This window comes from Microbulbifer echini, from assembly GCF_041447225.1.
Classification (GTDB): Bacteria; Pseudomonadota; Gammaproteobacteria; order Pseudomonadales; family Cellvibrionaceae; genus Microbulbifer; species Microbulbifer echini.
In genome coordinates this window covers 1-115,343 of sequence record NZ_JBGMEL010000006.1, presented here as the reverse complement: position 1 = coordinate 115,343, position 115,343 = coordinate 1, and the positions used below count along the sequence as shown (strand labels likewise).

At 48.8% G+C, this 115,343-nt stretch carries 94 protein-coding genes (1 of these 94 running past the window's edge); 53 read left to right on the top strand and 41 right to left on the bottom strand.

Going from position 1 to position 115,343, the window contains the following annotated elements; all coding sequences use genetic code 11:
* From ACCI51_RS07790 to trxB, 3 genes are all read right to left on the bottom strand, one after another.
* Window positions 1-50: the 5' portion of an arginyltransferase gene (locus ACCI51_RS07790; protein WP_371843201.1), read on the bottom strand. The gene continues 670 nt to the left of window position 1, outside the view; 50 of the gene's 720 nt are visible here — the first part of the coding sequence; it begins with the start codon at window positions 48-50; its stop codon lies off the left edge, out of view.
* Window positions 43-735, bottom strand: a complete 693-nt coding sequence (aat, locus tag ACCI51_RS07785) for a leucyl/phenylalanyl-tRNA--protein transferase (protein WP_371843260.1) — start codon at window positions 733-735, stop codon at window positions 43-45. The genes ACCI51_RS07790 and aat overlap by 8 nt, the downstream gene beginning before the upstream one ends.
* Window positions 736-829: 94 nt before the next feature.
* Window positions 830-1,774 carry a thioredoxin-disulfide reductase gene (gene trxB / locus ACCI51_RS07780; protein ID WP_299581156.1) on the bottom strand — a complete coding sequence of 315 codons (945 nt, stop codon included), beginning with the start codon at window positions 1,772-1,774 and terminating at the stop codon, window positions 830-832.
* A gap of 425 nt (window positions 1,775-2,199) precedes the next feature.
* On the opposite strand from trxB, the gene ACCI51_RS07775 reads away from it, so the two are divergent.
* From ACCI51_RS07775 to ACCI51_RS07740, 8 genes are all read left to right on the top strand, one after another.
* A complete protein-coding gene (locus tag ACCI51_RS07775; RefSeq protein ID WP_371843200.1) occupies window positions 2,200-3,237 on the top strand; it encodes a class I SAM-dependent methyltransferase in 1,038 nt (345 codons plus the stop codon).
* Between the two features lie 132 nt (window positions 3,238-3,369).
* The gene (locus ACCI51_RS07770; RefSeq protein WP_371843199.1) at window positions 3,370-5,712 is read left to right on the top strand and encodes a DNA translocase FtsK; all 2,343 of its coding nucleotides are present in this window, start codon (window positions 3,370-3,372) and stop codon (window positions 5,710-5,712) included.
* 76 nt (window positions 5,713-5,788) lie between these two features.
* A complete protein-coding gene (gene lolA / locus ACCI51_RS07765) occupies window positions 5,789-6,400 on the top strand; it encodes an outer membrane lipoprotein chaperone LolA (protein ID WP_371843198.1) in 612 nt (203 codons plus the stop codon).
* The gene (locus ACCI51_RS07760) at window positions 6,393-7,736 is read left to right on the top strand and encodes a replication-associated recombination protein A (protein WP_299581168.1); all 1,344 of its coding nucleotides are present in this window, start codon (window positions 6,393-6,395) and stop codon (window positions 7,734-7,736) included. Before lolA ends, ACCI51_RS07760 begins: the two co-directional genes overlap by 8 nt.
* An 18-nt stretch (window positions 7,737-7,754) precedes the next feature.
* On the top strand, window positions 7,755-8,129 hold the full coding sequence (gene crcB / locus ACCI51_RS07755; protein ID WP_299581170.1) for a fluoride efflux transporter CrcB: 375 nt from the start codon (window positions 7,755-7,757) through the stop codon (window positions 8,127-8,129).
* Between the two features lie 52 nt (window positions 8,130-8,181).
* Window positions 8,182-9,465: a serine--tRNA ligase gene (gene serS / locus ACCI51_RS07750; protein WP_299581172.1), complete on the top strand. Its 1,284-nt coding sequence runs from the start codon at window positions 8,182-8,184 to the stop codon at window positions 9,463-9,465.
* A gap of 89 nt (window positions 9,466-9,554) precedes the next feature.
* Complete coding sequence (gene cysG / locus ACCI51_RS07745) at window positions 9,555-10,940, top strand: siroheme synthase CysG (protein WP_371843197.1); 1,386 nt, start codon at window positions 9,555-9,557, stop codon at window positions 10,938-10,940.
* Between the two features lie 102 nt (window positions 10,941-11,042).
* A complete protein-coding gene (locus ACCI51_RS07740; protein WP_299581177.1) occupies window positions 11,043-11,306 on the top strand; it encodes a hypothetical protein in 264 nt (87 codons plus the stop codon).
* A gap of 74 nt (window positions 11,307-11,380) precedes the next feature.
* On the opposite strand, the gene ACCI51_RS07735 is transcribed toward ACCI51_RS07740, so the two are convergent.
* Window positions 11,381-13,738, bottom strand: coding sequence for a penicillin acylase family protein (locus tag ACCI51_RS07735; protein WP_371843196.1), 2,358 nt, complete (start codon window positions 13,736-13,738; stop codon window positions 11,381-11,383).
* Between the two features lie 294 nt (window positions 13,739-14,032).
* On the opposite strand from ACCI51_RS07735, the gene ACCI51_RS07730 reads away from it, so the two are divergent.
* The 4 genes from ACCI51_RS07730 (at window position 14,033) to ACCI51_RS07715 (ending at window position 19,541) form a co-directional block, all read left to right on the top strand.
* Window positions 14,033-16,585 (top strand): TonB-dependent receptor, encoded by a 2,553-nt coding sequence (locus tag ACCI51_RS07730; RefSeq protein ID WP_371843195.1) that lies wholly within the window; start codon window positions 14,033-14,035, stop codon window positions 16,583-16,585.
* A gap of 188 nt (window positions 16,586-16,773) precedes the next feature.
* Window positions 16,774-18,057 (top strand): ergothioneine biosynthesis protein EgtB, encoded by a 1,284-nt coding sequence (gene egtB, locus ACCI51_RS07725; protein ID WP_371843194.1) that lies wholly within the window; start codon window positions 16,774-16,776, stop codon window positions 18,055-18,057.
* Window position 18,058: 1 nt separating this feature from the next.
* Window positions 18,059-19,027: an L-histidine N(alpha)-methyltransferase gene (gene egtD / locus ACCI51_RS07720; protein ID WP_371843193.1), complete on the top strand. Its 969-nt coding sequence runs from the start codon at window positions 18,059-18,061 to the stop codon at window positions 19,025-19,027.
* A gap of 184 nt (window positions 19,028-19,211) precedes the next feature.
* Window positions 19,212-19,541 carry a DUF411 domain-containing protein gene (locus ACCI51_RS07715; protein WP_371843192.1) on the top strand — a complete coding sequence of 110 codons (330 nt, stop codon included), beginning with the start codon at window positions 19,212-19,214 and terminating at the stop codon, window positions 19,539-19,541.
* A gap of 46 nt (window positions 19,542-19,587) precedes the next feature.
* On the opposite strand, the gene ACCI51_RS07710 is transcribed toward ACCI51_RS07715, so the two are convergent.
* Window positions 19,588-20,829, bottom strand: a complete 1,242-nt coding sequence (locus ACCI51_RS07710; RefSeq protein ID WP_371843191.1) for an ArsB/NhaD family transporter — start codon at window positions 20,827-20,829, stop codon at window positions 19,588-19,590.
* A gap of 107 nt (window positions 20,830-20,936) precedes the next feature.
* On the opposite strand from ACCI51_RS07710, the gene ACCI51_RS07705 reads away from it, so the two are divergent.
* Together ACCI51_RS07705 and ACCI51_RS07700 are read left to right on the top strand one after the other, a co-directional pair.
* On the top strand, window positions 20,937-22,160 hold the full coding sequence (locus tag ACCI51_RS07705; RefSeq protein WP_371843190.1) for an MFS transporter: 1,224 nt from the start codon (window positions 20,937-20,939) through the stop codon (window positions 22,158-22,160).
* A 237-nt stretch (window positions 22,161-22,397) separates the two neighbouring features.
* A complete protein-coding gene (locus ACCI51_RS07700; protein WP_371843189.1) occupies window positions 22,398-23,384 on the top strand; it encodes a hydrolase in 987 nt (328 codons plus the stop codon).
* Window positions 23,385-23,447: 63 nt separating this feature from the next.
* Here ACCI51_RS07700 and ACCI51_RS07695 read toward each other — a convergent pair whose 3' ends face one another.
* The gene (locus ACCI51_RS07695; RefSeq protein WP_371843188.1) at window positions 23,448-24,494 is read right to left on the bottom strand and encodes a methyltransferase domain-containing protein; all 1,047 of its coding nucleotides are present in this window, start codon (window positions 24,492-24,494) and stop codon (window positions 23,448-23,450) included.
* A gap of 249 nt (window positions 24,495-24,743) precedes the next feature.
* Between ACCI51_RS07695 and ACCI51_RS07690 the strand changes: the two genes are divergently transcribed.
* Together ACCI51_RS07690 and ACCI51_RS07685 are read left to right on the top strand one after the other, a co-directional pair.
* Window positions 24,744-25,364: an RNA polymerase factor sigma-70 gene (locus tag ACCI51_RS07690; RefSeq protein ID WP_299581204.1), complete on the top strand. Its 621-nt coding sequence runs from the start codon at window positions 24,744-24,746 to the stop codon at window positions 25,362-25,364.
* A 4-nt stretch (window positions 25,365-25,368) separates the two neighbouring features.
* Window positions 25,369-25,563, top strand: a complete 195-nt coding sequence (locus tag ACCI51_RS07685; RefSeq protein ID WP_299581207.1) for a zf-HC2 domain-containing protein — start codon at window positions 25,369-25,371, stop codon at window positions 25,561-25,563.
* Window positions 25,564-25,620: 57 nt separating this feature from the next.
* On the opposite strand, the gene ACCI51_RS07680 is transcribed toward ACCI51_RS07685, so the two are convergent.
* The gene (locus ACCI51_RS07680) at window positions 25,621-26,127 is read right to left on the bottom strand and encodes a hypothetical protein (protein WP_299581210.1); all 507 of its coding nucleotides are present in this window, start codon (window positions 26,125-26,127) and stop codon (window positions 25,621-25,623) included.
* Entirely contained in the window at window positions 26,124-27,041 is a 918-nt protein-coding gene (locus tag ACCI51_RS07675; protein ID WP_299581213.1) for a DUF2092 domain-containing protein, read from the bottom strand. The genes ACCI51_RS07680 and ACCI51_RS07675 overlap by 4 nt, the downstream gene beginning before the upstream one ends.
* Before the next feature lie 241 nt (window positions 27,042-27,282).
* Here ACCI51_RS07675 and ACCI51_RS07670 point away from each other — a divergent pair, with 241 nt between their 5' ends.
* The 6 genes from ACCI51_RS07670 to ACCI51_RS07645 all read left to right on the top strand — a co-directional run bounded on the left by ACCI51_RS07670 (window position 27,283) and on the right by ACCI51_RS07645 (window position 34,884).
* Window positions 27,283-27,696, top strand: coding sequence for a hypothetical protein (locus ACCI51_RS07670; RefSeq protein WP_299581216.1), 414 nt, complete (start codon window positions 27,283-27,285; stop codon window positions 27,694-27,696).
* Between the two features lie 69 nt (window positions 27,697-27,765).
* Complete coding sequence (locus ACCI51_RS07665) at window positions 27,766-29,097, top strand: TolC family protein (protein WP_371843187.1); 1,332 nt, start codon at window positions 27,766-27,768, stop codon at window positions 29,095-29,097.
* Window positions 29,098-29,111: 14 nt separating this feature from the next.
* Window positions 29,112-30,365, top strand: coding sequence for an efflux RND transporter periplasmic adaptor subunit (locus tag ACCI51_RS07660; protein ID WP_299581222.1), 1,254 nt, complete (start codon window positions 29,112-29,114; stop codon window positions 30,363-30,365).
* 17 nt (window positions 30,366-30,382) lie between these two features.
* Complete coding sequence (locus tag ACCI51_RS07655; RefSeq protein ID WP_371843186.1) at window positions 30,383-33,529, top strand: efflux RND transporter permease subunit; 3,147 nt, start codon at window positions 30,383-30,385, stop codon at window positions 33,527-33,529.
* A 717-nt stretch (window positions 33,530-34,246) separates the two neighbouring features.
* Window positions 34,247-34,534, top strand: a complete 288-nt coding sequence (locus tag ACCI51_RS07650) for a T6SS effector amidase Tae4 family protein (protein WP_371843185.1) — start codon at window positions 34,247-34,249, stop codon at window positions 34,532-34,534.
* A complete protein-coding gene (locus ACCI51_RS07645) occupies window positions 34,534-34,884 on the top strand; it encodes a hypothetical protein (RefSeq protein ID WP_371843184.1) in 351 nt (116 codons plus the stop codon). Before ACCI51_RS07650 ends, ACCI51_RS07645 begins: the two co-directional genes overlap by 1 nt.
* A 392-nt stretch (window positions 34,885-35,276) precedes the next feature.
* Here ACCI51_RS07645 and ACCI51_RS07640 read toward each other — a convergent pair whose 3' ends face one another.
* Entirely contained in the window at window positions 35,277-36,584 is a 1,308-nt protein-coding gene (locus ACCI51_RS07640) for a condensation domain-containing protein (protein WP_371843183.1), read from the bottom strand.
* Window positions 36,585-37,876: 1,292 nt separating this feature from the next.
* Here ACCI51_RS07640 and ACCI51_RS07635 point away from each other — a divergent pair.
* Window positions 37,877-38,812 (top strand): SPFH domain-containing protein, encoded by a 936-nt coding sequence (locus ACCI51_RS07635; protein ID WP_371843182.1) that lies wholly within the window; start codon window positions 37,877-37,879, stop codon window positions 38,810-38,812.
* A gap of 523 nt (window positions 38,813-39,335) precedes the next feature.
* Here ACCI51_RS07635 and ACCI51_RS07630 read toward each other — a convergent pair.
* The gene (locus ACCI51_RS07630) at window positions 39,336-40,217 is read right to left on the bottom strand and encodes a glycosyltransferase (RefSeq protein ID WP_371843181.1); all 882 of its coding nucleotides are present in this window, start codon (window positions 40,215-40,217) and stop codon (window positions 39,336-39,338) included.
* Between the two features lie 786 nt (window positions 40,218-41,003).
* Between ACCI51_RS07630 and ACCI51_RS07625 the strand changes: the two genes are divergently transcribed.
* The 5 genes from ACCI51_RS07625 to ACCI51_RS07605 all read left to right on the top strand — a co-directional run bounded on the left by ACCI51_RS07625 (window position 41,004) and on the right by ACCI51_RS07605 (window position 45,517).
* Window positions 41,004-41,357, top strand: coding sequence for a DUF1428 domain-containing protein (locus ACCI51_RS07625; RefSeq protein ID WP_299588501.1), 354 nt, complete (start codon window positions 41,004-41,006; stop codon window positions 41,355-41,357).
* A gap of 241 nt (window positions 41,358-41,598) precedes the next feature.
* Complete coding sequence (locus ACCI51_RS07620) at window positions 41,599-42,402, top strand: matrixin family metalloprotease (protein ID WP_371843180.1); 804 nt, start codon at window positions 41,599-41,601, stop codon at window positions 42,400-42,402.
* Between the two features lie 388 nt (window positions 42,403-42,790).
* Entirely contained in the window at window positions 42,791-42,997 is a 207-nt protein-coding gene (locus ACCI51_RS07615; protein WP_371843179.1) for a hypothetical protein, read from the top strand.
* A 268-nt stretch (window positions 42,998-43,265) separates the two neighbouring features.
* Window positions 43,266-44,585: a hypothetical protein gene (locus ACCI51_RS07610; protein ID WP_371843178.1), complete on the top strand. Its 1,320-nt coding sequence runs from the start codon at window positions 43,266-43,268 to the stop codon at window positions 44,583-44,585.
* Window positions 44,586-44,743: 158 nt separating this feature from the next.
* Window positions 44,744-45,517 carry a penicillin-binding transpeptidase domain-containing protein gene (locus ACCI51_RS07605; RefSeq protein WP_299588514.1) on the top strand — a complete coding sequence of 258 codons (774 nt, stop codon included), beginning with the start codon at window positions 44,744-44,746 and terminating at the stop codon, window positions 45,515-45,517.
* 117 nt (window positions 45,518-45,634) lie between these two features.
* Here ACCI51_RS07605 and ACCI51_RS07600 read toward each other — a convergent pair whose 3' ends face one another.
* Window positions 45,635-47,524, bottom strand: a complete 1,890-nt coding sequence (locus tag ACCI51_RS07600; RefSeq protein WP_371843177.1) for a potassium transporter Kup — start codon at window positions 47,522-47,524, stop codon at window positions 45,635-45,637.
* Between the two features lie 524 nt (window positions 47,525-48,048).
* On the opposite strand from ACCI51_RS07600, the gene ACCI51_RS07595 reads away from it, so the two are divergent.
* The 3 genes from ACCI51_RS07595 to ACCI51_RS07585 all read left to right on the top strand — a co-directional run bounded on the left by ACCI51_RS07595 (window position 48,049) and on the right by ACCI51_RS07585 (window position 54,942).
* On the top strand, window positions 48,049-49,689 hold the full coding sequence (locus tag ACCI51_RS07595; RefSeq protein ID WP_371843176.1) for an acetolactate synthase large subunit: 1,641 nt from the start codon (window positions 48,049-48,051) through the stop codon (window positions 49,687-49,689).
* Window positions 49,690-49,913: 224 nt separating this feature from the next.
* Window positions 49,914-50,564, top strand: a complete 651-nt coding sequence (locus ACCI51_RS07590) for an MOSC domain-containing protein (protein WP_371843175.1) — start codon at window positions 49,914-49,916, stop codon at window positions 50,562-50,564.
* 850 nt (window positions 50,565-51,414) lie between these two features.
* The gene (locus ACCI51_RS07585) at window positions 51,415-54,942 is read left to right on the top strand and encodes an amino acid adenylation domain-containing protein (protein WP_371843174.1); all 3,528 of its coding nucleotides are present in this window, start codon (window positions 51,415-51,417) and stop codon (window positions 54,940-54,942) included.
* 109 nt (window positions 54,943-55,051) lie between these two features.
* Here ACCI51_RS07585 and ACCI51_RS07580 read toward each other — a convergent pair whose 3' ends face one another.
* From ACCI51_RS07580 to ACCI51_RS07570, 3 genes are all read right to left on the bottom strand, one after another.
* Window positions 55,052-56,293 (bottom strand): MFS transporter, encoded by a 1,242-nt coding sequence (locus ACCI51_RS07580; RefSeq protein WP_371843173.1) that lies wholly within the window; start codon window positions 56,291-56,293, stop codon window positions 55,052-55,054.
* Window positions 56,294-56,467: 174 nt separating this feature from the next.
* A complete protein-coding gene (locus ACCI51_RS07575; protein WP_371843172.1) occupies window positions 56,468-57,769 on the bottom strand; it encodes a type II toxin-antitoxin system HipA family toxin in 1,302 nt (433 codons plus the stop codon).
* On the bottom strand, window positions 57,763-58,155 hold the full coding sequence (locus ACCI51_RS07570; RefSeq protein ID WP_371843171.1) for a helix-turn-helix domain-containing protein: 393 nt from the start codon (window positions 58,153-58,155) through the stop codon (window positions 57,763-57,765). The genes ACCI51_RS07575 and ACCI51_RS07570 overlap by 7 nt, the downstream gene beginning before the upstream one ends.
* Before the next feature lie 141 nt (window positions 58,156-58,296).
* Between ACCI51_RS07570 and ACCI51_RS07565 the strand changes: the two genes are divergently transcribed.
* The 7 genes from ACCI51_RS07565 (at window position 58,297) to ACCI51_RS07535 (ending at window position 63,378) form a co-directional block, all read left to right on the top strand.
* Window positions 58,297-58,440 carry a hypothetical protein gene (locus ACCI51_RS07565; protein WP_371843170.1) on the top strand — a complete coding sequence of 48 codons (144 nt, stop codon included), beginning with the start codon at window positions 58,297-58,299 and terminating at the stop codon, window positions 58,438-58,440.
* Window positions 58,441-58,556: 116 nt separating this feature from the next.
* Window positions 58,557-59,945 carry an ATP-dependent RNA helicase DbpA gene (gene dbpA, locus ACCI51_RS07560; protein ID WP_299588538.1) on the top strand — a complete coding sequence of 463 codons (1,389 nt, stop codon included), beginning with the start codon at window positions 58,557-58,559 and terminating at the stop codon, window positions 59,943-59,945.
* 449 nt (window positions 59,946-60,394) lie between these two features.
* Window positions 60,395-60,766 (top strand): VOC family protein, encoded by a 372-nt coding sequence (locus ACCI51_RS07555; protein WP_371843169.1) that lies wholly within the window; start codon window positions 60,395-60,397, stop codon window positions 60,764-60,766.
* Between the two features lie 102 nt (window positions 60,767-60,868).
* Window positions 60,869-61,210: a DMT family transporter gene (locus tag ACCI51_RS07550; RefSeq protein WP_299588545.1), complete on the top strand. Its 342-nt coding sequence runs from the start codon at window positions 60,869-60,871 to the stop codon at window positions 61,208-61,210.
* Window positions 61,211-61,468: 258 nt separating this feature from the next.
* Entirely contained in the window at window positions 61,469-61,894 is a 426-nt protein-coding gene (locus tag ACCI51_RS07545; RefSeq protein ID WP_299588548.1) for an MAPEG family protein, read from the top strand.
* 110 nt (window positions 61,895-62,004) lie between these two features.
* Window positions 62,005-62,436: a GFA family protein gene (locus ACCI51_RS07540; protein WP_371843168.1), complete on the top strand. Its 432-nt coding sequence runs from the start codon at window positions 62,005-62,007 to the stop codon at window positions 62,434-62,436.
* 138 nt (window positions 62,437-62,574) lie between these two features.
* Complete coding sequence (locus tag ACCI51_RS07535) at window positions 62,575-63,378, top strand: amidohydrolase family protein (RefSeq protein ID WP_371843167.1); 804 nt, start codon at window positions 62,575-62,577, stop codon at window positions 63,376-63,378.
* 134 nt (window positions 63,379-63,512) lie between these two features.
* Here the strand turns inward: ACCI51_RS07535 and hmpA are convergent, their stop codons facing one another.
* A complete protein-coding gene (gene hmpA, locus ACCI51_RS07530) occupies window positions 63,513-64,697 on the bottom strand; it encodes an NO-inducible flavohemoprotein (RefSeq protein WP_371843166.1) in 1,185 nt (394 codons plus the stop codon).
* A gap of 553 nt (window positions 64,698-65,250) precedes the next feature.
* On the opposite strand from hmpA, the gene norR reads away from it, so the two are divergent.
* Window positions 65,251-66,822 (top strand): nitric oxide reductase transcriptional regulator NorR, encoded by a 1,572-nt coding sequence (norR, locus tag ACCI51_RS07525; RefSeq protein WP_371843165.1) that lies wholly within the window; start codon window positions 65,251-65,253, stop codon window positions 66,820-66,822.
* A 577-nt stretch (window positions 66,823-67,399) separates the two neighbouring features.
* Here norR and ACCI51_RS07520 read toward each other — a convergent pair.
* The 3 genes from ACCI51_RS07520 to ACCI51_RS07510 form a co-directional block, all read right to left on the bottom strand.
* Complete coding sequence (locus tag ACCI51_RS07520) at window positions 67,400-69,280, bottom strand: RCC1 domain-containing protein (RefSeq protein WP_371843164.1); 1,881 nt, start codon at window positions 69,278-69,280, stop codon at window positions 67,400-67,402.
* Window positions 69,281-69,721: 441 nt separating this feature from the next.
* Complete coding sequence (locus ACCI51_RS07515) at window positions 69,722-70,183, bottom strand: energy transducer TonB (protein ID WP_371843163.1); 462 nt, start codon at window positions 70,181-70,183, stop codon at window positions 69,722-69,724.
* A 152-nt stretch (window positions 70,184-70,335) separates the two neighbouring features.
* Window positions 70,336-72,510 carry a heavy metal translocating P-type ATPase gene (locus tag ACCI51_RS07510; protein ID WP_371843162.1) on the bottom strand — a complete coding sequence of 725 codons (2,175 nt, stop codon included), beginning with the start codon at window positions 72,508-72,510 and terminating at the stop codon, window positions 70,336-70,338.
* Window positions 72,511-72,588: 78 nt separating this feature from the next.
* On the opposite strand from ACCI51_RS07510, the gene cadR reads away from it, so the two are divergent.
* The 3 genes from cadR (at window position 72,589) to ACCI51_RS07495 (ending at window position 74,421) form a co-directional block, all read left to right on the top strand.
* On the top strand, window positions 72,589-73,002 hold the full coding sequence (gene cadR / locus ACCI51_RS07505; protein ID WP_299586961.1) for a Cd(II)/Pb(II)-responsive transcriptional regulator: 414 nt from the start codon (window positions 72,589-72,591) through the stop codon (window positions 73,000-73,002).
* Between the two features lie 63 nt (window positions 73,003-73,065).
* On the top strand, window positions 73,066-73,908 hold the full coding sequence (locus tag ACCI51_RS07500; protein WP_299586963.1) for a metallophosphoesterase: 843 nt from the start codon (window positions 73,066-73,068) through the stop codon (window positions 73,906-73,908).
* A gap of 105 nt (window positions 73,909-74,013) precedes the next feature.
* Window positions 74,014-74,421 (top strand): acyl-CoA thioesterase, encoded by a 408-nt coding sequence (locus ACCI51_RS07495; RefSeq protein ID WP_371843161.1) that lies wholly within the window; start codon window positions 74,014-74,016, stop codon window positions 74,419-74,421.
* Window positions 74,422-74,428: 7 nt separating this feature from the next.
* Here the strand turns inward: ACCI51_RS07495 and ACCI51_RS07490 are convergent, their stop codons facing one another.
* The 4 genes from ACCI51_RS07490 to ACCI51_RS07475 all read right to left on the bottom strand — a co-directional run bounded on the left by ACCI51_RS07490 (window position 74,429) and on the right by ACCI51_RS07475 (window position 79,590).
* A complete protein-coding gene (locus ACCI51_RS07490) occupies window positions 74,429-75,454 on the bottom strand; it encodes an HlyD family secretion protein (protein ID WP_299586968.1) in 1,026 nt (341 codons plus the stop codon).
* A 5-nt stretch (window positions 75,455-75,459) separates the two neighbouring features.
* Window positions 75,460-76,725 carry a glycosyltransferase family 2 protein gene (locus ACCI51_RS07485; RefSeq protein WP_371843160.1) on the bottom strand — a complete coding sequence of 422 codons (1,266 nt, stop codon included), beginning with the start codon at window positions 76,723-76,725 and terminating at the stop codon, window positions 75,460-75,462.
* A complete protein-coding gene (locus tag ACCI51_RS07480) occupies window positions 76,725-78,047 on the bottom strand; it encodes a TackOD1 domain-containing metal-binding protein (RefSeq protein ID WP_371843159.1) in 1,323 nt (440 codons plus the stop codon). The genes ACCI51_RS07485 and ACCI51_RS07480 overlap by 1 nt, the downstream gene beginning before the upstream one ends.
* 277 nt (window positions 78,048-78,324) lie before the next feature.
* Window positions 78,325-79,590 (bottom strand): glycosyltransferase family 2 protein, encoded by a 1,266-nt coding sequence (locus tag ACCI51_RS07475; RefSeq protein ID WP_299586974.1) that lies wholly within the window; start codon window positions 79,588-79,590, stop codon window positions 78,325-78,327.
* A gap of 71 nt (window positions 79,591-79,661) precedes the next feature.
* On the opposite strand from ACCI51_RS07475, the gene ACCI51_RS07470 reads away from it, so the two are divergent.
* A complete protein-coding gene (locus tag ACCI51_RS07470) occupies window positions 79,662-79,805 on the top strand; it encodes a hypothetical protein (protein WP_299586977.1) in 144 nt (47 codons plus the stop codon).
* A 154-nt stretch (window positions 79,806-79,959) separates the two neighbouring features.
* On the opposite strand, the gene ACCI51_RS07465 is transcribed toward ACCI51_RS07470, so the two are convergent.
* The 3 genes from ACCI51_RS07465 to ACCI51_RS07455 form a co-directional block, all read right to left on the bottom strand.
* Complete coding sequence (locus ACCI51_RS07465; RefSeq protein ID WP_299586980.1) at window positions 79,960-81,096, bottom strand: DUF294 nucleotidyltransferase-like domain-containing protein; 1,137 nt, start codon at window positions 81,094-81,096, stop codon at window positions 79,960-79,962.
* Window positions 81,097-81,379: 283 nt separating this feature from the next.
* Window positions 81,380-81,832 (bottom strand): cupin domain-containing protein, encoded by a 453-nt coding sequence (locus ACCI51_RS07460; protein WP_299586981.1) that lies wholly within the window; start codon window positions 81,830-81,832, stop codon window positions 81,380-81,382.
* A 63-nt stretch (window positions 81,833-81,895) separates the two neighbouring features.
* Window positions 81,896-83,074: a thiolase family protein gene (locus ACCI51_RS07455; protein WP_299586983.1), complete on the bottom strand. Its 1,179-nt coding sequence runs from the start codon at window positions 83,072-83,074 to the stop codon at window positions 81,896-81,898.
* Window positions 83,075-83,396: 322 nt separating this feature from the next.
* Here ACCI51_RS07455 and ACCI51_RS07450 point away from each other — a divergent pair, with 322 nt between their 5' ends.
* Window positions 83,397-85,106: an alkaline phosphatase D family protein gene (locus ACCI51_RS07450; RefSeq protein WP_371843158.1), complete on the top strand. Its 1,710-nt coding sequence runs from the start codon at window positions 83,397-83,399 to the stop codon at window positions 85,104-85,106.
* A 253-nt stretch (window positions 85,107-85,359) separates the two neighbouring features.
* Window positions 85,360-86,793 carry an aldehyde dehydrogenase family protein gene (locus tag ACCI51_RS07445; protein ID WP_371843157.1) on the top strand — a complete coding sequence of 478 codons (1,434 nt, stop codon included), beginning with the start codon at window positions 85,360-85,362 and terminating at the stop codon, window positions 86,791-86,793.
* 360 nt (window positions 86,794-87,153) lie between these two features.
* Here ACCI51_RS07445 and ACCI51_RS07440 read toward each other — a convergent pair whose 3' ends face one another.
* Window positions 87,154-88,167 carry an aldo/keto reductase gene (locus ACCI51_RS07440; RefSeq protein ID WP_371843156.1) on the bottom strand — a complete coding sequence of 338 codons (1,014 nt, stop codon included), beginning with the start codon at window positions 88,165-88,167 and terminating at the stop codon, window positions 87,154-87,156.
* Window positions 88,168-88,422: 255 nt separating this feature from the next.
* Between ACCI51_RS07440 and ACCI51_RS07435 the strand changes: the two genes are divergently transcribed.
* A complete protein-coding gene (locus ACCI51_RS07435; protein ID WP_371843155.1) occupies window positions 88,423-89,328 on the top strand; it encodes a LysR substrate-binding domain-containing protein in 906 nt (301 codons plus the stop codon).
* Between the two features lie 47 nt (window positions 89,329-89,375).
* Here the strand turns inward: ACCI51_RS07435 and ACCI51_RS07430 are convergent, their stop codons facing one another.
* Both ACCI51_RS07430 and ACCI51_RS07425 read right to left on the bottom strand, forming a co-directional pair.
* Window positions 89,376-90,149 (bottom strand): alpha/beta hydrolase, encoded by a 774-nt coding sequence (locus ACCI51_RS07430; protein WP_299586994.1) that lies wholly within the window; start codon window positions 90,147-90,149, stop codon window positions 89,376-89,378.
* Between the two features lie 176 nt (window positions 90,150-90,325).
* A complete protein-coding gene (locus tag ACCI51_RS07425; protein WP_371843154.1) occupies window positions 90,326-91,249 on the bottom strand; it encodes a LysR family transcriptional regulator in 924 nt (307 codons plus the stop codon).
* A gap of 110 nt (window positions 91,250-91,359) precedes the next feature.
* On the opposite strand from ACCI51_RS07425, the gene ACCI51_RS07420 reads away from it, so the two are divergent.
* From ACCI51_RS07420 to ACCI51_RS07410, 3 genes are read left to right on the top strand one after another with little or no spacing between them, the layout of a single operon-like run.
* The gene (locus ACCI51_RS07420) at window positions 91,360-92,580 is read left to right on the top strand and encodes an argininosuccinate synthase-related protein (protein ID WP_299586999.1); all 1,221 of its coding nucleotides are present in this window, start codon (window positions 91,360-91,362) and stop codon (window positions 92,578-92,580) included.
* An 11-nt stretch (window positions 92,581-92,591) separates the two neighbouring features.
* Window positions 92,592-93,344 carry a 2OG-Fe dioxygenase family protein gene (locus ACCI51_RS07415; protein ID WP_371843153.1) on the top strand — a complete coding sequence of 251 codons (753 nt, stop codon included), beginning with the start codon at window positions 92,592-92,594 and terminating at the stop codon, window positions 93,342-93,344.
* The gene (locus tag ACCI51_RS07410) at window positions 93,341-94,249 is read left to right on the top strand and encodes a DMT family transporter (protein WP_371843152.1); all 909 of its coding nucleotides are present in this window, start codon (window positions 93,341-93,343) and stop codon (window positions 94,247-94,249) included. Before ACCI51_RS07415 ends, ACCI51_RS07410 begins: the two co-directional genes overlap by 4 nt.
* Window positions 94,250-95,103: 854 nt before the next feature.
* On the opposite strand, the gene ACCI51_RS07405 is transcribed toward ACCI51_RS07410, so the two are convergent.
* The 3 genes from ACCI51_RS07405 to ACCI51_RS07395 all read right to left on the bottom strand — a co-directional run bounded on the left by ACCI51_RS07405 (window position 95,104) and on the right by ACCI51_RS07395 (window position 100,464).
* Complete coding sequence (locus tag ACCI51_RS07405; RefSeq protein ID WP_371843151.1) at window positions 95,104-98,247, bottom strand: efflux RND transporter permease subunit; 3,144 nt, start codon at window positions 98,245-98,247, stop codon at window positions 95,104-95,106.
* Window positions 98,241-99,779, bottom strand: coding sequence for an efflux RND transporter periplasmic adaptor subunit (locus tag ACCI51_RS07400; protein ID WP_371843150.1), 1,539 nt, complete (start codon window positions 99,777-99,779; stop codon window positions 98,241-98,243). Before ACCI51_RS07400 ends, ACCI51_RS07405 begins: the two co-directional genes overlap by 7 nt.
* Before the next feature lie 241 nt (window positions 99,780-100,020).
* Window positions 100,021-100,464, bottom strand: coding sequence for a hypothetical protein (locus ACCI51_RS07395; RefSeq protein ID WP_371843149.1), 444 nt, complete (start codon window positions 100,462-100,464; stop codon window positions 100,021-100,023).
* 215 nt (window positions 100,465-100,679) lie between these two features.
* On the opposite strand from ACCI51_RS07395, the gene ACCI51_RS07390 reads away from it, so the two are divergent.
* The 3 genes from ACCI51_RS07390 to ACCI51_RS07380 all read left to right on the top strand — a co-directional run bounded on the left by ACCI51_RS07390 (window position 100,680) and on the right by ACCI51_RS07380 (window position 103,777).
* On the top strand, window positions 100,680-101,588 hold the full coding sequence (locus ACCI51_RS07390; RefSeq protein WP_371843148.1) for a hypothetical protein: 909 nt from the start codon (window positions 100,680-100,682) through the stop codon (window positions 101,586-101,588).
* Between the two features lie 55 nt (window positions 101,589-101,643).
* Complete coding sequence (locus ACCI51_RS07385; RefSeq protein ID WP_371843147.1) at window positions 101,644-102,201, top strand: hypothetical protein; 558 nt, start codon at window positions 101,644-101,646, stop codon at window positions 102,199-102,201.
* 328 nt (window positions 102,202-102,529) lie between these two features.
* Window positions 102,530-103,777, top strand: coding sequence for a DUF418 domain-containing protein (locus ACCI51_RS07380; protein ID WP_371843146.1), 1,248 nt, complete (start codon window positions 102,530-102,532; stop codon window positions 103,775-103,777).
* Between the two features lie 172 nt (window positions 103,778-103,949).
* Here the strand turns inward: ACCI51_RS07380 and ACCI51_RS07375 are convergent, their stop codons facing one another.
* From ACCI51_RS07375 to ACCI51_RS07345, 7 genes are all read right to left on the bottom strand, one after another.
* Window positions 103,950-105,119, bottom strand: coding sequence for an AMP-binding protein (locus tag ACCI51_RS07375; protein ID WP_371843145.1), 1,170 nt, complete (start codon window positions 105,117-105,119; stop codon window positions 103,950-103,952).
* Between the two features lie 40 nt (window positions 105,120-105,159).
* A complete protein-coding gene (locus ACCI51_RS07370) occupies window positions 105,160-106,182 on the bottom strand; it encodes a methyltransferase (RefSeq protein ID WP_455363774.1) in 1,023 nt (340 codons plus the stop codon).
* 28 nt (window positions 106,183-106,210) lie between these two features.
* Window positions 106,211-107,425, bottom strand: coding sequence for a CaiB/BaiF CoA transferase family protein (locus ACCI51_RS07365; protein WP_371843143.1), 1,215 nt, complete (start codon window positions 107,423-107,425; stop codon window positions 106,211-106,213).
* A 301-nt stretch (window positions 107,426-107,726) separates the two neighbouring features.
* The gene (locus ACCI51_RS07360; RefSeq protein WP_299587035.1) at window positions 107,727-108,716 is read right to left on the bottom strand and encodes a zinc-dependent alcohol dehydrogenase family protein; all 990 of its coding nucleotides are present in this window, start codon (window positions 108,714-108,716) and stop codon (window positions 107,727-107,729) included.
* Window positions 108,717-108,864: 148 nt separating this feature from the next.
* Window positions 108,865-109,713 (bottom strand): enoyl-CoA hydratase/isomerase family protein, encoded by an 849-nt coding sequence (locus ACCI51_RS07355; protein ID WP_371843142.1) that lies wholly within the window; start codon window positions 109,711-109,713, stop codon window positions 108,865-108,867.
* A 52-nt stretch (window positions 109,714-109,765) separates the two neighbouring features.
* A complete protein-coding gene (locus ACCI51_RS07350; RefSeq protein ID WP_299587040.1) occupies window positions 109,766-110,584 on the bottom strand; it encodes an SDR family NAD(P)-dependent oxidoreductase in 819 nt (272 codons plus the stop codon).
* Window positions 110,585-110,593: 9 nt separating this feature from the next.
* On the bottom strand, window positions 110,594-111,568 hold the full coding sequence (locus ACCI51_RS07345) for an LLM class oxidoreductase (protein WP_371843141.1): 975 nt from the start codon (window positions 111,566-111,568) through the stop codon (window positions 110,594-110,596).
* Window positions 111,569-111,847: 279 nt separating this feature from the next.
* Here ACCI51_RS07345 and ACCI51_RS07340 point away from each other — a divergent pair, with 279 nt between their 5' ends.
* On the top strand, window positions 111,848-112,768 hold the full coding sequence (locus tag ACCI51_RS07340) for a LysR family transcriptional regulator (RefSeq protein WP_371843140.1): 921 nt from the start codon (window positions 111,848-111,850) through the stop codon (window positions 112,766-112,768).
* A 202-nt stretch (window positions 112,769-112,970) separates the two neighbouring features.
* On the opposite strand, the gene ACCI51_RS07335 is transcribed toward ACCI51_RS07340, so the two are convergent.
* The 3 genes from ACCI51_RS07335 to ACCI51_RS07325 form a co-directional block, all read right to left on the bottom strand.
* Window positions 112,971-113,510 carry a Dps family protein gene (locus tag ACCI51_RS07335; RefSeq protein ID WP_371843139.1) on the bottom strand — a complete coding sequence of 180 codons (540 nt, stop codon included), beginning with the start codon at window positions 113,508-113,510 and terminating at the stop codon, window positions 112,971-112,973.
* Window positions 113,511-113,614: 104 nt separating this feature from the next.
* A complete protein-coding gene (locus ACCI51_RS07330; RefSeq protein WP_371843138.1) occupies window positions 113,615-114,226 on the bottom strand; it encodes a hypothetical protein in 612 nt (203 codons plus the stop codon).
* A 310-nt stretch (window positions 114,227-114,536) separates the two neighbouring features.
* Window positions 114,537-115,178, bottom strand: coding sequence for an alpha/beta hydrolase (locus ACCI51_RS07325; RefSeq protein ID WP_371843137.1), 642 nt, complete (start codon window positions 115,176-115,178; stop codon window positions 114,537-114,539).
* Window positions 115,179-115,343 lie beyond the last annotated feature (165 nt).

Here is a 115,343-nt window from a genome sequence, read left to right as displayed (position 1 = left end):
GGCAGGGTTGCCAATAGACGGACTGAGTCGAGCTGAGAATATTTACCCATAAGTCCACAAAAGCTTCCAGGGCTGTGGAAAGGCGGGCTGTGCCAGGCCGCTTTCCAGTAAGTGTTCGAAATCCTTACGACACATTTCAATGGCTCCCAGGCTGCTCAGGTGCGGATTGCTCACCTGGCAGTCGATCAGTGTGCACCCCCACAATTCTAATTGGCGAACGAGGTGGACAAAAGCGACTTTGGAAGCATCTGTTTCTCGATGAAACATTGATTCACCAAAAAATACCTGACCGATAGAAATGCCATAAAGCCCGCCAACCAGTTTTTCATCTCGCCAAACCTCGACGGAGTGGGCATGGCCCAGGTGGTACATATCGATATAGGCTTCGGCCATTTCTTCCGTGATCCAGGTACCATCCTCCTCGGCTCTTGGCGCGCGGCAGCCTTCCACGACCCGTTCGAATGCTTGGTCAAATGTGGTGGTAAAAGTACCCCGGCGCAGTGCTTTACGCAGACTGCGGCCAATACGAAAGTCTTGGGGAATCACGACACAGCGAGGCGAGGGGCTCCACCATAGGATTGGCTGATCCTCTGAGTACCAGGGAAATATCCCGCGGCGGTATGCGGCCAGTAACCACTCTGGGGTGAGGTCGCCGCCGGCTGCCAAGAGTCCATTGGGGTCCTCAAGGGCTGATTGTGTGGATGGGAAATCGATTTGGGTGTGGTCGAGCCACATCAGGCGGCTTTGGTTATTCCGTGCCACGAACTGATACCTGTCCTGGAAGGCTGGGGAGGTCGGGTGGCCTTAAGGCCACCCGGAGGACTAGCGATTACTGGGCGTCGAGGAAGCGCTCAGCATCCAGGGCGGCCATACAACCGGTGCCAGCGGAAGTGACGGCTTGGCGGTAGATATGGTCGGAAACATCGCCCGCGGCAAAAACACCGGGAATTGAGGTCTGAGTGGCATTACCTTCGAGACCACTTTGAACGAGAATGTACCCTCCGTTCATTTCCAGCTGCCCCTCGAAGATACCGGTATTCGGCTTGTGGCCGATTGCAATGAATACACCGGAAACGTCCAGTTCCTTGGTGGAATCATCCTGGGTGCTGCGAAGGCGCAGGCCGGTTACGCCATTATCATCCCCGAGAACCTCATCCAGGGCGTGGTGCCAGCAAACATTGATATTGCCGTTTTCCACTTTATCCATCAGGCGATCCTGCAGGATTTTCTCTGCGCGAAGCTCATCACGACGATGGATAAGGGTGACTTCACTGGCGATATTGGAGAGGTAAAGTGCCTCTTCAACCGCGGTGTTGCCGCCGCCAACAACAGCGACTTTCTGGTCGCGGTAGAAAAAGCCGTCACACGTCGCACAGGCACTGACACCGCGGCCCTGGAAGGCCTCTTCAGAGGGTAGGCCAAGGTATTGGGCAGAGGCGCCGGTGGCGATAATCAGCGCATCACAGGTGTAGGTTTCATTGCCTTTCAGGGTGAACGGGCGGTTTTTCAGATCAACAGATTCGATGTGATCAAAAATAATTTGAGTGTCGAAGCGTTCGGCGTGCTGTTGCATTTGAACCATCAGGTCGGGACCCTGCAAATCCGCAATACCACCTGGCCAGTTTTCTACTTCGGTCGTGGTGGTCAGCTGCCCACCTTGTTGCATACCGGTGATGACTACCGGATTCAAGTTGGCGCGGGCGGCATAGATCGCCGCTGTGTAGCCAGCGGGGCCAGAACCGAGAATGATCAGTCGATGATGGTTGTTGCTCATGAAGCTCTCTTTAAACCTGTCTGTGTACAAAGTTTATCCAGTGGACTGTGTGTCCACCTAGCCGGCCATTTTTTGATCAGCCAAAGCTATTAGATTGGGCGATATAATAGGCGATTGTGACAGCTCGACGAAATAGTTTGCCTCAATTTGTGCCATTGGAAAGTGCTATTTCGGTTGATGTGGGTCCTCTAAAGCCCATCCTTCAAATCGAATCCACATGCGAAAGGGCATTAAATTCTGGTCTTAATTCCTTGTTTTTTTAGTGAAAAATACCTGGAGAAAATGTTGTTAGTTAATGTGAAGTGGGGGGCGGGGTAGTTATAAAGTAACTGTACTTAGTCAAAAGAGGGCTCGGAGGAAGTATTTCCACCCTTCAGGTAGACAATCAGATGCTGGGTGGACAACTACGGCCAATGGGCAAAGCCATGCGGCAAGGTAGAAAGATTGTGCCCTTAAATCTGGACTGTGATTTGGTCGGGCATCCCACGTTTACATTTAGCCTGAGTAAAGAGGCGCAGGTATTTGCTTCCGAAATCCTGGATGATACGTTTTCCTTGAAGTTATCCATTGATCTAGGACCGGAGGGCGGCCATTTGGCCAGTTTGCACGGTCCACCCGATCTGGTTGAGTTGTTCTCAACCCTTCAGTTGCAGGTCAGGTGCGATATTGTGGCAGATGGGTACAATGTGCTCGACCAAGACGCTTTAGATACTCCTGAGGTTTCATCGGAATCGAGAGGCAAGTTGCTTGAAGCGCTTGACCTTTGTGATGGCGATAGAGTGTTGGATTTGATGTGTGGGAGCGGCACAACCAGCCAGGTACTCCTGGAATATGCTGAGGAGAGCGCGATCGGGATCTCTCTCAGCATGTGCGATACCCACTATTCTCAGCTGCGCCGAATAGATCCAAAAGTGCGTGAGGGAGCTGTCGATATTACGCTGGGGGATGCCAGGGCACTGCCTTATGAGACGGAATCTTTTGATGTGGTGCTACTCAAAATGGGATTGCATGAAGTCCCCCAATTAGATCAACCACTGGTAATGAGGGAAGTTTTTCGCATCTTGAAAAAGGGTGGGCGCTTTATTATTTGGCAATTGCTGCCAACCACCGGTGTTTGGCAGGATGTTTTTACAGATATTGTACGAAAAACCAGCATGTTGGCTCGCTGTGAATCCCAAGCCTTCAATCGCTACTTCCCTAGAGATGATCAATTAACCTGGCTTTTTAAAAATGCGGGATTCGCGGAATACGAGCAAATTTTTAAAGTTGATTTTTCCTATAGTACCCGGGCTAGACTGGATGCTGAATTGGCGGGAGATTCCAGCAAGCTGGAAATATTGAATAACTTTGCTCGCGACAGGGCGCCTCAAGAGGTGCGCGACTCGGCACTCTGGCGGGATACTGGCGAGGATATTTTGCTGAAAGTCCCGGCCTGTATTTATCGCACATACAAACCGTTGTAAATCAAAGATAATTGGGCTGGCGATAAGAGCTTACTCTGGTAGCCGCCCTCTTTGAACGTGGAATGGTAACGGGTGTGGGGCAAGCAATTGCCGGAGTAATAAAGTAATAACAAAGTATATTGAGGTAAGCCATTGAAGGCCGAGAGCGCAACCCAAGAAAACTCTGAGAAGAGCGGTGCATTGCCGGGTTCACTCGTCGCCCGCCTGGTTCGCGAGGGAGCATTAATCAGTCTGCTCGCGGGCGCACTGCTGCTGGGGATCAGCTTGTTAAGTTACGATTCCCAAGACCCCGGTTGGTCTCATACCGGGCAGGCTGGGCAGATTCATAATGCTATTGGTCCGGCTGGGGCCTGGCTCGCTGATGTCTGTTTATCCTTGCTGGGCTGGATGGCTTATCTGTTCCCTGTGCTGATCGGCTTACGCGCTTATAGGGTCTTGCGCGATCGCAATGCGCGCTTTCATGCCCCCCTGTTTGCGCTCAGAGTTTTTGGTCTGATACTGCTGTTGATCAGTGGTGCTGCCATAGCAACTCTGTGCTTTTCACCTGCAGACAATCCCCTGCCTTTTACCAATGGTGGAATTATTGGAGGCGCTCTATCGGGTGCCCTTGAGGGTAGCCTTGGTTATGTGGGGGCAACGATTTTACTCTTGGCAATTTTTGCCATTGGTACCACGGTGTTCACCGGCCTTTCCTGGCTTAAGCTGGCGGAGTCCATCGGTCGTAATGTGCTGGGTATGCTCGCTTGGCTGGGGAGTTACTACCAGCAATGGCGTCGGAAACGCACTGAGCAACGGGTCGCACGGGAGGCCATAGTTGTGCGCAAAGCTGCTGTCGAGGAAGAAAAGCAGCGCACAGCGAAGCGAATCCCACCGAAGATTGAAGCGACGGCGCCGAAGCCAAAGCAGAGCCCCCGTGTAGCCAAGGAGAAGCAAGGTGAGCTGTTCAAGGCTGGGGAGGTTACCGGAACTCTGCCGCCTTTGGGGTTGCTCGACCCCTCCGACCAGAATAAAAAACCGGGCTTCTCACGAGAATCCCTCGAGGCGCTCTCACGTTTGTTAGAGTTGAAGCTCAAGGACTTTGGTGTGGTGGCCGAGGTTGTGTCGGTACTGCCGGGCCCAGTGGTAACCCGTTTTGAAATCCAGCCGGCACCGGGGGTCAAGGTCAGCAAGATTTCTAACCTGGCTAAAGATCTGGCTAGGTCCCTGGCGGTAATCAGTGTGCGGGTGGTGGAAGTGATACCGGGAAAATCGGTGGTGGGGATCGAGATTCCCAATGAAAACCGCCAGATGGTGCGCCTCAGTGAAGTACTTTCCGCGGACGTTTATGAAAATGCCAAATCACCGCTGACCCTAGCGCTCGGACACGATATCTCCGGGCAACCGATAGTGGCAGACCTTGCCAAGATGCCCCACTTGTTGGTTGCCGGTACCACAGGCTCGGGTAAGTCGGTAGGTATCAACGTTATGTTGCTCAGCCTACTGTATAAGTCGACCCCCGATGAGGTTCGCCTGATCTTGGTTGACCCAAAAATGTTGGAGTTGTCGGTGTATGAGGGGGTTCCCCATCTGCTCACCCCGGTGATTACCGATATGAATGATGCCGCCAATGGTTTGCGCTGGTGTGTGGGTGAGATGGAACGGCGCTACAAATTAATGGCGACCATGGGGGTGCGCAACCTGGCGGGCTTTAACCGCAAGGTGAAAGAGGCCGAAGAGGCCGGTGAGCCGATTCTCGATCCTCTCTGGGAGGCAGATCCTGCATCCAGTGTTCCACAGGAGGAGCAGACCGCGCCCGCGCTGAAGCCCCTGCCAGCAATCGTTGTTGTTATCGATGAATTTGCTGACATGATGATGATTGTCGGCAAAAAGGTTGAGCAGTTGATTGCCCGTATTGCACAGAAAGCCCGCGCTGCAGGAATTCATTTGCTACTGGCTACTCAGCGGCCCTCGGTGGATGTGATTACCGGCCTGATCAAAGCGAACGTGCCCACCCGGATCGGTTTTCAGGTTTCTTCCAAAGTGGATTCACGCACAATTTTGGATCAGGGTGGAGCCGAGCAGTTACTCGGCCACGGCGATATGCTTTATCTGCCCCCAGGTAGCGGTGTGCCTGTGCGGGTCCACGGCGCCTTTGTGGATGATCATGAGGTACACAAGGTAGTTGCAGACTGGTCGCGTCGAGGGAAGCCCGATTTTATCGATGGAATTATCGATGACAGCAATAACAGCATTCCGGTACCCGGCCTGCAGTCGGAAGGTGGTGAAGAAGATGATCCAGAGTCAGATGCTCTCTATGATGAAGCTGTCGCCTTTGTCACCAAGTCGCGCAAGGCCTCTATTTCTTCCGTACAGCGCCAGCTTCGCATCGGCTACAATCGCGCCGCGCGCATGATCGATACCATGGAGGCTGCCGGAGTTGTTTCGCCTGCAGGGCATAATGGCAATCGTGAAGTGCTGGCTCCTCCCCCCGCTTAAGGGGGAGGAGCAGTTAAGCTAAGGTTCACTTGCCGGTGGCTAATCTTTAAGGAAATCAACACACTGGAAATCAATGATGAAGAACATTCTACGCAGTTTCCTGGCAGCTTTTACGGTTGTGGCCAGTGCAGCTTGGGCTGATGCCACCGATGATCTCGGCAAATTACTGCATCCACTGGCCTCTCTTTCCGGCGATTTTCAGCAGACCTTGATTGATGAACGCGGCAAGGTGTCGCAAAAAAGTAATGGCAGTTTTTCCGTGCAACGTCCGGGTAAGTTGCGCTGGAAAACGGGTGAGCCCTACGCTCAGCTCCTAGTCACTAACAACAAAACCCTGTGGCTCTATGACCCAGACCTTGAGCAAGTCACTGTGCGGCCGGTGGATGCACGTATGAAGGAGACTCCAGCACTATTGCTCGGTGGCAAGGTTGGGGAGATTCGCAATTCTTTCAGTGTGGTTTTCAAAGAGGGCGCGTACCAGCTGACTCCGAAAAACCCTAAGGCGCCCTTCAAGGCTATGGAAATTCACTTTGCCAAAGATGGTCTGCCTGCAAAAATGTTAGTGCGTGACAGCATGGGGCAAACTACTGAGATTAAATTTAGTGGTGTGAAAGCAAATCCTAAACTCTCCGCCTCTATCTTCAATTTTAAGCCGCCAGCTGGTACAGATATAATCAAAGATGAGTGATCTGTTTCAATCCCCACAAAGACACCAACCTCTGGCCGCGAGGATGCGGCCCGATTCTCTGGCCCACTATGTGGGCCAGTCGCATTTATTGGGGAAGGGTAAACCTCTGCGCGAGGCGGTTGAGCGCGGTCAACTGCATTCGATGGTCCTGTGGGGGCCTCCGGGGGTTGGTAAAACGACATTTGCCCGGCTGCTCGCACAAGAGTGTGATGCGCGCTTCACCACCCTCTCCGCTGTTCTGGCCGGGGTGAAAGATATTCGCCAAGCCGTGGCTGAGGCCGAGCAACACAGAATACAATCCGGTCGCAATACCATCCTTTTCGTGGATGAAGTTCATCGCTTCAACAAGGCGCAACAGGATGCCTTTCTCCCTTATGTTGAAGAGGGTACGGTGACCTTTGTTGGCGCCACTACCGAAAACCCGGCTTTCGAGTTAAATAATGCGCTGCTGTCCCGCTGCCGGGTGTATTTACTGCGCAGTATTCCTGAGACGGATTTATTCGGTTTGTTGCAATATGCCTTGCGGACCGACGATCAATTGCTGGCGCGGGATGTCAGCGTTCCCGAGGATGTATTAAGCAAGATTGCACGCGCTGCCGATGGAGATGCGCGCAGCGCTTTAAATCTGCTGGAGGTGGCTTGTGATCTCGCCAGGGAGGAGGGCGCCAGGTTGGTTGTGGACGAAGAGGTTCTCAGCGAGGTTCTCAGTGCTGATGTACGCCGGTTCGATAAGGGGGGTGACTACTTCTACGACCAGATCTCGGCCATGCACAAATCTGTACGAGGCTCCGATCCCGATGCTGCACTCTATTGGTTTGTGCGCATGCTCGATGGTGGCTGTGATCCCTTGTATGTTGCCCGCCGGGTGGTGCGTATGGCCAGTGAAGATATTGGTAATGCCGACCCGCGCGCGCTGCAGTTGGCTTTAAGTGCCTGGGATGTGCAGCAGCGCCTTGGCAGCCCCGAAGGAGAACTGGCAATCGCCCAAGCTATCACCTACCTGGCAGTCGCCGCCAAGAGTAACGCGGTTTATAGTGCCTATAAACGCGCGGTGGCTGACGTGCGACGGGAGCCCAGCTACGAAGTGCCGATTCATTTGCGTAATGCGCCCACCAAACTGGCGAAAAGCCTGTCGCACGGCGCTGAGTACCGCTACGCCCACGATGAGCCCGATGCTTTTGCTGCGGGGGAAAACTATTTCCCCGAAGAAATTGCCGATCGGCAGTATTACCAGCCAGTTGGTCGAGGGCTGGAGTTAAAAATTTCGGAGAAATTGCAGGCGCTGCGCCGCCTTAACAGTGAAAGCCCTCACCAACGCTATAAAAACAAACCCTAGGACAGAGGGGCAGAAAGAATGCAGTGGTTGGCCATCGCCATAGGTGGTGCCTTGGGGGCAATCCTTCGTCACCTGATAACCATTTGGTGCTACCCGGTGTTTAACGGCAAGTTCCCGCTGGGTACATTGCTGGTGAATGTGTTGGGGTCATTTCTGATCGGCATTGCTTATATATTGATTACTCATAGAGCAATGCTAGGGGAGGAATGGCGCCTACTATTAATGACAGGCATGTTTGGAGCGCTGACCACCTTTTCTACTTTCTCCCTAGAGAGCCTGATACTGTGGCACAATGGCCAGCCTTTGTTGGCCCTTGTCTATATTGTCAGCAGCCTTATTTGCTGCCTTGCGGCCACCGGAGCTGCAGTCGCATTTGCGACGCGTTATTTTTAACCAATATTCTAAATTTTGTTGTAGGAGCCTGATTACAGGCGAACTGGAAACGATGCTCGATCCCAAACTGATTCGCACGGATATGGACCAGGTGGCCGCGGCCCTGAAAAAGCGCGGTGTAGAACTGGATACTGCCAAATTGGAAACCCTCGAGGAGCGCCGTAAAGAGCTGCAGGTGCGCACCGAGAGTTTGCAAAACGAGCGCAATAGCAAATCGAAAAATATCGGTCGAGCCAAAGCCGCCGGTGAAGATATTGCGCCTCTGCTGAAAGAAGTGGAGTCCCTCGGTGGTGAATTACAAAACGCCAAGCAGGCGCTGTCTGAATTGCAGGAAGAGCTGGATTCGATTCTGTCAGCGATTCCCAACCTACCGGACACCTCTGTACCGGAAGGCAAAAGTGAAGATGACAATGTAGAAGTGCGTCGCTGGGGCCAGCCGCGCTCTTTTGATTTTGATATCAAGGACCATGTGGATCTGGGTTCTCACCTCGGTGGTCTCGATTTCGAAATGGCAGTAAAGCTTACCGGTTCGCGCTTTGCTGTGATGACCGGTGAGGTGGCGCGCCTGCATCGCGCGCTTGCCCAGTTTATGCTCGATACCCATATAGAAGAGCACGGTTACAAAGAGACCAATGTGCCGGTGATTGTGAATAGCGATTCACTCTATGGCACTTCTCAGTTGCCGAAGTTTGAGGAAGATCTCTTCAAGCTAAGTGATGAGCGCGATTTCTACTTGATACCCACCGCGGAAGTGCCGCTTACCAATATGTATCGCGACCATATTGTTGAGGCTGGAGAGAGCCTGCCACACAAACTGGTGGCGCACACGACTTGCTTTCGTTCCGAGGCGGGTTCTCACGGTCGCGATACCCGCGGCATGATTCGCCAGCACCAATTTGAGAAAGTGGAGTTGGTATGGGTAACGCGCCCGGATCAATCTGAGGAAGCCCTTGAGACTCTGACGCAAAATGCGGAAACCATTTTGCAGAAACTGAACCTGCCCTACCGCACGGTAGTGTTGTGTGGTGGTGATATCGGTTTTGCTGCACGCAAGACTTACGATATAGAGGTCTGGATTCCATCCCAAGATAAGTACCGGGAAATCTCCTCATGCTCTCTGGTGGGGGATTTTCAGGCGCGCCGTATGAAAGCCCGTTGGCGCAACCCGGACACCGGTAAGCCGGAGTTGGTGCATACCCTCAATGGCTCCGGCCTCGCCGTGGGCCGTACCCTGATCGCGGTGTTGGAAAACTATCAGCGTGAGGATGGCAGCATCGAGATACCCGAGGTGCTGCGCCCTTATATGCGCGGTCAGGAAGTCATCTCTGCTTCCTAAGGGCTTTGTTTCAAAGGGCGGACTTATTGTTCGCCCTTTTTTCTTTGTAGGGTGGCAGTTTATCCACCTGCTTGTTTATGGATTTAGACGTGCGCTACCTTCCTCTCGCTTTTGATGTTAAAGACCGCCCCTGTCTAATCATTGGCGGCGGCTCTATAGCCACTCGTAAGGCTCGTCTTTTACAAAAAGCGCGTGCTCGAATAGTGGTGGTATCACCGGATATCACTAAGGAATTGCACCAGATGGTGATTGATTCCAGCGGTGAGTGGCACCGGGCAACTTACTCTGCCGAATATCTGGACCTGGCAGATCTGGTGATAGCCGCAACGAATAGCGTTGCAGTGAATGGCAGTGTATCCACTGATGCCCGGGAGCGTCGCCTCCCGGTAAATGCCGTGGACGCTCCGGAGTTATGTACTTTTACTTTTCCTGCGATTGTTGAGCGTGGAGATCTCTCCATCGGTATCAGCAGTGGGGGAGCGGCACCGGTTCTGGCGCGGCGCATTCGCGCTCAGCTTGAGGCGCTGCTTTCGCCAGGGCTGGCATCTCTGGTAGATCTCGCGGCGCGGATGCGCTCGAAGGTGAAAGCGTCATTGCCCGAGGCGAGGCGCAAAAATTTTTGGGAGTGGGTTTTTGCCGGACCCGTTGCCCGCCGGGCCGAAGCGGGTCAGCTGGAGAATGCGGAGAAGGAAATTTTGGCTGCCTTGCAGGACTGGCAGGGGAGTCCCAATCCGATTGGAGAGGTCTATCTGGTTGGCGGCGGTCCGGGAGATCCCGACCTACTGACTTTCCGTGCATTGCGGCTGATGCAGCAGGCAGATGTTGTGCTCTACGACCGTTTGGTGTCTCCAGAGGTTTTGGATCTGGTACGGCGCGATGCGGAGCGCATCTATGTCGGTAAAAGAAAGGCATTCCACGCTGTACCCCAGGACGGTATCAATCAACTGCTGGTAGACCTCGCCCTGCAGGGAAAGAAAGTGTTGCGGCTGAAAGGTGGTGACCCTTTCATCTTTGGCCGGGGTGGCGAAGAGATCGATAAGCTCGCCGATGCTTCAATTCCTTTCCAGGTGGTGCCGGGTATTACAGCGGCGGCTGGTTGCGCCAGCTATGCGGGGATTCCACTGACCCACCGGGACCACGCTCAGTCGGTGCGGTTTATTACTGGCCATTTAAAAGAGGGCAGCCTCGACCTACCGTGGGGAGAGTTGGCCTCCGGGAGCCAGACATTGGTCTTCTATATGGGCTTGACCGGCTTAGAGAAAATTTGTGCAGAATTGGTGCGTCATGGTTTGCCAGTGGGAACACCGGCAGCACTGATAGAGAAGGGTACCACCCAGGCGCAGAGGGTAATTATCGGTGATCTTAATACGTTGCCTTCACTTGCCGAGGAGAAAGCCGTGCGTGCACCCACCCTCACAATCATCGGTGGTGTTGTCAGCTTGCATGAAAAACTGAATTGGTACCAGGCGGGCTAGGGTAATTCAGTGGGTCTTGAGGAGTGGCCGCAATTTCTGATACCGCCCCTCTCGACCGGCAGAATCTATACTGAAGAGGTCTTTCCGTCAGGTGTCTGTGCCATGCTACTGGCGATTGTCTGCTTTTATTGCACTAATTTTGTGCGATTTTTTCTCCCCCAGCAGCAGGAGCTTCCGCTGTTAGGCCATTTGGATTGTGATACGCGCCGCTATAGTTACCAGTATCGCCAAAAGAAAGATCTGGTGCGCTGGCTCTGGATTGGCGCCTCACTGCTCATGCTGTGTTTTCCTCTTTTACCGTTTGTGCTCGGGCTCACTTTTTTTACCGCCTTTCTGTCCTTCGCAATACTCGATGAAACCGCTTGATGCTGGATTCCCAGTTACTAAAGCGGTATGAGGGCGTGCTGAATGATGGAAGCATCAAGCTGGGAAGCCGGCAATTATTGAAGTGTGAGTTGGTAGTGGCTTTCGCCCTCCATCAAGGGGGAAGGTTTCCCCTCTACCCAGTTTAGATGGCCGCTGTCAAAAAATGAGGATAGCGGGTGGCTGCTTTGGCCGGTCGCCATATGAAAAATCCCTCGATCCTCTCGTCCAGGGGAGACCACCATTCTTTCGGAGGCGCCGTGGGTGGGTGACTGGAATCTCGGCATATGGGTGTCTCCCGACAATTGGTCGCGGGGCATGGCGGTAAACCAGTTTATGGCAGAAAATGCTCTCGCCAGTGGGTGTTGAATGGATGCGGTGTTCTGTTGGCCCCAGGTTTGCTGTTTCAGAGGGTGTCCATCAGCCGACATTTGATCCAGTACTTGATTGAGTGCGGCCAGTTTGAGAGCGGTCCAGGATTCAAAGTCAGGATTTAGCAGGTGTTGTGGTTCTTCTTGAGCGAGTGTCCAGATCGGATACTCAAATTGGCGTTTTAACTGGCCAAAGGAAAAGCGCGGTTGGGATTTCCGCATATAGGTAAGGATTGGGGCGGTACTTAGTGTCATAAACTGCAAGCGGTAGTTGCGGACGATACGATATCCAACGGAGTCTGCACTGGCTCGCCCCCCCCAATTGCGCACCTGATCATAAACCTCTGTGTAGCCCTCCCGGTCTTGCAGGAATTCCGAGAGGTGTTGTTGCCAGCGCTGTAGGAAGATGGCCCTATCGTCCAGCTGGATATCGAGCAGGTCCTGTTCATCAAATTGCTCGCCCGCGAGCAAGCTATCGCGAATTTGCTGTTGCCGGGCCCCAAGGGCATAACCGTGATCGCCTATTGTCTTTAGCCAGTCGCCATTGACTGTGCGGGCATTGGCACTCCAAAGCCGATGGGAGCTTGGATTGTCAATTCGTGGTTGCTCTTCAGCGGAGAGGTAACCGTCCCAGTAGGCTTTACCTTCGGCCCAGCTAACCGAACGACTGCCATCGAAACCAACACGCCTGGGGATAGCTCCGGCAATTGTCCAGCCGATATTGCCTTTCCGGTCACCCACAACAAAATTCTGGTGTGGGATGCCGATTTGAGGACCCAGGTCCAAAGCCTGGCTGGTTGTCGTGACAGACTCCATGCGCAATAAATTCATATTACCACCGGGCATATCGTGTGCGACCCAGCGATAAACCAGGGGAGTCCCGCGGTGATTTGTGCCGATAACAGGTCCCCAGATGGTTTTTTCCACCACGACAAGTTCGTCGGGGGCGCCCTTTACCTTAATAGTTTCCTGTTCGATGGCTAAATCTCTCCAGCCGTCAGGGGTGAGATATTGCGTACCATTTTGGTTCAGTTCCAGGGGGATGAGGTCGCCCCAATCTCCCCCAGTATTGGTAAACCCCCAAGCGATCGCACCATTGCTTCCCGCCACAATGATCGGACCGCCCGGCAAGGTGACACCGCGAATGTGTCTATCGGTGTTGGGTATGTTCCAGCCTGCACGAAACCAGATATTGGGTACACTCAGCCCCAGATGCATGTCATTGGCGATGATCGCTCCGCCATGCTCTGTTAGTGCTCCACCGACAGCCCAATTATTACTTCCGTAAACTTTGTCGTCGCTTTCCATTGTCTGGTAGACAATTGGATCAGCTTTACCGAGCAGGGAAGAGATTGGTGTTTCGGGGAGTGGGCCGGCGGGTTCTGATTTACCAATCAGGGGAGCATCCCAACTACCTCCAGCAGGAAAATAGAAGGTATAGAGATCTTGCGGCAATAATTCAGCGACGGCAGTGTCGCGCCGCTCAAATTTTCCCTCTTCACTTTGTAAGGTTAAATACATACTAAAGGTTGTCAGTAGGCTGTCGGCGGCATTCCAAGGCCTGGGCTCCTGTCCTAAAAGCAAGTACTCCCATGGCCGGGTGCCCAATTCAAGCAGGCCAAAATTAACTCCGCGTACATAGTGCTCCAATAGTTGGCGCTGTGCCTCGGGCATGGCATTAATATTTCTTTCTGCCCGTTTGCGGAATTGATGGCGGCGTACTTTTTTATCTTTTCTCAACGCGGCTGGGCCAACTAATTCGGCCAATTCGCCAGCAGAGCTGCGCCTCAACAAGTCCATCTGGAAGAACCGCTCTTGGGCGTGTAAAAAACCCAGAGCGAAGGCTGAACTATTGCGATCAGTGGACTGAATCATTACAACACCCTGGTCATCGCGGTGGATAACCGCGGGCTGAATGATTTTTCCGGTATCTAGATGCCCTTCCAGGATTGGTAAACTTTGCCTCCACCAGAGCCAGATTGTAAGGATGGTAAGTGCGGCGAATGCTACTACTACGAGTAGTAAGCGCAAGATTCGACTATTCAAGTAAGACGGGCGCGCCATAATTTTTCCTGTGGGCTGGTTATTTTAATAAACGCCAGATAAATCGGTCTCCGCTGTTACAGCGGTTAAGCAAGTTACTGGAGAACACAGGTTGGTAACTTTTCGTGACGGTAATGAATATACATTTTCGCCTATTAACCTGTCTTTTTACGCAATCCTTCACAAAACTGACTAGTCAAAAGAAAAAGGTCATAACGGGGTTTTAAATCCAAAAATGCAACCGTAAGATGGCGTGGAATAACAAAAAGAATAAACCAAAACATCACGCTGTATAACAATAAACGCGAGGACGCGATGATGCACGATGTTGGTAGCACTCCAAAAAACCGTCAATTTAACCTATCCATCCTCTCTGGGACCATTGCCTTCCTTACTGCGGTAAGCGGTGGTTTACACGCCGCGGAAATCGAGGAGGTTGTCGTTACGGCACAAAAACGCGCGGAAAATCTGCAGGAAGTTCCTATCGCGATCTCTGCATTTTCGGGTGAAAATATAAAAGAGTCTGGTGTCAAAAATCTGACGGATTTGGGGAGATATACGCCAGGTGTCGAAATGCATAACGATACCGCCTTGCAACCAACGTATAGTATTCGTGGTATTCAGACAAACGATTGGACAGTGGGATCAGATCCGGCGGTTGCCGTCTATGTGGATGGCGTGTATACCGGCCGCGGAGCTGGTGCCGAAATTCCGCTGACCGATATTGAGAGGGTTGAGATTCTCAAAGGACCACAGGGAACTTTGTTTGGGCGAAATGCAACGGGCGGTGCGATTCATATTATTACGAGCAAGCCCCAGGCTGATAACTCCATAGAATTGAATCTTACCGCTGGTAACTATGGGCGCCAGTCCTCCGACCTGCTTTTTAATCGCCAGCTGAACGATAATTTGTTTGCGCGTTTTTCAGCCTCGACCAATCGCCGCGATCCCTTTGCAGATAATTTAGCCGGTGGATTCTCGGTGGGAGACCAGGATACCAAAACCTACCGTGCGTCGGTCCTGTGGGAACCTTCAGATGATACCGAGGTGCTGTGGCGAGCGGACTATGGCGTAATGGATCAAGGGAGTGCCTTGCGCACAACCATAGTGCCAAGTTTAAAAGTGGGGACCGATGTATTTGGTGACTATGCCCTGGACACCCCAACAATTGAAGACAGGGATGCCTTTGGAACGTCCCTAACAGTCAGCAAAGATTTCGATAGCTTTACCTTCACCTCCATCACTGCCTACCGTAAATTTGATGCGCACTTGCAGCAGGATGAGGATGGCACTGCCAATCCGGACCATATGTTTGGGTCGGCGAATACCGACGATCAGAGCCAGTTTTCGCAGGAGTTTCGTCTTAACGGGGCTACCGATAATATCAAGTGGACTCTGGGGGCTTCCTATTCCCAAGAGGAGCTGGATCATACCACCTACGCCTATTTCACGACGGGCTCTATTGAATCCTTCGCTATTTATGAAGGGGTTAAAGCACTTTATCCAGAGCTCACTCAGACGGAGCAGGAAGATCTGGCCGTTATCAATCGCCAGCTCTTACAGTCGCTCGGTCAGGAAGGTATTGCTAGTGCGACTTTTGTTTATGACCTGATGTTGCAGAGAGGGCAGGTGGATGAGTTACTTCTAGCCCTTGGGGCACCGGACTATGTTTCTGGCAGCATGCTCAATCCGGAGGATGTCGTAGCGCAGATGATGGCAGGTTTCCAGCCCTGGATAGCCTCCGACGCGCCTTGGAATGAGAGTGTGCGCAACACGGGAGATTACCGCTCCACGGCTATCTACGGCGATATGACTTGGAGCATTTCCGATAAAATGGATCTGACGGTCGGGGCTCGCTACACCTACGATAAGAAAGATTTCACTATCCAGACCGCCTATGGCAATAGTATTCCCTTGTCATTGTCGGGTGGGGAAGTCGGGCTCGTCGATGGAGACGGCAACGCGGTCGGTACAATGACCCTGCCGCCAATTGACCTGGGTTCAGAGCTTTTTGGTATTGCCTTTTATAACAATGGTCAAACACAGCTGAACTCTAAGTTAAGTGATAGCTGGAGCGATATTTCTGGGCGTATTGTGTTGGATTATCGCTGGACGGAAGAGATGATGACCTATATCTCTCTGGCTGATGGTTTTAAAGCCGGTGGATTTAACAGTCTCAATTTTGGTCCGGGTGTCGAGTCCTCCTTCGACCAGGAGGATGTGGTCAACCTGGAAGTGGGCCTCAAGAGCAATCTGTTCGATAACCGCGTGCGCCTGAATGCATCTGTTTACGCCTATGAGTATAAAAACCTTCAGGAACTGGATCTGGTGGGGGTTCCCATCCCCAGCTACAACCTGAGAAACGCTGATGCTGAAGGCACTGGCGCAGAGGTGGAAGTTCAGTGGGCCGCGACAGATAGCCTGTTTATTGCTGGAAATTACTCCTATTTGGATACCGAATTCACGGACTACCAGATTATTGAGGTAATCGGGGAGACTGAAGCGGATTCTAAGGTTGGCCAAGCAAGGGTTTCTACCCCTGAGAGTAAGTTCAATTTGATGGCGGAGTACACCGTCGATTTAGCTTCTGGTGGTGAATTTATTTTCCGTGGGGATTATAACTGGACGGATGAGCGCATCGGTTCAATCACCGATAGAACCCGTATAGTCGATGATTATCAGTTATTTAATTTGCGTGCCGCTTGGAACAGCGCCTCAGATAATTATTCTATGGCGCTCTGGGTTCAGAATCTGACCGATGAAGAGGTTGCTGGAGGCTATGGCGGTACGGGTGCGGCTATCGGTGCTAGTCCGGCGTGGCGCTTTATGCCGAGAATGTACGGTGCCGATTTCACTGCGCGATTTTAATTCATTATACATGTCAGCATGATGAGAGTGTGGGCCGGTTTACCGGCCCTTTTTTTTGCGTGGAGTCTCCTCTCAGAAATAAACTGGCGGGAATAGGCTCGTATAGGTCGGCAAGGTCTTAGGAATACGCCTAAAACTGCGTATGATGATTTTAATAGAACTGAATTCCATCGTATTCGATTATTGATATGACAATATTTGCAGCCGAGGTATCTCTGGATGAGGTACGGCAACAGGTTCTTACAGCTTATCTAAGAGTGCGGGGGGAGACAGAGCATCTTGCTGCGCCGTTATCTGCTGAGGATATGCAACTGCAGTCGATGCCAGATGCCAGTCCTGCAAAGTGGCATCTGGCGCACACCAGTTGGTTTTTTGAAACCTTTATTCTCGCTAACTTCCAGCCTAAATATCAGCTCTTTGATCCAGTTTTTCACCATCTGTTTAATTCTTATTACAATAGTCTGGGAACCCCCTATTCCCGACCACAGCGAGGCCTAATCTCCCGTCCGAGTATAGAGCGCGTCTACGCCTATAGGCAGTTTGTTGATACTGCGATGGAACGGTTGCTTCGTGAGCACGCCCTTTCACCAGCCCTCAATGCGTTGATCGATCTCGGGCTCAATCATGAACAGCAGCACCAGGAATTGTTGCTTACGGATATAAAGCACGCACTCTCATTGAACCCAATGGCGCCCTCTTACAGCGATAGCCTACCAGAGGACGAAGTCGATAATATCGATAGGTTACGCTGGCTAGAAATTCCTGGTGGCTTTTATGGTATCGGTAGTGATGGGGAAGACTTCTTTTTTGATAATGAAGGGCCTGTACATCAGCAGTCTCTACCTGGTTTTTTTATAGCCTCGCGTTTAGTCAGTAATGATGAATACCTAGCGTTTATTGAAGACGGAGGTTATCAAAAGCACAGGTTATGGCTGTCTGATGGCTGGTCACTGGTACAACAGCACAGGCAAAGTCACCCTATGTATTGGCGGGAGACAGCGGACGGTTGGCAGCAATATACTTTGCATGGTTTACAGCCTATTAATCTGCTCGAACCCGTTCATCACTTATCTTTTTACGAGGCGGATGCCTTTGCAACCTGGGCCGGTAAGAGACTGCCTACAGAGTTTGAATGGGAGGCGGCTGCCTGCCATCTGCGTCAGTTGAATCAATTTGCCAGTGCTAACCTGCTTGAAAAGCGCTATTTGAAGCCTTTGCCTGCCCAAAACGGTCAGACTCAGTTTCTGGGCGACCTTTGGGAGTGGACCTCTAGTGCCTATTTGCCGTACCACGGTTATAAGGCGCACAAGGATGCGGTTGGTGAATACAACGGTAAATTCATGTGTAATCAGAAGGTCTTGCGTGGAGGTTCTTTTGCAACACCGGCAGACCATATCCGAATCAGCTATAGGAATTTCTTTTACCCACATCAAGCGTGGCAATTTACCGGTATCCGCTTAGCAGGAGACTAATGTGAAAGCAGCCTTATCGTCCGTTCCAGAAAATCAGCACCAGAATAGTGAGTTTCTTCGCGATGTGCTGAAGGGCTTGGGGGGTAAAAGGAAGACACTGCCCTGCAAGTATCTGTACGACGAACTTGGATCACGGCTTTTCGAAGAGATTTGTGTGGCTAAAGATTACTACCTTACGCGCACAGAAGCTGAGATATTCTCGTCCTCTCTCAGTGAAATAGCACGTGAGATTGGTCCTGGAGCTTTGCTAGTCGAACCGGGAGCGGGCAACTGTGAAAAAGTAGAGCCTTTACTCGCTGCACTGGAGTCTCCAAGAGGCTACTGCCCAATAGATATTTCACCTGAAATTTTACAGGGTGCGGAGTTGAGGATTAAAAAGGGGTTGCCTGATCTGCAGGTGTGGAGTGAAGTAGGTGACTTTACTCAATCAATGGTTTGGGACAAATTAACGTATATTCCTTCACGTAAACGTGTTGTATTTTTCCCGGGATCGACGATAGGTAACTTTGAGCCCTTGGAGGCAGAGCGTTTATTGGAATCATTTGCATCCAACTTGAGCTCTGGCGATGGGCTACTTATAGGAACTGACCTGGTGAAGGATTCGGTGGTTCTGGAGCGCGCTTATAATGATAGCGATCATGTTACCGAAAAATTTAATTTGAATATTTTGCACAGGATCAATTGTGAGTTGGAGGCAAATTTTGATTTATCGTTGTTTGCTCACCGCTCGTTTTATCATTCTTTACGTCATCGTGTCGAAATGCACCTAGTGTGTCTTAAAAGTCATAGTGTTTCGATAGCCGGAACAAGAGTAGATTTCTTGGAGGGCGAGACTATCCACACTGAAAACAGCCATAAATACTCGGTCGATGGTTTTAACAGGTTGTTGTCACGCAGTGGGTTTGAACCGGTTTGCCGGTGGTTGGATTCAGCAGAAACCTATGCGATGCATTATGCTCAAGCTATCTAGGCTCTATAGGGTATGGTTAAAAATAATCATACCAGTTTTGTTTTTCACTTTTTTTCCTGTTGGGGCCATATCGGAAGAAAGTGCCGATAGTTCCGCTCCCCTCGTTGTTTACAAACATCCACTTTGCTTTTGTTGTAAAAAATGGGTTGCTCACCTAAGGGAGAGTCATTTCAAGACCGCCTCGGTGTTCAAAATAGATATGCAGGCAGTGAAGCGTAAGTGGGGTATACCCCGGGGGATGGAGGGATGCCACACGGCGGTATGGAAAAATCGCTATGTGTTTGAAGGCCATGTACCGGCTTCGTACGTTCAGGGTTTTCTCGCTTCCCCTCCAGAGGGAGGGGTGGGGTTGATAGTAACAGGGATGCCAGTGGGAAGCCCTGGCATGGAGGATGGAGATAAGTTCGAACCGTACAATATTTACCTATTGCTTCAAGGCGGTGACTATCGTTTATATGCTCGTATTGAAAGTCTGGACGATACTGGTATTACTTATTCTTCGAAAACCCTGTAGTTCAAGCAGTGCCTATCTTAGATGGTGGTATGCCTCTTCTTGTTCACTAAGAGGCATACCAGGTAATCCAAAAATAACTCACTAATACGCTAATAATGCTTACTGGTAGCATCAAAAAGAAGAACTGCCAGAAGTTAAAAGGTTTGACACCAAACTTTTCTGCCTGCTGCAACACAATGACATTACTCGCGGCACTGATGATAAAAAGATTGCCTGCAACAGTCGATATCGCAGAAAGCATCATGAGTGTTTGAGTATCACGTTCCTGCAACAAGTTAAGGTATATCTCAACGACTGGCACATTGGAAAATAGTTGGCTTGCGAAGAAGCTTACAAAGGCGACGGTTTCGGGTTCCGCCAGATCAATGTTACTCACCTTTAGGAAATGTTGTAGAGAACCAGATTGCAGTAGTGATCCGGTTACCACAAACATGGAAATAAAAAAGAATAGGGTGGGCCAGTCTACTTCCCTTAGTATGCGTCTGCGTTCATGGCTTGCGATATAGATGGGTAGGCAGGCCGCTAAACCAATTTGTCCGATGGTAGGGTGATATATCCCATCTACATTGTGCAATATGCTCGCAAGAAAAATAAAAATTAGGAGTAGAGCCGCTGATAAAAGCGCAGGCCATTTTTGGGTAAGGGCTTTTTCTCCTTTGTAATCCTTCGTGGCCTCATAGTTGATGATGTCACTGGTTTTGAAAAAGCGCTTTAACCATATCATGGATAAAAACATGGTGATCAAAGCGGGAATAAAAATCCACTGGCCGAAAACAACAAACATGTTTTCGAAGTTTCCGGCATTGGCGATCAGTATGTTTTGCGGATTGCCTACCGGGGAAATCATGCTGCCAATAGTCACCGTTGCACATAGGGTGATCAGTAGAGGAATCAAGCCCCATTTCATATTTTTCGCAAGTACGATTGCAATCGGTACACCAATAACAGCGGCTGCATCATTGGTCAGAATGGCGGCACATACTGCCATAACGATAATATAGCTTGTCAACACTAAACCAGGACTTTTGACCGAAAGAATACGCTGGCTGATTTGTGCAGATATTCCCGTATCGTATAGGGCGGAGGCTATTGAGAAGACAGAGAACAAGTAAAGTATCAGATCCCAGTCTATGGCGAAGAAGGCATCTTTTAGGCTGATTTGACGCATGAATAGCAGGGCAATCGCCCCCAGAGTCATGATATGCCATATACGTATTGTCGAAGGTAGCCACTGGCGTGCGGCAATCAATATGAAAATAATTGCCGACACAATCAGGCTGATTGACATGGGAGCAACCTCGGATTTGATCCCTGGCAACTGCTACTCTGAATATCGATACTCGGTTCTTCTGCTAAGTGCAAGGGCGCCTATCCTACTCAAAACAAGACTTCTTTATGAGTTTAAACAAACCTCTTCTCTTTACGAACTTCTTCGCGGGAGATGTGGTTGCTGGTCTCGGTCCCTACCTGGCGATTTACCTATTGTCGGCCATGCATTGGAAGACCGGAGATATCGGGCTTGTATTGGCGATTGGCGGTATAACAACTGTTTTACTGCAAACACCCGCCGGGGCTTTTATTGACAGTACCCGTTTTAAGCGGGTACTGATCGCCGCTTGCGGCGTAATTATTGCTGTAGTCTCCATTGCCATTGTCGCTTTGACCACTCATAAGCCTATTATCTACGGCTCTCAGATTCTAATGGGGGCAGCAATTGCTTTTGTCGCGCCCTCTATTGCAGCAATCACCCTCGGGGTCTGTAGTGACAAAAATTTTACGTTACAGACCAGCGCCAATCAGGCCGCGAATCATGCCGGCAATGTTTTTGCCGCGGCGATTGCCGGTATAGTCGCCCTGACGATTGCGGCGGAGGGCGTCTTCTGGTTGATGGCCATCATGGGCGTGTTGATGGCTATTTCCGTTGGTTTTATCCCCGCCAATTCAATTGATCATATGCGTGCTCGAGGTGGTGAAAAACGCGACGTTTCGGGAAAAAAGGAACCGGCTGGTTTTTCAGTGCTACTGACAGATAAGCGCCTGATCGCATTGGCTGTGAGCGTCTTTCTATTTCACTTTGGCAATGCGGCCATGTTGCCATTGGTCAGCCAGAAGTTGTCGATCAACTCGAATGTGAATCAAGCGATTGCGTTTACTTCCGCCTGCATCATTGCCGCGCAATTTTGGATGATGCTGATGTCGTTCATGTGTGCGGCTAAAGCGGATGCCTGGGGGCGTAAAATCATTTTTATGATTGGTTTCTGCATAAATCCGATTCGTGCAATCTTATTTATGTCTACTGATAATCCTTTCTTTCTGGTGGCTATTCAGTCCCTGGATGGCGTGGCCAATGGCATCTTTGGAGTAATTATCATCTTAATGTGTGCGGACCTGACCAAAGGCACAGGGCGCTTTAACGTAACTCTGGGGGCGATGGCGGCATTGGTGGGGATTGGATCAGCTTGCAGTAACTTTTCGGCGGAATATATTGCGCAGTTTTTTGGGTACGGTGCGGCTTTTCTGTCGCTAGCGGGTATTGCTACGATTGCTGCGACATTCTTCCTGATTTTTGTTCCCGAAACGATGCGCAAACCTCCGAGTGAGGCCGGCAACCCCGGATAGCCTCCCTATCGCTATGCGCCACTGGCGCAAATTCTAACACCCTGTGAAGTTCGTTATATACTGAAGGTATTCGAGTAAATCTGGGAGGCTAATACCCCAACCGGTGTTGCTCGAAGACCGCTCTGTCTGGTTGATAATACGTGTTTGTTGGTGGAAAATTTCCGGCCACACAACCGGCAATCATTCTCCTGGGGAGAGCGTTGAGGAAAGGTTCAATGTATTAGCGGGATCCGGAGTATGACTGATAAGTTTACCCCCGCCACAGGCCTTGGAAATTGCCATCTTCAAACTGTCTTCGGTCGGGTGCATCGCCCAGTACCCTGGATAGCAACCAAGTGCCGCTGGTACGAAACGCCAGACGGAGACTGCCTTGCACTACTCACCCCGCGCCCACTAGTCGATGACCCGGAATTACCCCTGGTGTTGATTCTTCACGGTCTGGGAGGCTCTGTGGCCTCGTCCTATGTTCAGGGCATGATGGAATCTCTGCTTTCACGCCGCTATCAGGTTGCCGTGATGCACTTCCGCGGTTGTGGGGGCGTCCCCAATCGGCTGCCAAGGGCTTACCACAGTGGTGACAGCGATGATCCGCGCTGGATGGTCGAGCAACTGAGGGGGGAGCTGCCCGCAACTCCGATTATGGTAGTGGGCTACTCTCTGGGTGGGAATGTGCTGCTCAAAATGCTGGGAGAGGATGGGACATGCAGCCCGATAACCGCTGCTGTAGCCGTGTCTTCACCGATGGATCTTCACGCTTGCAGTCGTAGAATCAATACTGGATTGTCCAAACTCTATCAGCGCCACCTGCTGAGTTGCCTGCGTCATACGCTAAAGCAAAAAGCTGAGAACCCCTGTATTGCGGCGGCATTACCCAACGTGAACGATGCCACCAACTTTAATAACTTCCGCCATTTTGATAACACCTTCACTGCGCCTTTGCACGGCTTTCGGGATGCCGATGACTATTACAGCAAGGCATCAAGTAAGCATCTTCTCAAGGAGGTCGGGGTACCGACGATGATCATCAATTCCATTGACGACCCTTTTGTGTGTCCATCCGCGATCCCGGAAAAAAGGGAGGTGAGCTCGATGGTACAACTGGAAATCACCCTGCAAGGTGGGCATGTAGGCTTCGTGGGTGGCTCATTGTGGCACCCGAGCTACTGGCTGGAGCATAGAGTGCCAACTTTTTTCGACTTTGCCATTCGGCGGGACAGAGCCTAGAGCCTCTTAGAACCTAGAGAAGATGGGGGAGCGCCGATAGGTGCGGCGCTGGCAAATGGTGGTTTAGCAGCATGAGCTTTCGGCATTACTACTACGGTTTGCCCCCTGGGAGAAAGGTATTTCGCGGCCACATCCGGGAAATAAGCCGTAGTGCTGTGAGAAGTCTCCAATAAAGTCGAAGTGTGGGGCCATTCGGGTCTCGGCCAGCATTTTCCAGGTGTTACCACACACTGGGAATACGCGCCCTGTCTCAATCCGGTGATGTCCATCTAAGTTAAATGCATTGGGCTGATCGGGAATACTGCCCTTATAGACCACGGCCTGGCCGTAATCCTCACAATCTCTTTCCAGTCCCGCGAGCTTAAACAGGCGATAGGTGGCTGAATAGAAGTGCACACGCCCACAACGTGCCGAAAGGATAGGGTTGGTGACTTCCAAGGGGCGACTTTCTACTAGGCGGCTATCGCGGAAGCCGTTGGAGTGCGCGAGCTCGAGGAAGTCATTCCAATAGAGTGCGCCACCTAGACACTCACCAATTAGCTCCGGATCTGTGCGTACGGTATCGGGTACGCGCCGGTCGGCATAGACATCGGAGAAGTAAAATTCCCCGCCTTCCTTGAGTAATCGATGTAAGCCGCGAAGTACCGCGCCTTTGTCGGTAGATAGGTTTACAACACAATTGGACACAATCACATCAAAGCTGCCCGCTTGTAGTCCCAGCTCTTCAAGCCGCTCAATGTAGCCGTGCAAAAAGGTGACGTTGTCATACCCAAACTTATCTGCATGGTAGTCTCGATGCTGCTCGGCAACCTTTAGCTGCTCATCGGTCATGTCCACTCCCACCACTTCGCCGCTGGGGCCCACCAACTGGGAGAGCAGGTAGACATCACGCCCTGAGCCACAACCCAGATCCAGCACTCGGCAACCTTCTAGCAGAGGAGGGCACACAAGACCACAACCGTAATAGCGAGACAGGACTTCAGGATGAATGGCGGCTAATAATGGTTTCAACCAGATCGGCACTGCACTGGAATCGCAGCAAGCATCAGTTTGCAGGTCTGATGTGTTTTTCAGTTGGCGTCCGTAATAGTCCTGAACAATATCGTGCATGGGGGTTCTACCTTTCGCAGAGTGATTTTCCTATCGGGCGCAGGGCGCCATTGCGTCGCTATCTTTTACCTGTCCTTTCACTTTGTAACAAGTGCGGGGTTTCTGCGACCAAGAAGTTACAGTGACAGTATTAGTGTTCAGTAAGGGGGTAAAGTTGCCTTTTGGTGCCAAGGTGGGTTGGCTGTTAGATAATCTCTCTTTTTTAGTTAATATCGCCGGTTTCCGCTTCGATTTTAAGAGGGACCGTAATTGAGCGATTACCTTGCCCCCAGTGCTTCGCTTGAGCCAAGTGCAGAGGATTCTTTGCAGAATCCACAGTTTCTTGTGGACTTGCGGGAGCAGATGCTTCGTTTCGCCAGTCTGCAATTGCAGGACGTCCAGCTAGCTGAAGATGCAGTACAGGAGGCTCTTGTGGGGGCTCTGAAGAATTCCCGCAGCTTTAAAGGCCGATCAGCGCTGAAAACTTGGGTATTTGCTATTTTGAAGAACAAAATTGCCGATATCCTGCGACAGCGGCAGCGCTTTGTGGATGCGGATCAACTCGTTCGCGGTGATCGTGAGGAGTGCGATCACGATGAGCTGTTTGATCAAACGGGTCACTGGAGAAAGGATGAGCGTCCCAAGAAGTGGGCAGATCCAGAGTCGGCAATTCACGACAAGCACTTCTGGAGAATTTTCGATGCCTGCCTCAATCACCTACCTTCCCGTCAGGCGCAAATATTTATGATGCGGGAGTTTATTGAGCTGGAAAGTCACGAGATTTGTGCCGCGGCGGAAGTCTCTGTGAGCAACTTGAATGTGACACTCCATCGGGCGCGGCTGCGGCTGCGCGAGTGTTTGGAAGATAACTGGTTTGGCGTGGAGGGTTGAGTCTATGAAATCTTGCCGGGGAGCAACGCGGCTGATGTCGGAGTCCCAGGAGCGCAACCTGCTCTTCAGTGAGCAGGCCAGCCTTAAGCTGCATTTGGCAATGTGCGCTCCATGTCGGAATTTCGGTAGGCAGCTCCATGCCCTTCGTCGTATCAGTAAATCCTATGCAGGGGGTGGTCCTGAGAAAACAGGGGAATAGATTCCTCTCTTCCGCCAGGGGATCCTATGCGATCGTTTACCACTTTAGGGAGACGGCTTAACGCCGCGGAGGCGGTACATGCCGATAGGCGATATGCCCAGCGACAAAGTGGGGTTGATACCAGTAAGTTCCACAACGTTCATAGGTCACATTGCCGATGCTTACCCTGACACAGCTTGGTGGCAGAGTGTATAGCCACCCCCCCACACCTACCGCGGTAACTCCCCAATAGGCAGGGCCGGGGTATGGCCAGTGCCGGGGGCGCCAGGGTGGGGGATAAGGCGGATGGCGGTGGTGTCCGGGACGAACAGGGTGAAAAGGGGGATGATTGGGGAATCGCCGTTCAAAGTCTCCCCGTTCAAATTCGCCGTGGAAGCGTCCACCAGGCATTGGACGAGCGGCATGGAAATGCCCGCCAACATTGAAATGAGCGCCGCCTCCTCCAAAGTGTCCTCGCGCCTGCACCTCGGAACTGAAAATGCTGCAGAGTAGAGTTCCCGAGAGGATCAGTGGCGCGGCCCATAAGGACAAGGCTCGGGCCTTGGGGTACTTAACACGAATCATTGCGAGGCCTCCTTCTTGTTCGGCTCGGCCTTTTTAAATGGGATCTGCTTAAGCTTCTCGGTATTCGCGATGAATTTCTTCGCCGCTTCGGGCTTGGCCTTCATCCACTTAAGCGTCGCGAGGAAGCGCGGCTTGGCCGGGTCGCGAGTATTTACTGTAGAGATACGCAGAGGTAGAGGCTGGTCGCCAACTTTGATCCAGATTTCCCAGTCCAGGTTTTCCGAGCGGAAGGCCCAGTGTTTGGTGCGCTGCCCATTGATCATTGGCGAATTGACCAAAAAACCCTCTTTGATCCCAGCCCAGGCGTCCGGTTTGCGACCCCATTCGAGTAAATCCGCAAAAGGCACTTCAATGCCATACTCCTTCGCAGCTTTACTGAGTACCTGGGCTGTCGGCTCTGTAGCCTGCATTTCCGCAAAGTAACCATTGCGCGGAGCGATCATGGTGAACTTATTGCCGGCGTGAAGGAATCTTCGTGTGATCGAATCAGTGGTCAGATCAACGCGCAACTGATTGGGTGGCATGGCCATATAGGTGACCTTGCCGCCAATTAATAGCTTCTGTTCATTCTCCAGAACTACATCGGCAAAGATCCTGGCTTTAAACATCAGCATTTTCATGCTCGCCAGATATTCCCCCATCTTTTTCAGAGCCTCCATGGCTTTGGGGTCAATCGCCTCTCCATTTTCCGCGATTCCAGCCAGAGCCGGAGGCATCTGACCCTGCCCTGTTGTGCCATCGGTGGGGGCGGGTTGGTTCTGTGGTGGACCGCCTGAACCGCCTTGCTGGCCCTGAGTGGGTGGATTATCAGGGGGTGTGGGTGCGGGCTGTGCGAAAGCAGCGGGAATCAGTGCCATTGACACCGCGAGAAGCAGTGCCCTGGTATGGTAGCCAAGTGGGTGAGGGGCAAGCATAGACCGATACCTCCCAGTACAAAATCAAATTAGTGGCATCAAAATCAGTGTAGAGGAGTTAAAGGCGATCTTGGTTGAGGTTGGTATTGAACAGCCTGGCTTTCGGGTGACTGTTAATCCACCTTTTCGACTATGTTCGTGTTTAGCCCCGTAGAGTCATGTGCAGCTGTGGGTTTCTATTTGAGCTATGCTGTCATGTTTGTTAGAGTCAAAAACAAGATTTTGTGGTCCCGCTGTTCTTATGAACCTACTCAGACTGTCCTTTTTATTGATTGCGCTGCTGGTCTTCCAGACTGCAGGTGCTTTCTATGACAGTCACGAAGAACTACAGGATGTTACCAGCCATCTCGAGCCCCACCATCTGGATTGGTCCGGTAGCAGTGGCGAGCTCAATCCTACCGATGTCGAAGCCACGTCCTCAACGGACGAAGTTATCCAGGAATCGCCCGTTGCTGGGGAGCCCGGTGCGCATGCACCACTGCTAGATTTTTGTAATCATTGCTGCCATTGTCATGGCAGTACCGCTGCCGGCTTGTTAGGGCAGTCCTTCCAGCCTCTTCTCTGGGGCAGTATTTCTTATCGCGAAGTGATTAGCGCGGCTGTACCCAGCGGTTACTTTTCTCCCCTGTTGCGCCCACCGATAACCCAAGTCTGATTTCTCAGTTTTGCGAACGGGCCCTTAAAAGCTCGCGCGCGCCGAAAGAGATAGGATTTGGAGAACCTCATGGATTTGTTTCGCACGCTCATTGCGAGTGTGATTCGTTGCCGTGCCTTGTGGCCGTTGTTGGCGGCGGTTTTGTGTTTACCTGCGCAATCGGTATTTGCGCAGAAGGGGGACTTGCTGACACTACCGGATGCGATTGGGCTAACGCTCGCGCAAAATCCGGAACTCGCAGTATTTCCATTGCAGAAGAGAGGGCTGGACGGTGCCGGGCAGACTGCCGCCCTGAAACCCGCGTTGGAATTGGGCGTTGAAACCGAATACAAGCATTTCAATGAAAGTAACTCGGATAATGCCCCAGATCCTGAAGACGATGCCGATAACGAGTTTGAGCTAACCGTGACACTGTCTTCAGTGATCGAGTTAGGGAGCAAACGAATGGCACGTGTTGATGTGGTGAACGCACAGCGAGACTTGTTAATCGCCGATGAACAGGCCAAGGCGTTAGACCTCTTGGCCGAAGTTATTCGCCGCTACACCCAGGTACTTGCCGCTCAGGAGTTGGTGGTCTTAGCCAAAGAGAAAGTCTCCCTCGCTCGGGAGACCCTGAGTGCGGTGAGTACGCGGGTCAGCGCCGCAGCGAGCCCCGTTTCTGAGCGTTTGCGTGCAGAATCAGCCCTGGCGAAAGCCTTGTTGGCTGAGGAGGGTGACCAGAGCATGTTGGTGTACTACAAGCTCGCACTATCAGCTCTATGGGGGCAGCCTGCCCAGGATTATCTGGTGGATTCCAGCGAGCTCTACCGCTTCGAGCCGGGTGCAAGCTTCGATGTACTGTATGTGCAAGCCCAGGAAAACCCTGCGATAGCACGCTTTGCTTCCGAAGAGCGTCTGCAGGCCTCGCAGTTGCGTCTCACACAGGCAAATTCGAGGCCAGATGTTGGCTGGTATGCCGGTCTTCGTGTGAATCCAGCTGTCAATGAAACCGCTGTTCTGGCGGGTTTTAACGTCCCTTTATTTGGTGCCAAACGCAATCGCGGAGCTGTCATAACGGCAATGACCGAATTGGATGAAGTCGTGCTGCGTCGTGAGGCGGCTTTGCTGCAACTCTACCCGCAACTCTACCTGGCGGTGACCAGTCGCGAGCAGGCACTTGGTAGAGTTTCCACTTTGCAAGACGCCGTAATCCCTAAACTTCGCCAAGCCTTAAACGAAGTAGACCGCGCCTACCGTCGCGGTCGGGATTCCTACGTAGACCTAATCTCCGCACGCGAGGAACTCCTCGATGCAAAGCGCGCCCGGATCGAAGCGGCTCGATCCGTACTTCTTTTCGGTGCGGAGATTGAACAGCTGACCGCCAGTCCCTTGGGGTCCGCTGGCGTTGATAGCAGTAAATAATTTTGGATTGAGATATGAGCAGATCAACAAAAGCGCTTCGGCTGGCGATATTGTCACTGTCCCTGCTGCTTACAGGGGTATGGCTGGCACCACAGAGTCACGCCAGTGGTGACCACGGCAAAAGCCATGGTGGGCAGGATGAGCATGAAGAGGAAAAGGGCCCCAATGGTGGCCGTTTATTGGAAGAGGGCGATCTTGCCGTGGAGCTGCTTATTTATGAAAGCGGCGTGCAGCCGGAATTCCGTGCCTGGATTACCCACGATGGGAAGTCGCTCGACAATGCCCGCCTCTCGGTTGAGCTAGAGAGACTCGGCGGCAAAGTGGATCAGATCCCATTTTCCTGGGCGTCCAGCACCGGGTATTACCGCGGCGAAGGCATCGTGGGGGAGCCTCACTCTTTCGAGGTGACGGTTTCAGTTTTTCATAATGGCGAGCGTACCAAGTGGCAGTATGAATCCCATGAAGGCCGGGTGCAGATCACAGAGCAGATGGCAGAGAAGGCCGGTATTAAAACTGCCGTAGCTGGTCCTGGCACCATTACAGAAAGTGTGACTTTGTACGGCAAAACTGCGATCGATCATCGCAGTATCAGCCATGTGCGAGCGCGCTATCCGGGAACCGTCGTCACTATCGAAAAAGCCCTTGGTGACTTGGTAGAGAAGGGGGAAAAGCTTGCAACGATCGAATCCAATGACAGCTTGCAAACTTATCCTTTGATTGCGCCTATTAGTGGTCAGATCATCGATAAGCAGACCAGTCGCGGTGAGTTCAGCGGTGAACGTGTGCTGTTTACTATCGCCAACTACAACCAGTTGTGGGCCGAGCTACAGGTATTTCCGACACGTCGCGGCCAGATCAATCGGGGCCAAAAGGTTTCCATTATTGCCGGCAACCGTACTTTTGATTCCACCATCACCAGCCTCGCTCCCGGTGGTAACGGTCAACCCTTCGCCATTGCGAGAGCCGCCATCGAAAACCCCAATGACCTTTGGACTACGGATCTGATGGTTCAGGGCCAGGTGGTGACCAATGAAAAGCCTGCGCCTTTAGTCGTGGAGAATCGCGCGTTGCAACCTTTCCGCGACTGGACGGTGGTATTTATCCAAGTGGGGGAAACCTACGAGATTCGTCCGCTGAAATTGGGGCGCAGTGATGGCAGGGTTACCGAAGTGCTGAGCGGGCTCAATGTGGGCGATCGCTATGTCACCGAGAACAGTTACCTGATTAAAGCGGATATCGAAAAATCCGGCGCTGCGCACAGCCACTAACTAAGAGAGGCCAGAAGATGATTGAAAACATCCTGCGTTTCTCTATTGAGCGGCGTTACTTCGTGCTGTCCCTGATTTTTATCTTGGTGGGGCTGGGGGTTTGGAGTTACCAGAAACTCCCTATCGATGCGGTCCCCGATATCACCAATGTTCAGGTGCAGATTAATACCGAGGCTCCCGGCTATTCGCCTTTGGAGGCGGAGCAGCGGATTACTTACCCGGTAGAGGCCGCGCTCGCCGGCTTGCCAAATCTGGAATATACCCGCTCGCTTTCCCGCTACGGGCTATCCCAGGTAACAGTGGTGTTTAAGGAGGGCACGGATCTCTATTTTGCGCGCAACTTAATTAACAGTCGCCTCGGTACTATTAAGAGTAATTTACCCCCGGAGCTGGAACCCGAAATGGGGCCTATCGCTACCGGGCTCGGTGAGATTTTCATGTACACCGTAGAGGCACTGCCCGGCGCTACCCAGCCCAACGGGCAGCCCTACGATGCCACCGCCTTGCGGGAAATCCAGGACTGGATCATCAAACCGCAATTGTCTCTGGTGCCTGGCGTTACGGAAGTGAACACCATCGGCGGTTACAACAAGCAGTATCACGTTACCCCCGATCCCCGTCAGATGCTCAACTTCGGTGTATCGATGGAAGATATCGTTGAGGCCTTGCGCCGCAACAACGAAAGTCGCGGTGCCGGTTATCTGGAAAATAACGGTCGCCAACTGCTGGTACGCTCCCCAGGGCAGCTGCAAGATATCGCCGAAATCGAAGATGTGGTCATTACCAGTCGCGCCGGAGTGCCGGTAAAGATTTCCGATGTGGCGGACGTGGCTATCGGTAAAGAGCTGCGCACCGGTGCCGCCACCCGTGATGGCGAAGAAACGGTACTGGGTACGGCCATGATGTTGGTGGGGGAGAACTCCCGCGAGGTCGCTCGCAATGTGGCGGAAGCCCTGGAGCGGGTGAAAACTACGGTGCCGAAAGGTATTAAGGTGGAAGCCGTTTACGATCGCACTACCTTGGTAGATAAAGCCATCGCCACCGTGCAGAAAAACCTCGTCGAAGGCGCGCTACTGGTTATCGTTGTACTGTTCTTGTTGCTAGGGAATATGCGCGCGGCCTTTATTACCGCCGCAGTGATCCCACTTTCCATGCTCGCCACCATTTTCGGCATGGTGCAAACCGGTGTCTCCGCTAACCTGATGAGTCTCGGTGCCCTCGATTTTGGACTGATCGTCGATGGGGCGGTGATTATTGTGGAGAACGCCATTCGCCGGCTCGCCGAAGCGCAGCACCGAAATGGAGGTAAGTTGCCTCTACAGGAACGTTTAGAGCTGGTCTTCCATGCCACCAATGAAGTCATTCGCCCGAGCCTGTTCGGTGTGCTGATTATTACGGTGGTGTATATCCCGCTGTTCACGCTTACCGGTGTGGAAGGCAAGATGTTCCACCCCATGGCGGCGACGGTAGTGATGGCCTTGCTGGCTGCGCTGGTGCTTTCACTGACCGTGGTCCCGGCAGCGGTTGCTGTTTTCCTCACTGGCAAAATTAGTGAGAAAGAAAACAAGGTGATCGTTGCCACCAAATCCCTGTACAAGCCACTGTTGATCGCCGCCATGAAAGTGCGTTGGCTGGTGCTTTGTGGCGCTATGGCGCTGGTAATGTTTTGTAGCTGGCTTGCCACCACGCTCGGTTCGGAATTTATTCCCCAACTCAATGAGGGGGATATCGCACTGCATGCCTTGCGCATTCCCGGTACCGGCTTGGAGCAGTCGGTGGAAATGCAGCGTTTGCTGGAGCAGCGTATTAAAGAGTTTCCTCAGGTCGATAAGGTATTCGCAAAGATTGGTACCCCGGAAGTGGCCACCGATCCAATGCCGCCAAATGTGGCCGATAATTTTGTGACGCTGAAACCCAGAGACCAATGGCCCAACCCGAAACTGCCCCAGGAGCAGCTGGTAGCGGACATCGAAGAGGCCGTGCGCCTCTTGCCGGGTAATAACTACGAGTTTACCCAGCCGATCCAAATGCGTTTTAACGAACTGATTTCCGGTGTGCGTGCCGACTTGGGTATCAAAGTGTTCGGCGATGATCTGGACCAATTGGTCGCATCTTCAAATGAGATCCTCGGTGTACTGAATGGGATTGAAGGCGTTGCTGATGCGCGTGTAGAACAGGTGGAAGGCTTACCGGTTCTCTCTGTGGTGCCCAAACGCATCGCACTCGCCCGCTACGGTATCGATCTACAAACTCTGCAGGATTTGGTATCTACCGCTATTGGGGGTGAAGAGGCTGGCCTGATTTACGAAGGCGACCGTCGTTTCCAGCTGGTGGTTCGTTTGCCGGAAAGTTTGCGCCGCGATTATGAAAACCTTGGCGATTTACCTGTACCCTTGCCCGCAGGCAGCGCATTGGGCAGCTATGTGCCCCTGTCTGAAGTCGCCAGCCTGGAAATGACCCCGGCTCCCAACCAGATCAGCCGCGAAAACGGCAAGCGCCGTGTGGTGGTCACAGCCAATGTGCGCGATCGCGATCTGGGTTCCTTTGTGGAAGAGGCGAGGGCGCGTATCGAGCAGCAAGTAGCCCTGCCTGCCGGTTATTGGTTGGTCTACGGTGGCACTTTTGAACAGTTAGAGTCCGCCAGCACCCGCCTTTCCATCGTGGTTCCGCTCACATTGCTGGTAATCCTCGGCCTATTGGTAATGGCCTTCGGCTCATTCAAGGATGCTTTGATAATCTTCACTGGCGTCCCCCTGGCGCTAACTGGGGGTGTTCTGGCCCTGTGGCTGCGCGGTATGCCCTTATCAATCTCCGCCGGAGTAGGTTTTATCGCGCTCTCCGGTGTAGCGGTGCTCAATGGCCTGGTAATGCTCTCCTTCATCCGTCAATTGCGCGAGCAGGGCGGCGAGTTGCTGACCTCCATTATCGACGGCGCCATGATCCGGCTACGCCCGGTACTGATGACGGCACTGGTGGCCAGCCTTGGATTTGTGCCCATGGCCTTGAATGTGGGTACCGGAGCCGAAGTGCAAAGGCCACTGGCTACGGTAGTCATTGGGGGGATTATTTCTTCTACGCTCTTAACCCTGTTTGTATTGCCGCTGTTGTATCGGATTGTGCATGAGAAGGAGCGGGCAGATAAAGGCAGTACAAGTCTGACTTGATCCCCCTACGACCGCCTACTTCGACCCTCTGCCTGGAACGGAGTAGGCAGAGCTTGAAGTCAATTTCTAATAATTTCTTTCACTATTTAGCCTCTCCCATCGTTGAATGATTTTCTGCTCCAAAGAGCGAGGTTACCGATGATTTGGGGACGGGGACTGAGAGCTACACCTCACATTGCTTAAGGCCGTCATACGAGCCCGGAGAGACTATTTAGAGTTGGTTATTGGTACTTTGATATCAAAACCGAATGTTCCATCGGGGCTAGGTTTTGCTAGATTTGGATTAGTCAGATGGCGCATTAATAACCGTTATCACAGATCCAGACATAGTTGTTTGTGATGTCTAGAGAGTAATCAGGAGTAATCGGTGGCTAGTGCTAAACCTCTAAACAGGTTGGGGTCAGTCTCTGTAATTGGCCCAGGACTAACTGAGGTTGTAGAACATCTTAAGTAGCTGGCTCATATTTTATGGAACGCCTTGCGGGGAGATACTTGGAAGTGGAATGTAGCGCTCATTGGAATTCTATTTGAAAGCGAATTAAGGATAAATGGTGAAAAACAACCAGAATGAACTGCTTTGCTGCAAAACATTCCTAACAAGTCCGCAGGGGAAAGTTTTTACTGAAATAGCGGGCAAGGTTAAGCTGAAGACCAGAATATCAAAGGCATTTAACTATTCTGGAGAAATGCACTAGATTCCCATTTATAAGGCGCAAGATGGCAACGGAAATGATGTGGTCCAGGTATCGTCTGGAGAGAAAATTTTGGTATCTATACAGGGTCAAGATCCTTGCCAAATATCTTCGAGAAGTTTATGGCTCGCCAAGATTAATACCTACTGACACTTATAAGACAGAGCTGGCGGGCAAGAAGGGGATAATAGTCTTTGAAGTGTCCGGCTGGACTGATGTAACCGGGCATGCAGACTTATGGAATGGCAGTGCTTGTGTCGGGTCGGATTATGGTGATAGGGCGAGCCAAATAATGTTTTGGGAGACCTTCTAATGCGAAAGGCTGGGTTGCTTTTTCTGATTTTTTTTGCACTTGTTTCCTGTGCACCACCACCAACGAGCAGCACTAGTGAGGACACTCAAGAAATGTTGTATCAGTATGCTCAGGCAAACTGTTTATTTTGGTATTTCAAGGAGAAAGGCTATGACACTGATGAGATACGATCTATAGCCGGAGGAATTGTTGAGCACAGTGATGTTTCAGCAGATAAGTTCCAGGAAATTTCATTGTTCATTAAAAATTACTCTCCAAATTTGAAGTCCAAGAATAATATTAATGTGTCTTTAAGCAAGTGTTTTAATTTAAAGAAAAGTGAGGGGTTGAGAAATATTATCGATAAGTAAGTTTCTGGTAGCCATCTCTGGATGGCGCCTCGCTGAACCTCAGTACGTTGGTGGATATAATGGGATCTTTTCATTTTTATCACAGAACTTAACCATACTAAGGTTGAAATATGGGTTTTTGATGCAAAAATCCAACTTGGATGCGTGTGTCTATTTAATTACATGAAGATAACTTTGAAAGTTCAAGATGATTGCCTTGCAGATCGATGATAAAGAGTAAGGTATGGCGGTGATTGATCATTATCGAATAAATTGCGATGTCGATCACAGAAAAGTTTGCCAGTTTATTGCTCTAGTTTCATCCCGATGGCTCCGGGAATCGATTTGCCCTGACCACAACACAAAGAGTGTATGTGCGTCCTCTTTGTTATACTCGTATTATATTCGGTGGGTTAATAACTTATATGAAGATCGCTGCTCTCGGATAAATCTCTTAGTGTCTCCATATATTTTTTTACATATTTCAAAGCACTTTCTTTGCTAACAAGCGGTTCACAATACCCAAAAACAAAAACGCCCTCTCCATTTATTGTGCAGGTCACTAACATTATGGGGTGTGCGCCATGTGTTTGAACCGTCATAACTACACCAAAGTCGAAGAAGGTCAATGGGCCAGTATATTCCATTATCTCTCCTACATTGGATACACAAATCCCAGAGGGGAAGTATTTTTTTGCATTGCAAAAATCTTTAGCCATATTTTCGATCTCCACGAGGTTGTAATCGGGCTTAAGTGGAGGCTCAAAAAAACGTCCATTCCTCAATTGCAAGTAGACTTTTCTTTGAATTAAATGCGCGAGACTTAGCAAGTTGAGACTGGTGTCATCCGGTGATAAGGATAAGGTTAATGTGGTTGTACACTCTCCTATAACATTCGGATCTATCTGGCGTTTACACAAATATTGTGCATTTATAGGTAGCATTAATTCTACTCTGGAATGAAAGCCTGGAAGCGATCGGGCAGCGATAATAGCGATAGCATTATAGATTGAGGTAATTTGAACATTCTCACGTTTTGAAAGTAAGTGTAAATGGTCACAAGATTTTTTGGGGAGGCGCCGGTAAATAGAGTAGCCCCTTCGAAGGGAAGCATTTGCCGCCTGTTCTACTGGCCATTTTGGGAAAGCATAATTGTCGTTACTAATTGTCAACTGTGGTTTTTTAAGATGTTTTATTGAGCTAACATATTCCACCACCGATTTTTGCATTGTCGAAGCAGAAGACTCATATCCTGAATCCCCTCTCAAGTACCTATCCAAATCTCGGATTAAGAGTAATGCTGAGCGTCCATCAATGGCGGCGTGGCTTACCATAAAGGCAATCCACTTTACATTTTTATGTTTATGGGCATAAACCGTAAAGCGATAACTATATTTATCCAGCTCAAGAATTTTACCCCCTAAGTGATTGAACTCCTCCTGATAATTTAAAGGCAAGGCATCGCGCTTTATCTCAAAAGGAATATCTTGGAATCCTACGTCACAGAACCAATAGGCATGATGATTCTTTTCTACCCGGGAACGCAGCATAGGGTGCAGGTTATGTAGGTATTCCATCCCCTTCATTAATTCTTCAATATCCAGAGACTTACATACTCTGAAGAAGACAACGAGTTGTACTGCCCCCTTTGACTTTTCGGTCAGCTCAACAAAGAGCGCTTCCTGAGCCCCTAACTTACGAAAAGGTATTGCTTTTTTCATTACAGGCGCATCCCAACAGGGAGGTAGTTGCCTATTAGTATAGAAAGAGAAAGCACTCCACTTATATAGCACCTATAACAACCGATTCTGGATAACCACAGGACCTGTCCAGAACCCATAGCTATATACACCAAAAATATTGAGACAGCAGTGATCACACAATTAAATACTGTACAAGTATGCTCATCCTGTATGCCAATGCCTTTACCTCATAGTACTCGATTCTACAAAGACACAATGCTCTATTACCACTGCATTTCCCGCTGTATTTGAAGGGCATTTTTGTGTGGTAAGGGTATCGAATCTGGGCATCGTCGCGAGTGGACTTGAGCCAAGGATGCATAATCTGGCTTCAATCTTTGCTCTTGATATTGCGGCCTATGCAGTAATGAGCAATCATTACTGCATCGTACTTTATATCGACAAAGAAAAAGCGCTGAGTTGGCCTGATACCGAGGTCATACTCCGTTGACAGAAACCACTCAAAACCTCCAATTTGGCCCTAGGCTCTCTTCAAAGGGGGTTGCTCGATCACTTTGAAACCAGAAAGCTAAAGGAAGTGGTCGCTCTATGGTGAGAGTGCTTGAGGGGTCTTAGCTGGTTTATGCCCTGTTTAAACGAATCTATCACCTGTCAGGCCAATGCCGAAGACAATTGTTCGGGTCGATTCTGGGAAGGCCGTTTCAAATCCCTGGCTCTTCTTGATGAAATAGCCCTCGCTGTCTGCATGGACTGCCTCCATCTTAATCCTACCCGTGCCAATATGGCAGAAGATCCTGATCACACCTCAATTCAACAGTGTATTTATGCAACAATCTTAGGTAAGCAGTCGAAGAATTACTACCACTTGTAGGCGGAGAGCGGCTGAATATGCCTAAAGGGTTGCTCTTTCAGTTGGATCACTATCTGGGACTAGTGGATTGGAGTAGTCGACATTGATCGTCAATATGAATGCTATGGAGATCTGACTTTAGTGGATGATAAAATACAATTATTATCCGAAACCAAGGGAAATGAAGTTCGCTAACTTTGAATATATAAAGTAAGCCAGTGTTTGACTTACTTCCAGTTCTTTCTCAGAGTCTCTATTCCTGCCTTCTATTCATTACCGTTGTATGTGTTTGTCAAAGAAGTAGGGTGGTTAGGAGCAATTTACGAATTGATAGATTGTGTGCTGCCTACTTATGAATACCTTGTATTTGGTACAGATCATCACCAAAAATTCATTTTTATAGATACCTGAATATCAAAACCTGTATTTTTAACCAAATACACATTAAGAGTTAAAAAACATGCCGCAACAGATTTTCGAAATCATTGCCTTTTGGCCAATTGCACTTGGCTTGGCGTTAGTCTTCTTACTGACTAAGGCCATCGTTATCGTTGAGCCTAAACAGTACCACTTTGTACTTTTTCTCGGCAAATACTGGAAAACCGCTACACCCGGTTTCAACCTGATTGTCCCCTATCTTTCCTGGGTTGATAAAAAAGCCTCTACGGCATTGCACGAGACGCCTGTGGAACTCAGCCTCAAGACGAGCAATCATGTTACTTTCGGATTGATCCTAAAGGTGCAGCACCAGGTAGCCTCCGATGTAAAGCTGGCTTACAAGGCGCTTTACGATTTGGAGAACTATCAAGCTCAATTGAAGTCCTTTGCTACCGATGCGGCTATTCCGGTCGCCAACGGTATCGAACTTGAAGACGTGTACAACAAGAAAGAACAGATAGCTGATAAGGCCAAGGAACGACTGCGTCAATTTTTCCATGACTATGGAGTAGAGATTGTTGATGTATTGTCTGATGAGCCGCGTCTACCCAAGTCGGTGGAGGTTCAGGCCAACAAGGTAATGGAAATGCAGCGTGAGAAGCAGGCCGCTACCTACGAGGCCGAGGCAATTCGCGAGCGTGAAGTGGGCAAAGCCAAGGCAGATGGTGAGTCGGTTAAGATTCGTATGGAGAAAATGGGGGAGGCTAGGCGGGTATACGCCGAGAGTGCAGCAGAAGCTATCAAGGTGCTGACCAGGGCGGGCACTAGTGCGGATGAGGCCTTACGCTTTATGACAGCTATTGCTGATAACGATGCTTTGGTGACCGCTGCTCGCCACGGTAGCACCGTAGTTATGGCCACTGGTCAAGCGCAGCAAGTCCCCATCGCTTTGCCAATCCCAGAACAGCCCACAACAAGCGCCAAGCAACATGTCCTAGGCGAAGCACAGCCAGCTTGATAGTGATTTCATCTTAATGCGGGGCAAGCCTGGATTCTGGACATGTCTCGCAGCTTTTTGTACACCCACACATTACTTTAGCTTATGTTTATTTCTCTACTTCAATTATGGGAAATGAGTGGAGGCTCATTCAATACGTTTACAGTGAATATCTTAGAGTTTTATCAGTTACTCAAGTCAAAAACTCTGAAGATAGCGCCAATATAGTCTTTCCTTTTAAAATCATAGGATTCAAAAATTCCCTATGGAAGATGGGGCAACATATTGTTGCCTCTTTTTCTTTATATGTATTTTAGCAATGTATAGACAATATTAGAGGCGCCCTCGTCAGCAAAAATATCGAATAATTGGGGCCAGAGTGATATTTTGATATTTAACTTTTTCTCTTATAGAACCATGTTGTGAGGTGGTGAGGTGGTGAGGTGGTGAGGTGGTGAGGTGGTGAGTGGGAGGAAGAGGGCGGAAATCTATTGTCATTACTTAGGTTCTAAATTCATCATTATAGATTTAGCACGCTCGCCCACTATTTCGGTAGTGATTGGAACTCTGAAAGTCCAAAGCGCTTGAATTCGCGAAGGCTAAATTCATAATATCCAGGTATCTTTTTACAGATGTATTTGTAGTTGGGGTTGTTAATTTTCTCAATTCTATTTTTTATTTCACTAGCGGAGGTGTCTGAGCATACTTTATCTTGGTGATAGACAGCGGCCTCTTTTAGAAAGACGGGTTCGACTCCAAGGGTGTGTATTACTCTGTAAGCTAAATCAATATCATCATACCCCCACGTGCCATCATATTGTTCGTCAAATAGTCCCGCGTTTATAATATCTTGTTTTTTAAATACCATATTGCAACCATAAAAATGCCCCCAAGGTTGCTCAGTATTTGGTAGAAGTTCTATTTTGCCAAGACGTCGATCTCTAATAAGTCCATAATTTGACGGGCTTTTTATACGAGGGCAATTACTAAGGTGTGAGTTTGAGGTGTCTATTTTTGTGATATCAACATCCTTGCTGTGAATAAACTCTCTTAATCCGGCCATGCAGATATACTCTCCTTTGTTGCTTATTGTTGTACTGATCTGCATAAGGTAGCTGGGGGAGGGGATGCAGTCGCTATCTGTAAATATGCACCAATTGTTTTTTGCAATCCTTACGCCGAGGTTTCGTGCGGAATTGAGGGCAAATGGATTGGCTAATACAGGCCTAAAAACCAAGGTTATATTTACTTTATTTTTGTATTCATTGTAACATGAAATAATGTTTGGGTCGCTTGAGTTATTGTCGATTAATATTACTTCATAACTTTCTTTAGGGGTGGTTTGAGTGGAGTAACCTTGTAGTACATTTCGTAAGAGATCGGCGTTGTTGTAGCAGGGGATGATAATACTGAATCGGATATTCATGTGCTGAATACTCCTGCCTCCAATCAAAAGAATACCTTAAAAGCAAAGGTGGCTCTTTGGCTTGAATCTGAAATACAGATTTTCTGATTATATTTTGCGAATTTGTATTTCATGATTTGCTCCTGACGCTCACCCTATTATCTGAGGGTGCCGTTAAGTATAGCATTTTCGCACTCAATTGTTCCGTGGGTTTGAGCCCAAATTTTAGAGGTAAGGATCGTGCTAAAAAGCCTGCATTCAACTCTGAAGTGCATCACCCTTTAGACTGCTGCGATAGCCGAATACTCTCCCAATATCTGCCTGGGCGTTTTGAACTCGACATTTTTTTGGGCGATTATTTAAACGCTCAATAGCCGTTTCGACCTTGTTATGACTCACAGGCTTAAAATCCGTATTTTTCGGAAAGTACTGGCGTAGTAAAGCATTAGTCTTCTCGTTCAGGCCTCTCTTTCATGAGGTATACGTATGTTTGGAAAACCCTCTATCGAAGATGGGGTGATTTTCTATTATATCTGTGCTTTATATGTTTTAACCATGTATTGATGTTATTAGAGGCGACCCCTCAACAAAAACTCTTGTAAATTACAAAGACTTTGGATCGGCGATGGGCTCAAGATGAATAGCTTTTGATTTTGTACTCTTTATTGGGTGCCGGGGAAATAAAGGGTTATTATAGACGCGGGTTGCTGTGTGCTTAGTCGGTAGCCTGTTAATCTCATAACGGCAGTATGATGTGGAGTGAATGGTCATTTCTCTATTCAACGTTAACTATTAGAGGACTTTCAAATGTCTTACGCAGATGGTTTCGTGGCAGCAGTACCTACAGAAAATAAAGAAAGCTATCTTGAGCATGCAAAAGTGGCTGCAGAAGTGTTTAAGGAGCAGGGTGCCCTGAAGGTGGTAGAAACATGGGGGGATGAGGTGCCGAGTGGTGAAGTAACCTCATTTCCCATGGCTGTGAAGTGTGCAGAGAATGAAACAGTTGTATTCTCGTGGGTGGTTTGGCCCTCTAAAAAGATTCGTGATACTGGATGGCAAGCGCTTATGGATGACCCAAGAATGCACTCAGACCAAAATCCGATGCCGTTTGACGGCAAACGACTCATTTATGGTGGGTTTAATATCATTCTTGATGAGTAAGCTGTAAGTACAAGGTTACCCCGAAGTTAGCCTATATATGGTGCAGGTTACACCCACGCAAACTAAGGTGTAACCGTGTACGTAATACATATCGGAATCCTTGGCGATCAAGTGGATTTGTTTGTGTGGAACTATCGCTGCGTCTATAGATTACTCTGTATTGCAGTAGTTAGATTTGTATGCCTTTCATAAATATCGATCGCTGCTCTAGTGTTGTCTTAGTGAGTCTGGGTGGAATACCATGTCGTCAGTAGATAAGGTTTCTTTAAAAGAAAAATTTGAATTAAGGTTTAGGTCAAAAAAAGAATGCGATTCCTGTGGCGCGCCAATAGTTCACAGATATGGCCATGATAAAATATGTGTCACTGATAAGGTTGGATATCCTACCTTAAGGAATAGGTCTCCACTGGATTTAGTGTTACATAGCGGCGAAGGCTATATCCCTTTATGGGAGAAAGGCACGACCCTGAGGTGGAAATTTGATGAGGGATCTCTGAGATATTTTAAAAAATCGGATGAGATAAAAGACTATATTCGTGTTCTGCTAGGGAAGGCTTTATTGAAATGGGGCGATGCTACCCCGGTGAAGTTCAACGAGAATCCAAATGTTTGGGATTTTAAAATTAGGCTAGAGCCGGTTGAGCAGTGTAGCGCAACTGGTTGCACTTTGGCGCGCGCCTTCTTCCCAAGCCCAGGGCGCAATGAGTTGGTGCTTTTTCCTACAATGTTTGAACAAAGTAGGAAGGAGCAAGTCGATACAATGGTTCATGAATTGGGCCATATCTTTGGCCTTAGGCATTTTTTTGCAGATGTGAAAGAAAAGACTTGGCCCAGTGTGATTTATGGTGAGCATAAGCCTTTTTCAATTATGAACTATGGAGAAAAGAGTGGCCTGACAAAGTCTGATAAAAATGATTTGAAAAACTTGTATGATTTGGCATGGTCTGGGGAGTTGGTTGAAATTGATGGGGCGTATATTAAGTTTGTAAAGCCATATCATGAAACAATCCTTCTTGAGTCAGTTTTCTTTGAGCGTTCAATTTGATAAATGGCTTCCTTAATGTTTGGCGGTTATTTGCTAAGAGAATTTCCCATGGCTGTGTTGGTTGTTGGTTGTTGGTTGTTGGTTGATGGTTGATGGTTGATGCTAAAATCCTTAATCCTTAATCCTTAATCCTTAATCCTTAAGTTTCTTGTCAAAGTAACTTTGGACGTCATTTGGCGCAGTATTGGTTGAGGCACTATTTTTTCTTGGTAAAAGTATCCTGTAAGAGCGTGTGACCTTAAAAACGTGCAGTCCTGCATATATTTACCTTTAGAATACCGTCGTGTTAATTCAGCGCCTGGGGCAGCTTTGGCTGGATTAGCACTTCCTATGTGCCAAACACCCATACCCTCTGAAGTTGCAGAGGTAATTAATAAGGAAATGAAATATGGAAATTGAAGTCACTTCTAATGAAGGTTCTTTAGATCCTGCCGATCCCACTACTGAGCCAAGCAGTGGGAAGTACTCGCCTGAAAATCCGCCCAAAGGATGGACCTACGTTAATTATAAAAATGTGGAAGGTGGTGGTTTTCGCTGTCCGAATTGTAATGCAGTTGAAGATGGAGCAGATGTCGACGGGCACGGTTGCAATTGATTGAAAGAACATTCGGGTAATCTGTTGCCCGAATGTTTTTATTGTTAGAAACCAGAAAAAACAAACAAGCTCCTGCCTGAATCATTTTATCTCTAATCCCCTTCTTATCGAATTCGCTCATTCGTGCTTATGGGTTTGCGTTTTTCTGTGTTACATGATCCTATTTCCCAGCTACTAAAAGATTGATTCTGGGTTGGGTGGTCACTTGATCGCCTATGGCCATTAGTAGTTTAAATCACAAATAAATTTCACTATAAGGGAAGTGATTTTGAATAAGATAATAATAGCGATACTTTTGGTAGTTTTTAGCTTGAAGGTGTTTGCATCCGGTCTCAGTGTGGAACAAGCTAGAGAGTCTCTGGGCACTATCAAAGAGTTAACCCCATGGCCCTGGGAAGAGCCTGTTACTCCAATACTGGATGAGTATTTGTCGGCTGATTTTGATCAGTATCAGGGCTGGGCGAAATCGATGTATATGGTAGATGAGCTAAAAATGCATAAGTGGGGGCAGTCAATTACCGAGTTTATTGTGCTCGCCGAACTTTTGTATACTTTCCAGCCGGAGGATTATCAGGTTGAGAACAAGCACGCTTTTGAGGCTGCCATTACTCAGTTGGATCTATTTAGGCTGGAACTTAATGACTTCTTATTCCCCTATGTACCGGGTTATAACCTTAAACAACATAACCTGGTTCGGCACTTCGATGGGGAGGGCATCGTCATTGCGGTGTTCGATTTGTTCGACCCTGCACGTTTAGAGGAACAGCGTGCCCAGCACGCCAATATTGAAGCTGAAGTGCAGTTTGGGGACCCGATCACCTTTCTCCATGGCAATACCGTGATTGATATTATTCTCGACATTGCACCCAAGGCCACTATTGTACCAGTAAGTACCGAGAGTAAAACGTACAATGAAGCCATGGTCTATATGCGCAATCGCGATGATATCAGCGTTATTAATATGAGCCGGGCCTTTCATATCACGAATGATCAGCTCGATCCAGAGTTTGCAGAGCACCTTTCACACATCCTACAAAGCAAAATTTTTACCAAATCGATTGGAAATACAGGTACTGACCTAGACGGGGAGAACAGCGATGTGCGAAAACGTCTGGGGCTTCCCCCTTTGGGCAGTTTCTTTACCTACGACCTTGCTCTGATTAAAGCGTTTTTAGCCCAAAATCAAAGCGTGCCAGGTAGTCAAAATCTGATGTTCGCAATCAATTTACAACCTTTTTCTGACCAGGTTTCTCTAACCGCGACAGTTCCTGGGTATAACGAGCTGGCGATCAAACGCAGCTTTGCCATCTCAGGGGACGCCGTTTTCTCAGCGTCCAGCCATAATTTTGAATCCGGCAGCTCTTTTGCCGCACCGCAATTGGCGGCTATCAGTGCACTGTTACTGAATGCGGCCGATTACTATGGTTACTCTGAAGCGGAAGCGGTGCCGACCGTCGTACAGTCGCTGCAGAAAACAGCAAGGCACTCTCACCTGGGGAGTAATAATACCGGGCTGGGCTTTGTGGATGCCCATAAGGCACTGATAAATTTGAAGCGACTGAGCGATGGGCCTATCAAGGCCCACTAGCGAGTCTTGACTCATACTGCGGCTCTAGGGTGTAGTGGCACATTGAATTTGGCCGCAGTATGAATTGAAGTCGAAGGCAAGTAAGAATGCACGTGGCCCCTTTAAGGTTGCTATTCTGAGTTCTCAATCCTCCTATCAACGCCTCTGGAAACGCTAACTTGAAAGTAATTGTCTTGATCGCACTGTTGATTAGCCGCTTGACTTGGGCATCAGAAAATATCGAATGCGCTAAATCATGTACCTTTGTTCTGAAAAAGCACAAAGATGCAAACTATACCGTCATCAATGAAAGTCGGGCTGATGTCAGGCTCACGCCCTTCTCAACATTCAAAGTTCCCAACACCTTGATCGCACTGGATACCGGTGAGGTAGGCAGCCTTGTGCAGGAATTGACCTATGATCATCTGAGGTATCCTGCACAGAGGTGGTGGCCCACTATTTGGTATGAAAAACCACTGCCCATTCGCGCAGCCTTTCAGAACTCTGCTGTGCCAATCTATCGACAATTGGCCTTCAATATTGGCACCAAGCGAATGCATCAGTATTTGGTTCAATTCGAATATGGCAACAGGGACATCTCTTCCGGCCTGGATAAGTTTTGGCTCAACGGTAGTTTAAAAATATCCGCCAGGGAGCAGGTAGACTTTTTGCAAAGGTTGTTTTCAGGTGCGCTTCCAGTCTCGGAAGAGTCTTTATCCTTATTTAAAGAGATTATGTTGGTTGAGGAAACAGATTCTTACCGCCTATATGCAAAGACCGGGGGAGGGCAGATTACGGATGGCTATGCCTTGGGTTGGTATGTTGGAGTAGTGGAAACAGGCAAGAATACTTACTATTTTGCGGTGAATATTGATGGCAAGACCTTTCGTGACGTGCAAACGAAGCGGATAAAATTTGCTCGACAGCAACTTTCACGGCTTGGGGTGATTTAGCTTTCTTAACAGAAAGGTTACCTGCTAGAATCTTAGCGCTTCCTGAGATTTGTCAAGGCGCTTAAACCTGATAACACCGCGGATAGGGTACCTTTAAAAACCCCTTTTATTCGTCCCTCATATTCTGATTTTTTCTCCCATCACAATGACTCGACTTACGGGTATTCGATAATACTCGACGGCACTGCTGGCATTACGGAACATGGCGGCAAATAGACGTTCGCGCCAAAGGAACATGCGGCTATCCTCCTGTTTTGTGGCCACAATAGTTTGCCTGGTCAGAAAATAAGAGGCCCTGTTTGGATCAATATCCAGCTCGTGTTTAAGATGTAATCGTTTTAGGACCTTCCAGATATCGGGCTGTTCCATATAGCCATAGCGCAGTAACAGGTACAAACCGTTCCCCCTGATTTTGCTGAGAATATACCGGTTACCGGGCATGACTCGCGGAGCGTTGACAAAAGATACGGTAATGAATAGCAAATTTTCGTGTAGTACCTTGTTGTGCTTTAGGTTGTAGATCAGGGCATGGGGGGCATACAACTGCCTGGATGTGAGGAATACTGCGGTTCCAGGAACCCGAGTAGGATTTTTTTTAAGGAGCGCGGTTAGATAAGGTTCCAGTTTGAATTCCTGTCGCTGAAGCTGTAAAGCGAGAGCTTCCTTGCCGTCCCTCCAGGTGAACATCAATAGACAGGCGATAGCACCCAACCCCAGAGGAAACCAGCCGCCGTGACTAATTTTTAGCAGGCTTGAGGAGAAAAAGGATAAATCAATGCAAATAAAGAAGATCGCGATGGTAATACAAAGCAGCAGGTTGTATTTCAGCTGTACGCGGTAAACCACAGCGGCGAGGCAGGTGCTTAACAACATAGCACCGCTCACCGACACACCATAGGCACTGGCCAGATTAGTGGAAGAACCAAAGCCAACTACTGCGCCAATCACCAGGAACATTAACAGCCGGTTAACTCCCGGCATAAATATCTGCCCCTCTAAATGCGCTGAAGTGTGCTGAAGAGACAGGCGCGGTAGAAAACCCAGCTGCATGGCCTGCTTGGCAAGAGAAAAACTGCCGGTAATACAGGCCTGGGAGGCAATCACCGTAGCCATAGTAGCCAATACAATAACCGGATAAAGCCCCCAGCTGGGAAACATACGATAGAAGGGGTTGTCCACCGCACTGGGATCACTGATCAGCAGTGCCCCCTGTCCCATATAGTTCAGAAAAAGCGCCGGAAATACCAGCCCCAGCCAGGCCATTCTGATTGGGGTGCGACCGAAATGCCCCATATCGGTGTAGAGTGCCTCAGCGCCAGTAAACACCAGCAAAACGGCACCGAGTACCATAAAAGAGCCCAGGCCGTGATTTGTTAGGAAATTGACAGCATGGATTGGGTAGATGGCCTGGAGAACTTGGGGGTTACTTACAATGCTGGAAACCCCAATTGCCAATAGGGTGAGAAACCATAAGGTGGTCACGGGTCCAAACAGCACCCCCACGGTGGATGTACCGTAACGCTGGACAAAAAACAGGCCGATTAGCACTCCAATTGCAATAGGTATAACCAGGGCTTTATGGCTCTTATCGCCCACTTCAAGACCTTCCACGGCCGATAGTACAGAAATTGCGGGAGTGAGAACCGCGTCCCCAAAGAAAAGCGCCGTGCCGCAGATGCCCGCGGTTAAGACAAACCCACGTAAGTACTTGCGCCCTGCGGTGGCGTTCATGGCCAATGTCATTAGGGCCATAATCCCACCTTCACTGCGATTATCCAGGCGCATTATCAGCGTAATGTACTTGATGGTGACTATGACGGTTAGGGCCCAGAAGATAGCCGAAATGCCCCCCAGAATATTGGTTTCTGTTAGGGGGATACCGTGCCGGGAGTGAAAAATTAACTTCACCGCGTACAGCGGGCTGGTGCCGATATCGCCAAAGACCACGCCGAGCGCGGCCAGAGACAGCAACCAGTTTCCCTTGCGCCTCTTCTCTGTGCTTTTCATAAGTCCATCTTTAGTGTTTGAGCTGAAAAGCGGGAGCGGCCCCACAAATTTTACGACAGATAGTCGGTACCAGTTGAGTGAGCAGAATAGAGGGGAGAGGCTGCCCTACGGCCGACGCTATTTCGTCCATTTGTCGGCACGAATTTTTCATAGGGGCAGCCTTCCTGATGAGGTTCTCGTGGTGAGATATTAGCAAGTCGCACTTGCCGACGAGCTTAGTTTTAATCGGCGCAGCCCTTGCAAGTGGTCGAGTTGTTTCTGCTGCCACAAGGTCCAACCTGCGTAGCTTTCATTAACTCTCAGGCAAAGCTTTATACGGGGATGTTCGATAATTGAAGCTGATGGGCACTGGAGGCGTCATCCTGTGCTACAACTCAGAGGGGTTTTATTCCTATGTGTGCTGAATGATGTCAAAGCTCAAATGATGTGGTGATGGGTTGTAACGGCATACTAAATTTACCCACTAACCAACATACCTTGGAGCTAGCCAGCCTTGATAGCTCACAACGACGAGAGACGCTCCTATGAAAGCATCCGACCTATTTGTGCGCGCCCTGGAAGCCGAGGGGGTTGAGTATATTTTTGGGATTCCTGGCGAGGAAAACCTGGATTTATTGGAATCCCTTCGAGGCTCCAAAATCCAGCTGGTTCTTACCCGCCACGAACAGGCGGCGGGCTTTATGGCGGCAACGTATGGTCGCCTCACCGGTCGATCTGGTGTTTGTTTGGCAACCCTGGGGCCTGGCGCCACCAACCTTGTCACTGCAGCGGCCTATTCGCAGTTGGGCGGTATGCCGATGGTGCTGGTTACTGGGCAGAAGCCGATCAAAAGTTCTAAGCAGGGACAATTTCAGATTATCGATATTGTCGACATGATGCGCCCGCTCACCAAGTTCACCAAGACGATTGTTGGTGGAGATTATGTGCCAGCACATGTGCGTGAGGCCTTTCGGCGCTCTGAAGAGGAGCGGCCCGGCGCTACGCACCTGGAGTTCCCTGAAGATATTGCCCGCGAGCACTCCACCATGCCAGTGCTGGAAATCAGCTATTCCCGCAGGCCGATTGCTGAGGAGAAGGCAATTCGCAAAGCGGCGGAAGCCATCACCGCTTCGCGCAAGCCTTTGTTGCTGATCGGTGCCGGTGCAAATAGAAAGCTGACCTCAAAAATGTTGAGAAAATTTGTTGAAAAGTTGGGAATTCCGGCGATTACAACACAGATGGGTAAAGGGGTGATTGATGAGTCCGGCCTCCACTTTATCGGCAATACGGCTCTATCTGATGGCGACTTTATCCATCGCGCCATAGAGCAGGCGGACTTGATTATTAACGTGGGGCACGATGTGGTGGAAAAGCCCCCGTTCTTTATGCGTCCCGGTGGGCCTGAAGTGGTGCATATCAACTTCAACACCGCTCAAGTGGACCCGGTTTATTTCCCCCAGATTGAAGTGATTGGCGATATTGCAAACAGCCTGTGGCAGCTGCAGGAGCACCTGGAGCCCCAGGAGCACTGGAGTTTTAGCGATGCCCATCGCATTCGCGCGGCGCTACTGAAACATATCGAAGAGGGCTCAAGCGCGGATACTTTTCCTATACGGCCTCAGCGCTTAGTAAAGGATGTGCGGGAAGTGATGCCAGACAAAGGTGTTATTGCCCTGGACAACGGTATGTTTAAGATCTGGTTTGCGCGCAACTATCCGGCTCACTACCCGAACACAGTCCTGCTGGACAACGCGCTTGCCACTATGGGGGCTGGGTTGCCATCGGCTATGGCGGCCAAACTGGTCTGCCCGGATCGCCGGGTGGTGGCGATCTGTGGAGACGGGGGGTTTATGATGAACTCTCAGGAAATAGAAACGGCTGTGCGATTAAAGATGGACTTGATTGTATTGATTTTGCGCGATGATGCTTACGGCATGATCAAGTGGAAGCAATCTATGATGGAGTTTAATAATTTCGGCCTTGATTTTACCAATCCCGATTTTGTCGCCTATGCAAAGTCCTATGGCGCCGACGGCCATCGTATAGAAGCCACCGATGAATTGAAGCCTATGATAGAAAAGTGCTGTAAAGCGGGTGGGGTGCATCTGATTGATGTGCCTGTGGATTACAGCCATAACGACCGTATCCTCAATCATGAGATCCGGGACCTATCCAGCAAGTTGTAATGCGCTAGGGTAGGCTTGTTGGCCCTTTGCGAATAGCCCTTATTCTTCGGAAAAGCGGTGGCTGTTAACCGCTACCTCCCTTATTTGAGGGGCGTTTAGCCCCTCTATCTATTGACTCCAGAGCCTCCATGGCCTTTAAGTGAAGTCGGGTTTCAAGTTGCCGGGGACTATGGTAGAAGAGATTATCTTTCAGGTCATAAAAGTGGACGATAAGAAAGCAAGTTATGAAAATTGTTTCTGTCAATGTATCCAAGAAAAAGGTTGTTGAATATAAAGGTGAACCAGTTTCCACTGGCATCTTTAAGAAACCGGTGAAGGGCAGGGTCTTTGTTGGTAAGGGTAACCTGGAAGGCGACGAGCAGGCTGATCTGAAGCATCATGGCGGAATCGATATGGCCGTTTATGTATTTGCTAGTGATCACTATGCGTATTGGCAAAAAATTTTGGAGAAAAAGCACTTACCGTACGGAGCCTTTGGAGAAAATTTGACGGTTGCGGGACTTACCGAAGAAGAAACCTTTATCGGTGACCGATTCCGCGTAGGCGACTGTCTTCTAGAGGTAAGTCAGCCCAGAATTCCATGCTTTAAGCTCAATATGGTTTTACAGAGCGATAAAGCCGTTAAACTATTCAAAGATTACTGTAATACCGGGGTGTATTTTAGGGTGCTGGAAGAGGGCTATATTGCGGAGGATAGGGAGCTTGTAAAAGTTCATGAGATGTCGGGCTCTATCAGCATCCAATCCATGTTTAGGGCCCTATTTGATAAAGAGTATAAGGATAGCAAGCCGGTCCTTGAAATAGCCTGTCAATTACAGCCCTTATCGCAGGAGTGGCGAGAAAAAGCAGAAAAGCGCCTAAAGCGAATCGCTTGATTCAGTACTTAAGCGTTCAGTATATTTTATCCATTGACTACTTTAAAAAGGTGCTTCGCAAAATTGAACTTTCATCAATTTATAACCTGAACCGCATTATTTGGTACCGGTTGGCACCCTAGAAGTAATTTCTAGAGGTGCCCTTAAATCGGTTGTCACTTCGCTTCACCGTTACGGCCAATATTGTTGGTTTTTCAATCCCTCTATACTTATTTCATGAGCTCAATTCTGATTTATCTTTGCACTGTAAAATTTCAAGTTTCCATGTTTGAGGTAGTTGTTACCAATTTATTTCTGAGTGTGGCTAATTAGGCTTGGAGTATGGCCAAGTGGGTCGTGAATAATTCTTTAATGGTCTTCCCACAATAATAAGAACGGTGTAAGTTTTTCTGCGTTGATTTAAAAACCAAATAGAGAGCTATTACTGTGAAACTGTACAGGGCATTTCTAGGGGGTATCGCTGTAATATTAAGTTCGCAATCAATCAAAAAATCGACCTTAAAGTGAAATTGACTCTGCAAGGGCCTTTTTGTAGTGCAAAATTTCTGCTGAATACAGGCTTTATAACTAATGTGGTGGAGTAAGCGGAATAAAGAACTTGGTTAATAGCCATAATTGTATCACTTAGATCGATACCTCTCTTGCGATCCTCAATTAAATAATTGTTCTGGAATCTGCAGTTTTAGAACTTAGAGGAAATGGCCTTCAGGATGAGTAATTGATACCCGAATTTTAAAGTTTCCAGATCTTTAATAAAGATAAAAGGTAAGATTCTGTGAGTAGTCCAGTGAATAATTTCAAAATACAACGCCAAGCTAACATTTCAATCTGTGATTTGATTGCACAGAAAATGCTAGAAAATCCTGATCGCGTAGCGATTATCGATGGAAAAGTCCGGGTGGACTTTAAGCGTCTACTTCAGCGGGCCAGTACTATTGCGGCTGAGCTTGGGGTTCGTGGGGTTAAGCCCGGCTCTTTGGTTGGGGTATGCATGAACCGCTCCTGGGAGCTGGTGGCAACGTTAATTGGTGTAATGCGAGCAGGGTGTGCCTATGTACCTCTGGACCCAGCTTACCCACAAGAGCGCGTACGTTACATGCTGACACACTCACGCGCAGTGGCGGCTATCGTGGATAGTGACATTTCCGCTGACCTCTGCCGGAACGTGCGTGAGTTAGTGTGGATCGATCAGGTGGGTGATCCTACAAGGGGTGTTGTAAGTGGCCCTGTAGAGCCATCAGCAAGCGACTTGGCTTATGTTATCTATACCTCTGGCTCTACCGGCAGGCCAAAAGGTGTTGCGGTTGAGCATAAGAGCATTGTGGCTATGAGTCGCTCTATGGGTGAGTTGTTTAATGAAGTGGAACTCAAAGGGGTATTTGCCGGGGCCTCGGTCTGTTTCGATACCTCGGTGATGGAAATCTTGGGGACTCTGTCCCTTGGGGGTACTGTAATACTGGGTAAGAACATACTAGAACTGCCAAATCATCCGGCCGTCGACCAAGTGAGAACCTGTGTATCGGTGGCTTCTGCCATGCAGACATTGCTCTCTACAGAAAAATTACCCGAGAGGCTGCAGTGTCTGGTGTTTGGCGGTGAGGCGCTGAAGCGGTCACTGGTTGAGCAGGTCGATAGCCTGAAACCCGGGCTGAGAATATTCAATGCCTACGGCCCTACCGAGGATACCGTTTACTCGACTATTTCCGAAGTTACGTCAGGCACTAAGGTAGTTACGATTGGGAAGTCAGTGCCAAACTCCCGTGCCTACATTTTGGATGATGCTATGCAACCGGTTTCCCCTGGTGTGGCAGGAGAGCTGTATCTGGCTGGGAGTAAACTCGCAAGAGGCTATCTCTATGATGAAACGCTGACCAAAGCGCGTTTTATCGAGAGGGTGCCGACTGATCAGATCCCAGATACCCGCCTGTACAAAACGGGGGACTTGTGTCAGTGGACAGAGAATGGCGAGATAGAATTTCTCGGTCGGGTCGATCAGCAGGTGAAGGTCAGGGGTTTCCGTATTGAGCTTGAAGAAATTGAGTCGACCCTCGAATCGATGCCGGGCGTTGACGCCGCGGCCGCAGCGGCGGTAGATGGCGGCATTGGTCAGAAAATGCTTGCGGTATATGTCGTTAGCCGGAGCGAAGCGGTAACAGACATAGCGGTTAAAGCGTTCTTGGCGCAACGGCTTCCAAAATATATGGTCCCACAACTTGTGAGGCATCTCGCGACGTTACCGGTGTTGCCCAACGACAAGCTCGACCGCAAGACGCTTATAAAGCTGGAAGAGGGCAAACAAGTTAACCTCGGTTCAAGTATCGATTCCACAAAAAACGCCAGCCGCTTAATGCAGCGCCTGATTGGGTCCAAGTCAGAGCAACAAGCCACCATGCTGCCGATCATTCAAAGAGAGGTGGCCGTACTCCTCAATTTTGGTGATCCGGAACAGGTATCACCGAATCTCTCATTCTCCAGTCTTGGCCTCGACTCTCTGACAACCCTGGAATTTGCCCGACGATTGAGTAATAACTTGGGGCGATCAATTACTGCCCAGGCGATGATCGATTACGACACCGTAAATACTCTGGCGAGTTATATTCTCAGCACCTTGAATGACCGTGCTGGTCAAGCCCCAGTGAAAACAGCAGATCGTGCTGTATCCGATTCACTTGCCAGCTTCCAGTCGCACATTCAGTCCAGCCACCCGACATTCCAGGCCGCAAAAGCGCCGTCCTGGTCTGCAATGGATAAGAGCAAGCTGGTACAAGAAGTGATGTACATGGTCAATGACCAGCGCAGAAACCCCTACAGCAAAGTATTGCGTACAGGCAGCGCAACTCGGGGCACGGTTAGCGACGTGTATAACGATGAAGAGCAGGAAGCCATTATCTGGACAACCAATCTATATCTTGGGTTAAACCGGGATAAGAAAGTTATCGAAGAATCCGCTTCAGCGGTAGCAAGGTTTGGCACCGGGATGGGAACGTCTGCAGCAGCGTCAGGCTTAACGGATCTGCACCTGGAATTCGAAACCGAGTTTGCCGAACTGGTGGGAAAACCCAGCGCTTGCCTTTTTCCAACAGGGTATACGGCAAATGTCGGGGTGGTTGCGGGGCTGCTTGGCAAAGACGACGTGGTTGTCATTGATCAGCTGTGCCACGCCTCCATCGTTGATGGTGCCCGCCTTTGTGGCGCAACCATCAGGACATTTAAACATAACGATGCCGCCGATTTGGAATCTGTGCTGGAGTCAGAAGTATCCCCTTACCGCACAATCCTTGTTGCTCTTGAGGGTGTTTACAGCATGGGGGAGGGCGCGGCACCGGTTACAGAAATTGTACGTACCGCAAAAAAATATAACGCGCTCGTTTTAGTGGATGAGGCGCACTCATTCGGTTTTTATGGAGAGCGTGGAGCCGGCATTTGTGCCGCGCAAGGAATCACCGACCAGGTCGATTTTATAATGACGACGCTCAGCAAGGCCCTTGGCAGCCTTGGTGGCGTTATTGCGGCGAAGCAGGAATACGTCGATCTGTTGAGGTCGTCGGCTAGGGCCTACATCTTCCAGGCTTCAATCAGCCCTGCGGATATCGCCGCAGCACTGACCGCCTTGCGCCGTCTCAGTTCAGACGATGATCTGAGGGCGCGACTCTGGGAGACAACCCGCTATATGCGACAGCGGTTTGAACAGGCGGGCTATGATTTGGGAACGGGAGATGGGCCTATTGTCACGCCGCATTTCAGTGACAAAGACAAACTGTTTGCGATTGTGCAGGAATTATACAAACGCGGCGTACAGACATCGGCAGTGACCTATCCCATTGTGGAGAGTGGGCGTGGTCGACTCAGACTAATCTGCTCGGCGGCGCATACGAAAGGGGATGTAGACAAAACCGTCGAAGCCCTTGTCGAGGCGGAGCGGGAAGTGGATAAATTACTGGTGGCCACCAAAGAGGAACCCATGGACTTGAGTCTGGCGCACTCTGAAGTGGAAGGGTGGGCGAATAGTTTCTCCAGCTATCTTAACCAAACGTTGACAAAACACTCTGCTCCAACCCCCAATCTGGCTCTATCCGTGAGCGTCTCTGACCAGCAAGAGCCCGTCAGGATTTTGTACTACGACGGAAATGTCACCTTGAGTGATCATAAAATCTCCGGCTTGCCTTCATGTTCAATGCTTCTTAAAAGCTGTAAGGCTGTTTCTTCCTTGCGCTCATCGGATGTCCGGGGGCTACTCCAGAGTATTTGCGCTGGAAGCTGTGAGTTACATGGCCAGGTGGAGCCGTTTATTTGGTTTATCGCACGCATGGTTGATTGGCGACGCGCTTCAGAGGAGGTTACAGGTGCGGAGTCGCGCAAAGAGCAGGCTATTGGTTAGTTAGGTTGAATAGGTAATCTTTGGGGTTGGTCCTTCAATGCACTCTGAAGGGCCAGGTCCTATCGATAGACGTATGAAGTGATCTACTTCGCCTTCATTGAGTGGGAGATTACTTTGCTGTCCCCCTTTCGCTCAGGTTGCGCCAGCCCAGTTGCATTAAAAGTAGGACCAATATTGCCGCGAAAGCGGTAATAAAAAAGGGTAACCGAATATTCACTTCCATGGCGCCGCCGCCCACAAGGGATATCAGACTCGCTACCAGCGTAAAGCCCGCGGTGGCTATGCCCATAACCCAGCCCTGCTCCGTTTCATCGACGCTGTTGGCGAACATGTTCAGGAGAGCCGGGTAGGCGAGCCCAAAGCAGAGGTAGGCAAAGAAAATACTGAGGTAACAAAGCCAGATCTGATTACTGAATGCAAAAACCAAAGCGCTGCCTCCCATAACCAAGGCAGACAATTTGATGACTGACGGCTTAGGCCAGCGAGACAGAATCGGTTTAACCATAAACAGACTGGATATGGCCACGGCAATACCCATTGTCAGCATGGCCATACTGGTTACCAGCAAACCGGCCTGGAATCGACTGCTTAGGTAGTTGGTGATAAAGATATAAAAGCTGAGGTGTACAAGCATAAAACAGAGGTAGGCAGGACAGAGCCGTACTACCTGGGGACGGTCTTTTAAATGGGCGAACTGGGTAAAGAGATCCAGGAAGCGGAGCTTAAGCTGCCTTGGGGCCTTTCGGCTGTCATGATAGAAGATCAGGATCAAGCATAGGGTGATGGCGACAAGCCCTAGCGCAAAGTAGAAAGGCAGTTGAATGCTCGCGATATTCCCCAGCAGTGCTCGATCCGCCAATAGGCCAGCCATAATCGGACCGGCAACAGCGCCGGCACTCATACCAGCAACCAGAAGCCCCAGGTTCTTGGAGGCTTCCAGTTCACTGGTGCTGGCATCAATCATTGCCGCCTGGGCGATAGGCTGGTTACCAGCGGTAAAGCCACTGATCACCCGCCCGAGGATCAGAAGCCAAAGGTTGCTATTCACTAAAGAGAAAATGGTAATCGCATAGCCAGCGAGGGCACCTACCAGGCACAGTAGCATGGCACTCTTGCGCCCAATGTTGTCGGAAAGTCTGGCGATATACACGGAGCCAATAAACCACGCCAGAAAGAAGCTGCCGATAACGACGCCATAATATAGGTGGCGTGTTGCCTGGGGTGTATCAGTGGGGAGGAACTGGAATTTGGTTGACATAACCAGTTCATTGATAATAGGAAACAGCAGCCCCTGGCCCATCAGGTCAACAAAAACCACTGCCAGCAGAGCTAAGCGGCACATTGCGGACATGCTAGGCTCCTCGCATCCTCACCGGGGATTAAATCCAACACCTGAATCAAGAGAGTAGCTGGGGAAACCCGGCTGGAATGTGTACCTGATAGAGGGTTGTTTGAGCGATTGCTGCTTTTGGAGTATTTGCTCTATGTGGCGACGTGCTCTTGCGTAAACGGCGATTGTGATTCGTTATCCGTAGAGCTGTCGGTGGTTTTGGCTGATTTCCTGCGTCCAGCTTTCAGAAACTCCCGCGCTTTCGGCAAAGCTTTCCCATTTCTTCACCGCGGCTGCTACCTCTTCAATAATATCCATTGGCCGCTTGATACTGATTGCCCTACCTACAGTGAGTAAATCTTCTAATTGAAAATGGTCGCGTTTGCCGTTGACGCTCATTTGGTGCTGGCTGGTCCATGCACCGCCGGGGTTGTGGGCGTAGGTCACATCGAATGCCGGTGAAAGAGACCACTCGCCCTCGTGGCTCATCAGGAATGCAATGTTTTTTGTATGATCATCCTGGTTCCTGGCCAGTACATTGAATACCATCCGACGATATTGTTGAATGGCCTCACTTTTGGGCAGGTAGAGCTCACGCATAACGCTAAATGCTTGTTCGTAGGAGTGCGCACCAGCCATATTGAAATCCAGGTGTGCAATACCACAGAGGGATTGCATGTGCCGCTTCGTGCCATTCTCTCTATCGAAGCGTCGCGTCATAAAGTGTGCTCTGCCGTTCTCTTCCAGCAGCTGGCACTCTGTCATATTGATGCCGGCCTCCAGGGCCATAAGGTGGTAGGCGTATTCGATCCGCCCAAACCCATCGGTAGTGCCGAGTTCCAGGTCTCCGGCACCATCGAATTTCAGCAGCCAGTAGTCGTAATCCTTCGGTGCGGGTACCTGGCCGGAGCGAATATCGCCCTCGCTGTTCATGGCGATTACCGCCTTTGCCCTGGCGCCCCCAGCGCTGGTGCCCACCCTTAATATGTCCAGCAACGCGCCTGATCTTTCCGCATCGCTTTCGCCAAGCTGTGCGTTGAGATCGGTTTGCTTATGGGTAATTGCCGCCGCCAGCTTTACCAGCTCTTCAATATTGAGATCGACAGAGTCTTTAAAGCTACCATCCACGGCAGGCTGAAATTCCAGCGCGCCCATACCACGGGTACCGGTGTAGCAGAGCCGCTCAATAGGGTTAAAGCTCTCCGGAGTACGCCCCTGCCGGGCGAGCCAGGCATCAATTACGGCGTTACCGAACTTATCCGGCAGGCAGTCTGCAAGGAGTCCTGGCAAGCCCTTGAACGTGTCCCGGCTGAGAGTGCGGAACATGTAGGGCTCCCTAGAGATCTCGATGGGCATGGTAATTGGGGCAATATCCAGCCTGTGCCGCAGGAACGCCGGGGCGTATTCAAAAGAGCCATAACCAGCGTCATCCCAGTGCACAGCGCCAACCAACGTTCCCCATAAATGTACGGTTGCCGTATTTGTCTGAGTTACCATTCTGGCTTATCCCTTTTTTTAATTTTGCTTGTCGGACCCTGGCGAGAGGCGGACCCTCGTTTTTCGGGGCCTTCCTTGAGAGGGTTGGCAACGTTGGAGGCGCGAGCCCTTTTGCGTTGCTTGCCGTGTGTGGCAAGTTGCATGGGGCTGACTACCGGGGCAGGGAGGAATGCATCCAGTGCTTCTAGCTGCCGAAGCACTCTCAGCACCGCAACCAAACTATCGAGTCTACCGCGACCAGCCTCTAATCCCTTGATGGTGGAAGTTGAGAGGCCGGCCCGCTCAGCCATATCCTCCTGGGTGAGATTTATCCGCAGTCGGTATTCCCGAAGGCGGCTGCCCAGTGTCTCAAGTATCTGTTTATCCGATTGCCCGTGGAAGCTCATAGTAGCTGCTTTTCAAACCTTTATTGGCGTTAACTGGCCTTAACAGATGAATTTCAACCTATTATAGCAGAATGGGTCAATTTTAAGTTAATGGATGAAAATAAAGCTTTTATATGCTGAATAGCATTTTAATGGATAGAAATGCATCTGTTATTAAGGTTCAAAGCGGAGGCGTTTAAAGTGTTCTCTATAGGTGCGAGCAACGTATTAAAAGGGGTGAGCCCCGATAGAGGAGCCTATGTCGCCGATCCGAGGGCATTAAAGCATCTGGATGATTACGGATAATAAGGGGCTCGCCAGGGGGGCGGAAGGGGGTGGCCGAGTTTATGCTGGGTGAAAATCACCTTGCTGGGTGGTAGAGTAACGCGCGAATTTGACATCCAACCACTCCAGGACTCACCTTGACTGCACCCTTTACCGACCTGCCCCTAAAGCCCGCCCTGCTCAAAAACCTGGCGTCACTGAACTACACATCCATGACCGAGGTCCAGGCCAAGACACTCCCGATTGTAATCGATGGAAAAGACGTCATCGCACAGGCGAAGACCGGCTCCGGTAAAACCGCGGCCTTCGGTTTGGGTGTACTGCACCGGCTCAATGCCGACCGGTTTCGGATTCAATCGCTGATTCTATGCCCGACACGGGAACTGGCCGATCAGGTTGCGCAGGAACTGCGCCGACTGGCCAGAGCGATACACAATATTAAGATTCTGACGCTGTGTGGCGGCATGCCGTTCGGTCCGCAGATCGGATCCCTGGCACATGGCGCGCACATCATTGTCGGCACACCCGGGCGTATTGAAGAACACCTGCGCAAGGGAACACTGTCACTTGAGCATGTCGACACGTTGGTCTTTGACGAAGCCGATCGGATGCTCGATATGGGGTTTCAGGACGTTATCGATACCATTCTGGCGCAAGTGCCGGCCGAGCGACAATCGTTACTGTTCAGCGCGACCTATCCGAATGAAATCGAACGCCTCAGTGCCCGGGTCATGCAAAAACCGGTGATGGTGCGAATTGAGTCCGCGCACAGTGAGGACGTGATCGAACAGCGCTTTTACAAAACTGAGAGCTTTGATGATCGTTTGGAGATGACTCGGCGCATCCTGCTCAATGACAAACCGGTCAATACTCTGATTTTCTGTAATACCAAGCGCGAAACCGATGACGTGGCCGACAACCTGGAGCAGGCCGGGTTCAATGTGCTTGCCTTACATGGCGACATGGAGCAGCGTCAGCGTAACGAAACGCTGATTCGCTTCGCCAATGGCAGCGCCTCAATCCTGGTGGCCACCGATGTGGCGGCACGCGGCCTGGATATTGATAAACTTGATGCCGTCATCAACTTTCATATTGCCAAAGATCCGGAAGTGCACACTCACCGCATCGGGCGGACCGGGCGAGCTGGTGAGCGCGGTTGTGCTTACTCCTTATTTGCCGAGAAGGAGGGTCATAAACTTCTGCGCATGAATCTGACGCAGGACCCCCTGTCCGACCCGGATACACCACCACCGGCCAATATATTAAGTGAGCCCCCGTTTCAGGCGACGATGGCCACCCTGCTGATCGATGGCGGAAAGAAACAGAAAGTCCGTCCGGGTGATATTCTGGGTGCGCTGACCGGTGGCGATCATCCGATCAGCGGGCAGGATGTTGGCAAGATCAACGTACTGGATATGAAGGCCTATGTGGCGGTTAAACGAAACGTGGCAGCGCAAGCACTGAAAAAGATCGAAAACGGAAAACTGAAGGGGCGTAAATTCCGGGTGCGACGTATCCGGGGGTAAGTTGAGAGGTTTGATCTTCATCCCATACAACTGAACGATGCTTCGATAGAGCGGCTTTCACCCAATGAGCACCAGAAGCAGATCCATAGTTTGGTAAAACACCAGCGTTGATACTTTGTTATGTGGCTAGGCACCGATCCCGATCGGTGCCAAAGGCAACAACAGCAGTGACATATCAGGTTTTGAGTGTGTAACTGTCCCGGCCATAAATACGGAATACACTTCACAAAATGAGCGTCTTGTAATCAGGGCAGTAGCCACAGCGTTGATCAAGTAGTTAAATGTGGACAAGGCCAATCCTCTGGTAGCTTTTCCTTGTTTGGCTTGTGCGTCGACTACTGCCGCGCTAACAAATAGCAGTCGACGACAATGCCGCAGTTGTCGGTGGTGTTGGATTTTATTTTCACAGGGTGTTTCTAATACTTGTTGGACTTTAATGGAAGTGAAAAATGCCTAATATTCGCAAGCCAAACCTGCAGCTCATCTACGTCTCAGATGTCAAAAAATCAACGGAATATTACAAAGACCTTTTTAATTTTGAGCCTCACTTCGTAACACCAAGGTATGTGGTCTTCAAGATTGATGGCGAGGCTGACTTTGCTATCTGGTCTGGCGGTGAAGTGCCAGAGAACGACTTTCCCAGGTTTACAGAAATAGGCATCAATTTGGCATCTGACAGTGAAGTTAAAGCGCTTTATCAAGAGTGGAAAAATGACCCCAAAATTAATTTTTATAAAGAGCTGCATACCGATGTGTTTGGGGAGACCTTTTTAATCAAAGATCCCGACGGCCACGTCATTCGTGTTTCGTCAGCAGACTAAGGGAGATGTAAGTTTTAACGCTGTGGCTGAGCTCCCGGGGTTGGTGGACGCTTAAGCAAGCGTTTCGCGAGGCGATGCTTACTCAATCATTAAGGAGGTCACGTGTCACACTGGATTTATCTTTCCGTAGCAATTGTCGCCGAAGTCTTGGGTACATCATTCCTGAAAAGCTCAGATGGGTTCTCTAAACTCGTTCCGTCTGTGATCGTTGTTGTATCGTATGCGCTCGCATTTTATTTACTTTCAATCTCATTGAAGACTCTCTCAGTTGGTGTTGCATATGCAGTATGGTCTGGGGTGGGTGTCGCATTAATTGCTTTGTCCGGGTATGTCTTCTTTGGGCAAAAGCTTGATTGGGGGGCGATTCTAGGTATAACTCTAATCGTCACAGGGGTTGTAGTTATTAACCTCTTTTCTGCGAGCGTTGAAGGCGGTAGTTCCTGACAGGTGCAGGTGATTTTTTTGGTCCTTCGGGCACCCCTGCTGGAGTGATATACATTTTATTTGTCCTGTAAGGTACATAAGATATTAAAAGTGTGGTTTTTTGTTCTCTCATTGCGCTCTTAATATAGTGTGGATTTTATGCGGACAGGTGGCAGCTATAAATTGTTCTATTTGAAATAGTGGCATATAGTTTCGTTGTCATCGCTTTTTATGACTTCATTGTCCCCAAATTCGAACTGGGTAGTGATCGGAGCGTTCATGGAAACAAGCGCTGAACTGATTCGGCCTGTGGTGGCGTTAGTGATTTGGTCTTTGCTAATGTGGCTGTGGATGTACGCTACGAGACTACCAGCTATCGCGGCTATGAAATTGGAGTTGGACCCAGAAGCCCCAGCGGGTACTCTAATGTCAAAGCTTCCGCCAAGCGTTCGCTGGAAGGCTGATAACTATAACCATCTAATGGAGCAGCCGACCATATTCTATGCCATTGTGCTTTCCCTGGTTTTTCTTGATGCGTCTACAGAAGTCAACGTTATTGCGTCTTGGGTCTATGTGGGTTTGCGGCTGGTTCACAGTCTTTTTCAGTCCCTGGTGAACAAGATTGAAGTGCGTTTTGCCATTTTCTTCCTGTCGAATATTCCATTGTTTATCTTGGCATTTGATGCAGCAAATAGAGTCTTTTGAAGGGGGCTGGAGTAAGAGCAGGGGGGAGGGTAAGCAATCTGTACCAAAGGGTGCACTTAGGTCTAATTGAGTCGATTAACTAAATTGCTATAAGTTTATGGGTTCATTCTATGATTAGTGAAAAAGCGATCACGCCCGGAGGCTGTTTATGCGGAGCTGTACGGTATGAGGTAAGAGGGCCACTTAGAAACGTAGTAAATTGTCACTGCACGTTGTGTCAAAAGTTGCATGGTAACTTTGGATCCCATACCAAGGCCCGCAAAGTTAATATCAAAATCACAAAAGATGATGGTTTGGCTTGGTATAAAACATCAGATGTAGCCCGGAGAGGCTTCTGCCGGGAATGTGGGTCAAGTCTTTTTTGGGAACCGTTCAATCTTGATGCAACTGGAATTATTGCCGGATCACTGGATGGCCAAACCGGGTTGAAAACAATGGGGCATATATTTGTCAGTGAAAAGTCAGATTTTTACGAGATCAATGATGAATATCCGCAGTTCCAAAAGTCGTCGGATGGCCAGTTGGTCAATGACTATACGTAGGCATATCTTGTGATAGTGAATAGCCTACTTTAGCGTCTCTGCAATTTTTCAAGTTTGGTAGGATCACATAAGGCAATATTGTATTTGAGGGAAGTTCAAGGCCAATTCAAACCAATTCAAAACAAGGAAGCGATCACTATGACGGTAATTGATGTATGGGCCCAGCATCCAACAGAGCGCTTTCTTGCTGAGCCCTTCTTAGTCACTTTGAAGCGGTGGATGGGGCAGGACTTCAAGGACGTTCCCATAGAGTGGACATTGTTAGCCATGGAATCGGCAAATGTCTCCAGGGCACTGATTTCTGCTTGGTATGGTCCCAGTGGAGCGCTTATCAGTAATGAAGAGGTCCTTGAGATCACCTCGTCTTACCCTGGCCAGTTTTCTGGGCTTGCCTCAGTTGACTTGAGGAATCCAGTAGCAGCGGTTCAAGAGCTGCGGAAGTATGTTTCTGAGTATGACTTTAAAGGCTTGCGTATTGTGCAGTGGCTCTGGGAGCTTCCCTGTTCGCACCCTTTGTACTACCCATTGTACGCAGCGTGTGTTGAGCTTGATGTGCCTGTTTGTCTTCAAGTTGGGCTGACCGGTCCCTTGCGCAGTTCTGAATCTGGCCGCCCTATTCATATTGAAAGGGTTGCACTCGATTTCCCGGATTTGAAGATAGTTTGTGGTCATATAGGTTACCCTTGGCATAATGAGATGATCGCTTTTGCCACCAAGTTCCCGAATGTTTATATAGATACTTCTGCATATAAGCCTAAGCGATACCCACAAGAACTGGTTTCTTATATAAAGGCTCATGGTCGGAGTAAAGTGATGTTTGGTAGTAACTATCCCATGCTGACACCGGAGGCTTGCCTGGAGGAGATGCACTTGTTGGGATTGGATGAAGAAGTATCGGAGCTGTTTTTATCTAAGAATGCCGAGAAAGTTTTTAAGCTCTAGTTGGTTTGATCTTGGCACTCCGCGCTGCAAAGCTTTAACTGGCAAGACGCCTTTGAACTGTAGGGTCTTGCCAGATAAAGCCATTGTAAACCTGGGATCATTAATGTGATCGTTTTCTGGTTTACTTTTTATATTTATATATCGCTATAGGGGCCAAATACCTCATAAAATATCCTGTCAGAATCCACCCTCAGGTCAACCAGCTGCTCTTTGATATTCTTCATAAATCCTGTAGGTCCGCACAAGTAGAACTCGCCTTGGGCAATGGGAAGTTGCTCGCGAACAAATTCCAGATTCATTAGCCCGGAAAAGGTACTTTCCTTTGCGCCCGATGTATACCAATAGTAGTGTTTGATATTGGAATTGTTCGACGCAAACTCGGTGAGCCTCTTCTTGAAAGAGTGCTGCTCCTCCTTCTCGCAGGCGTGTAAGAAGGTGATTGGTCTGCTAGGTTCCTTTTCGTATAGGGATTCCAGCATAGAAAGTAAAGGGGTTACCCCAACACCGGCTGAGATCAGCACGATAGGTTTTACTGAGTCTCTCAGAAAGAAAGCTCCGCTCGGCGGGTAGGCCTCCAAGATATCCCCAATTTCCACCCTGTCATGTAAGAAAGAGGAGACAATACCATCTCTCGGCTGAGCCTCCCTTTTAACACTGATACGGTAAGTGGTGTTGTTAGGCTTATCGGAGAGTGAATATTGGCGAATTTCAATGTGGTCATGTGCTGGTGGCTTCACTTGAAGCCCAAGATATTGGCCTGGGCGATAGCCAATAACAGTATCGCCGTCTTCAGGCTTTAGTGTAAAGCTGGTGACCAGTTCAGACTCAATAATTTTGTCCTTAACGATAAACTGCCTGGGCCCATACCAACCTCCGGCGGCATTTTTTGAGGCGTTATAGAGTTCTTGCTCTCTCTCCATTAACAGCTTTGCAAACAATGCATAAGCCCTCTGCCAAGCATCGATAACTTCGTTGGTAAAGGTGTCGGGTATAAATTCTTCTAATGTCGCCAGTAAATGTTTTCCGACGATGCCATATTGCTCAGGCTGAATAAAATAGCTGGTATGCTTCTGGGCAACGCGTTCAATCAAAGGCTGAAGGGCGGGTAGATTGTCTATATTCTTTGAGAAGGTTGATATGGCACTGAAAAGGGCAAACGGCTGTTTGCCGCTTTCCTGATTGCTCATATTGAAGATATTTTTTAACTCAGGGTTACAAGAAAACATTCTACGGTAGAAATATTTAGTAATATCTACGCCCGCACCATCGAGAATCGGACTAGTAGCTTTAACAATTTTTATTTCTCTAGATGTCAACATGATTTGCTCCTTTATACATCTAACGGAAAATTTATCGTGGACAATCCAAAACGGAGGTATCAGAAATCCGATACTTGAAAAAATTGCTGATCGTTGCGTTCAGCCAATTAGTGAAAAAGCAGCTGTTTATTTAACCTCTAGAGAGAGGCTATATTGTGCGACGCAGCGGCTTATGTATCCGATTTTTATAAGTGTTGCGCTGATGACCATAAAGATATGGCCAGCGACCTGTGCCGGAAGTGAAAAGTGGTGGGACATGGGATAGCAGATAACGACGGTTACTATCAGGAAGGGCACTGATAATAGAAGGGTAAGATTGCCAGCTTTAAGCAGGAGTTCGAAGCGTCTGCGCAGGAGTGGGTTTTCAGTGGCGAGCATTTTGACCTCTATGGCAATTCCAATCTCATTATCTTTGATAGCAAGCGCCATGCCAAAAATTTAAAACCTTAAAAATCAATAAGTTACAGATATTTTAAGATTTTATAGTGTCATTTTGACCCAGTTAATGTGTATGTCATAATGACATCAATATTCTGTTTGGACTCATCGATAAATGACAGATATAAACGCCAACCTTCTATTGGAAGTAGCGCTGGATCTGGCTAACAGCCTGAATAACAGTGACCGCTTCGAACGCCTACTTTCCACCATTCGCAAGGCAATCAAGTGTGATGCCGTCGCATTGCTGGGGTTGAATGGGGATGTGCTCACCCCGTTAGCGGTGCAAGGACTTGCGAGACGAACGCTGGGGCGCCGCTTTATCGTCAGTGAGCATCCTCGACTTGCGCAAATTTGTGCCTCGGAAAACCCCGTTCGCTTTCCGTCGGACTGTGCTCTGCCCGATCCTTTTGATGGGTTGCTGCTGGATAGAGAAGGGGATCTGCCTGTGCACTCCTGTATGGGGTTGCCCCTCTATTCTGATAACCATCTTGTTGGCCTGCTAACCCTGGATAGCATGGCCGCAGATGCCTATGGACGAATTAGTGACCGAACTCTCGAATTGATTGCGGCCCTGTCAGCCGCCACACTGAAAACGGCCTTGGAATTAAAAGCGCTCTCACTTTCAGCAGAGCACGCCGAGCAGCTGGTGAAGGAGCTCACCCAAGAAGCCTTTTTGCGTGATGGTGGCGAGTTAATTGGCGAAAGCCAGGTGATAAAGACTTTACGCAGCGATATCGAACTGGTGGCCGGCTCCGACTACAACGTTCTGATTCTTGGAGAGACCGGTGTTGGTAAGGAGTTGGTGGCTCGCACTGTGCATAGACTCTCGCCACGCAGAGAGAAGCCCCTTGTTTATCTTAATTGCGCCTCTCTAACGGAGACCTTAGCGGAAGCGGAGCTTTTTGGGCACGCCAAAGGCGCCTTCACTGGGGCGGATCGCGAGAGGCCAGGTAAGTTTCTCCTGGCTAATGGTGGGACGATCTTCCTCGATGAAGTGGGCGAGCTGCCCCTGGCGGTGCAAAGTAAGCTGCTGAGAGTGTTGCAAAGTGGTGAGATCCAGCCGGTTGGTAAAGATACCGTTCAGCATGTGGATGTCCGTATCGTTGCTGCAACTAATCGGGAGCTATTAAAGGAGATTGAGGGTGGGGGGTTCAGGGCAGATTTATACCATCGGCTATCGGTTTATCCTTTGGAAGTGCCTCCTTTATCACAGAGAGAGAATGACGTTTTGTTGTTAGCGGATTACTTCCTGGAGAAGTCCCGGCGAAAGCTGGGCTTTCGCCAGCTAAGATTATCGGCAGATGCTTCCAGTAAGTTAAAGCGCTATGGTTGGCCGGGAAATGTGAGGGAGCTGGAGCATGTCATCAGCCGGGCAGCACTTAAGGCGAGAAAGGGTTCATCTCCCTCAGAGATTGTTTCACTCACCGCCGCGCACGTAGAGATTCCAGATGATATCACGGCTAAACCTGAAATTGAGAAGCCGATTCAATCACCGCTTGAAATAGTAAGCCTCAGGTCAGCGATTGAAGATTATCAGCGTGAACTTATAGGGCATATGTTGATCAAGAGTGACGGGAATTGGAGTAGGGCTGCGAAATTGCTTTCTGTGGATAGAGGGAACTTAGTTCGCCTTTCGAAGCGGTTGGGTATCTCTATTAAAAAAGAAGTTGTGGGAGCGCAGTAATAGAGCTTTGCTCATTAAAGAATATGAAAGAGAGATGTGCGAATAAAGATATTAGATTCCCAGTCGCAAGTACGGTTCTCGCTTTATTGGTTGGGCTAGTTACCTATAGCTGGGTGATTGTTGGTGGAGGCTGGCAGTGCTTCGGCACTTCTATTCCTGGGACAGTAAACGCTACTTGAACGGCATGCTTAAGCCTATTGTTGCCTGACTGACGCAGGGCTTTGAGTAATCTCGGCTTTCACCATGCCGCCCACTATGCGGACGGTATGGTGTTTTTTTCTGCTCGAAACGCTCCTGCAGAGTGACCGCACATTACAATATTCTAAGGATTACATTCTAGCGGCTGCTGTTTTCATAAATCCAAATGAATGCCTTTATATTCTGATCAATAATTTCGCTAGCCTTGGTAGCGAAGTCATAGTTGATCAGCGCCACTGTAATCCTGCACTGACAAAAGGCATTGTAATATAGCTACGCTGCTCTCTATCGAGCGCCCTCAAATAGAAACCTCCCCCCTAATGAAGTAGGCCGCCCTACTAACAGCGGAAGGTTTCAAATGCCTCGATATAATTATGAATCAAAATCCCTTTACTATGACTGGAGTGCTACGATCAACAAAAGAGCCACTTTCACCTAGTTGGCCAAAGGCGTTATAGCCCCAGCAGCGTACTTGACCGCCATCCAGAACAACGCAGGTATGAGCATGGTTGCTTGAAATAGCGATAACATTTTTATCAAGGTTTGCCACCTGAACAGGTTCGCCTTCACTAGCTGGTAGATCATTACCGCTACCGAGTTTGCCAAAATATTTACTGCCCCAGCACCACACCTCCGAAGTGTCAGAAACAATACACGTGTGAGCACCCCCTGTTTCAATCATTACCGGGGTGACTGGCAGTGCAACTTCCACTGGTGTGGCACTGTATTGATTCCACCAATACTCTCCAGTAATACCCGGGCCTAGCTGACCAATAGCGCCGTTGCCCCAGCAGAACACCTTGTCGGTATTATCAATGATACAGCTATGGGAGCCTCCCGAGGAAATTGCCTTAGCATTGGATATTCCCACAACTGACGAGGGAGAGTGTTGCTGTAATAACCATGAGCCATCGCTATCACCGTCACCCAATTGCCCTTGAAAATCTGCCCCTAAACACTGAACAGCACCACTATCTAAAAGACCGCACGTATGTAGTCCCCCCGGACTCAGCTGAGTGGCCGTTTCCAATCCGGTAATCGTTGTGGCTCTTTCTCTGTTCGTTTCCTCAAGCGCAAGCTCTCCGCGTGGTGAATGGATTCTTGTGCGTCCCCAGCACACCGTGTCGCCCCCCGATTTTAGGCCACACATAACCGAATGGCTTCCTTCAATACTGACGACATCATCAATCGGATTATTATCTATACCAACAACATAAACTGGCGATGTTTCCATCATGGGCTCAGTTAACTCCCAAGCGTAACGCCAACTCCCGTCTACTCCATTACCCAATTGGGTGTAATAGTTAGCACCCCAGCACTGTACAGCACCACTTACAAGTACCGCACAGGTATGTGCGTAGCCGGCAGCGATATCAATAGCCGGTTCCGCAAGGCCAACAATGGTGCTGGGTTCACTTTTCCCTTTTAAAATTACTCCATTTTGTTCTGCGCCAGAGCCATCACCCAATTGCCCCCAATGCTTTGCGCCCCAACAACGAACCGATCCGCCTTCTAGTAATGCACAGGTGTGCAAACCTCCGGCGGCAACATCAATGGCGGTGTAAACCCCCTCAGAAACTTGCGTAGCAGCGACTTGTGCTCGCGCTAATAAGGCAGATTCAGCATTAAAATGATCGACCACTATTTTGTTATATCCGAGCCCTACACCATCGTCAACGCGATATTCACGAAAATAGCCCGCGGCAAAACGTCGCGGCGTTGGTTGATTTGAAGCTTGAAAATGCCCCCCAGATATTCCTTCATCCCAATCTAAGCGCGGAATCCATTCCATACCCATCGGATCACCATCTGCTCCGGGACCTCCAGCCGCATTTTGAGATGTAAAATTACAGATATCCCAGTGAGCAGCATCCATCCGAAAGGCCTCATAGGCCTCCAGCATGGCGCATTCAATTTTTGACGTGTCAAGCTCGTAAGGATCAAATCCAAAATAGGCTCTCCACCAGTTTTTTCTATCCCATAGGTAGGCATTGAGATTGGCAAAGCCGGTATACTCGTAAGGGTGCTCATCCCAATAAATGGGGTACTGAGGAAAAATACCCTCTCCTGTGTCTATTGTTTCGTTATCAAACTCAACCCCGAATGCTGTTGATCGATCGGAGAGAGGCTCAACCACCGCAATATCATTACTGTCATTCCCAGTGGAGGTACCACCACCACCACTACCACTGCAACTAATAGTCAAGGTAAGAGAAAGACTAAAAAGAAGCCTGGTAATGTATTTTTTTTTATGCCCCACAGATGACATCCTTGACCATATAGGCCGCTATAATATTAGGATGTAATTGTTGCATTAATATGCTTGAGTTAATGTGATCCCGTTAAAGTAAAGATAATAAATATCGATTAAGTCGTACACTGGATATCATTAAAAGTGAAAAAAGATATCAAACCGTTAATAACGGCATATTCATTGATTGCTTGTTTTAAGTGCCGCAGCGCTGGCCCTGTAATTATAAGGGCTTGAAAGTGGGCTATCTGTTTTCTCAAGAGGAACAAAGGATACTTCTTCGCTCCGATAGTTAAGGAACCTCGGAATAATTAAGAACCAATTTGGCAATATTCAGCTACCTGTAAAGACTACGATGAAACGAAAGTGGAGATAAATACGTATGGAGATCTGAACTCTGACTTGTGTGGTACGTGATGTAGGATTAGACACTTATCTTGCAGAGCGTTCTTAATACAGCACCCACAGTAACCATTCTAAAAATTTTTCTTTGTTACTAGGTTGGTCTTTGTCTATTTTAAAGCTGACCTTTGTTCTAATGTTCTTGTATTCTTGGGGGCTCTTTTCATATTTGAAATGCTTGGCCGCCTCGATGGCCGCTTCTTCAAAGAAGCCGGCCGGAATACTCTCAACAATACTCAGGTTAACCGGATCGCCATTGTTGTTAACAAGGTACTCAACGATTACATAGCCTTCGGTATGATTTACCAGTGCTTCTGTTGGGTATATTGGTTGAGCCTTGTAGACAGGTACAGGATTCCCTCTTTTCCTGGCTTTGGCTTTTTCCTCTGCGCTGTACCTATAGAAGTCAATAAGCTGTGGGCACTCTTCATAGGAACTGCAACGCTTGGTTAATGGGGACTCAATGCAGCCAGAGAGAACAATCGTGCATAATAAAACGAACCTTTTCATTACTAATTCTTCAAAATTTCCTGGTATTTTTTTGGTTAGCTAAGCATTGTATAACTCTGGATTCACCAAGGATACTTTGGTGTTTTAAAGCTAATAAAAATGCGGCTAAGCCATAAGCAAGGCATCTCACTCGAGATATCTCGTGCTCGCAGCTATTTCCGCATCAATCTCAGCCCATTGAAAACCACCAACAGACTGGTGCCCATATCCGCAAATACCGCCATCCACATAGAGGCCTCACCGGCAAAGGCGAGTGCCAGGAAGATCACTTTGATGCCCAGGGCGAGGATAATGTTTTGCCAAAGAATATGGGCGGTAGTGCGCGAGAGGCGAATAAAGCTGGCGATTTTGCCCAGATTGTCATCCATCAAAGCCACATCGGCAGTTTCTATGGCGGCATCGGTACCGGTGGCACCCATTGCGAAGCCGATATCGGCGCGAGCCAGGGCCGGGGCGTCGTTGATACCATCGCCCACCATGCCCACTCGCCCGCGACCGGCTAGCGCTTCAACTTCGCGCAGTTTGTCTTCAGGGAGCAGATTGCCCTGAGCCCGATCAATGCCTACCTCCTTGGCGATGGCATCGGCGGTATGTTGGTTGTCTCCGGTTAGCATCAGGGTTTTTACCCCCAGCTGGTGGAGTTCCTCAATGGCTTTGCGGCTGGACTCTTTCACCGTATCGGCGACGGCGAATAGCGCCAAAACACCGCTTTCACCGACCAGCATCACGACGGTTTTGCCTTGGTACTCCAATTTTGAGAGCTGATCCTCAAGTTCCGAGCGGCAAACCTTTAGCTCCTCTACCAGGCGGTGATTGCCCAGATAGTAGCCGGCACCGGCGATCTCTCCGCGAATTCCGCGGCCAGCAAGGGCTTCAAAATTTTCCACTTCCTGAGTTTCCAGGTTTTTATGGCTGAGAAAACTCGCCACGGCTTTAGAGACCGGGTGATCCGAGCGCGAGGCGAGACTGGCGGCGAGGCTTCTCACACGCTCTTCACCGCCATTGGTCAAAACCTCGAAATCGGTGACCTCGGGCGCGCCGTGGGTGATGGTGCCGGTCTTGTCCAGGGCTACCCAGCGCAGGCGGCGTCCCTCTTCGAGATAGGCGCCGCCTTTGATCAGGGTGCCGTGGCGGGTCGCGGCCGCCAAGCCGCTGACGATCGTGACCGGGGTGGCAATGACCAAGGCGCAGGGGCAGGCGATTACCAGCAATACCAGGGCGCGGTAAATCCACTCCATCCAGGCGCCGGAGAAAAACAGGGGTGGAATCAGCGCCGTAGCCAGCGCCACCGCAAACACCAGGGGCGTATACCAGCGGGCAAATTGATCCACAAACCGCTGTGTGGGGGCTCGGCTGCCCTGAGCTTCCTCAACCGCATGGATAATTCGAGCGAGTACCGCATCATTGGCCGTGGCAGTGACCTTGTATTCCAGCGCACCGGATTCATTGATGCTGCCTGCAAACAGGTTGTCTCCAGCCGCTTTATCCACCGGCAGGCTCTCGCCGGTAATTGGGGCTTGGTTAACCGCAGAGTTCCCCTTGATAACCTCCCCATCCAGGGCGATGCGCTCTCCGGGCCTGACTCTGACTGTGGCACCGAGGGCAACAGTTTTTGCATCTTGTTCCCGCCATTCGCCGGTCTCTTCGAGTACCGTGGCGGTTTCCGGGGCCAGGTCCATCAGCTCGCGAATGGCGTTTCTGGCCCGATCCAGCGATTTGGCTTCAATCAGCTCGGCTAGGGTAAAGAGCACCATCACCATGGCGGCCTCGGGCCAATGGCCGATCAGAAGGGCGCCTGTGACCGCGATGGACATCAGCGCATTCATATTCAAGTTGCGGTTTTTAAGTGCGATCCAGCCTTTCTTGTAGGTGGATAAGCCACCGCCGGCAATGGCCGCCAGGGCCAGCAGCATCACTAGCCAGTTATTGCCGCCCTGAAGCCAAAACACCAGCTCGGCAGCCAGTGCGGCCGCGCCCGCAGCGCCCAAGATCCACCAGTTGGCTTTTGCGGCAGGTGGTGCGCTGTCAGTATCCGCAGGGGAGGCGCGCTTGGCATTGAGGTCCAGTGGCGCGAGTATGTCCAGGATCTGCTCTTGCATACCCGGGGCATGTCCCACGCGCAGAGTGCGCTGTACCAGATTAAAGTCGAGACTATGAATCCCTTTGAGGGGCGTTAGCTTGGCGCGAATTAGACTTTCCTCGGTGGGACAGTCCATCTTAGTGATTGAAAAGAGAGAAACTTCGCCGTCTTTCCGGCCACCATTAGTGGGCGCTTGTTGAGGCTCAGTGGCATCACCACAGCCGCAGGGTGAATTTGGTTTATCCATGGTTAACTCTCGGATGACTCAACGAGTGAGACAGCATTACAATCCCTCTAGTAACTATAGAGTCAAGAGAGTATCAGCATGCTGTACCGGATAGGCGAGGTCGCCAAGCGGACGGATTGCAAGGTAGAAACGGTGCGCTACTACGAGCAGGTGGGGCTGCTCCCGCAACCTTACCGGTCCGACAGTAACTATCGCCTCTATAGTGAGGAACACTTGGCGCAACTGCGTTTTATTCGCCACTGTCGCTCTCTCGATATGCCACTGGAAGATATCCGTAATCTGTTAACGCTTAGGGAGCAACCGCATGAACATTGTGCTGAAATCAACACGCTTGTGGATAAGCATATCCGTAGAGTGAATGAACAAATGGCCTCGCTTGGGCAATTGCGAAAAAGCTTACTGGCCTTGCGCGGTCAGTGTGCTGGGCCGGGTTCCAGCGACACTTGTGAAATTGTGCGCGAACTCTCTGCTTGTGAATGTCATCAAGAGTAAAGCGGCGTATCACTCGCATAAAAAATAATTGGGATATTGAGCTGTGAGCCTGGAGTCCGCCTGTTGAGAAAGTACCGCGTTGTATTCTCCCTTGTTTTACTTATTGGTCTATTTCTTGCCATCTGGGCGTTTTTCGCTGAACCCAGGAGTTTCAGTGTCAATGCGCAGACAGTGTATTTGGACACTTGGCCTAAAGCCTGCAGTGGGGTGCGAGTGGCCGTGTTGGCCGACTTACATGTGGGCTCCCCCTATAAAGGAATCGAGAGCCTGCGGAAGCTGGTTCGCCAGGTAAACGCCAGCCGCCCAGATCTGGTGCTTCTGCCCGGTGATTTTGTCATCCAGGGTGTACTCGGCGGTTCTTTTGTAACACCTGAGCAGGCGGCCGAAGTCCTTGCCGGGCTAAAGGCACCCATGGGCGTGTTTGCAGTACTGGGCAACCATGACTGGTGGCTGGACCCGCAAAGGGTGGAGCGGGCGCTCTCCGGTCGAGGTATCAGGGTACTCGAAGATGCATCCACAGAAGTTGCCCACGTGAATTGTGCTTTTCGTTTGGTGGGCATCAGTGATTTCTGGGAGGGACCACACAATATCGGCAAGGCAATGGCGGGTATTGATGAGAATACGCCGATCCTGGCTTTTACCCATAACCCGGATATCTTTCCTCAAATGCCCAAGCGGATTGCCTTGACCGTTGCCGGACACACCCATGGTGGACAGGTGTATTTCCCTTTTCTCGGCCGACCGATTGTGCCCTCCCGCTATGGGCAGCGCTATGCGATTGGCCATATTGTGGAGGAGGGTAAGCACCTATATGTCAGCCCTGGGGTAGGCACCAGTATCCTGCCGGTAAGATTCCTTGTCCCACCGGAAGTGACCCTTCTGACTTTGTCCGCGCTGGAAAAATAAGGCGTTCAATAGTAGCTGGTCGGAATGGTTATTTGTTTTGGCAGGATTGGAAGGGGGGGGCTGAAATAGAATGTCCAGCGATCTTTCAGCCTAAAGAGAAATCCAATGATAACCGTGAAGCGCAAGGTGCTGTTTGGAGACTGTGATCCCGAAGGGATTGTCTATACGCCTAGGTTTTCTCATTTCGCATTGGAGGCCACTCATGAGGCCATGACGGCGCTCTTGGAGGGACCGGCCATTACCACCATGAAGGCGCGCGGTGTCCTCACTCCGGTGCGGGCCTTTAATCTCGAGTTCCTGACCCCGGTTACCTGGGATCAGGAGTTACAGATAACGGTTGCCGTATTAATGACCGGCAAGCACTCGTTTACCTTGCAGGTGGAGGCTTGTCTCCAACCTCGCGTGCTGGCTTTTACCGCAACGATCACCTACGTCACTCTATCGGCCACGAATAAGCAGAAGGTCCCTCTGCCGGAGTGGCTGAAGAGCGCACTCAGCGCCTATGCCGAGTAGAGAGGGCTTAGTTCATAAAGTTCTCTACTATGATGTCCTTCCAGTTTATCTCCAGAGTGACATTGACCTTTTCGGAAACCGGAAACATCTCTGGGTCTGTGAGGGTAATTTTGGCGAGCTGGTTCCGTTCCTGGGGTTTAAAGGTATTTTGGAATTCTTCCGGGAGTTGTGCCGAAAGGGGCAGTAACTCAGAGATAACCCCTTTGTCTTTGTAGCGGCCACTCTTTAACGTTACAACCATTCCCGGTTTGATTGAGAGAAGATAGCGGCGAGGCAAGTAGGCCAATACATAGGGCTCGCCCCAGAATACCTGCATGAGGGGCTCCCCCTCGCGATAGACATCCCCCACAGAGGGGACTGTGGCCCCAACCAATCCGGATACGGGGCTGCGGACCTGGCCATCGTCATAGTGCTTTTTCAATTTCTGAAAAGCTTCGGCAGAAACTTTGATGGCCGACTCCACGGCTTTTCTTTTCTTATCTAAAGTGGTGCTTTCTACTTGAATCTTGACGAGCGCTTGGCCGGCATCGAAATTATCCCTAAGCACCTCTTGGTAGCTGATCTTACTGATAAAGCCCTTATCGGCGAGCTTATTAATGCGTGCGATGATCTCTTCCACTTCGCGCTTGCGATGCTCCGCCGGGACCAGCAGTTGTTTGGCCGTTTCAGACAGCAGGGTGAATTCGGCGGAGATCTGTATCAGGTTGGCCTGACGGGCGGAGAGATCTGCCAATCGCTCTAGCAGCTCCATGGATTCAATTTTAAGGAGTAAGTCTCCCTCTTTAACGGATTGACCCTCATCGACTTCTACCGCAGTGACTCTTGTGATATAGCCCATTTCAACGGCGGCATAATCGCGCAGTACCAGTCCATCGCCCTTGAGCAGAAACATATCCCCAAATAAATAGCGGATGATACCCAGCGCAAATAGGATGAGTACGCCAATATAGATTCTTCTACCAATAGCGCTGTGATGGGGGCGTATTTCACTATCGAGGTTATCCGGGCGGATGTGTTTTCGTATGGTTCTCATTGTACTTACTCGCGCACACGATGTACTTTCGAAGGTGAATAGGTGTCGTAATAGGAGGTTTTAAATACCCACTCCTGTATATAAGAGTAGAGCCGAACGATACGCATCAGGTTGACATAAAAAATACTGTAGCCCAGCAGATAGGGCCAAAATGGTGCGGCCTTAAATTTATTTGTGGCGATCGCGCTGAGGGTAAAGGTAATAAGGTCCATGATGATAAGGACCATTTGGGCCGCTATAAGAATAAACCAGCCGTTGGAGCCGTAACTGTAAAATAGCCAGGCCAGATACACGGGTAGTATTAAGATCGCAACCACATTAAACAACAGAAACTCAAACTGGTGAAAGAACTCCCTGAATTTAACACGGTGATCAAAAGGGTTAATAAAGTGGCGATACTTTCTGAAGCGCAGGCGGATGGCATCCCGCTCCCAGCGGAACCGCTGCCGAATCAGGGCGGCCAGATTTGTGGGCACATCGGTATAGCAGATGGAGTCGGCCGCATAGCCTATTTTCCAGTTGTAATGGCGTAGACGCAGTGTGACATCCAGGTCTTCGCCGCCACCGGAATCGAAGCCGCCAGCCTCATTCAGCGCTGTTCTTCGGAAAGCGCTGAAAGCCCCAGAGGCGCAAGACATCTGCCCCAGCATAAAAAGCGCGTGCTTGCCAAGGCTAATACTAATAATATATTCAATGGCCTGAAAGATCGTGAGTAAATTAGCATCCCAGTTGCGCACTAAGATATTGTTTGAAGCTGCACCTACCTGGGGATTGTCAAATTGATGCAAAATGTTTTTTATTGCGTGGTAGTCGAAGGAGCAGTCGCAGTCCACATTTATAATGATATCCCCGGTGCAATAGCGCAGCGCTAGATTTACGGCGGCGGATTTTCCTCCGCGCAGCTCTGTTGAATGCGCACCATGGATAAGCCTTCGCCTTAACAAATTGCGTATTTTTTCTCTGGTGCTATCGGTAGAACCATCACTGACCACGATGATTTCATCGGGAGGGTGGCTCTGCTCCCACAAACTGAGCACACACTTTTCTATGGCATCCTCCTCGTTGTGGCCGGCAATGGTGACAGAGACTTTCCCTAAGCTCTTTGTGTCTACCTCAAATTCTGGTTTCGAGTTGAAAAATATTAAGGCGGTAAAAAATGAAAAGAGGTAGCGAGGGATTTCAAAAATAACAACTACCCATAGCATCAAAAAAAGCGTGGTATAGCTCTGGGAGATAAGGTAGTAGTAGCCATCTTGAATGCCCTCCCACATCAGCTTAGGTCCTCTGGGCCATAGACCTGAAGGATAGGCTCCACATCCAGGCGCAAGGCACTGGCTGCCCTTTGCCCGGCCTCCTCACTGTATTTGTACAGGTCTTTCTGGTTGATATGGCTTACCAGGATAAAATCTTCGAGTCTGCCTTTGGCGGCGGTAACCGGGTACTTCCCTTTCATAACCTTGTTGAGGGAGTGGCTTAAGCTCTGGAAAAACTGATTGCGGCTATGAAAGAACTGACGATTACCGTGTTCCTGTTCTACAAGATATTCATTCTCGTATTTAATGCAGAGCAGGGCAAACTCGCTCTCCTTGCTTTTCCATTGTTTCAATTCCTTGTTTAAAACCACAATGAGCTCGAAGGGAAGCCCGGCGAAGATAGGGCTTTGCTGGGTGAGTTCCAGGAATGCATGACCAGCGTGTAGGTAGTGGACAGCCCTTTCGGTTAAATTGTATCGAAATACATCTCCGGTTTTGATCGAGTCCCCATCCGTATGTGTGTCGCAGTTGAGGCATAAAAAACCAACTTCTGTCTCTGAGCTGGTCTTTCCACAGGAGTTGCAAATCAGTATTGTGCCGGGCTTATCGTAATCGCTACCAAAATGGCTCATTTCCATTCTGCATTTGGGGCAGATCAAATATTCCCCTTGGCGAAAGTCTTCCTCGGGGCCCAGATAGGCACACTTGAAGTGATGCAGATAGAAAGATTCCGTTAAGTAGGGGGATCGACATTCCGGGCACTCTTCACGAACATTAAATTGAGATCCGCTACAGCCATTGCAGATATGCCTGCGATCGAAAAAGCTGCCCGAAAGCAGTTCCGCCGTCATCATTTTTGCACATTCGCTCAATACTTTTTCGGAATCCAAGAGAGTGTTGAAGCATACGGTTGTGCGTGAATCCGGTTGGTAGCTCGGGGCCAAACTGGCCCCAGAGACAAAGATGCGAGCCAGAATTTTATCGTCATCATTCTGGGGGTTTTGGAAATCGGGATGAAGCTGGGAGCGGCGGAAGTTAAACGAGTCGATCAGCTTGCCAATTTCTACAGGATCTGCCTTAACGGTATTGGAGGCGTCCAGATCCGCCCTGGCACCCAGTGTGCCGGTCAGGTCAATAACCGGCAGCAGGTGCAGGCCAATCTGGCTGTTCCAGAGCTTTTCAATACACTGCGGAGTCATGGGCTCCTCAACCACCAGGGCATCACACTGTTCAATGCCTGGGTGTACCGTATTGAAGTCGCTGGGCCAGCGAAAGTAGTTATAGGCATCACCGAGAAAGGATATGGTCAACTCTCCTACACAAGGGGCATCAAAGGCCACAAAGGGTCTCGTTCGCACGGTTGGCAGGGAAAATTCTGCCTCACGTAGAACGATAGCCCATGTGGTGTGAAGCGCCAATTCCCGGCTGAAAAGAGGGCGGCTGCTGGTGCTCAGTGGATGGTATGGGGGCAGTTCCGGGGCAGCGATATCACTAATAGCGATAAATTGGCCACGGGCACTGACTGAAAGCGACTTGTTTGGTCAGCAAGGTGAGACCGACAGTATTGGCGAGGGCATTTGAGCGTGTCTGCGGGGGAGGGGTGACCGCCTCTGCGGTTTACTCCCTAACACGGTGTACTTTGGAGGGGGCGAAAGAGTCAGCATAGGACGTTTTAAAGATCCACTCCTGCACATAGGCATAGAGCCGCACTACCCGCATCAGATTGACATAGAGAATACTGTAGCCAATAAGAAAGGGCCAAAGTGCGAAGGTGCTGAATTTATAGGTGGCGTAGGAGGCGAGGGCAAAGGTGAGACAATCCAGCATAATGAGTACGATTTGGGCTCCGATTAAAATAAACCAGGCATTACTCCCGTAGCTTACAAACAGCCAAATTAAATAGATGGGTAGCGCTATTGCGGCGACCACATTGAAGATTAAAAACTCAAATTGATGGAAGAACTCTTCGAATTTTATGCGGCGCTGAAAAGGATTGATAAAGTGGCGGTACTTGCGGTAGCGCAAACGCACAGCATCCCGCTCCCAGCGGAGCCTCTGGCGAATCAGAGTTAAAATATTTGTGGGTACATCCGTATAGCATATGGCCTCCGGGGCAAAGGCGATATCCCAGCCGTAGTTGCGCAGGCGAAAAGTGATGTCCAGGTCTTCGCCTCCACCAGAATCAAATCCGCCAATCTGGTCAATGGCGGTCTTCCTAAAGCCGCTGTAGGCACCGGATGCACAGCACATCTGCCGGATCATGGCCAGCGCATGCCGACCAAGAGAGATACTGATGATGTATTCGATGGTTTGGAAGGCGGTAATCAGGTTGTCGTGGGGATTGCGCACAAACACATTGCCGGAAACCACGCCGACTTTGGGGTCTTCAAAAGGCAGCAATACTTCCTTCATGGTGTGGTGCTCAAAGGAGCAGTCGCAGTCCACGGTAATGACGATATCGCCGGTGCAAAAGCGTATCCCCAGGTTTAATGCGGAAGCCTTGCCGCCTCTGAGCTCCGTAGCGTGAGCCCCCTGGATAAGCCCCCTGGCCAATAAACTGGACATGATTTTTCTGGTGCCATCGGTGGAGCCATCGCTGACCACAATGATCTCATAGGGTTTGACACTCTGTGCCCAGAGGCTGTGCACACATTTCTCAATCGACTCCTCCTCGTTGTGACCGGCAATAATGACCGAAATTTTGCCGATTTTCTCTAAGTCCACCTCCTTCTCAATCCTGGAAGCAAAAAAGAAAACCGCGGTAAAAAACGAGAAGACATACCGAGGCAGTTCCAGAAAGATCACTATCCAGAACATGATAAACAGAGCACCCCGGCTCTGCGCGAACAGAAAGGTGAAGCCGTCGTGGATTGTCTCCCACATTAGAGCGGCTCACCATTGAGGGGGGCTTGGGGCTGCTTATGGGGGGAGCAACTTAAGAGGTCGTCGTAGGAATGGCTCTCTCTGAGCCTGAGCATGGTTATTCCTCCAGCTACGAGGTTAACCTGGTGGTCATTAGTGTCGACTTAATACATCTTTCAGGGCGCTTTAACCCCATTGATACGATAGATCAAGATGAGCAAGACGCCAAGAGATAGAGCCCAAGCAGCGCTGGCGCCCTGGGGCAGTTTGGCTGGGCAATTGGCCATTGCTTTGTTGCGTCACTCACTGCCTTTGGTCATTGTCCAGGCAGGCCCAATCCCGCTTGGTAGTTGAACCTAGATTTCCAACATAAGCGCCACCTATGGTTCATTATTTGATCAGGAGCGGCTCCGAGAATGGGTTGCCGCGAATACCATGTGTCCGTCCTTGCACGCTGGCAAACTCATTAGCCCAACCAATGATTAGTCTGACACTATTTGCGGCATCCTCCAGCATGGCCGACTGTTCTGAGTTCAATCTTAGCCAGGCACTTTGATTCTTATTAGGTGTTACATAGGCTGATAGGACTTTGTCAAATTCCGCACCAGTAATAATGTGTGAAGCAACCCTAACTCTCAGTGCTTCAGACATTGCTTTGCGGAAATGAACAACTCTGCTTGGGTGGAGCTTCCCCATCTCTTCTAGCATGGATAGCTGGGCTAGAGAGCTGACTTCGTCGACATCATAGAACCAGGCAAGTCCTTTCAGTATAAATTGTGGGGCTCGATAAAACTCACGCTTTACACGTTTAATATCTGAATAGGGCGCGGGTGGCTGGAAATTTTTATCATTAATGGCAACCTGCATAGCCTGCAGTCCCTGTTTTCTCTTCCTTGAAAGCAGCGTGTTAGAGCCAAATTCAATAGCTTGCTGACCTAAAACAAATTTAACTTCATCAACCAACTCTCTGTGTAACTTTGGATTGCCAAAAGCGTGAGCACATTCCTGAAGTCCGCTCACAATGTGTTTTCGTAGGTTTCGTTTAGGGTCACTTGGATACCGGTAGTACTCCTCGAGAAGCCCGCTAAGGGCCGATGTGGTATTAGTAAGGTCAAAAATAATACCGTCTTTTTTGATTAGGCCATCCCTGTTGTTTCTCTCCATCCATTTCTTTGTAACCATTCCCAGTGGATTTAGTCCTCCGGTACAAAAAACAAAACCTTTGCCAGGGCGGAGTGTTTTGACGCGGCTATCATTGATATCGTCCAATCGTTTTTTAACGGCAAGGTTGATATTTTTCCACTGTTTTTTTTGATTCTGGGTGATTTTGGGCACTACGATAAATGCATCCAGATCTGATTGAGGGCAAGCTTCACTCCTGGCACCAGAGCCCGTTATGCAAAAGGAAAAATCGGAAGGACAACCATGAGTTGTAAATTGGTCTTCATATAACCGCTCAATAAATGCAACCAGTTTCTTTGTCCATGAGGACATCATTTGCCAAGCGGTTTTATGGTTATCAAGCATTGCCTTGATTTCAGATCTTTGACTATCTAAAAAATCTGCCAGGCAGTGCGTACACGTATTTGTTAAAGCCCCGTTTAGTGTCGGACCAGGGCACAATTGGTTGTTGTGGTTGCAAGGCATCGGTTACCCCAAGTGAGAAAAGACATTTTTTGTACTATAAGCGAGGTTTAGTCGATTTTAGCACCATCTTCTTACAAGAAGATGGTGCCTGAAGTGTGGGCGAACGCTCATTTTGCTAGAAACTTGGGATGAGAGTATGGTTAACCGCTCTGATAAGTTGAGGTCACTGTTTATTCTTCTCCGGCTCATCTTTATAAATGGTATTGGCAACACCCTTTATCCCCGAGTAGAAGATAATAAGGCTAACCGGGTTAACACCCTCGTTACGTCCATAATGCCACTTATCGGTAACCTCGATATAAGCCCTCCCCTCATCCAGAGTGACGGTTTCCTTTCGATCTAATAAAGTAACCTTCAGCGATCCCTTGGCGACATAGACCCCATTAAGTACCGGGTGTTTATGCACAGGAAGGCGTGCACCGGGGGCGATTGTTACTTGTACGATGCTAAGCTCGGGTTGTCCTTCTTTTGGCGCGGGTAGAGTATCGCCAGCCCAGTCCTTGGTAGAGGCAACCAGGGTTTTAAATGTTACCCCTTTGATACTCTCCTGTAGTTGCGCGCTCAGTGGTAGCAACAAAAAGACCAGTAGGGTAATGATGGATTTCCATTGAGACATAATGAGCTTTCTCATAAAGGGTGGAGCGTACATCCGTGAAACCTGAACGACCTTCGACTTTTTTTATGAGCGCTCCAAGTACGCCGCAGTTGCCATACCACCCGCCGTGCAGACGCCGATAATCGCTTTATGTTTATTCCGCCTATCCAGCTCCATTAAGGTGGAGCCAAGATAGCGAATTCCGGACATGCCATAGGGGTGGCCGAGAGCAATGGCCCCACCATTGACATTGGTTATCTCCCAGGGCGTGTCCAGTTCCGCTTGGTTGAAAAGCGTGGTAACCGCGAAGGCTTCGTGCAACTCCCAAAGGTCAATATCGCCCATGGCAAGACCGTGATGTTTCATCAGGCGCTGAATGGCTGGCGCCACGGCAATGCTCATTTCCTTGGGGGCTACCGCAGCCAGCTGCATCCCCCGGAATAAGCCGAGAACAGTTAGGTTTTTCTGTGCGGCTAGCTCAGCATCCATCATGACGACAGCCGCTGCACCATCGGAAAGCTGTGAGGCATTGCCCGCGGTTACGGTACCTCGCGCATTGACTGGCTCTAAGCTGGATAGCCCCTCTAAGGTGGTGCCGGGGCGGGGACCTTCATCTTCTGTCAGTAATACCGTCTTTTCGGAAATCTCCCCGGTCTCTTTGTCTTTTACCGACATCACCGTCTCGAAGGGGGTGATCTCCTGAGCCAATTTACCCGCGCTGATCGCTGCGGCGACTCTCTTTTGCGATTCCACCACATAAGCGTCTTGCGCTTCCCGCCCGATAGCGTATCGATCCGCAACGTAATCCGCGGTTTGGATCATGGTCCACCAAACACCGGGAAACTGATGCTGAAGGGGCTCATAGACAAAGTGGTTCAGGTTCAAATTGAATTGCACGAGACTGATGCTTTCTACACCGCCGGCAATACCCACCTGCATCTCTCCGTTGGCGATTCGGTTTGCCACGATTGAGGCGGCATTCAGGCCGGAGCCACAGTAGCGGTTAATCGTCAGTCCGGGGACACCGGTACCGCAGCCGGAAAACAGGGCGGCATTACGCGCGATGTTGTGCCCGGTGGCCCCTTCAGGGAGCCCACAACCGAGTACGACATCCTCGACTACCTGTGGGTCCAGGCCTGCTCTAGCAGTCACTTCCCGAATGACATGGGCAGCCATGGGAATACCATGGGTCTGGTTGAGTGCACCGCGTCTTGCCTTGGCAATGGCGGTTCTACAGTAGGCGACAACGGCGACATCTCGCATAAGTCAGATCCTGAAAGAGAGGGCGAATTTTTATACAGTAGATCAGTTATTGTTTATTGGAATTTCTTTGAAGTGGATAGATTACGTGAAGAAAATGGGGGTAAAAGAGGAATTCTTGGGGGCTACTTTAGGCATAAAAGTGTAGCTGTCTAAACGATCAAGGATGATATTTGTTACTTTTATAAGGTCTTATTGGATAATAATTCATCAAAAAGTCTCTTTTTGTAGAATAACCCGACTTCTTTGTTGGTACGTTCTCCTATAAAATGCGCGCCACTTCATATTATTTGAATTCTAAATAACAAACAGGAAGTTGGGGTTTATGACTGTCTCTCGTCGCACATTTGTCCAGGCAATGGGGCTTGCGCTGCTAACACCGTTTACCGTTCGCTCTCTGGCGGCCAGCAATAGTGAAACCTATGCACGCTTTAACCTGAGTGGGAGTCCATCGGGTTATGACATAGACCAGGATGGCTTGCTCTTTGATTTGTCTGTTGCCTCGGGCGACCCCAGCCAGACCGGGGTTGTGCTCTGGACCCATATCAACCCGGCAGCCCATGTGCCCGGTGAAATCCTGTACGTTGATGTGGCCCTGGACGAGGCGTTTACTCAGCCGGTTTTAAGCCTTCAGGTGAATGCCGAGGACATCAGTGCGGACCGGGATTACACCGTAAACCTCGATCTGGAAGGGTATCTTTCCCCCAACCAGCGTTATTACTACCGCTTTAAGTACGGTGTCTTGTGCAGCCGCACCGGCCGCTGCCACACTCTACCCACGGGCGGCCTGGAAAGTATCAAGATGGCCGTGGTGACCTGCCAGGATTACACCACCGGTTATTACAACGCCTATAACCACCTGGCGGATGAGGATGTACACTGCGTTTTGCACCTGGGTGATTTTATCTATGAGTATGCGCAATACGAAGGTTTCGAAGATGCCATTGTTCACCCATTAAGCCTGCCTTCCGGCGGTAACGTGGCGATGGACCTTGAGGATTACCGTCACATTTACCGGGAGTACCGCAAGGATAAAAATCTGCAGCGTGCCATGGAAATGCATTCCTTTATCATTACTTGGGATGATCATGAAACCGCAGATAACGCCTATTGGGACTACGAGCGCGATACCTTAGGTGTGCCTTCCCATCCCTTCCAAACCGGAGATAACAACCCGGAGCAATTGCGTCAGCTGCGCCGCGACGCGCAACAGGCCTGGATTGAATATGTACCTGCGCGTGTGAAAGTCGACGAGGCGGCCAGTCACGCCTTTGACTATTTACAGATCTATCGCGCCTTCCAGTTTGGCGATCTGGTAGACCTGTACATGACGGATAGCCGTACCTATCGCACTAAAGAGCCCTGCAAAGATGGCAGTGCCTGGGAGAACTACTGGTGCACCGACTATGAAAAGAAATCCCAAACCATGTTGGGTAAAACCCAGCGCGATTGGCTGATCGATGGCATTGTCAATTCTTCGGCGCGCTGGAAAGTCTGGGGTAATCAGACCTTATTGGCGCAACTGGCCGGCACCGCTCTGGGGCAGCCACTGGTCTTTGCCAATTACGATGCCTGGGATGGATATCAGTGGGAACGTGAAAAGATACTCTCCAGCATTAAAGACAGCAGTACCGATAATTTTGTTGTTTTGACCGGGGATCTGCACACCAGCATTGCCTCTTATCTGAAAGTGAACTTTAACAAGATCAGTAACTGGAACTACGATAACCTGGTGGGCATTGAGCTGATGACCCCATCGATCTCCTCACCGAATTTAAACGATACGGTGGAAAGGGGCCGAGATGTAGGTGCTGTATTCACCTCTCTACTCAATGGTGGTGTGCAGGTGAATAACCCGCATATTAAAGATTTCTCCAGCGCTATATATGGTTACGCGGTCATTGAATTCAACCACAATGAGCTGAATTGGACCGTTTACAATATTGATAAGAAATCTGACAACCCTTCGACCAAGAAGAAGACGTATAAAAAGTTCAACTATGAACCGAAAGATATGTGGCTTACCGAGCAGTAATCCACACCACCAATAGTTATTTTCCAGAATCGCCACTTTGCTTAAGAGTGGCGATTCTTTCCGCTCCGTTCTGGCGAGCTTTTCTCTCGCTTGTCTTTCCTATACGCATTTATCCTTATTGGCCTATCTAATTGATCCATATGCCTCGGTTGATTAATGGTCAGCCGTAACCTATACACTCGGGAAGCTTATCGCCGGCCCAGTAACTCAGAGCGTCTGCTAATTTCTTGCCACCGGTTAAAAGGAAAGAATCGTGCTGCAAAAGGCCTACCCCTACTACCTAGCAAATGAGGCGGTTTTCGCCAATAAAGATCTTGTGGTTACGGATAAGTACTCTGGTGAAGTTGCAGCTCATGTGGCCATTGCGGATGCCAAAATAATTGATAGTGCGATTGATTGGGCGCTTTTGGCTGAAAAACCTATGGCAAAGCTGCCACCTTATCGCCGCCAGGATGTACTTAATCACTGTGTAAAGCGCTTTCATGAGCGCTTTGAAGAGCTGGCGGAGTCGTTGTGTATTGAAGCCGGTAAGCCAATTCATGATTCTCGTGGTGAAGTGACACGCCTGATCGACACTTTTCGGGTTGCCGCTGAAGAGTCTGTCCGTATCAATGGTGAGATTATCAACCTTGAAATTTCCAAGAATACCAGGGGCTACCGGGGGTATGTGAAACGTGTGCCAGTGGGCGCCTGCTCCTTTATTTCGCCTTTCAACTTTCCATTAAATCTAGCTGCACACAAAGTGGCTCCTGCCATTGCCTCTGGTTGTCCTTTTGTACTGAAGCCTGCGAGTAGAACGCCGATCGGTGCACTGATCATTGCCGAGGTTCTGGCGGAAACCGACCTGCCCAAGGGCGCTTTTTCGGTACTTCCCTGTCACCGAGAGGGTGCCGACTTATTTACCGTGGATGACCGCTTTAAGTTGCTCAGCTTTACTGGGTCACCTGCGGTGGGCTGGGACTTAAAAGCCAGGGCAGGGCGTAAGAAGGTTGTTTTGGAGTTGGGCGGTAATGCAGCCTGTGTGATCGATGAGAATACGGACCTGGATGATGCCGTACAGCGCCTGATCTTTGGGGCCTTCTACCAATCTGGACAGAGCTGCATTGGGGTGCAGCGTATCTATGGCCATAAAAGCCTCTATGAGGAGTTAAAACAGCGTTTAGTAGAGAGGACGAGGAAACTCAAGAAAGGGGACCCGAAGGAGGAGGGGACTTTTATTGGCCCGATGATCTCCGAAGGAGAGGCCAAGCGACTGCAGGGTTGGGTTAATGAGGCGATTAAAGACGGAGCTACGCTTTTGTGTGGTGGCGGCCGTGATGGCGCCATGCTTGACCCCACGCTCTTAGAAAACGTGCCCCACGAGTGTTCTGTCGTTCAACAGGAAGCCTTTGGCCCTGTGGCCGTATTGGAGCCATTTGATGATTATGATGAGGTATTGGAACGAGTGAATAACAGTGCCTTTGGCTTACAGGCAGGGATCTTTACCAAAGACTTATATCGGGCACAAAAAGCTTGGGATACCTTAGAAGTTGGGGGCGTTGTGATTGGTGATGTACCTAGCTGGCGAGTGGACAACATGCCATATGGCGGCGTAAAGGATTCCGGCCTGGGTCGAGAAGGGGTACGCTGGGCAATTGCGGATATGACAGAAGAGCGTTTGATGGTAGTGCGTGAAATTGGAGATTAGGTGTTTAGAGACTCAATGTTTCCCTATATGCATTGGTAGATTTATTGGTGTGTTTGTGCAGATCATCGTGTCTATGTCTGTGCATTGATTCTAAATGTGGAGGGTATCAAAGCACTTAGCAGTTTTGATTTATGCATTATACGCAATAGAGGGCGTTCATTAGGGCCAATTGCGAGTAGGTTTTGGGGTTTCTTTTAGATTTGGGTTCCATCATTGAGGAGACCTTTGAATAATTCTGTGAGGCCTCTGATTTTCAGAGCGCTTCGCAATCAATGCACGCACTTGCGAAAAGGTCTGGACCTTCCAAGAAGTCGCAACATCGAGTGAGAATTGCTCAGAAAACCCCGACTGTATTATTCCTTACGCCCCAGTTGGCAGAGGAGCGGAGTCATCGACAAGGTGCGCTTGGCGCAGCTCTTGCCATACAGCCTCTGGAATAATGGTTTCCAGTGCCTCAACATCTTCTTTTATCCTACTGGGTTTGCTCGCGCCTGGTATGACTGCGGCGACTGCTGGATTAGCCAGTACAAATTGCAGCCCAATAGCCTTATTGCTAATCCCATATTTATCGCTAATCGCCTTAATCTTTGAAACTTTCTGCAATATAGACTCTGATGCTGGCGCGTACTCAAAATTTGGGCCTCCTACCAAAGCCCCTGAACTATAGGGTCCTCCAGCCACGATACCTAAGCCGCGCTTCACAACCTGGGGTATCACTCTTTGCAGGGCTCTAGAATGATCCAGCAAACTATAGCGGCCAGCAAGCAAGAAACCATCGGGGCGAGGTCCCTCAAGGTCGAGAAGTATTTCAATGGGCTCCACTCGGTTCACCCCAAGCCCCCAGGCTTGAAGAACACCTTCATCACGCAATTTATCAAGAGCAACAAAAGCTCCTTTTCTTGCACTTTCAAATATACGAATCCATTCATCACCAAAAAAATCCTGGGCAACATCGTGAACCCATGCAATTTCTATACGGTCAGTCTTCAGCCGCTTGAGGCTGTCTTCAATTGAGCGCATCGTCGCATCGTAGGAGTAGTCATGAACTACCTTGTTGGGGCGGCCGTATTTGAAAATGTCACGTGTATCTTCAATGTTCCGGGTACTCCTATCCTCCGCTTCATCCAGGATCAAGCGACCGACTTTTGTACTGATTACGTAGTCTTCACGAGGGAACCTGGAAAGTGCTTCTCCCATACGAATCTCCGCAAGGCCGGCTCCATAAAACGGTGCAGTGTCAAAGTATCGGATGCCGTTTTCCCAGGCCGCCTCTACTGTTTCTAGGGCTTCTGCATCCGGAATCTGGCGAAACATGTTGCCAAGGGGTGCAGTACCAAAGCCGAGTTTACTGGGCAAGAGGTTTTTTAATTTCACGTAGAACTCCCATTCAATAGAGTTTATAAATCAAAAATTTTGACTGCCTGGCCTGAAATTTAGTGCTGTCACAGGCTAGCCTGCTATTACCCATCTACCGATGAACCCCGCTTGAGTGCAGCGAACTACAGAAGCTTTGTAGAGTTCTTGATGTAACTTTAATCAAAGGTAGTCGGTTGAGGCAGATAGTCTGCTGTAGTTGCTTTTGAAGAAAAAGCCGCCTATAAGCATATGACTATTGACTTGGAGTCAACAATGCAAATTACCCTTCAAGAGTTGCAGGTGTTTACTGCTGTAGTAGATACCGCTTCGATCACTTCGGCGGCCGAACGGCTAAACCAGACAGTCTCCGGGGTTAGCCGTGCTCTTGGCCGCTTGGAGCATAAACTTCAAACCACATTGTTACGACGAACTACCAGACGGCTGGAGCTTACCGAAGAAGGGCAGGCTTTTTTGAAGCATGCGCGAGATATCCTTACTTCCGTAGAGGAGGCGGAGGAGCAAATGGCGTCTCGCCTAAAGTGCCCCTCGGGTCTGTTGCGTATAGACGCTGCAACACCATTTATATTGCATGTAATCACCCCTTTGATAGAGAGTTTCCGTGCCCGATACCCCCAGGTAGAGCTTGAACTCAATAGTAATGAGGGGATTACCGATCTGATCGAAAAGCGCACTGATGTGGCATTCCGAGTCGGCTCACTTCGGGACTCAACATTACATGCACGATTAATCGGCACTAGCAGAATACGAATACTGGCCAGTCCCGAATACTTAGAGCAACATGGTACTCCAGTGAATATGGAGCAACTTGCCCAACATACACTCCTTGGTTTCACAAAGCCCGAACTCCTCAATCAATGGCCCCTGCATGTGCGTAGCGGGGATATGTTGCAAATTAAGCCTGTGATTTCTTCATCCAGCGGCGAGACTTTACGGCACTTAGCGCTCTCAGGTGCTGGGATCGTATGCTTGTCAGACTTTATGACCCAAAGGGATCGTCAAGCTGGACGACTAGTGCAGTTATTTCCAGAGCAAACTTTAGAAATTACACAATCTATTAATGCGGTTTATTATCGTAATACCGCGCTTTCTTCACGTATCACCAGTTTTATCAATCACATTATAGAAGAACTTGGTGAGAGACCATTTGATGAACTTTAGCCACAGTTTTACAAGATTAAATAGCCTAGGAAAGACTTAAGCTGAAGCTATTGGTGGTTATTCTTCAGAATCCAATCGCTACAAAACGCTGCGATCCGATCCCACCCGGGTTCAAGCATTAAATAATGGCCGTAACCTACAGCATTATAAAAAGTGGTTGGCGCGCTCTGGCGTTTGGCGATTTGGAGTGCCGTAGAGGGCGGTATTGCCAGATCATCGCTGCCAGAGACTATCAAGATGGGACAGCGGATCTTATCGTAATCAATCCTAGTGGTCTTGTTGTTATCGAATAGCCAGAAAAAAAGCTCAAAAAGCACTCGCCCAGACTCCGGCCCCAATCGGCTGAAGACCCGTTGTTGGTCTTCAATATCAAGTTTGTTGAGTCCAAATTTTGCCATTGTTTCAAAATCGGGTAATAGTACTTCCTCCCAAAAGCGGCCGGCAGACATAAACATCTTACCCAGAGCCCGCTCCTGCTTTGTGGTGGGGAGTATCCCCCAATTAACACTTCCGTTAAGCAGTACTATTGCTTCGGTTAGGCCCATGGCGGCCACTTTTTGTGCAATAACACCTCCTAGTGAATGGCCGACCACGATAGGTTTACGGCTTAAAGATTGTACGAATGATACGATGTCAGCGACGTAGTCGGCGATGCTTACTCCCTTAAGAAGTGTTTGCGATTCTTGCGATTTAAGGTTTTCATGATAACGATAGCTAGGGCTATGGCAGTGGAAGCCTTTCTGATTAAAGTACCGATGGAAGTTCTCCATAGTCCAGGGGCCGGCGTTGGTGCCATGGATAAGGACGATGGGCGTATCCATAATAATCTCCCGGTTAATCAACGACTTCTTACACATTGGGTGCGAGTAGAATGCCTATGCGGTCTCTAGGTAATACGCTGTAATCGCACCGTTTAGCTATAGTAGTTCAGACTTGACCTGATAGAGTATCTTCTGAAAAACCGGTAACCGTTAGATCAAGTCTGAACGACTAAATCTTATTGGTTCGCCCTGTGCTGAAATTGCAAATGAATAAAATCAACAAATTTTCTAATTTGAATGGGCATAAAATTCGATTGAGCATATTGCATAATAACTTTTCCCTGGTAGTTTCCTGAAACGTGCCAGTCTGGCAGTATCTCAATAAGTTCACCGGATTCAATTTCTGACTGAACGGTGAAATCCGGAAACGTACTTATGCCCATATGTTGTAAAACAGCCGCTTTTCGAATTTCTGTATGATTTACTGCAAATCGGCTTTGCGTTTTTACAGTGATTTTCTGGTGGGCGTTAGTGAATCGCCATTCATCATCGCCGATTTGTTCGCCTAATGAAATACATTGATGGAGAGCCAGTTCTTCAGGGTGCGCTGGATTTCCATGAATCTCCAAGTATTCCCGACTTGCACACATGACCAAATCGGCATTTGTTAAAGTTTTTGAAATCAAACCTTCCAGTGGTTGATTTGTCAGCCTAAATATCACATCCACTTCTTCTCCCACAGGATCTATAAAATGATCTGCGACCCGAAATTTAACGGATATCCCTGGGTAGCTATCTAAAAATGCCAAGACTATTGGCGAGAGCACATGTTTCGAAAAGGCTTTAGGCGCGGCAATACGAATCACCCCCGCGGCAGCGTCCAACATGCTGTGAGCCGCTTGAACGGCTGATCGTGCCGAATCAAGCATTTGCTTGCACTGCAAGTACACATCCGCCCCAGCAGTACTCAGTTTAACTTGGCGAGTGGTTCGCTCAAGTAGCTTTGTTTGCAGGCTCTTTTCCAGTCGATTTATAGAGCGACTAACGGATGAAGCAGCCATTCCAAGCTTTCTTCCTGCTTGTGAAAAGCTTTCTTCGTCCGCCACCGTGACGAAGACGGTCATCTCCGACAGTAGTGGCATGAGATCAGTATTGTTCATAGCGCAACAATCCTTTGCTTCGGGGGAGCATTGTGCCGATAAAATTACAAGTTATGATGTCCCATGTCAATTTGACATCAGTAATTATCTGTGGTGAAAGGATTTAGCACGTGAAAAAAATTAGAAGTATTGAGGATATCAAGACAGTATCAGGGAGAGTCGATCATATCTTAACGCTATTCAGCGGTGGCCTAGACAGCACATACCTATTAGAAATTCTTAAAGATATGGACGTTAAGGTCACTGCCTTAGCTATTGATCTGGGGGATGGGATTGATACCACACTTCTAAATCATATTGCGGATCACTATGGTATTGATCTGATCATTGAAGATGGTCGCCAGACATTTATTGAGCACTCTATCGTCTCTGCCGTGCAAGCCCAAGCGTTGTATTTGGGTGATTACCCTGTCAGCTCTTCTCTTTCACGCCCGGTTATCGTAAAGCATGCTGTTGCCGTGGCAGAGCAGCTTCAATGCGATGCCATTGTGCACACGGCAAATCAATCGCAAAACAGTTTACGTAGACTAAATGGGGCAATTGAGCGAAGTGAATTTAATGGTTACTACGGTTCTCCATATGAATACTCAGCTATATCACGCGATGACAAAATTTCCGGACTGTCTCTATCTGGACTATTTGAATTTAATAGCAGAAATGTAAGTGGCGATTCGAATTTGTGGTGCCGTGAATTTGAATCAGGCGTTTTAGATAATCCTGAAAAATTTCAGTTGTGCGAATCTCTATTTGATTGGTCGGTTTGGGACCCCAAAAAGCAATTGTCTAAACAAAACCATCAATTGGCCATAACTTTTCATAGGGGGATGCCAATAAAAATAAATAACCAAACCATGAGTCTACTGGACATGGTGATGTTTTTAAATCGACATATTGGAAGTTATCAAATAGGTCGGTATATCGGCTTTGATCATCTTGATTTTGGTGAGAAAGTGTTAGAAATCCGAGAGGCTCCGGCTGCTCACGCGTTAATGGCAGCTTATCATTACCTTGAAACGGCTATTTTAGAAACCGAAGTGTTAAGGATGAAGGCCCAGCAGAGTTTTGCTTGGACCAATGAAGCAGTTGAAGGTCGATGGGGTAGCATGCTGCAAAAGGCCACTCAGGCATTCATTAGCCATACCGCAGAAACGATTACCGGGACAGTGGCCTTCTCTTTATCACGAGGTCAAATGCTAATGAGCGGTATATATGCAGACCAACCCCGGTACCTTAAGGACCGAGATGCATGGGAAATCCAGGTGGCGTATGAGCGTAGCCAGCGTTCTTTAGTACTTAATGAGCCAAGTATGCAAATCGCCGTTAGCGCGTAAGGAGAAAAGCCGTGAATGTATCAGGAAAAATGAAGCCGGACTTTGGCATTGAGGAAAATGTTATTTCTCTAAAATCCAACCATTTCACAATGATTGAAGGGCCCCACATGCAGTCATTGTTAGGTTGCTCTATTGAAGAAGAAAAGGAATTTTCCGCGCAATGGAACGAGCTCACTCTCGATCAATATATGGGGGATGGCGGTACATATCGCTTTCGTCGCTATGGCCAATTTCAAAAATTTTCTGAGTCAAATAGTCTACAGCTGTTACCTCACGAGTCATATGTGCAAAGCAGTGAAGTCAATTATTTAAATGGCGATGTTAAGCGGATCTTCGATCCTCTTACAGATACTTTTGTACAATCACCGGTTTTGGAACGAACGTTAATGCTGTTAGCGGATCTTTATGATCAAACATTAGGGCAGAAGTGTGACTGGAACATTCGTTTACACCCTTACCGTATTCAAACTACCTCTGATCAAATTGGGCAGCCTGCTCCTGAAGGGTTGCATAGGGATGGGGTAACTTTCATAGCGTCGATGATGCTGCAACGTAGAAACGCGACTGGGGGGGTAACCCGATTAACCGACGATAAACGTCAGCCATTGGCAACAATTGAACTTAAGAATCGATTCGATATTGTTCTATCAGATGATGCAAAGACCTTGCATGATGTCAGCTCGGTGACACCTCTCAATGCAGCTGATATAGGCTACCGAGATGTATTGGTCATCGCATTTACTCTATTGGGGAACGCACCATGAATGCGACGGGTTTCGCCTGGCCTACTCGCGCGGGTATCCCCTGGATAGAGTTACTATTATTGCTGGTAGCCGTATTTTGGGGAACAAGTTACGGAATGACCAAAAGTGCGCTCGTTTATACCAGCGTCTTTATGTTTCTGGCAGTTCGCTTCTTGCTGACCTTTTTGGTTCTATTAATACCTACCTTACGAGACTTTCAGCAAGGGCGAAATAGTGATTGGAGAGCCGCGCTGCCAACAGGGGCGATACTGCTTTTGATTTTTTGTTGTGAGGTATTTGGTGTTTCACAAACAACCGCAACCAATGCAGCCATTCTTATCAGTTTGTCTGCTATCTTCACAGTTTTTGTAGAGATGTGGGTTAACAACAAGAGAATGAATCTTGGTTATTTGGGGTTTGCCTTCGCAAGTATTGTAGGGGTGGCACTGTTAACATTTGATGGGTCTTTCTCTGAATCGTTAAATACCGGTGACCTACTTATTCTAACAGCCGCTTTATTGCGCGCTTTTATGGTAACAACCACAAAACGCTTTACAGAAGGTAAGCAAATAACAACGCTTAGCTTAACTGCCTTGCAATCGCTAGTCGTTGGACTAGGTGCATTGTTTGTTGTGCTGGCCAAACCTGAAATACACTCAACCGGTTTACTTCCAGATGCAACTGAATTTTGGTTTATTACTGGTTACTTGGTGCTTTTTTGTACTTTGTTTGCATTTTTTGTTCAGAACTATGCAGTTAGAAAGCTGTCTCCAACCAAGGTTTCACTGCTAATGGGAAGTGAGCCTTTATTCGGTGCTTTGTTTGCGGTCGTCTGGTTAGGTGAGGCGTTAACATTAATACAGATCGGTGGGGCTATCACAATTTTCGTAAGTGTAATGCTGGTGACTATAAAGAAGGTGGAGTAATAACGTAAATAAGAATTGTTGGCGCCCATGAATTACTTTCTGGGCGCTGCTTGATTTCTGAAGGAGATTTTATCATTAGTGTATTAACTAATACCCTGAACAAATAGGGATTGTATTGTATGCTCTCAATTGTGTTTTTTGTGCAGAAAAAAATAACAGTTCTGGTGTTTTTATAGAATCGTTATATCCGATCCTGACTATTTCGCTAGTAGTTTTCTAACATTGTAATACCCAATTGCCGATTATTGTAGTGGTCTAACATTGTTTGAATCAAGAGGTTCAAGTGGTTGGGGCGCTATATAAGAGCCAAGCGTAAGAATCTCAAGAAGATAAATGTATATTTGAGTTTTTTTAGAAGCGTTTACAGGAATCGGACTTTACAGTGTAAATTTTAGTGGGGCTCGCCAAATATCAAATTCCACTGCGTAATTTAATAAGTTTAAGTGTGGTTTAGCACATTGGAAATGATATTTTACTGGATGGTTATTTTTTATAATGTAGGTTATACATTACTTTACGACAAGGTCGTTCAATTGCGTAAAATAAAGATTAAGTCACTAAGCCTCGGATACGGCGAACGCAGAATTTGCGGCCTTTCCGTTTTCCGCTCTCAATCTTTTAAGTGCTTACGCTGCTATGTTTCGTCTCATCGCAACATAAGCCGTCAGGTCCACGGCGTTGAGCTTGCCAACATACGGTAAATCCTGAAAGAGAAGCCCATGTAACGGTCTTTGGGGTCTCCTCCAGTTAAGGCGCGGTTGATCTGGAGCTTAAGGAGGGAATCGAGGGTTTTTGTAAAGAAGATTGATAGGGCACCGGATAAAACACACCCAGTGCCCCCGCTTTTCTATGTCTTAGTTTTGCGGATCGTTACCTACCTTCCACTGATAAAACACTCCGGGCATCACTAAGAGCACAAAGAACAGTGTTGTTATCGTACCCCCTACCATGGGTGCGGCAATTCGTTTCATCACATCGGCGCCGGTGCCATCGGAAACCATCACTGGAATTAGCGAGATTAACAAGGTGAGGCTGGTCATCAGCATGGGGCGGATACGGCCGGCGGCTGCCTGGGCGACTGCCTTGGTGGCGGTAGGGCTCTGCTGGAGCCTGTTATCACCAGTGGCAGATAGGTAGTGCAGCATTAGTAGCCCCATCTCTGCGGCGAGGCCGGCCATGGCGATCATGCCGACCCAGACGGCGACACTGAGCTTGTAGTCGAGCAGGTACAGCAGCCAGAAGGCGCCGATTAATGCCATTGGCATGGCGGCAAGTACAAACAGGGTATCGGATAGCCTGCCGCGATGGAGGTAAAGTAGGAAACAGACGGCAAGCAGGGTCAGCGGCACCAGCCATTGGAGGCGGGACTTGGCGCGCTCCAGGTATTGGTATTGCCCGGCCCAGGCAATCCGTTGGCCTGGAATCAAGTTTACCTGGTCTGCGACAACCTGCTTGGCCCGATTCACATAGTCCGCAACACCCACACCGCCTTTGAGATCGACAAAAACCAAGCCCACCAATTGTCCATCTTCATTGCGAATCATGGGAGGACCGGTGCGGAAGTCCAGGTCGGCCAGTTGGTTGAGGGGTACCTGTGAGCCATCGGAAGCCGGCACCAAGATTTGCTCCAGCTGTTCAGGCGTATCCCGGAAATCACGGGCGTAGCGCACGAGTACATCGTAACGCTCGCGACCTTCGATGGTTTGGGTTGCGGCCAGGCCACCGGCCGCTGCGGAAATTACGTCTTCGATATCCTGAACATTCAAGCCATGGCGGGAGGCCCGCGCACGATCGATATCAAAGTCTAAAAAGTAGCCGCCGGTAAGGCGCTCGGCAAAAACGCTGCGGGTTTCTTCCGCGGTGCGATGGTCGCTACGCAAGGCTTCTTCGATAGCAAGCGCCGTTTGCTCGATTTGTTCAAGGTTGTCACCAAATACCTTGATACCCAGTTGGCTGCGAATACCGGTAGCGAGCATCTCGGTGCGGGTTTGAATTGGCATCCACCAGATATTTGGCATGCCGGGGTAGCGCAGTTTTTCATCCATTTCCGCCAGAAGGTCATCCCAGGTCATACCCGGCCGCCATTCGCTTTTGGGTTTTAGGGTGATGACGGTTTCCACCATGGATAACGGTGCGGGATCGGTAGCGCTGTTGGAGCGACCAATTTTACCAAATACCCGCTCAACTTCCGGGAAGGTTTTCAGTTCTGCGTCCATTTGTTGAAGCACTTTGCCAGCTTCCGTCACAGACATGCCGGGTAGGGCGGTGGGCATATAAAGGATACTGCCCTCGTTTAGCGGCGGCATAAATTCGCCGCCCAGCTTGCTGATGGGATAGGCCACGGAGATCAGGGCCAACACCGCGAGCGCCACCACCAGTTTGCGTTGACGCACGCAGAAATGGATTACCGGCTGGAGGGTAGAGATCAAAACACGGGAAATTGGATTATCCCTGGTGCGTATTTTGCCGCGCATTAACAGAACGGCGAGGGCCGGAATCAATGTGATAGCTAACAGTGCAGCGAAGGCCATACTGTAGGTTTTGGTATAGGCAAGGGGTTTAAACAGCCGACCCTCAGTCGCCTCCAAGGCGAAGACCGGCATAAACGATACGGTAATAATAATCAGGGAGAAGAAAATACTCGGGCCGACTTCCTGCATGGCCTGGATTATCAGCTGCCTTCGCTCGCCAGAAGATAAAGCTTTGTCGCCCACCGTGGCCAACTTTTTATGGATGTTATCCACCATTACTACAGCGGCATCCACCATGGCCCCAATGGCCACGGCTATCCCACCTAGCGACATGATATTGGCGGTCAGTCCCTGTAGAGAGAGCGGGATAAAAGCTAATAACACGGCAATCGGTAAAGTAATTACCGCTACCAATGCGGAGCGAACGTGGAGCAGGAAAATAGCGATCACGGCGGCGACCACCAGTATTTCTTCAATCAGGGTATTTTTCAGGTTGTCGATCGCGCTGTTAATCAGCTGGGAGCGATCATAAGTGACTACCAGCTCAACCCCCTCGGGTAAGCCAGCCCGGAATTGTTCGATGCGCTCCTTGACGCTTTCGATGACCTTCAAGGCGTTTTCACCGTAGCGCATTATCACGATGCCACCGACGGTTTGACCCTCGCCATCCAGTTCAGCGATACCGCGCTGCATGGCCGGTCCCAAGGTGATATCGGCAACCTGATCCAGAGTTACAGGAATTTTTGCCGTATTTACCCCGATAACGACATCTTCGAGATCATCAACACTGCGGATATAGCCTCGCCCGCGCACCATATGTTCATGGCCGGCGATTTCCAGTACACGCCCCCCGGTGTCGTTGTTACTGCGACGAATGGCTTCGACCACTTTACCCAGGGGGACTTTAAACATCTGCAGGCGGTGGGGATCGATTTGAACCTGGTATTCCTTCTCGTAGCCGCCGATGGAAGCAACCTCCGCTACGCCTTCTACGGAAGTCAGCCAGTAGCGCAGTTTAAAATCCTGTAGGGCGCGCAGTTCCTGAAGATCGTGCTTGCCGCTGCGGTCCACTAAAGCGTACTGGAATACCCAGCCGACTCCAGTGGCATCTGGACCCAGCGTGGGCTGGACATCTTCCGGGAGTTGGTCGGCTACCTGGTTGAGGTATTCGAGCACCCGCGAGCGCGCCCAATAAATATCGGTGCCATCCTCAAAAATGGCGTAGACAAAACTGAGCCCAAAGAAGCTCTGGCCCCGCACATATTTGACTTTGGGCAGCCCCAACATGGCAGTGGAGAGGGGGTAGGTGATCTGGTCTTCTACCAGGTCCGGACTGCGGCCGGGCCAGTCCGTCATGATAATCACCTGAGCATCGGATAAATCCGGAATTGCATCCAGGGGAACGTTGGTGAGGGCGCGATATCCAGCCAGCGCGGCAATGGCCACAAGTAGCAAGGTGATTCCCGGTTTGCCGGCACAGGCGCCAATAATACGGGCGATAAGCCCCTTGGGTTCGCGATTTACCACTGCTGCACCCCCGACTTCAGGCGGCTTTCCGCGGCAATCAGGAAAACACCGGAGGTGATGATTTTATCGCCGGCCTGCAGCCCTGACCGAATCACGATACGGTCGCTATCACCATAACCGGTGCGCACCTGAACCGGCTCCAGGCGGCCCTGACCCAGATCGCGGAATACAATGCGCTTCTTGCCGGAAATCAGCACCGAATCCCGCGGCACAACTAATAGGTTGCCCAGTTCAGCGCTCAACATAATGTCGGCAAACAGGCCGGGACGCAGTTGGCCATCGGTATTGGGCAGGGCAACGCGCAGGCGTGCACTGCGATTGCTGTGATTGAGGAAGGGGTCAATTTGGGTAAGAGTGGCCGGAATTTCCTCGTGGTAGACGTTGGTTAAGCGCACCTTGGCAGGCATACCCTTTTCCAGCAACGGCAGCTGGTCTTCGTAGGCGTGGGCCTCAATCCAGACATGGCTCAGGTCGGCGACACGCAGCAGGTTGTCGCCCTTTTCAAATGCTGAGCCGGCGACAATGTTCTTTTCGATAATCACACCGCTGGCGGGGGCGAAAATCGGGACATAGTCCTGCGCCTTTTGCTGCTCGACCAGCCAGTCTATTTGTTCTTCGGAGAGCCCCCACAAGAGCAGACGTCTGCGCGCGGCTTTTTCAAGGGAGTTGCCTCGGCGGCGGGCCTTAAGATATTCGTCCTGCACCGCGAGTAGTTCAGGGCTATATACAGAAAACAGCACATCGCCGCGTTTGACCTCTTTGCCTTCAAAGTCCGCATCCAAATCACCAATCCAGCCATCGAAGCGCAAACTGATATCCCGCAGGCGGGTCTCGTCGTACGTTACCTGGCCGTGCAAGTGAATGGGTAGGGTGAAGGGCCGCCTTTCAACCGTGCCGGTTTTAATACCGATAGCCTGACGTCTACTGCTTTCAACGACGATGCTGCCGCTTTTCAGTTCATCGTGACGAACCGGTTGTAAATCCATACCACAGATGGGGCAGGTGCCGGCCTCCGCTGCCCGTACCGACGGGTGCATAGCACAGGTGTAGTAAGCGGTATCGGAGGCCTCAGGTGCTGATTTCAAGCGCAGACCTTTGCGATTGGTGCTCATATCAAAGGCCAGGTCCACATGGCGATCGTGGCCGGTCGCTACATCTATCACCATGGGCCAAGAACCCACCATCGCGAGCTCGATCTCACCCTGGAAAATGCCGGGGCTGGTCTCGTTGATATCGGCCTGGGCACGCATCGCCGGCATGGCACCCATTGCGGGCATTTCTGCTACTGCACGAACTTTGGCTCCGCTGACTGGTTGGTTTTCTCTGTCCCTAACTTCGATATGAATCTGGTTCTTACCAGCGCGGGGCTGCTGTGGATCTACAGTTACGGCAATCTGGAAGGGGCCGGCAGGAATAAACTCCATATGGGCGGTCACAGCCAACCCGGTCGTTTTCTTCCAATAGAAGGCCGCGCCCGCCGCCACCAGCAAAATAACGAAAGAAACGAAGCTCAGTGTTTTGGCGCGGCTCATTGCACACCGCCAAAGACAGAGGGGATGAGGATTTGGATACCGAGCTTCGTGCAAAGTTGGGCGCCAAGTTGACTAGCAAAGGCACTGCCCATTTTTTTGCTGCTACGGGCAGCAACGGCTTGTAGGGAAATCAAAGGGTTCACTCCTGGAACAATCTTTCTGAAGCCCAACAGCAGCAATGACAAAAGTCTAAAGACGCATGGTGCTGCGGGAAATTTCGTAAGTCAGAGAGAGGGAGTGATCAAATACGCAAGCGCAGAGTGGCCAACCAGGTTCTATTACCTGGGTAGCTGGAGGCTAGGGGGAAGGGTGTAACCGCGTTGGGCGCTGGTGGGGCCAAAATTTGCGGCCACTGGTAAGTGGGTGGTGGTGCCAGCTGAGGAAGTTCCAGGTCAAGGAAGGCAGCGTTTAAGGCGACTTCGTGATCATCCAGGGAGGTCTTGAGAGAGACCCGGGCATCGTATTCACAGCAGTCGACATCATCCGGCTGCGAGTTGGTAACCATGTGGTCACAACAACACTCCGCTGCCGGCTCCGGGCTCTCCATCATTTCGCAGGCAAGTACGGTTTGCACCTGGAACATCACCAGGAGCAGGGCCGCCATAACAATTAGTTTGGCGCGAAATGTGGAGGAGTAGTGCTTCATTACTGATAAATCATACACCAGAGATTGGCTGTCCGACAAAGATTGCCTTCACCACGTGACTGACTGGTGCTCTCAGTTTTCTCCAGGCAATGAAACATGTAAACGAGACTCAGCAATTTCCCATGAGCCCTATGGTGGGAATTCCGACATCCATTTTCTCTTCGAAGCAGGCTTCCAAGCGATAATTAAGCAGTGCCCCTCTTAATAATGGGCCAAGTCACATATAGCTATCGAAAGCGACATAAGGTTCCCCAATGCCATTCCTTCCAAATGCCGTCTTATTGTTGATTTCTTTAATGAGCATCATCTTTACAGCTTCGGCTGTCGCTAGCTCTACTCAAGATGCCTTACAGATATTGCATGCTACGGCCAATGATCTCAATAAGAAAATTGATAGCGACTGGATACTGAGTAGGGAACGGAATTTGACAGCTTGGCTGCGAATGAAAGCAGTTCGCCAAGCGAGTTATGACGGTGAAGACTTGTCTTTCCTCCAAAAGCACGGCCTTGAAAAAAAGAGTCCGACTTGGTATGAGGTGAATTTAAAAGAACATCCTGAGTGGATGACCGCATACCGGTTGCTAATACCGTTATCCTCTTGGCGAGGACTGCCTAAACACCAAGCTAAACTTTATGAACTTGGCATGACGGTGGTTGAAGTCAATAGACTCACTGGCTATATCCTGGCCAATGATATTCAGGAAATAACGATCCAGGCAGCGTTGGATTTTTTACGGGAGGAGGAGTCCACTTACGTAAGTAGATTTCTTCAAGGAGGTGAAGACTTTTCCTTAATCTATTTAGAATTTGTGGATAAGCTTAACGCGCTCACCCATGTATTGGAAACCGATTGGGCGATAGGCCTATTTAACCTGTTCGATCGTGATGGTCAAGATATTTTATTGACTTACAGTTTGTCGAAAGTTAACTCCCGGATAGGTCTGGGGAAGAGTAGTTTCAGTCTGGATGAGAAGGTTGACATATTCATGGGGTATTTTCTCTCAGGAGGATTTCATGCATCAACGAGAGAGTCATTGCAGAGACACAAAGAGAGAAGGCGAGCCGATAGAGCTCAAATTAATGTGGAATTTAAACCCCCGACCGATAATGCCGTGAATGAGTGTCGCTGCGCCCCAAAACAATGTTCGTATACCCATCCTTGAGTAATTTCTTGGTATCGCTTGCGTGGCCCAATCATAATTTTGAGTGGTAGTAGCAATGGCTGTAAGAAGGATCTGTATTTGTCTTTTCGTGCTCCTCATTTCATTGCCTTCACTGGCAGAGGATACCACTCCCGCAACTGAATCCTACGGCCCCCTTAGAAAAATGACCAACCTTTGGCTAAGAGGGGAGATTAGCAAAAGGCAGATTAGAGAGCTGGCGCTAAGTGGGCGCTACGTTAACAACTCCGATAATGATAATGCGCACGTTTCATTTTTTCTGGATGAGATGCAGATAGTTGTTCGTGGATCATCGGTAGCAGGGCGTTCCGCTCAAATAAATATCCAGGTAAATGAGTCCAAATTTGATCTGGATTATGATCTCGTTTCAATGCACCTTCTTATTAATGGCCATGGTAGTGGGCTCTCCAATGAGCAGAAATTCCTTCTGATTGTAATGCGATATCGATTGGCAGCCGAAGGTTGGAGTAAATCTCTTGGTATAGATCAAATGGAAAAGAGCCTGATCTATCGGACCCTAAATTATCTCTCCGAAATGCCGGCAGACTATAAGATGTGGGTGATGGCTAAGGAAATCAAATACCCTCTACATTGATAAGCGGGCCCATCAAGCAAACATGCGTTGAATGTTCCTTATATTTCATTCAGCTTCGTTCGTGCTGAAGAGTTTGTCCATCCACGAATAACTCACCAACGCCCTAAGTCCCACAAATCTAATGCTCTATTGGCTTGTAGGATGCTGGTCCAATGGAGGTCTCAAAAGATATAAGATTCTAGTCCGTCAATATGGAATAAAATATCCTTTGGTGATTTTGATTATTTGGTACAGATGTCAATAAGAAATTGGTGATACTTATCGTCCCAAGCTTGTATCCCAATAAAAAAAACACTAATCTCAGACTTTTTTCCTGAAATGGATTTGTATGCAAACTCGGATTTCACAGTTGGATCTATTAAGAGGTATTGCCCTGTTGGGAATTCCTTTTATGAATGTGGTGAGCTTTTCAATGCCCATGGCCGCCTACTTAAATCCAAAGGCTTATTTTAGCGATGGGCCATTCAATGATCTTGTTTTTATTGTTTTGCATCTAATTGCGGACCAAAAATTCATGGGGTTGTTTGCCATGCTTTTCGGGGCGGGCATTGTCTTACTGGCTGAGAAACGTTTATACCAACAAAAATCTGCTGCCAAGATTCATTACAGTCGTAATTTCTGGTTGTTGCTTATAGGTTTGCTCCATGCAATCTATATCTGGGAGGGCGACATACTTACTGTTTATGCCATTGTCGCTATGGTGCTTTATGTGTTCCGTTGGCTACGTGGCGGTTGGCTAATTGCTTTGGGATCTTTGGTTCTGATAGGTTCTTTATGGAGCTCCATTTCTATGGGGGTTAGATTGTCAGAGCTTAGTGGTGAGGCTAGATACGTAGTTTCAGATATCTTTTCTCCAGATGCAGCGCAAATTCAACGGGATATAGCGGCTTATAGTGGTGGTTTCTGGGAGTTGATTAACCATCGTTTTTCCGTTGAGAATAGCAATACAGATTTTGAAGGGAGCATAGTGATGCTATTCTTCAGTCTTTCACTTATTTTAAAAATTTCTGCGATGATGTTGATTGGAATGGGCCTCTTTAAAATAGGTGTTTTACGTGGTGAAGCTACGGCAGGGACCTATAAGAGATTGGCCATTATTGGAACATCCGTCGGCTTGATACTAACCTTGCTGGGTTTGATTTGGAACTATCGTCATGGGTGGGATATAAACAGTTATTTCTTATATGGTGACGTATTTAACTTGATAGGGGCTGCCTTCACCAGTGTTGGTTACATTGGTTTAGCTTGCCTCTGGTATCGAACCAATAAACACGTGTGGATCAAGAATAAAATTCAGCAAGTTGGCCGTATGGCATTTACTAATTATCTTGCGCAGTCTGTTATTTGTGTGTTCATTTTTTATGGTTTTGGGATGGGGCTTTATGGTGAGCTGTCGCGTTTAGAAGTTACCGGCATCTGTATACTGCTTGGCCTGTTTCAGGTGGCCTATTCTGATCTCTGGTTAAAAGTTTTCCGTATGGGGCCTTTAGAGTGGCTCTGGCGTGCGCTGACCTACTTTAGAATTCCCCCTCTCTTCAAGGAGAAACCGCTCCGCGCTGCAGGGCTGGGATCCTAACTGGTATAAATTTTGCCTGACAGACTGCTGTATGCGTTTGTACCTCTTAAGAATAGGGGTGGGTTAGCCGTCTGTCACTACTTGGGTTTATTTGCTCTGCGCTTAAGTATCCGATAAAAGCTGGGGGGAGCGTGCATTGGCTTTTGGTGACTGGATTGCGTCTCAAAAGAAGTTATTGTCCGGTTTTCCCCCAGATAACAGGAGGCACCTTATTGGTGCGTGTGACCCGCTGCATTTCTTTTACACGCTTTACCATAAAAGAATCAGGGTATCGCTGCACAACTGAGGATAGATTGTGAATCCCAGCCAATATTTTTGCACGCACTCTCTCAGGCTCGACGTTGCCAGTGAAAGTCAGGGTAAACACACTTGCAGCCTTAATCGACGTTTCTTTTTCATTGCGCGTAAGTAGTATCTGGGCTTCTTCAACTCCTGCCATCTGCTCTGCGAGTTCGATGACTTTACCAGTACTGATCAGTGCACTCAGTAGGCTTACTGAATCATCCGCACGCCCTTCAATAACTAGCGCCTCTGAGCGGCCACAGCGGCAGCTGGCCGGTTTAATCCTATCGCCCAATCGATAACGTAAGAGGGGTACTGTCCAACCATTGCCAATACGTGTAAGTAAAGCCCCGCGCTCCTGAGGCTCTATTAGTTGATCCGCCAAAAGGTGATAGGTGTCGCGGTCACACTCGGGACCATTGACCGCAATACTATGAGTTTCCACTGAACCATAGTCACACCAGAAGCCGGCACTGGGGAAGGCTTTGCGCACAGTTCTATATTTTTTCTCGGTCCAGGGTTCGGCCAACCAGATAATGGTATTGATTGCCAGCTCATCACCTCGATCCAAGATTCCCTTAGCGAAGTCAGCCAATCCAGTAGGAGCACCGGCTAGTGTATTAACGCCGACTTTCCGGAACATAGGCAGCCAAGTAGCGACTTCCGCTGGTGTAAAAGGCCCTGTAGGTGCGCTTACAGCCCGGCTTTGTTCGACAAGGGCTTGAATGAAATAATGGGCACCCCATAGTCGCCCCGGATTAAATAGATTGAGAACCACATTGCCCGGTCCGAGTGGACGCCACTCGGATAACAGCCTCCCTAAAGCCTGATGAAAGGGGGTGTACGCCAGTTTGGGGTTACCTGTAGTTCCGCCGCTAGACATTAAGATGGCACCATTCTCGCGAGCAAAAGCCCCAGTGATTCGCAGTATTTCCTCCGGGCCACTGATTGGTAGATCTTCTATACAGCGGGCACCATCCCGAACTTTGAGACCGCCGTGTTTGGATATTTCCCTGGCATGGGTTATTAATTCATCCCACTCGATATTCCCTATACTCATACTTAGCAGCCTTTATGCTTTAGCTCCATTTGTGTGCTTTTTAACGTTTTTTGGCCGAGATTACAGAGAAGTAACCCAGTGATGGGTGCGTTTGCGGTGCCTTAAAACCAGCATTAACCAATAGTTTATAAAGTTCGGGCTCAGAAAATAATTGAGCACCGTGGTTCATATATAGATGAAAGGAGAATAAGCTGGGTGTAAGGCGCTTCTCGTCATAGAGCATATCGTGAATGAAAATGTAGCCCCCGCTGGGTAATAAACAGAAAGCTTTTTCAACTAATGACTGACCGACAGGCTCAAGCCAATCATGTAGCACATTACTAAAACAGATCCCATCAAAGCCTTTGGGCCACTCTGCACTAAATAAATCCCCTTTCACAATGGTGATTTGTTCGGCTTTTTTGAATTTCTGTACATACTCTTTGGCAGCCTCACAAACTGGGGCAAGGTCAAAGAGTAGGGCACTGCGTTCAGGATAGGTATCGCAGAAAGCGAGTGCAATCGTCCCAGAACCGGCACCGGCATCCAGCAAAGTCTTCACTGGGCTAAACATACCCTTTGAGGCCGCGGTTACAGCGGAAGCGAAACCTTGTGAGTGCATTAGATGGGTAAAGGCTGCAGCCGAGTCACTATCCATCTCGCCTTGCTGCCACATATCTGTTACGGAATGACCTTTGCATTCAAGTTCATATTCACGTTTAAGACTGGTTAAAATCTTTTTATCCAAGTGATTGATGTCATAGATTGCGAAAGGGTCCAGCAGAACTTCTCCCCAATAATAGGGGCTACTTTTATTCAGGTAATTTTCAGTAAGTTCAGAGTTCGTATAGTGTTGGTCTTCAATGTTGACGTAGCCCAAGTGATGGAGTGCCAAAAGGTATAGCTGCATACCTTTATTGCTGAGTTGTAATTTCTCTGCTAGTGCTGCACTTGTGTTATAACCTTCATTAATCAGCCCGGCAATATCAAGTTGTGCTGCGACTTTAAGGCAGGCAAAAGTATAGTTGCCCATTAGGCGATCCCAGAGTGGGGAGTCCGATGCGGTCGGTGCTTGTATATGCATTAGGCACTCCTTCCTTGAGTTGACAATTTTAGCGGTAGTGGATTACACCAGTTTTATACAGTTCTTCTATCTCTTCTCCAGTAAGCCCCACTTTGCTTAAAATTTCCCTTGTGTTTTCGCCGTAGAGAGGAGCCTCCTGGAATTCCATTGCTGGAGTATCCCCAATAGAAAAGGGTGCGCTTAGGTATTTGATCGATTCCCGGCACTTGCTGCGAGTATAAGGAATTGAAACAATCTTACCGTTATTACGGACATAAGAGTTGTTTAAAGCTTGAGCGATGTTATAAACAGGAGCACAGGGAACTTTCCCCTCCATCTGTTTAGCCCATTCTGCAGTGGTTTTTTTCTGGAAGAAGCGATCCAAGGTCTCGGTTAACGCTTCCCTGTGCTGTATTCTATCCGCATTTGATTGAAAGCGTGGATCCTCTTTGAGAGCATTTTCATTGAGCTCCATACATAGGATTTCCCAAAATTTTTGTGTTAAGCAGGCAACATAGAACCATCCATCGGCGGTTTTCACCAGTTGAGAAGGTGCCTGTGATGCGTGAGCAGAGCGTGGCTGCTTACCAGAAGTTACCCCCTCATTGAGGAACCATAGGCCCTGATAACAAAGGCAGTTGAGGGCAATATCAAACAAGTTTGTATCGAAATCGCCACCTTTACCTGTGATTTCGGTGCGCAGCAACCCAGAAACGGTACACAGTGCCGAATACACGCTCCCCAGTAAATCGACGACAGATACCCCAACTTTGGTGGGTATAGAACCTGGCTCTCCTGTGACCGACATCCAGCCGGTCTCTGCCTGCATGAGAAAATCATAGCCGGGCCAGCTTTTTCTATTGTTATCTCGGCCGTATCCAGAAAGGTGAGTACAAACGATTTTAGGATTGACAACTTTTAACTCTTCATATGTAACTCCAAGCTCCTCTGGTAAAGAACCGCGAAAGTTATCAATGACTGCGTCCGATTTAGAGACAAGCTTTAGGAAGACGTTTCTCCCGTCTGGCGTTCGAATATCCAATGCCAGGCTTTTCTTATTGTGGAGCGTTGACTCTCCACTTTCGTTATCTTCCTTATTCTCATCGAGATACAATGAGCCCATTCTTCTTAATGGGTTTCCATTTTGTTTTGGGTCCTCAATATTAATAACTTCGGCGCCTAACATGGCCAATAATGTGCCATGAAAAGAACCTGCGCCCCAGGTTTCGAAGGAAAGAATGCGCTTATCTTGGAGAGGTAGCATTATGATAAGACCACTGTAATGTTAGATATAGCTAACAATAGTCCGATATGAGCGCTGATGGATTGTTATACCACTTCAATTCGAAGTCGCCTATGGCTTTGAAGGGGATGATGTCATCCCGCTTTGGATAAAAAATTGATTTCTGAAGCCGATGCCAATGATTTCTCCTTGAAGCCTGAAGGAAGCTATAGGCATGTCGTATCTGGTTGCGAAAAACCTTGGATAATGCATATATTAGACATAAACCGCGTGAATAGTCTTACGTCAGGCTTGGTTTTTAGAGGTTCGTTAGCTGAAGATATCAGTCAATAGTGACTACGACTTTACCCATGGCTTGCCCACTGGCTAACCGTTCATGGGCTTTACCAATATCAGCTAGTCCATAGGATGTTTCGTCAAGTACTGGTCTGAGGCCATCCTCTTCAACAATAGACTTCAACGCTTTTAAAATGACACCATGCTTTTCACGATAAAAATTATGCAACATTGGGATAAGCATAAATACGACATGTAAAGATAGTCCTTTGAGGTGTGCTGTTGTTAGGTCAAGTTCAACCATGGCAACCGTTGAGATAACTTGGCCATTGAGCGCAGATGCTTGAAATGAATTTAACATATTTGTACCACCAACGGAGTCAAACACAATATTGAAACCATCTCCCTTAGTGTATTTTTGTACATAGTCCTCTACTGATTCCTTTTTATAGTTGATAGGTGTCGCACCAAGTTGCTCTATCATCTTCATCTGTGGCTCACCAGAACCTGTTGAAAACACATCGGAACCAAAGTGCTTGGCTAGCTGTAAAGCAATATGACCAACTCCACCTGATCCACCATGGACTAGTACTCTCTGACCTGCTTGTATCCCCGCGCGTTGCCAGCCTTCATAGGCAGTAATACCAACTAATGGTAATGCAGCAGCCTCGCGCATACTTAAATTGGATGGTTTCAATGCTATTAATTTTGCATCTGAAACCATATATTCAGCCAGGGTCCCAGGTAGATTTGCTAATCCACCGGCACAACCATAAACTTCATCGCCAATTTTATAATCGGTTACACCATCACCAATTTCTTCAATTGTGCCAGAGAAATCCATACCCAAAATTGCGGGTAAGGGCGGAGAAAAAGGCAGTTCCTCCCCCATTTCTCTTAGCATTGTATCTACAGTGTTGACACTGGTTGCAGAGATTTTTATCAGTACATGTCCACTTTTGATGGTCGGCTTTTTTACGGTTACTTTTTTAAATACATCTGGGCTGCCGAAGGCGTTAATGATCATTGCTTTCATTTACAGTTTCTCGAAATTAATTGGTGGTCAGGTAAATTAAGAAGCACTCTTAATGTGATTTTTTGACTAAGACTCGAAAATCCATCACCATATTTTTTAGTTGAAAGGGTGTTATTGATTTATATACACAATAACACCCTTTGTAAGTTTAATTAATATTTTGCACCTTCATTACGAGTTCATTCCAATTGCGCTGATTTTCAATGTCATGCTCTAATCCTTGCTGATCCGCGATTGAGAATCGTTTTAGTGCGGGTGTTTTACTGGTTGCTTGGTATAGCCAGTAGGCTTCTGCTTTCAATGCCTCATCAATTGGTTTGTCGATTGATTCATATACAGCCTGCTTACAAGCATTGATAGATTCAGCAGGGAATCGTGCAATTCTTTTTGCTAGAATGCCTACATATTCGTTGATTTCACCAGGGTCAAGTGCTTTATTAATTGTTCCAAATTCCTCTGCTTCATCCGCATCGAAGTCTCGGGCACTTAGAATGATCTCCAGCGCTCTCCCTAAGCCGGTCTGGCGAGCCATCCGAGATGCACCACCGCCGCAGGGCAGAATTCCCATACCAACTTCCATTTGCATAAACTTAAATTTGCCACGTGCGGCAAAGCGCATATCCATTGCCAATGCCAACTCGTGGCCGCCGCCTCGAGCAAAGCCTTCTAGTTTGGCAATGGTTGCCTGTGGAACTTTACTAATTCGCTCACAAACTGCTTGTAAATCGAGTAACTTGACTTCTTCACGGGATATTGCCTCATCAGACATATCCTTTAAGAGCTCTGTATCATAATGGCAGACCCAAATTTCAGGGTTTGCCGATTGAAAAACTACCACTTTGGTATTGCGATCCCGTTCCAGACGCATGGCTAAATTGTTAAGGTCCGCCAGCATTTCTTGCCCCTGGACATTAACTGGCCCAAAATCAAATGTGACCGTTAAAATGCCTTCCTTTTGAGCGGTTGAGAATGTAGTAAAGCCTTCATACTTCATCATTATGTCCTTTTAGGGGGGGAAGGTATTAGTTGTTTAAGTTACAGGTTATGTATTAGGGGATTTGAGCCCCTAACTCATTAGCAACGCGTTCAATTTCTAAAATAAGCAATTTACTCTTTGCCTCATCAAGAGCATCGGGGTGTGGCTGAGACCAATTGCCTAGGTCGTTATCAAAGTACTTGCCGGTAGCACTGGAGAATTCATCACTAAGAGCTGCTCGAACCAATACATTAGCCCCAATACCGATATCTCTCCCAAGCGAGCCATAAGCCTCTTTGACCATTTTGCTGCCCAGGAATGATGCCGGGTTAATGGCAATAAATGCTGGGGCTTTATTGTCAAGGGATTTGGATAATTGGAATGTCCACATCGTAATAGCCAGTTTACTCTGGGCATAAGCATCACTATCGGAAAGAAGTTGCTCACCTTTAAGCGCTTCCAGATTCACAGGCGCTTGGGCGGCAGAGGATAGATTGATGATACGGCCATTACTATTGAACAGAGGTAAAAGGTGCTTGGTTAATATATATGGTGCAATAGTATTTACGATAAAACGAATATCGTACCCTGAGTCTGTAACCGGGTTAGGTATTTTAAGTACACCAGCATTGTTTATTAGTACGTCAATATTTGAATAATGATTTTTAACTTTTACTGCCAGTGCCTCAACTTCAGATAGGTTCGTGAGATCTGCCAGAAAAATATCTATTGTGGTTTCAGGGTAATCTTGTGAGATGCTTTTCGTTACCTGTGCCAGTTTAGACTTGCTTCTGCCATGCAACAGTAAAGTATGGCCTTTTGACGCTAATAGCTTTGCCGTTTCCAGTCCAATACCATCAGTTGCGCCTGTTAGTAAAATTGTCTTCTTCATTAATTATTCCTATCCTTTCAACTCTGGAAGAATATTTGTAGCAATCTGTTGAAGTGTTTCTTGTACGTCGCGTTTATTAAAGCGTAGATTAAGCGCAATATGATTAATGCCAATTGCCGCTCTTGACTTCAAATACACAGCTAATTGATTGATGCCGATGCGAAACCCCAAATGTATTGGTTGTGGCGGACAATCAGGGTCGCCAATAACATCAATATACAGTGGCTCCATAACTGGCTTGGCCGGGACCTCTTCTCCGCAGATGTTTTTTCTTAGTTGTTTGATAAAATGCTTCTGCTCTGCATGGGGCCTGGGGTATGTAATCCATCCGTCGCCATTGCTCGCTAGCCAATCTGGGGCTTGCTGGGAGGACCCTGTTATTAGTAACGGCACTTGTTGGCCATAAGGCTTTGGCAAAAGGTCCACTTCGCCAGATACTGCCCCAAGACGATTGTCAAAATGAGGGTAGGGGGCTGTTATTTTTCGAATGTATTCGTAACTCTCACGAAAAATCGCCCCCCTCTCCTTATAAGGAACATTCATCGCTGGGTACTCTTCAGGGCGATCGCCGCTGGCAATGCCAAGGATAAATCGCCCTACGGAGAGGTGATCAACCGAGGCAGCTGCTTTTGCAACGTGTGCTGGGTGGCGTAATGGCAAAATAAGACTCGCTACGCCGAGGCTAATCTTTGAAGTAGCACCTGCAAGTAATCCAAGATAGACGAAAGGGTCAAACACTTGCCCGGCATCACCAAATGAAGGCACATTGAACGGCACGTCTCTTAGCCAAACGGCGCTAAAACCTAGCTCCTCAGCGAGTTGAACTCTCTCAATATGATCTGCCATAGTTGGCACAGAGGTTGCCGAGTAGTTTTCAATAGGGACGATTATGCCTAAAGAAAGTCGTCCAGGCTTAAATACGCTATTGAAGCCAGTATTGATTTCGGGAAACCAACCATCTCTATCTCTTTGGCCAGAAGTCACTAAACATCCCCTTCAACATAGTTGACACAACGGGTTATGGTTGTTGGCATTGCCATGTCCTTTGCACAATTGGGATCATTCGGTCATATCCCATAAATGTTCAGAAGAAAGAAAATACCATCTATTTATCTCTTCTAATCGCGAACGAAATTCCTGTTATTGCTTGGCTACAAGCCCTTTGAGGGCAACTACTCAACAGTTGGGCAAAGCCTAATTCATTGGTTATTGCGAATAAATGATGTATAAATGGAATCAGAATACTGATTTTGGATATAATTAGTGGATACGAACGGAATAAGACTTTTTGTGCTGGCAGCTGAGCTGCTCAATATCAGTTCCGCAGGGCGCCAGCTTGGTTTGGCTCCATCAGTAGCCAGTGCGCGCCTGTCAAAGCTTGAGGTTCAATTAGGGGCGGATCTATTCCATAGATCCACTCGGAAGGTCACTTTATCGACAGAAGGAGCCGAATTCCTTCCCTATGCTAGAGAGATCCTTGCTCAAGAAGATGCTGCCTTGGCAGCCCTGGGTAAAGGCAGTTCAAATGTGAGCGGAACGCTAAGATTTGCGGCTTCAAGCACATTTGTACAGCGCTTTGTAGCACCAATACTGCCTGAATTTCTTGAGCGATATCCCGGTGTGAATGTGGAGCTTAAGCTATCTGATACACAAGTTAACCTAATCGAGGGAGGCTTTGACTTAGCCCTACGCAACTATGCCGTAGAAGACAGTAGTCTTATTGGACGTAAACTTGCAGAAGACAAGAGAATCCTGTGCGCTTCCCCCAGCTACTTAAAGAAATACGGTGCTCCAAATACGCCTGAAGATCTCATTCGGCATCAGCTTTTGGTGTTTATGAATTCAAAGCCCAGAAAGCTGATATCTGAACGTGATAAACAAGCTGGATCATTTCCTCCACCGAAAGGCAAGTCTCGAGTAATTTGTGATGATGGCGCCAGCATGCGTATAGCGGCCAAGGCCGGGGTTGGGGTTTGTATGAGTTCGTTATGGAATATTCATTCTGAGTTAGAAGAGGGCACACTGGTTCGGGTACTTCCGGATTACAAAATTGATGACCAGGCAGCGATTTGGCTTGTCTACCCTAAATCTAATGTACTCACGTCAAAAGTCAGGGTGTTTATTGATTTCCTTGTTGAAAAGATTGGTGATTCGGCCACCTTGGCAAACTTGAAAATCTCATAAATTATTCCCCGCGTTATCCAGCTGTTCCGTAACTGGGGAGATAAATTGTATAGAAAATTGTGGCTGGAACTGTAAATTTAACGCTGTAGATGAAAGGACAGTTTTAATAGAGATGTAAGAAAGGAGTTGTTGTCGGCTAGAAATACAACAAACCCCTTCTTTAACTGGGGACACAAAAGTATTGCGTCTTTTGGGGTGAGGCTCAGTGGTGCGTTAATCCTGGACTCCGGCTAGCCTCAAATAAGAACCATGATCGCCTTTCGGCCTGATCAATATACTCCTCCAGTATACTTGCAGTTGCAATATCACGGTGCTTATCACAGAGCTCATGGACTTTGCGCATGTTGGCAATCATTTGCTGATTATCTTCACCAAGTTCCGTAAGCATATCTTGTGGGTCTACATAATCCGCATCATTATCTGAAGATCGTTGCAGTTTGGCGATCTGACCAATGGAGCGAAGTGTGGTTCCCCCCAGTTTACGTACACGCTCTGCCAAAACATCGGTCATCTTGAAAATTTGACTGGCCTGATCGTCAAACAGTAGATGGTAGTCCCGGAAGTGTGGACCGCTCACATGCCAGTGAAAATTCTTCGTTTTCAAGTATAAGCTAAAGGTGTCTGCCAATAGTGTATTGACAGCAGTAGTAATGCTGCTCTTCGCGTTCTCGCCCAGATCCGTTGGAGCCGTAAGCCTGGCTTGATCCTTTGCGCTCACTTTTTCACTGGTTGCTTTTCTCATACGAAGCCTCACAAGGTTATGGCAAGGGGGGAGGACTAGAGGAGTAGATATTATCTTGGCATAAGATTAGACCTCTATGGGGTGACTTTCCAGTCAAATTGAGATCACTCTGAGACTCCCGGCTTTGCTCCCGCACAATATTTGGCAGGCGTCTGATCTAAACCAAAAGCCTTCATAAGTTGTCTACTTGCCCCAACATAGGACCCTAGCGTTGCGCCTGACCAGTAGCCTGTATCACAAGTCAAAGAAACACAGTCTCCTCCAAAAGTTACAAAAGGCTGATCACGCACTATTTTGCATGTGCAAATGGCCTTGAGTGGGTTCATTGGGTCGACAATACAGGGCTGATCCAGGCAATCCGTCCAGGGTTTTCCCTCGGGACAGGAAAGTACTGGTTTAGTAGGTGCCTGAGCGAAAGAAAAAGTCGATACGGTTTTTTTTACACCGGTCGAGTCAGTCACAGGAATCCGGGCTTTACATTCTGACATCCCAAAGTTCAAACCCCGGTTAACATCACATTGACAAATTGCATTTGAATCCGGGTTTCTGGGGTCCGGGATACAAGGAGCTGAAGTGCATAAGACATATTCATTACTGCAAATGATGCCCTCACTATTTTGGAGAGGCTTAAGCTTGCCTTCTTCAGCTGCTGTGTTAAACCCCGTAAAGGCAAGGGCAATCAAAATCATTATGAATAAGAATGAATGTTTCTTCATGCACGTTTCCTTTATGAATTTAGGGTCGACTAAGATGTAAGTAGGTATTTATTCAAATTCAAATAATAGCAGTCGTTGATCAAATAGTGATTCCTATGTTGCTATCGGCCAGACAGTGTGTGGGAACACCCGAAGGATATGAATTTCAAATGGTCATTTTCAGCATCTAAATTGGTGTCGGGGTTTGCTAGATCACTACATGATGTATAGGGATAGAGTAGGGAACTATGATGATAACCTTTTACTTAACAGAAGGTCTTCTCCAGCATGGTTTCAATTTTGAAGGTAACCGAAAATTCTATAGGTTGTACTATTGAGTAGTATTGAGCCATTTAACAATGGCTTCATGCTCGCCTTCTCCTATTGTATTCATGCTTGGATGATGCCTACCATTAACTTTGAATATTTCTATATTATCTTTCTGCAATTGCTTATAACTTGCATACGGTGAAATTTGGTCTGAATCTGAGAGTATTAGTAGTGTCGGAGTCTGGGAGGATTTTAATAGAGGCTGTATGTTTGTATCTTTTAGCTTTACATTAGATTTTCTTAGAGCTAAAGCCGCTCCCTTGCGTATATCTTTCTCAGGGATAATCCGACTAAGTATGGGGTGGTCAATCTTTGCATAATTGTATACGGCCTCATCAAATTGCAGCATCGGAGCTAAAAGAATGACTCCGCTGATGTCTGATCTTAAAGAAGAAATATGTGAGGCCGTTAAGGCGCCCATAGAGCTTCCTACAAGATATATATTTCCATCTTTGATAATCCCTTCTTCAATTAGGTTGTCAATAAGAGAGTTGATATATTTGCTATCATCCACTCCATATTTTTTTTTGCCACCAGTATCACCATGACCGAGAAGGTCTGGAACAACAACCTGAAGCCCAAGAAAGCGAAAATAAAGAGCAGAATCCAGCATGAATTCTTTTGAAGTGCGAAATCCATGCAATAAGATGGCGGTGCCAAAGTAACTTCGATCTAAAGAATTTCTACTTAAGGAACCTCTGAATAATTCCGAGCCAATTTGGTAGTATTCAGTTATCCGTCAAGGCTACGATAGATCATGCACCAAGTCACCTTTGCCGAAGCAGAATACAATCTGAAGCGCCGTAAA

Excerpts from the sequence above, each read along its gene's own strand:
- ACCI51_RS07490 (WP_299586968.1), bottom strand. The coding sequence starts at position 75,454 with ATGAGAACCATACGAAAACACATCCGCCCGGATAACCTCGATAGTGAA.
- crcB (WP_299581170.1), top strand. The coding sequence starts at position 7,755 with ATGCAGTGGTTGGCCATCGCCATAGGTGGTGCCTTGGGGGCAATCCTT.
- ACCI51_RS07365 (WP_371843143.1), bottom strand. The coding sequence starts at position 107,425 with ATGCTACCTCTCCAAGATAAGCGCATTCTTTCCTTCGAAACCTGGGGC.
- ACCI51_RS07465 (WP_299586980.1), bottom strand. The coding sequence starts at position 81,096 with ATGCTTGATAACCATAAAACCGCTTGGCAAATGATGTCCTCATGGACA.
- ACCI51_RS07740 (WP_299581177.1), top strand. The coding sequence starts at position 11,043 with ATGCTACTGGCGATTGTCTGCTTTTATTGCACTAATTTTGTGCGATTT.
- ACCI51_RS07700 (WP_371843189.1), top strand. The coding sequence starts at position 22,398 with ATGACTGATAAGTTTACCCCCGCCACAGGCCTTGGAAATTGCCATCTT.
- ACCI51_RS07620 (WP_371843180.1), top strand. The coding sequence starts at position 41,599 with ATGTCGTCAGTAGATAAGGTTTCTTTAAAAGAAAAATTTGAATTAAGG.
- ACCI51_RS07485 (WP_371843160.1), bottom strand. The coding sequence starts at position 76,725 with ATGTGGGAGGGCATTCAAGATGGCTACTACTACCTTATCTCCCAGAGC.
- ACCI51_RS07635 (WP_371843182.1), top strand. The coding sequence starts at position 37,877 with ATGCCGCAACAGATTTTCGAAATCATTGCCTTTTGGCCAATTGCACTT.
- ACCI51_RS07435 (WP_371843155.1), top strand. The coding sequence starts at position 88,423 with ATGCAAATTACCCTTCAAGAGTTGCAGGTGTTTACTGCTGTAGTAGAT.
- ACCI51_RS07360 (WP_299587035.1), bottom strand. The coding sequence starts at position 108,716 with ATGAAAGCAATGATCATTAACGCCTTCGGCAGCCCAGATGTATTTAAA.
- ACCI51_RS07355 (WP_371843142.1), bottom strand. The coding sequence starts at position 109,713 with ATGATGAAGTATGAAGGCTTTACTACATTCTCAACCGCTCAAAAGGAA.
- ACCI51_RS07655 (WP_371843186.1), top strand. The coding sequence starts at position 30,383 with ATGATTGAAAACATCCTGCGTTTCTCTATTGAGCGGCGTTACTTCGTG.
- ACCI51_RS07760 (WP_299581168.1), top strand. The coding sequence starts at position 6,393 with ATGAGTGATCTGTTTCAATCCCCACAAAGACACCAACCTCTGGCCGCG.
- ACCI51_RS07600 (WP_371843177.1), bottom strand. The coding sequence starts at position 47,524 with ATGAAAAGCACAGAGAAGAGGCGCAAGGGAAACTGGTTGCTGTCTCTG.
- cadR (WP_299586961.1), top strand. The coding sequence starts at position 72,589 with ATGCTGTACCGGATAGGCGAGGTCGCCAAGCGGACGGATTGCAAGGTA.
- ACCI51_RS07515 (WP_371843163.1), bottom strand. The coding sequence starts at position 70,183 with ATGAAAAGGTTCGTTTTATTATGCACGATTGTTCTCTCTGGCTGCATT.
- ACCI51_RS07430 (WP_299586994.1), bottom strand. The coding sequence starts at position 90,149 with ATGGATACGCCCATCGTCCTTATCCATGGCACCAACGCCGGCCCCTGG.
- ACCI51_RS07350 (WP_299587040.1), bottom strand. The coding sequence starts at position 110,584 with ATGAAGAAGACAATTTTACTAACAGGCGCAACTGATGGTATTGGACTG.
- ACCI51_RS07555 (WP_371843169.1), top strand. The coding sequence starts at position 60,395 with ATGCCTAATATTCGCAAGCCAAACCTGCAGCTCATCTACGTCTCAGAT.
- ACCI51_RS07705 (WP_371843190.1), top strand. The coding sequence starts at position 20,937 with ATGAGTTTAAACAAACCTCTTCTCTTTACGAACTTCTTCGCGGGAGAT.
- ACCI51_RS07385 (WP_371843147.1), top strand. The coding sequence starts at position 101,644 with ATGGCTGTAAGAAGGATCTGTATTTGTCTTTTCGTGCTCCTCATTTCA.
- ACCI51_RS07665 (WP_371843187.1), top strand. The coding sequence starts at position 27,766 with ATGGATTTGTTTCGCACGCTCATTGCGAGTGTGATTCGTTGCCGTGCC.
- ACCI51_RS07680 (WP_299581210.1), bottom strand. The coding sequence starts at position 26,127 with ATGATTCGTGTTAAGTACCCCAAGGCCCGAGCCTTGTCCTTATGGGCC.
- ACCI51_RS07335 (WP_371843139.1), bottom strand. The coding sequence starts at position 113,510 with ATGAGAAAAGCAACCAGTGAAAAAGTGAGCGCAAAGGATCAAGCCAGG.
- aat (WP_371843260.1), bottom strand. The coding sequence starts at position 735 with ATGTGGCTCGACCACACCCAAATCGATTTCCCATCCACACAATCAGCC.
- ACCI51_RS07540 (WP_371843168.1), top strand. The coding sequence starts at position 62,005 with ATGATTAGTGAAAAAGCGATCACGCCCGGAGGCTGTTTATGCGGAGCT.
- ACCI51_RS07495 (WP_371843161.1), top strand. The coding sequence starts at position 74,014 with ATGATAACCGTGAAGCGCAAGGTGCTGTTTGGAGACTGTGATCCCGAA.
- ACCI51_RS07735 (WP_371843196.1), bottom strand. The coding sequence starts at position 13,738 with ATGGCGCGCCCGTCTTACTTGAATAGTCGAATCTTGCGCTTACTACTC.
- trxB (WP_299581156.1), bottom strand. The coding sequence starts at position 1,774 with ATGAGCAACAACCATCATCGACTGATCATTCTCGGTTCTGGCCCCGCT.
- norR (WP_371843165.1), top strand. The coding sequence starts at position 65,251 with ATGACAGATATAAACGCCAACCTTCTATTGGAAGTAGCGCTGGATCTG.
- ACCI51_RS07710 (WP_371843191.1), bottom strand. The coding sequence starts at position 20,829 with ATGTCAATCAGCCTGATTGTGTCGGCAATTATTTTCATATTGATTGCC.
- ACCI51_RS07475 (WP_299586974.1), bottom strand. The coding sequence starts at position 79,590 with ATGTGGGAGACAATCCACGACGGCTTCACCTTTCTGTTCGCGCAGAGC.
- ACCI51_RS07650 (WP_371843185.1), top strand. The coding sequence starts at position 34,247 with ATGGCAACGGAAATGATGTGGTCCAGGTATCGTCTGGAGAGAAAATTT.
- ACCI51_RS07615 (WP_371843179.1), top strand. The coding sequence starts at position 42,791 with ATGGAAATTGAAGTCACTTCTAATGAAGGTTCTTTAGATCCTGCCGAT.
- ACCI51_RS07640 (WP_371843183.1), bottom strand. The coding sequence starts at position 36,584 with ATGAAAAAAGCAATACCTTTTCGTAAGTTAGGGGCTCAGGAAGCGCTC.
- ACCI51_RS07630 (WP_371843181.1), bottom strand. The coding sequence starts at position 40,217 with ATGAATATCCGATTCAGTATTATCATCCCCTGCTACAACAACGCCGAT.
- ACCI51_RS07580 (WP_371843173.1), bottom strand. The coding sequence starts at position 56,293 with ATGTCCGCAATGTGCCGCTTAGCTCTGCTGGCAGTGGTTTTTGTTGAC.
- ACCI51_RS07625 (WP_299588501.1), top strand. The coding sequence starts at position 41,004 with ATGTCTTACGCAGATGGTTTCGTGGCAGCAGTACCTACAGAAAATAAA.
- ACCI51_RS07425 (WP_371843154.1), bottom strand. The coding sequence starts at position 91,249 with ATGAACAATACTGATCTCATGCCACTACTGTCGGAGATGACCGTCTTC.
- ACCI51_RS07730 (WP_371843195.1), top strand. The coding sequence starts at position 14,033 with ATGATGCACGATGTTGGTAGCACTCCAAAAAACCGTCAATTTAACCTA.
- ACCI51_RS07590 (WP_371843175.1), top strand. The coding sequence starts at position 49,914 with ATGAAAATTGTTTCTGTCAATGTATCCAAGAAAAAGGTTGTTGAATAT.
- ACCI51_RS07695 (WP_371843188.1), bottom strand. The coding sequence starts at position 24,494 with ATGCACGATATTGTTCAGGACTATTACGGACGCCAACTGAAAAACACA.
- ACCI51_RS07410 (WP_371843152.1), top strand. The coding sequence starts at position 93,341 with ATGAATGCGACGGGTTTCGCCTGGCCTACTCGCGCGGGTATCCCCTGG.
- ACCI51_RS07645 (WP_371843184.1), top strand. The coding sequence starts at position 34,534 with ATGCGAAAGGCTGGGTTGCTTTTTCTGATTTTTTTTGCACTTGTTTCC.
- ACCI51_RS07775 (WP_371843200.1), top strand. The coding sequence starts at position 2,200 with ATGCGGCAAGGTAGAAAGATTGTGCCCTTAAATCTGGACTGTGATTTG.
- ACCI51_RS07450 (WP_371843158.1), top strand. The coding sequence starts at position 83,397 with ATGACTGTCTCTCGTCGCACATTTGTCCAGGCAATGGGGCTTGCGCTG.
- ACCI51_RS07570 (WP_371843171.1), bottom strand. The coding sequence starts at position 58,155 with ATGAGCTTCCACGGGCAATCGGATAAACAGATACTTGAGACACTGGGC.
- hmpA (WP_371843166.1), bottom strand. The coding sequence starts at position 64,697 with ATGTTGACATCTAGAGAAATAAAAATTGTTAAAGCTACTAGTCCGATT.
- ACCI51_RS07455 (WP_299586983.1), bottom strand. The coding sequence starts at position 83,074 with ATGCGAGATGTCGCCGTTGTCGCCTACTGTAGAACCGCCATTGCCAAG.
- serS (WP_299581172.1), top strand. The coding sequence starts at position 8,182 with ATGCTCGATCCCAAACTGATTCGCACGGATATGGACCAGGTGGCCGCG.
- ACCI51_RS07330 (WP_371843138.1), bottom strand. The coding sequence starts at position 114,226 with ATGAAGAAACATTCATTCTTATTCATAATGATTTTGATTGCCCTTGCC.
- lolA (WP_371843198.1), top strand. The coding sequence starts at position 5,789 with ATGAAGAACATTCTACGCAGTTTCCTGGCAGCTTTTACGGTTGTGGCC.
- ACCI51_RS07670 (WP_299581216.1), top strand. The coding sequence starts at position 27,283 with ATGAACCTACTCAGACTGTCCTTTTTATTGATTGCGCTGCTGGTCTTC.
- ACCI51_RS07585 (WP_371843174.1), top strand. The coding sequence starts at position 51,415 with ATGCTAGAAAATCCTGATCGCGTAGCGATTATCGATGGAAAAGTCCGG.
- ACCI51_RS07675 (WP_299581213.1), bottom strand. The coding sequence starts at position 27,041 with ATGCTTGCCCCTCACCCACTTGGCTACCATACCAGGGCACTGCTTCTC.
- ACCI51_RS07400 (WP_371843150.1), bottom strand. The coding sequence starts at position 99,779 with ATGAGCCGCGCCAAAACACTGAGCTTCGTTTCTTTCGTTATTTTGCTG.
- ACCI51_RS07510 (WP_371843162.1), bottom strand. The coding sequence starts at position 72,510 with ATGGATAAACCAAATTCACCCTGCGGCTGTGGTGATGCCACTGAGCCT.
- ACCI51_RS07370 (WP_455363774.1), bottom strand. The coding sequence starts at position 106,182 with ATGCATATACAAGCACCGACCGCATCGGACTCCCCACTCTGGGATCGC.
- ACCI51_RS07390 (WP_371843148.1), top strand. The coding sequence starts at position 100,680 with ATGCCATTCCTTCCAAATGCCGTCTTATTGTTGATTTCTTTAATGAGC.
- ACCI51_RS07375 (WP_371843145.1), bottom strand. The coding sequence starts at position 105,119 with ATGAGTATAGGGAATATCGAGTGGGATGAATTAATAACCCATGCCAGG.
- ACCI51_RS07685 (WP_299581207.1), top strand. The coding sequence starts at position 25,369 with ATGAAATCTTGCCGGGGAGCAACGCGGCTGATGTCGGAGTCCCAGGAG.
- egtB (WP_371843194.1), top strand. The coding sequence starts at position 16,774 with ATGACAATATTTGCAGCCGAGGTATCTCTGGATGAGGTACGGCAACAG.
- ACCI51_RS07380 (WP_371843146.1), top strand. The coding sequence starts at position 102,530 with ATGCAAACTCGGATTTCACAGTTGGATCTATTAAGAGGTATTGCCCTG.
- ACCI51_RS07470 (WP_299586977.1), top strand. The coding sequence starts at position 79,662 with ATGGCTCTCTCTGAGCCTGAGCATGGTTATTCCTCCAGCTACGAGGTT.
- ACCI51_RS07565 (WP_371843170.1), top strand. The coding sequence starts at position 58,297 with ATGCATCTGTTATTAAGGTTCAAAGCGGAGGCGTTTAAAGTGTTCTCT.
- ACCI51_RS07660 (WP_299581222.1), top strand. The coding sequence starts at position 29,112 with ATGAGCAGATCAACAAAAGCGCTTCGGCTGGCGATATTGTCACTGTCC.
- ACCI51_RS07575 (WP_371843172.1), bottom strand. The coding sequence starts at position 57,769 with ATGGTAACTCAGACAAATACGGCAACCGTACATTTATGGGGAACGTTG.
- ACCI51_RS07595 (WP_371843176.1), top strand. The coding sequence starts at position 48,049 with ATGAAAGCATCCGACCTATTTGTGCGCGCCCTGGAAGCCGAGGGGGTT.
- ACCI51_RS07460 (WP_299586981.1), bottom strand. The coding sequence starts at position 81,832 with ATGTCTCAATGGAAATCCATCATTACCCTACTGGTCTTTTTGTTGCTA.
- ACCI51_RS07535 (WP_371843167.1), top strand. The coding sequence starts at position 62,575 with ATGACGGTAATTGATGTATGGGCCCAGCATCCAACAGAGCGCTTTCTT.
- ACCI51_RS07545 (WP_299588548.1), top strand. The coding sequence starts at position 61,469 with ATGGAAACAAGCGCTGAACTGATTCGGCCTGTGGTGGCGTTAGTGATT.